General features: G+C 46.0%; 87 protein-coding genes, 1 tRNA gene and 2 pseudogenes. 53 read left to right on the forward strand and 37 right to left on the reverse strand.

Annotated features, from left to right (window positions below; translation table 11 throughout):
- Positions 1 to 349 precede the first annotated feature (349 nt).
- Both H6F63_RS03450 and H6F63_RS03455 read left to right on the forward strand, forming a co-directional pair.
- A complete protein-coding gene (locus tag H6F63_RS03450; RefSeq protein WP_190634909.1) occupies positions 350 to 3487 on the forward strand; it encodes a HEAT repeat domain-containing protein in 3138 nt (1045 codons plus the stop codon).
- 162 nt (positions 3488 to 3649) lie between these two features.
- Entirely contained in the window at positions 3650 to 5290 is a 1641-nt protein-coding gene (locus H6F63_RS03455; RefSeq protein WP_190634912.1) for an SWIM zinc finger family protein, read from the forward strand.
- Positions 5291 to 5401: 111 nt separating this feature from the next.
- Here H6F63_RS03455 and H6F63_RS03460 read toward each other — a convergent pair whose 3' ends face one another.
- Positions 5402 to 5677 (reverse strand): hypothetical protein, encoded by a 276-nt coding sequence (locus tag H6F63_RS03460; protein ID WP_190634913.1) that lies wholly within the window; start codon positions 5675 to 5677, stop codon positions 5402 to 5404.
- 87 nt (positions 5678 to 5764) lie between these two features.
- Here H6F63_RS03460 and H6F63_RS03465 point away from each other — a divergent pair, with 87 nt between their 5' ends.
- Entirely contained in the window at positions 5765 to 7168 is a 1404-nt protein-coding gene (locus H6F63_RS03465) for a reverse transcriptase family protein (RefSeq protein WP_190634916.1), read from the forward strand.
- 227 nt (positions 7169 to 7395) lie between these two features.
- Positions 7396 to 9234, forward strand: a complete 1839-nt coding sequence (locus H6F63_RS03470) for a VWA domain-containing protein (RefSeq protein WP_190634917.1) — start codon at positions 7396 to 7398, stop codon at positions 9232 to 9234.
- 272 nt (positions 9235 to 9506) lie between these two features.
- Here the strand turns inward: H6F63_RS03470 and H6F63_RS03475 are convergent, their stop codons facing one another.
- The 3 genes from H6F63_RS03475 to H6F63_RS03485 form a co-directional block, all read right to left on the reverse strand.
- The gene (locus tag H6F63_RS03475; RefSeq protein ID WP_190634919.1) at positions 9507 to 9824 is read right to left on the reverse strand and encodes a hypothetical protein; all 318 of its coding nucleotides are present in this window, start codon (positions 9822 to 9824) and stop codon (positions 9507 to 9509) included.
- A 239-nt stretch (positions 9825 to 10063) separates the two neighbouring features.
- Entirely contained in the window at positions 10064 to 10432 is a 369-nt protein-coding gene (locus H6F63_RS03480) for a hypothetical protein (RefSeq protein WP_190634921.1), read from the reverse strand.
- Between the two features lie 109 nt (positions 10433 to 10541).
- The gene (locus H6F63_RS03485) at positions 10542 to 11966 is read right to left on the reverse strand and encodes a WGR domain-containing protein (protein ID WP_190635030.1); all 1425 of its coding nucleotides are present in this window, start codon (positions 11964 to 11966) and stop codon (positions 10542 to 10544) included.
- Positions 11967 to 12256: 290 nt separating this feature from the next.
- On the opposite strand from H6F63_RS03485, the gene H6F63_RS03490 reads away from it, so the two are divergent.
- Both H6F63_RS03490 and glsA read left to right on the forward strand, forming a co-directional pair.
- Complete coding sequence (locus tag H6F63_RS03490) at positions 12257 to 13084, forward strand: PHP domain-containing protein (protein WP_190634923.1); 828 nt, start codon at positions 12257 to 12259, stop codon at positions 13082 to 13084.
- 65 nt (positions 13085 to 13149) lie between these two features.
- Positions 13150 to 14151 carry a glutaminase A gene (glsA, locus tag H6F63_RS03495; RefSeq protein WP_190634925.1) on the forward strand — a complete coding sequence of 334 codons (1002 nt, stop codon included), beginning with the start codon at positions 13150 to 13152 and terminating at the stop codon, positions 14149 to 14151.
- Positions 14152 to 14353: 202 nt separating this feature from the next.
- Here the strand turns inward: glsA and H6F63_RS03500 are convergent, their stop codons facing one another.
- Positions 14354 to 14629 (reverse strand): hypothetical protein, encoded by a 276-nt coding sequence (locus H6F63_RS03500; RefSeq protein WP_190417557.1) that lies wholly within the window; start codon positions 14627 to 14629, stop codon positions 14354 to 14356.
- A gap of 327 nt (positions 14630 to 14956) precedes the next feature.
- Here H6F63_RS03500 and H6F63_RS03505 point away from each other — a divergent pair, with 327 nt between their 5' ends.
- Positions 14957 to 16570: an Hsp70 family protein gene (locus tag H6F63_RS03505; RefSeq protein WP_190634927.1), complete on the forward strand. Its 1614-nt coding sequence runs from the start codon at positions 14957 to 14959 to the stop codon at positions 16568 to 16570.
- A gap of 226 nt (positions 16571 to 16796) precedes the next feature.
- Here H6F63_RS03505 and H6F63_RS30370 read toward each other — a convergent pair whose 3' ends face one another.
- The 3 genes from H6F63_RS30370 to H6F63_RS03520 all read right to left on the reverse strand — a co-directional run bounded on the left by H6F63_RS30370 (position 16797) and on the right by H6F63_RS03520 (position 18726).
- Positions 16797 to 17360 (reverse strand): L,D-transpeptidase family protein, encoded by a 564-nt coding sequence (locus H6F63_RS30370; RefSeq protein WP_190634930.1) that lies wholly within the window; start codon positions 17358 to 17360, stop codon positions 16797 to 16799.
- 89 nt (positions 17361 to 17449) lie between these two features.
- On the reverse strand, positions 17450 to 17962 hold the full coding sequence (locus H6F63_RS03515) for a L,D-transpeptidase (RefSeq protein WP_190417551.1): 513 nt from the start codon (positions 17960 to 17962) through the stop codon (positions 17450 to 17452).
- Between the two features lie 104 nt (positions 17963 to 18066).
- On the reverse strand, positions 18067 to 18726 hold the full coding sequence (locus tag H6F63_RS03520; RefSeq protein WP_190634932.1) for a bifunctional 4-hydroxy-2-oxoglutarate aldolase/2-dehydro-3-deoxy-phosphogluconate aldolase: 660 nt from the start codon (positions 18724 to 18726) through the stop codon (positions 18067 to 18069).
- Positions 18727 to 19079: 353 nt separating this feature from the next.
- On the opposite strand from H6F63_RS03520, the gene H6F63_RS03525 reads away from it, so the two are divergent.
- The 8 genes from H6F63_RS03525 (at position 19080) to H6F63_RS03560 (ending at position 27970) form a co-directional block, all read left to right on the forward strand.
- Positions 19080 to 19952 carry a DUF2382 domain-containing protein gene (locus H6F63_RS03525; RefSeq protein WP_190634934.1) on the forward strand — a complete coding sequence of 291 codons (873 nt, stop codon included), beginning with the start codon at positions 19080 to 19082 and terminating at the stop codon, positions 19950 to 19952.
- Between the two features lie 306 nt (positions 19953 to 20258).
- Positions 20259 to 20465: an acetyltransferase gene (locus H6F63_RS03530; protein ID WP_190417545.1), complete on the forward strand. Its 207-nt coding sequence runs from the start codon at positions 20259 to 20261 to the stop codon at positions 20463 to 20465.
- A 149-nt stretch (positions 20466 to 20614) separates the two neighbouring features.
- Positions 20615 to 21562: a DUF2382 domain-containing protein gene (locus H6F63_RS29815; protein ID WP_190634935.1), complete on the forward strand. Its 948-nt coding sequence runs from the start codon at positions 20615 to 20617 to the stop codon at positions 21560 to 21562.
- A 224-nt stretch (positions 21563 to 21786) separates the two neighbouring features.
- Positions 21787 to 23805 carry a serine/threonine-protein kinase gene (locus tag H6F63_RS03540; RefSeq protein WP_190634938.1) on the forward strand — a complete coding sequence of 673 codons (2019 nt, stop codon included), beginning with the start codon at positions 21787 to 21789 and terminating at the stop codon, positions 23803 to 23805.
- A gap of 223 nt (positions 23806 to 24028) precedes the next feature.
- A complete protein-coding gene (locus H6F63_RS03545; RefSeq protein WP_190634940.1) occupies positions 24029 to 25063 on the forward strand; it encodes a mechanosensitive ion channel family protein in 1035 nt (344 codons plus the stop codon).
- Positions 25064 to 25076: 13 nt separating this feature from the next.
- Complete coding sequence (locus H6F63_RS03550) at positions 25077 to 26405, forward strand: DUF2254 domain-containing protein (RefSeq protein WP_190634942.1); 1329 nt, start codon at positions 25077 to 25079, stop codon at positions 26403 to 26405.
- Complete coding sequence (locus H6F63_RS03555; RefSeq protein ID WP_190634944.1) at positions 26405 to 27211, forward strand: potassium channel family protein; 807 nt, start codon at positions 26405 to 26407, stop codon at positions 27209 to 27211. Before H6F63_RS03550 ends, H6F63_RS03555 begins: the two co-directional genes overlap by 1 nt.
- Before the next feature lie 177 nt (positions 27212 to 27388).
- Positions 27389 to 27970 carry a hypothetical protein gene (locus tag H6F63_RS03560; protein ID WP_190634946.1) on the forward strand — a complete coding sequence of 194 codons (582 nt, stop codon included), beginning with the start codon at positions 27389 to 27391 and terminating at the stop codon, positions 27968 to 27970.
- Positions 27971 to 28037: 67 nt separating this feature from the next.
- On the opposite strand, the gene H6F63_RS03565 is transcribed toward H6F63_RS03560, so the two are convergent.
- Positions 28038 to 28604 carry a DUF3611 family protein gene (locus H6F63_RS03565; RefSeq protein ID WP_190634949.1) on the reverse strand — a complete coding sequence of 189 codons (567 nt, stop codon included), beginning with the start codon at positions 28602 to 28604 and terminating at the stop codon, positions 28038 to 28040.
- Between the two features lie 299 nt (positions 28605 to 28903).
- Here H6F63_RS03565 and H6F63_RS03570 point away from each other — a divergent pair, with 299 nt between their 5' ends.
- Positions 28904 to 29677: a hypothetical protein gene (locus H6F63_RS03570; protein WP_190634951.1), complete on the forward strand. Its 774-nt coding sequence runs from the start codon at positions 28904 to 28906 to the stop codon at positions 29675 to 29677.
- Between the two features lie 99 nt (positions 29678 to 29776).
- Here the strand turns inward: H6F63_RS03570 and ftsH3 are convergent, their stop codons facing one another.
- From ftsH3 to H6F63_RS03590, 4 genes are all read right to left on the reverse strand, one after another.
- Positions 29777 to 31615, reverse strand: a complete 1839-nt coding sequence (gene ftsH3 / locus H6F63_RS03575) for an ATP-dependent zinc metalloprotease FtsH3 (protein WP_190459923.1) — start codon at positions 31613 to 31615, stop codon at positions 29777 to 29779.
- A 163-nt stretch (positions 31616 to 31778) separates the two neighbouring features.
- A complete protein-coding gene (locus H6F63_RS03580; RefSeq protein ID WP_190634953.1) occupies positions 31779 to 32606 on the reverse strand; it encodes an aminotransferase class IV in 828 nt (275 codons plus the stop codon).
- Positions 32607 to 32630: 24 nt separating this feature from the next.
- Entirely contained in the window at positions 32631 to 33632 is a 1002-nt protein-coding gene (locus H6F63_RS03585; protein ID WP_190634955.1) for a homoserine kinase, read from the reverse strand.
- A gap of 99 nt (positions 33633 to 33731) precedes the next feature.
- Positions 33732 to 35936, reverse strand: coding sequence for an ATP-binding protein (locus H6F63_RS03590; protein WP_242019497.1), 2205 nt, complete (start codon positions 35934 to 35936; stop codon positions 33732 to 33734).
- Between the two features lie 278 nt (positions 35937 to 36214).
- On the opposite strand from H6F63_RS03590, the gene H6F63_RS03595 reads away from it, so the two are divergent.
- From H6F63_RS03595 to H6F63_RS03605, 3 genes are all read left to right on the forward strand, one after another.
- Entirely contained in the window at positions 36215 to 36400 is a 186-nt protein-coding gene (locus H6F63_RS03595; protein WP_190634957.1) for a hypothetical protein, read from the forward strand.
- Positions 36401 to 36512: 112 nt separating this feature from the next.
- Complete coding sequence (locus H6F63_RS03600) at positions 36513 to 37433, forward strand: bestrophin family ion channel (RefSeq protein WP_190634959.1); 921 nt, start codon at positions 36513 to 36515, stop codon at positions 37431 to 37433.
- Positions 37434 to 37637: 204 nt separating this feature from the next.
- On the forward strand, positions 37638 to 37874 hold the full coding sequence (locus tag H6F63_RS03605; RefSeq protein WP_190634960.1) for a hypothetical protein: 237 nt from the start codon (positions 37638 to 37640) through the stop codon (positions 37872 to 37874).
- A gap of 195 nt (positions 37875 to 38069) precedes the next feature.
- On the opposite strand, the gene H6F63_RS03610 is transcribed toward H6F63_RS03605, so the two are convergent.
- The 3 genes from H6F63_RS03610 to H6F63_RS03620 form a co-directional block, all read right to left on the reverse strand.
- The gene (locus H6F63_RS03610; protein ID WP_190634961.1) at positions 38070 to 39143 is read right to left on the reverse strand and encodes a tetraprenyl-beta-curcumene synthase family protein; all 1074 of its coding nucleotides are present in this window, start codon (positions 39141 to 39143) and stop codon (positions 38070 to 38072) included.
- Between the two features lie 141 nt (positions 39144 to 39284).
- The gene (locus tag H6F63_RS03615) at positions 39285 to 39971 is read right to left on the reverse strand and encodes a response regulator transcription factor (protein WP_190634962.1); all 687 of its coding nucleotides are present in this window, start codon (positions 39969 to 39971) and stop codon (positions 39285 to 39287) included.
- A 231-nt stretch (positions 39972 to 40202) separates the two neighbouring features.
- On the reverse strand, positions 40203 to 41330 hold the full coding sequence (locus H6F63_RS03620; RefSeq protein ID WP_199297620.1) for a HAMP domain-containing sensor histidine kinase: 1128 nt from the start codon (positions 41328 to 41330) through the stop codon (positions 40203 to 40205).
- 445 nt (positions 41331 to 41775) lie between these two features.
- Here H6F63_RS03620 and H6F63_RS03625 point away from each other — a divergent pair, with 445 nt between their 5' ends.
- From H6F63_RS03625 to H6F63_RS03635, 3 genes are all read left to right on the forward strand, one after another.
- Complete coding sequence (locus tag H6F63_RS03625; protein WP_190634965.1) at positions 41776 to 42429, forward strand: hypothetical protein; 654 nt, start codon at positions 41776 to 41778, stop codon at positions 42427 to 42429.
- A gap of 145 nt (positions 42430 to 42574) precedes the next feature.
- Positions 42575 to 43423: a hypothetical protein gene (locus H6F63_RS03630; protein ID WP_190634967.1), complete on the forward strand. Its 849-nt coding sequence runs from the start codon at positions 42575 to 42577 to the stop codon at positions 43421 to 43423.
- A 595-nt stretch (positions 43424 to 44018) separates the two neighbouring features.
- Entirely contained in the window at positions 44019 to 44369 is a 351-nt protein-coding gene (locus tag H6F63_RS03635) for a hypothetical protein (protein ID WP_190634969.1), read from the forward strand.
- 193 nt (positions 44370 to 44562) lie between these two features.
- On the opposite strand, the gene ftsH is transcribed toward H6F63_RS03635, so the two are convergent.
- Positions 44563 to 46503: an ATP-dependent zinc metalloprotease FtsH gene (gene ftsH, locus H6F63_RS03640; RefSeq protein WP_190634973.1), complete on the reverse strand. Its 1941-nt coding sequence runs from the start codon at positions 46501 to 46503 to the stop codon at positions 44563 to 44565.
- A 232-nt stretch (positions 46504 to 46735) separates the two neighbouring features.
- On the opposite strand from ftsH, the gene H6F63_RS03645 reads away from it, so the two are divergent.
- Positions 46736 to 46963, forward strand: a complete 228-nt coding sequence (locus tag H6F63_RS03645; protein ID WP_190634974.1) for a hypothetical protein — start codon at positions 46736 to 46738, stop codon at positions 46961 to 46963.
- 24 nt (positions 46964 to 46987) lie between these two features.
- Here H6F63_RS03645 and H6F63_RS30375 read toward each other — a convergent pair whose 3' ends face one another.
- On the reverse strand, positions 46988 to 47113 hold the full coding sequence (locus H6F63_RS30375) for a hypothetical protein (protein ID WP_277876334.1): 126 nt from the start codon (positions 47111 to 47113) through the stop codon (positions 46988 to 46990).
- 95 nt (positions 47114 to 47208) lie between these two features.
- Between H6F63_RS30375 and H6F63_RS03650 the strand changes: the two genes are divergently transcribed.
- The 3 genes from H6F63_RS03650 to H6F63_RS03660 all read left to right on the forward strand — a co-directional run bounded on the left by H6F63_RS03650 (position 47209) and on the right by H6F63_RS03660 (position 50642).
- Positions 47209 to 48378 (forward strand): AI-2E family transporter, encoded by a 1170-nt coding sequence (locus tag H6F63_RS03650; protein ID WP_190634976.1) that lies wholly within the window; start codon positions 47209 to 47211, stop codon positions 48376 to 48378.
- Between the two features lie 70 nt (positions 48379 to 48448).
- On the forward strand, positions 48449 to 49339 hold the full coding sequence (locus tag H6F63_RS03655; protein WP_190635034.1) for a DUF4351 domain-containing protein: 891 nt from the start codon (positions 48449 to 48451) through the stop codon (positions 49337 to 49339).
- A gap of 103 nt (positions 49340 to 49442) precedes the next feature.
- Positions 49443 to 50642 (forward strand): homocysteine biosynthesis protein, encoded by a 1200-nt coding sequence (locus H6F63_RS03660; RefSeq protein ID WP_190420948.1) that lies wholly within the window; start codon positions 49443 to 49445, stop codon positions 50640 to 50642.
- Positions 50643 to 50852: 210 nt separating this feature from the next.
- On the opposite strand, the gene H6F63_RS03665 is transcribed toward H6F63_RS03660, so the two are convergent.
- Positions 50853 to 51812 (reverse strand): hypothetical protein, encoded by a 960-nt coding sequence (locus H6F63_RS03665; protein ID WP_190634978.1) that lies wholly within the window; start codon positions 51810 to 51812, stop codon positions 50853 to 50855.
- 250 nt (positions 51813 to 52062) lie between these two features.
- Here H6F63_RS03665 and H6F63_RS03670 point away from each other — a divergent pair, with 250 nt between their 5' ends.
- On the forward strand, positions 52063 to 52965 hold the full coding sequence (locus tag H6F63_RS03670) for a tetratricopeptide repeat protein (protein WP_190634980.1): 903 nt from the start codon (positions 52063 to 52065) through the stop codon (positions 52963 to 52965).
- A 113-nt stretch (positions 52966 to 53078) separates the two neighbouring features.
- Here H6F63_RS03670 and H6F63_RS03675 read toward each other — a convergent pair whose 3' ends face one another.
- From H6F63_RS03675 to H6F63_RS03685, 3 genes are all read right to left on the reverse strand, one after another.
- Positions 53079 to 53702: a TMEM165/GDT1 family protein gene (locus tag H6F63_RS03675; protein WP_190634982.1), complete on the reverse strand. Its 624-nt coding sequence runs from the start codon at positions 53700 to 53702 to the stop codon at positions 53079 to 53081.
- A gap of 392 nt (positions 53703 to 54094) precedes the next feature.
- On the reverse strand, positions 54095 to 55822 hold the full coding sequence (locus tag H6F63_RS03680) for a succinate dehydrogenase/fumarate reductase flavoprotein subunit (protein WP_190634984.1): 1728 nt from the start codon (positions 55820 to 55822) through the stop codon (positions 54095 to 54097).
- A gap of 229 nt (positions 55823 to 56051) precedes the next feature.
- A complete protein-coding gene (locus H6F63_RS03685) occupies positions 56052 to 56363 on the reverse strand; it encodes a hypothetical protein (RefSeq protein WP_190634986.1) in 312 nt (103 codons plus the stop codon).
- Positions 56364 to 56995: 632 nt separating this feature from the next.
- On the opposite strand from H6F63_RS03685, the gene H6F63_RS03690 reads away from it, so the two are divergent.
- Both H6F63_RS03690 and H6F63_RS03695 read left to right on the forward strand, forming a co-directional pair.
- Positions 56996 to 61009 carry a PAS domain S-box protein gene (locus H6F63_RS03690; RefSeq protein ID WP_190634988.1) on the forward strand — a complete coding sequence of 1338 codons (4014 nt, stop codon included), beginning with the start codon at positions 56996 to 56998 and terminating at the stop codon, positions 61007 to 61009.
- Positions 61010 to 61317: 308 nt separating this feature from the next.
- The gene (locus tag H6F63_RS03695) at positions 61318 to 61764 is read left to right on the forward strand and encodes a GAF domain-containing protein (protein ID WP_347276769.1); all 447 of its coding nucleotides are present in this window, start codon (positions 61318 to 61320) and stop codon (positions 61762 to 61764) included.
- A gap of 61 nt (positions 61765 to 61825) precedes the next feature.
- Here H6F63_RS03695 and H6F63_RS03700 read toward each other — a convergent pair whose 3' ends face one another.
- The 6 genes from H6F63_RS03700 to H6F63_RS03725 form a co-directional block, all read right to left on the reverse strand.
- Positions 61826 to 63613: a metallophosphoesterase family protein gene (locus tag H6F63_RS03700; protein WP_190634991.1), complete on the reverse strand. Its 1788-nt coding sequence runs from the start codon at positions 63611 to 63613 to the stop codon at positions 61826 to 61828.
- A gap of 123 nt (positions 63614 to 63736) precedes the next feature.
- A tRNA-Pro gene (locus H6F63_RS03705) sits at positions 63737 to 63810 on the reverse strand.
- Between the two features lie 49 nt (positions 63811 to 63859).
- Complete coding sequence (locus tag H6F63_RS03710; RefSeq protein ID WP_190635035.1) at positions 63860 to 64225, reverse strand: DUF1818 family protein; 366 nt, start codon at positions 64223 to 64225, stop codon at positions 63860 to 63862.
- Positions 64226 to 64255: 30 nt separating this feature from the next.
- Entirely contained in the window at positions 64256 to 64882 is a 627-nt protein-coding gene (locus H6F63_RS03715; RefSeq protein WP_199297622.1) for a hypothetical protein, read from the reverse strand.
- A 91-nt stretch (positions 64883 to 64973) separates the two neighbouring features.
- Positions 64974 to 66248: an RNA-guided endonuclease IscB gene (gene iscB, locus H6F63_RS03720; RefSeq protein ID WP_190634994.1), complete on the reverse strand. Its 1275-nt coding sequence runs from the start codon at positions 66246 to 66248 to the stop codon at positions 64974 to 64976.
- Positions 66249 to 66587: 339 nt separating this feature from the next.
- The gene (locus H6F63_RS03725) at positions 66588 to 66815 is read right to left on the reverse strand and encodes a DNA-directed RNA polymerase subunit omega (protein WP_190420966.1); all 228 of its coding nucleotides are present in this window, start codon (positions 66813 to 66815) and stop codon (positions 66588 to 66590) included.
- Positions 66816 to 67044: 229 nt separating this feature from the next.
- Here H6F63_RS03725 and H6F63_RS03730 point away from each other — a divergent pair, with 229 nt between their 5' ends.
- Positions 67045 to 67755, forward strand: a complete 711-nt coding sequence (locus H6F63_RS03730; protein ID WP_190634997.1) for a GDSL-type esterase/lipase family protein — start codon at positions 67045 to 67047, stop codon at positions 67753 to 67755.
- Here the strand turns inward: H6F63_RS03730 and H6F63_RS03735 are convergent.
- Positions 67741 to 68235, reverse strand: a complete 495-nt coding sequence (locus H6F63_RS03735; RefSeq protein ID WP_347276766.1) for a pentapeptide repeat-containing protein — start codon at positions 68233 to 68235, stop codon at positions 67741 to 67743. The genes H6F63_RS03730 and H6F63_RS03735 overlap by 15 nt on opposite strands.
- 274 nt (positions 68236 to 68509) lie before the next feature.
- Entirely contained in the window at positions 68510 to 69913 is a 1404-nt protein-coding gene (locus tag H6F63_RS03740; protein WP_190635001.1) for an LCP family protein, read from the reverse strand.
- 187 nt (positions 69914 to 70100) lie between these two features.
- Between H6F63_RS03740 and H6F63_RS03745 the strand changes: the two genes are divergently transcribed.
- On the forward strand, positions 70101 to 71162 hold the full coding sequence (locus H6F63_RS03745) for a mannose-1-phosphate guanylyltransferase (RefSeq protein ID WP_190635003.1): 1062 nt from the start codon (positions 70101 to 70103) through the stop codon (positions 71160 to 71162).
- A 134-nt stretch (positions 71163 to 71296) separates the two neighbouring features.
- Positions 71297 to 72949, forward strand: coding sequence for an AarF/ABC1/UbiB kinase family protein (locus H6F63_RS03750; RefSeq protein WP_347276767.1), 1653 nt, complete (start codon positions 71297 to 71299; stop codon positions 72947 to 72949).
- Positions 72950 to 73380: 431 nt separating this feature from the next.
- Here the strand turns inward: H6F63_RS03750 and H6F63_RS29825 are convergent, their stop codons facing one another.
- Complete coding sequence (locus H6F63_RS29825; RefSeq protein WP_190635045.1) at positions 73381 to 73632, reverse strand: hypothetical protein; 252 nt, start codon at positions 73630 to 73632, stop codon at positions 73381 to 73383.
- Between H6F63_RS29825 and H6F63_RS29215 the strand changes: the two genes are divergently transcribed.
- The 14 genes from H6F63_RS29215 to H6F63_RS03820 all read left to right on the forward strand — a co-directional run bounded on the left by H6F63_RS29215 (position 73556) and on the right by H6F63_RS03820 (position 91524).
- Positions 73556 to 73816 (forward strand): type I restriction-modification system subunit M N-terminal domain-containing protein, encoded by a 261-nt coding sequence (locus H6F63_RS29215; RefSeq protein WP_242019506.1) that lies wholly within the window; start codon positions 73556 to 73558, stop codon positions 73814 to 73816. The two genes, H6F63_RS29825 and H6F63_RS29215, sit on opposite strands and share 77 nt — an antisense overlap.
- A 30-nt stretch (positions 73817 to 73846) precedes the next feature.
- The gene (locus tag H6F63_RS03760) at positions 73847 to 74737 is read left to right on the forward strand and encodes an N-6 DNA methylase (RefSeq protein ID WP_199297626.1); all 891 of its coding nucleotides are present in this window, start codon (positions 73847 to 73849) and stop codon (positions 74735 to 74737) included.
- Between the two features lie 78 nt (positions 74738 to 74815).
- Positions 74816 to 75181, forward strand: coding sequence for a hypothetical protein (locus H6F63_RS03765; protein ID WP_190635006.1), 366 nt, complete (start codon positions 74816 to 74818; stop codon positions 75179 to 75181).
- Between the two features lie 450 nt (positions 75182 to 75631).
- The gene (locus H6F63_RS03770) at positions 75632 to 81628 is read left to right on the forward strand and encodes an AAA family ATPase (RefSeq protein WP_190635007.1); all 5997 of its coding nucleotides are present in this window, start codon (positions 75632 to 75634) and stop codon (positions 81626 to 81628) included.
- The gene (locus tag H6F63_RS03775) at positions 81625 to 82254 is read left to right on the forward strand and encodes a response regulator transcription factor (protein ID WP_190424679.1); all 630 of its coding nucleotides are present in this window, start codon (positions 81625 to 81627) and stop codon (positions 82252 to 82254) included. Before H6F63_RS03770 ends, H6F63_RS03775 begins: the two co-directional genes overlap by 4 nt.
- Before the next feature lie 208 nt (positions 82255 to 82462).
- The gene (locus H6F63_RS03780; protein WP_190635009.1) at positions 82463 to 83002 is read left to right on the forward strand and encodes a DsbA family protein; all 540 of its coding nucleotides are present in this window, start codon (positions 82463 to 82465) and stop codon (positions 83000 to 83002) included.
- A 346-nt stretch (positions 83003 to 83348) separates the two neighbouring features.
- Positions 83349 to 84080: a cupin domain-containing protein gene (locus H6F63_RS29830; RefSeq protein WP_242019500.1), complete on the forward strand. Its 732-nt coding sequence runs from the start codon at positions 83349 to 83351 to the stop codon at positions 84078 to 84080.
- 124 nt (positions 84081 to 84204) lie between these two features.
- Positions 84205 to 84954 (forward strand): SDR family oxidoreductase, encoded by a 750-nt coding sequence (locus tag H6F63_RS03790; protein ID WP_190424693.1) that lies wholly within the window; start codon positions 84205 to 84207, stop codon positions 84952 to 84954.
- 48 nt (positions 84955 to 85002) lie between these two features.
- Positions 85003 to 85392, forward strand: coding sequence for a DUF302 domain-containing protein (locus tag H6F63_RS03795; RefSeq protein WP_190635011.1), 390 nt, complete (start codon positions 85003 to 85005; stop codon positions 85390 to 85392).
- Positions 85393 to 85466: 74 nt separating this feature from the next.
- Positions 85467 to 86117 carry an MOSC domain-containing protein gene (locus H6F63_RS03800; RefSeq protein WP_190635041.1) on the forward strand — a complete coding sequence of 217 codons (651 nt, stop codon included), beginning with the start codon at positions 85467 to 85469 and terminating at the stop codon, positions 86115 to 86117.
- A 275-nt stretch (positions 86118 to 86392) separates the two neighbouring features.
- Positions 86393 to 88705: an alpha/beta fold hydrolase gene (locus H6F63_RS03805; protein ID WP_190635013.1), complete on the forward strand. Its 2313-nt coding sequence runs from the start codon at positions 86393 to 86395 to the stop codon at positions 88703 to 88705.
- A 165-nt stretch (positions 88706 to 88870) separates the two neighbouring features.
- Positions 88871 to 89863, forward strand: coding sequence for an alpha/beta hydrolase (locus tag H6F63_RS03810; RefSeq protein WP_190635015.1), 993 nt, complete (start codon positions 88871 to 88873; stop codon positions 89861 to 89863).
- A 227-nt stretch (positions 89864 to 90090) separates the two neighbouring features.
- A complete protein-coding gene (locus H6F63_RS03815) occupies positions 90091 to 90480 on the forward strand; it encodes a DUF6130 family protein (protein ID WP_190635017.1) in 390 nt (129 codons plus the stop codon).
- A 222-nt stretch (positions 90481 to 90702) separates the two neighbouring features.
- The gene (locus H6F63_RS03820; protein WP_190635019.1) at positions 90703 to 91524 is read left to right on the forward strand and encodes an alpha/beta hydrolase; all 822 of its coding nucleotides are present in this window, start codon (positions 90703 to 90705) and stop codon (positions 91522 to 91524) included.
- Positions 91525 to 91966: 442 nt separating this feature from the next.
- On the opposite strand, the pseudogene H6F63_RS03825 reads toward H6F63_RS03820, so the two are convergent.
- Positions 91967 to 92981: pseudogene (locus H6F63_RS03825) on the reverse strand (IS630 family transposase).
- A gap of 229 nt (positions 92982 to 93210) precedes the next feature.
- On the opposite strand from H6F63_RS03825, the gene H6F63_RS03830 reads away from it, so the two are divergent.
- The 6 genes and pseudogenes from H6F63_RS03830 to H6F63_RS30870 all read left to right on the forward strand — a co-directional run bounded on the left by H6F63_RS03830 (position 93211) and on the right by H6F63_RS30870 (position 96543).
- Positions 93211 to 93588, forward strand: coding sequence for a hypothetical protein (locus H6F63_RS03830; protein WP_190433893.1), 378 nt, complete (start codon positions 93211 to 93213; stop codon positions 93586 to 93588).
- Between the two features lie 92 nt (positions 93589 to 93680).
- Positions 93681 to 94328 (forward strand): cysteine hydrolase, encoded by a 648-nt coding sequence (locus H6F63_RS03835; protein ID WP_190635022.1) that lies wholly within the window; start codon positions 93681 to 93683, stop codon positions 94326 to 94328.
- 318 nt (positions 94329 to 94646) lie between these two features.
- Positions 94647 to 95621 (forward strand): annotated as a pseudogene (locus H6F63_RS29835) (FAD-dependent oxidoreductase); the annotation flags it as partial.
- A gap of 78 nt (positions 95622 to 95699) precedes the next feature.
- The gene (locus tag H6F63_RS29840; protein WP_347276770.1) at positions 95700 to 96041 is read left to right on the forward strand and encodes a hypothetical protein; all 342 of its coding nucleotides are present in this window, start codon (positions 95700 to 95702) and stop codon (positions 96039 to 96041) included.
- A 54-nt stretch (positions 96042 to 96095) separates the two neighbouring features.
- On the forward strand, positions 96096 to 96269 hold the full coding sequence (locus H6F63_RS29235) for a hypothetical protein (protein WP_199297632.1): 174 nt from the start codon (positions 96096 to 96098) through the stop codon (positions 96267 to 96269).
- A 52-nt stretch (positions 96270 to 96321) separates the two neighbouring features.
- Positions 96322 to 96543 (forward strand): SDR family NAD(P)-dependent oxidoreductase, encoded by a 222-nt coding sequence (locus H6F63_RS30870; protein ID WP_347276768.1) that lies wholly within the window; start codon positions 96322 to 96324, stop codon positions 96541 to 96543.
- Here H6F63_RS30870 and H6F63_RS03850 read toward each other — a convergent pair.
- The 4 genes from H6F63_RS03850 to H6F63_RS03865 all read right to left on the reverse strand — a co-directional run bounded on the left by H6F63_RS03850 (position 96497) and on the right by H6F63_RS03865 (position 98587).
- Positions 96497 to 96655 carry a hypothetical protein gene (locus tag H6F63_RS03850; protein WP_190635047.1) on the reverse strand — a complete coding sequence of 53 codons (159 nt, stop codon included), beginning with the start codon at positions 96653 to 96655 and terminating at the stop codon, positions 96497 to 96499. The genes H6F63_RS30870 and H6F63_RS03850 overlap by 47 nt on opposite strands.
- 422 nt (positions 96656 to 97077) lie before the next feature.
- The gene (locus H6F63_RS03855) at positions 97078 to 97992 is read right to left on the reverse strand and encodes a transposase (protein ID WP_242019503.1); all 915 of its coding nucleotides are present in this window, start codon (positions 97990 to 97992) and stop codon (positions 97078 to 97080) included.
- Positions 97993 to 98050: 58 nt separating this feature from the next.
- The gene (locus tag H6F63_RS03860) at positions 98051 to 98194 is read right to left on the reverse strand and encodes a hypothetical protein (RefSeq protein WP_190635024.1); all 144 of its coding nucleotides are present in this window, start codon (positions 98192 to 98194) and stop codon (positions 98051 to 98053) included.
- A gap of 21 nt (positions 98195 to 98215) precedes the next feature.
- On the reverse strand, positions 98216 to 98587 hold the full coding sequence (locus H6F63_RS03865) for a trypco2 family protein (protein WP_190635026.1): 372 nt from the start codon (positions 98585 to 98587) through the stop codon (positions 98216 to 98218).
- Between the two features lie 239 nt (positions 98588 to 98826).
- Between H6F63_RS03865 and H6F63_RS30875 the strand changes: the two genes are divergently transcribed.
- Complete coding sequence (locus tag H6F63_RS30875) at positions 98827 to 98937, forward strand: YgjP-like metallopeptidase domain-containing protein (protein ID WP_347276771.1); 111 nt, start codon at positions 98827 to 98829, stop codon at positions 98935 to 98937.
- A 73-nt stretch (positions 98938 to 99010) separates the two neighbouring features.
- Here the strand turns inward: H6F63_RS30875 and H6F63_RS03875 are convergent.
- Positions 99011 to 99366 (reverse strand): hypothetical protein (locus tag H6F63_RS03875; protein ID WP_190635028.1); only part of this gene is annotated, 356 nt, incomplete at its 5' end.

Below are 99366 nucleotides of genomic sequence, written 5' to 3' on the forward strand. Positions count from 1 at the left end.
CTTAATATTTTAAAAAATTATAGCATTTAATATGAGACGAGCTTTAAAAATTGATTTCAATTGAAGATTATGCCAATTGTCAAAGTAACCCCTTGCCGAGGCAAGTGAATAACCACCACAAAGTCTAAAAATGGAATTATTTTTAGTTTATATATTTACCCTTTCACTACATATTTACCACCACCGGCAATTCTACGAATTTGATATCAGGCGTTTGTACTGCATCAAGCTGCTTTCGGGCAAAATTCCTTACCGTCGGTACCGCTTGAGGTTTAATTTGATCCTTGGCTCATAAGTCAGGTATTATATAGTACATTTATACTATTTAGATTCCAAGAGTTGAGATCGTATGGAACTAATCAAAAGGACTACGCTGATCTATCAAGCCGGGAGTTCCGATAAAGTCTACGAAGTCGATCTCTGTCAAACTGGTGAAAACCGTTATTTAGTCAATTTCCGCTATGGAAGGCGGGGCGCAACTCTGAAGGAAGGTACAAAGACGGTTCAGGCTTTGCCATTAGCCCCAGCGCAGCGAGTGTTCGATAAGCTGGTTGACTCCCAAATTCAGAAGGGCTATCGGGATGTCACCGCTGGGACGGTTAGCGAGACAGTCGCACCAGTTACGGTTGAAGGGGAGACTGTAGCTGTCAGTAGCGATCGCAGACACCAAGCTATCTTAAACCGTTTGGCGAACCGGGACAACCGAAAATGGCCTCTGGAAAGGGCAATTTGGCGGGCTGGAGAACTTAAAATCGGGGAAGCCACACCGTTGTTAATTCAACTGATTAGCACTGGCGAACCTTTGAGAGACTATTGTATAGCTTGGGCGTTGGGTTGGTGTGGGGATGAGAATGCGATCGCGTCCCTGAATCGCCTTTATCATCGTTCTAATCCGGATTTTATTCGCCGCATTGCTTGGGAAGCCCTATTTAAGTTATCAAACGAACAGACACAAGGGCAGATGCGTTCTGAAAAGATAAAAGAATTGCCCTCAGAATTGCGCGATTTAGCCCGAAATGGAACAGCAGAAGCATTTGCAACTGCACTTCGCGATTATTTAAACAGCGGCGACTATAGGCATTTTGCCGCCCTCGATATTATTTATCAAATCGATAACGAACACGTGCGTCCAGCACTACTGGATATTTTATGCGAAGCACCTTTTAAACCTAACTACTTCCAGCGAATTCGCCATATTTTCAAACTTGCTGAATATCGCCATGATGCAGAAGTTTTCGGCATCCTTGCTTATGCCTTTGAGAAAGAACCGGAAACATTTAATAATAAGCGAACGGATTGGCGCTGGGACTCCGTGAGGCGCAAATATTATTGTACCGGGCAACGTCGTTACGTTGAAGAACTCAAGAGTCCGCAGTCAAATAAAGCTTACAGCGAACAAACTCGCGAATATCTGCGGCGGAGAGTGTGGCGCACTCTCAAAACTTTGGGTGAAGAAGGCGACTCTAATTATGTCAATCTAGCTGTTAGCATTCTCCTACAATATTCCGATGCTGACGCACAGGAAATCAAACAGTCAAGCTTCACGAGATGGAACCAACAACGCCGCGCTACTGAACGTTTTACTAGATACTGGGATTCTTTTGCTGGCTATGTAACTTTTAATCATATTCTCTACGAAAACAGTGCCCGCTATGCCTCCCATCATAAAGCGTGGCGTTGTCGGGAGGGTTACAAACCAGGAGATCCAGAACCGCAAGTAAGAGAAGAAGCATTTCCCGAACTTTGGCAACAAAACCCAGCAGGACTTGTAGAGTTACTAATAGAAAGTGATTGCCGTCCGGTGCATCATTTTGCAGTTAAGGCGTTGCGCGTCTGCAAAGAATTTTGCGATCGCCTTGACATAGACACATTAATCAAATTTCTGAATAAACCCTACGAAATAACCGCCGAATTCGGCTTTTTACTCGCACGCGATCGCTACAACCCCGCCCAACCCAACAGCGAATTAGTTTTGGCTCTTGCTAATTGTGCATTCCCAGAGGCACGTACACAAGCCTATCGTTGGATCGAACAGCAACGAGAATTCTTTTTTGAATCCAGTGACTTTATCGCGGCTTTAGTGACCAGTCAACAAGCTGATACCCGTGCTTTTGCGCGAAGGTTACTAAGTTCATCAATTTTAACCGATACCACCGCCAGGGTACTCATCGGAAGAATTATTGCTGCTGTGTTGGCACTAGAACCTACGCAAACAGATAGTTCAAGAGAAATTAGTGAAACTTTGTTGCTCTGTTTTGCACCGCAACTGCGTAATTTGGGGTTTGGTGTAATCCTTGATTTACTTAATCACCCGATGCCGGAAATTCAGGAATTAGGCGCAAGAATTCTATTAAATCATGATATTCGTGCTGTTGATCTACCGCCAGATTTAATTGAATTACTTCTTGCCTCTCCTTATGAGTCGGTGCGGGGTATTGGGGTGAGGATTTTTGGACAACTACCTGATGAGAGATTGTTAAGCGATCGCATTCTCATCGTCGCAATGGCAATTAATGCTGTCGCTGATATTCGTAACGCAATTCGTCCGGTGATTCGACGTTTGGCAACCAATCAACTCAATTTTAGTGCCGAGTTAGCGGATGACTTGATTGATGTCTTAATTACGCCAGAAAGGCACGAAGGTGTTCACAAATATTTATCGCGTTTGTTGCGAGAAGATATCCCCGGATGGATGTCTAACATCAGCAAAGAACGTGCGATGCAGCTACTTCGTGCTAAATCTTCAGCCGCCCAGGAATTGGGTGGTTTGGTATTGCAAGAAAATAGCGATCGCTTTCTCCCCGAATTCGAGACAAGCGAGATTGTCAAGCTAGCAAATCACGAAATTTTATCAGTGCGTAAAGCCGCAAGAGAGATGTTTTTAAAAATCTTAAGCCGCATCCGCAACAACTCCCAAGAAATGTTATCAGCAGTGCGACTGCTAGAGTCAAAATGGGATGATTCGCGAGAATTTGCATCTAGAATTTTTAGCACAGATTTCACCAATGAAGATTGGACACCAGAAGTAATGGTTAGCATCTGTGACAGCATTCGCGAAGATGTTCGTTCCTTCGGGCGCGATTTAGTAACTTGCAACTTCAAAGAAACCGATGGGCAAGAATACTTACTCAAATTCAGCGAACATCCCTCAACAGATATGCAGACCTTTGCTACTAACTATCTAGAAAACCATGCTGTAAATAATTCCCAACGTTTGCGAGAACTAACGCCATACTTTATCAGCGTTTTGTCCGGTGTCAATCGCGGAAGAGTTGCCAAACAAAGCATATTTGCCTTTCTAGATACCGAAGCCCAAAAAAGCGAGGAAGCTGCACAAATTGTGGCTGAAATTCTCACCCGACAATCTGTAACGATGGCAATTGGCGACAAAGCTACAGCAATTCAGATAATGCTGAAAATTCAAAAAGCTTATCCTCAGATATCGTTACCGATTCAGGTAAAACCTATTTTCCAAGTCAGAAACTAAAGCCAACCATAAAACCTTCCTCTCCGTTTCTTATCTTCGCCTCTTGGCGCTTCATTCTCCCTCCCTAAAAACCATTAAATATCCTATTTTTTTTCTTAGCGCCTTCAGTGCTTCTGCGGTTCGTTAAATCTACTTTCTCCCACTTCCTACAAGTCAAACCTTATGGAATTTAACTACGCCTACAACGGGAACACATCTGTTAATGAAAGCGGTGCAAACACCCGGATGTCCTTTTCTCCCGATACTAAACGCGAACCGACTTACTTTATCGGAGAATTGCGTCATAATGTCGCCTTTCGGGAAGCGATTAGCGCCTTACACGATGTTGTCGTCTCCGATATGCGGTTCAAACCAAAAGATAAAACGGCATATAAAGAATGGGCAGCAAAACAACAGGATCTAGACTGGCAAATCATCGCCGCACAACGCCAAGAAGTTGCGAATCAAATCAAGCCGTTGCAGGAAGAACTCAATCAGTTAAACCAACATAGTTACCAGCGGCGGGAATCTTTTTACAAAGCACAACGCCGCTATTTTGATTACCTTTATCAAAAAGACCGTGATGCTTGGTTTGTTCTCGACCCAGTGATTACTGTTCATCCCGATGAAGTATTTTTTGAATGTTTCAGTCAGGATGAATCCAGTTATGGTCGTCTCGGTGCCAGCTACGAGGTTTTTAAAAATATCAACGAGTTTGCCTGCGGTACGACTAATATTGATTACTCAGCGGCACTTTACGACGAGTTTCAAAAAATCCGCAGTTACAAAAATACCAGATTTGAAATAGACCCCTCTGGTTTTGAAGTTCAAACTACGTACGAAGAAACTTTTAAAGAAGTCAAAATCGATTTACCCGACAGTTGGGTAAGAGGATTTTTGCAAGTTAGTTCGGCGATGTCTTTACCAGCAACGCGAGTTGATTTGCATCCGATGGATATTTACAATATGTGCTTTGTGCTGCGTCGCCACAAGGAAAAACAAGGGCCTCGCAGTATGCGCTACCATCTTAAACCTGGGGAACCCGTGCGGGTGACATTCGATCCGTGGGGAATTGAAATCGTTTGTGCGCGCTCGCTCTACACTGGATTGCAATCACAAGAAATCCGCGTTTGGGGACGCCGCCGCCTCCACATCCTCGAACGTCTCATCCCCGTTGCCAAAAAGTTTACCGTTCACCTACTCGGTACGGGTATGCCTTCCTTCTACGTCGCTGACTTAGGCGATATGTCTTTTACCCTCGGTTTATCGGGATGGACGGCAAACGACTGGGCGCAATCTGGTAACTTTGACTTGATGGCACCCCGCGCCGACATTGACAAATGGACGCAGCAACAAATTTTCGAGGCGCTGAAGAAGAATTGGGTAGAAAGTCCCGACTCGCTTGCGGAACGCCTTGGTTTAAACCGTGCCGTAGTTCTAGGTACTTTAAGTGCTTATACGCAAGCCGGACGTGCGATTTATGACTTAAACAAGCAAGTTTATCGGGTGCGGGAACTGACACGAGAACCTTTGCCGATGGAACGCCTGCGCTTTGCCAATGAGCGAGAAGAGAAAGCTACCCGTTTCTTGGTTTACAATGCTGTGCAGGTGGCTACTGTTACCAGCGATCCCACGAAAGCATTTACTCTGCAAGGTAATGTTTCAGACAAGGGTAAAACCTTGAATCCTTCATTGACAGTTGACGCAGACGAGCGTATAATATCCGCAGAATGTACTTGCAACTGGCATCAACAGAATAAACTGTACAAAGGCCCTTGCGAACACATTCTGGCGTTGCGAATGCAACACGCCCGTCAGTATTGACGAATCACGCGCACCTAATCAGTTGGTAAACAGCCTTGCAATCCGGACGATGGATCGTCGTCCTTGCGTTTAGCCTAGCCATGCACCACTAGCCTGCTCGTAACTGTGCGGTCATTCGGTACTACCGGAAAATCCGGTTTGACTTCCATGAAGTGAATTGATTCCGGTAGTACCGAGACCGCTTGAGTTGAGCAATCTAGTCCTGAGATGTTTACGAAGGGGCAACCAACTGATAATGGCGCGTGATTTTATTATTTTTAGCCCCCAACGCCCCCACAAGCTGAAGTCTGGGGCTATACAAAAAAGTCCGCCTGCGCCGACTAGATAAATATTCTCTCGTTCCAAGTCAGATGCTGGGAATGCTTTTTCAGAAGCTCCAGCCTCCATTACTTCCAGGTTTCAGGGATTATTGCGCTGTTGACAATCAGTACATATGTACTATAATTGCTGAAACGCATCGTTACTTCTACAAATATGTCCGATCAGCCGCGTACCCGCCAGGAATTGTACGATCGCATCCGACAAACGGGCAAAGAGGAATTTATCCTCGAAGAGATGATACGTTATGGGTTCTGGCCTGCACAAGGCGAGATACCGCAAGATCCAGCCGATGACATTCGGCGGATGGGAGAGATCCGGCGAGAACTGGATGAACTGCGACAGCAGAGTTCGCGTCTTCACAACGAAAAGGAACTTCGCAAGCAGCTACTCAAGCAACGCCTCGCCGAGTCGCGGCGAAAGCGACAGGAGACAAAGGAACGGCGGGAACGGGAACGGCAAGAACGAGCGGAAGATTGGCGACAAAGAAAAGAGCGAGAAATCCTTTATCTGGGTGAAGATATCTCAGGTGGACTCAACTATACTGAGTGCGATGAGGAAAGGTTGCGAAGTTATGGATTACCTTTGTGCGGTACGCCTTACGAAATTGCCACTGCAATGGGAATTACTGTGGGACAATTGCGCTTTCTCGCTTTTTCCCGCAAGACTTCGACAATCTCTCACTATATCCGCTTCAAGATTCCTAAAAAAACGGGTGGAGAACGCCTGATTTCCGCACCAATGCCACGCTTGAAGCAGGCGCAGCATTGGATTTTGGGCAATATTTTGGAAAAGCTGGAACTGCACGATGCGGCGCATGGTTTTAGACGCGATCGCTCTATGGTCAGCAACGCTCAACCTCACGTAAAACGCGACGTAATTATCAATTTTGACCTAAAAGATTTCTTTCCCTCAATTTCCTATAAGCGAGTTAAAGGACTTTTCCACTCATTCGGTTATTCGGAAGCTGCGGCAACAATTTTCGGGTTGTTGTGTACCCAACCGGATATCGAGGAGGTTGAATTAGACGGCAAAACTTATTATGTAGCCCTCACCGATCGACATTTACCCCAAGGTTCACCAGCTTCTCCAGCCATTACGAATCTAATGTGTCGCCGCTTAGATAAACGACTTACCAGTATGGCTGAACAATTGGGTTTTGTTTATACTCGCTACGCTGACGATTTAACTTTTTCTGCTTCTGGTGACAGTCTCCGAAATATCTGCAACATTCTCAAACGCACTCAGTCAATCGTGGATCATGAAGGATTTGCGATTAACGAACAGAAGACTAGAATATTGCGGAAAAACCGGCAGCAGGAAGTTACTGGAGTTGTGGTGAATGATTATCCGAATATTTCTAAAAAAGAGCTAAAACGCTTCCGCGCTACTTTGTTCCAAATCGAGAAAGATGGCTTGGAAGGTAAGCAGTGGGGAAATTCTGATAATGTGATGTCTTCGATTCAGGGTTATGCCAATTTTGTCGCTATGGTTAATCCGCAAAAGGGTGTTGAGTTTCAGGAGCAAATTCGACGAATTCGGGATAAATACAGACGCTAACACTGAAAAAAAATTATCACAAGTTAGCGATATATCTGTAGGGGCATGGCAATGCCATGCCCCTAGGAATTTTGATTTTGTTGGAAGTTTAAAAATGGGCAATTTTGTGTATAAAAAATCCGAAATTCTCATCTCTACTCTTGTAGTTTATCTAAGTCACAAATCAAAAAAACGGCATTCTCGACTCGACGCTAGAAACTGCACAAAATATCTAGAGGACGCTACAGATGAAAGCAACTTACTCCCTGAGTCAATCGCTTATTGCAGCCGCTACCCCGTCCACCGTAGACTTGATTGTTAATTTCCAGGCTGAAGAAGAAACGCGCAACAAAGTACCGCGTCTTCCGCTTAATTTGAGTGTAGTAATTGATAGATCGGGTTCGATGGCGGGAGCGCCACTTAAGAATGCTATTCAAGCTGCACAAAGACTTGTGGAATATTTGACCCCAGAGGATTTTCTTTCAGTTGTAATTTATGACGATACGCCGGAAACAATTCTTCCGCACCAACTGGTTCAGGATAAAGCTGCCATTCGTTCGCTAATTGGTAAGGTGAAAGCTGGCGGGTGTACTAACTTGAGTGGCGGCTGGTTGATGGGATGCGACAATGTAAAATCTCAGCAGTCCACAGAACGCATCAATCGCGTTTTATTATTAACAGATGGACAGGCGAATGTTGGCATTACTGATTCTCAAGTATTAATCAACACTGCAAGACAACAAGCCGAACAAGGAATCATTACTACAACTTTAGGGTTTGGAACTTATTTTAATGAAGATTTGCTCATCGGCATGGCAAATGCTGCCGGGGGAAACTTTTATTTCATCCAATCACCTGACGATGCTACTGATGTATTCAGAATTGAACTAGAAAGCCTCACGTCTGTTGTCGCCCAAAATCTGACTGTGACGCTGCAACCAGAAGATTCTGTACAAATTACCGGGATTCTCAACAATTACCGCTCCAATTCGATTGGCAACAACCTGGAAGTTTTCTGCGGCGATGTTTATGAGGTAGAAAATAAGCAGTTAGCCGTAGAATTGTCAATACCTCCGCAAACCAATATTGGAGTAACAAATATTGCCACCGTTGCTTATAAATATCAAGCGGTTGTCGATGGCAGCATCCAAGAATTTACTGACGAAATCCCGATCAGTATAATGGTTGCTGATGCTGAATCAGCCAGTAACGTGCAGCCAGATGCAGCGGTTGTGGAGCAAGCAAGTAAGCTGAGGATTGGTAAGGTAAAAGATGAAGCGATCGCACTCGCTGACAAAGGAGATTATACCGCCGCATCCCAGAAACTTCGCAAGACAATCGAGGATCTCAAGCTGAAAGCATTGCATGAATCCTTTGAAGTTGCCGAAGAGATGGAACAACTGGATTATTATGCACAACGCCTGGAGAGCAGAAAGTTTGATAGTGTCAGTCGCAAGGAGATGCGAGATCAATCTTACCAAGCTCTTACACGCGATCGCGGCGATTTGAAATTGCGCGGACTTGCTGCGAGTGCCAACAGCTTACAAGCGGTTTCCAGCGTGGATGCGGGAGTTTTGGTAAAATGCGATCGCGTTAGTGGTAAGTTGCGGATTCACGTCATTTCTGACGGTTACAATCCTGATTTCAACGTGCAATTCCCCCGCAATATTCGGGAAGAAGGTGTCACCTACATCGTTGATGAAATCAATCTATCTGCTGACGGTAGCTTTTATCGCGTCTCCGGTAACATTCGCCGCTTAGTGCAACCCGGACAAGAACGCGCCGCATCATCTCAAAATGGTACATCTTCTTCCAGTCCGAAACGACAAAAGCTGAATGCACCAGCTTCTGCCGCCGATTTAGAAACAATTGATACTGTAGGTGATGGAGTTATCGTTCAGTGCGTGAAAGAAGGCAGTAAATTGAGAGCCAGAGTCGTGTCCGATGGGTACGATCCTAACTACAACATCCGCTTTCCCCGCGACATTCGAGAAGAAAACGTTCTCTATGTAGTTGATGAAGTGGAAGAGGCGAAGAATGGCGGATCTTATGTTGCTTATGGAAAGATTCGCAGGTTAGTTCAGTAAAACAGTTTTTAATTAAGTTATCGCACTCTGAACTGCCTGAATCAAAGTAGCAGGATTATTGAAGGCACTCTAGATTGCTATGATACAAAATTCTAAGTGCCGAGCAAATGCACAAGAATGAGCAATGTAAAAAAAACTCATATCCTGCTACTTCTAAAACCTCCGCTAATAGACTACCAAATGGTAGCCCATTCCGCTAGTCAGTACAACCTTCAGCAGATAAATTTACATCGTAACTTGAGTTATTGCCTGTGCGTTTATTCAGCCAATTATCAAGCATCTTGCAGAGAAGATAGAACATTAATTTGTAAATCTTCTGTTGCATCTGATATTAAGTGCTGCCGTATTAGATCAATTACTTCTTCGTTGAGAGGATGAGAGATGCTAATGCTTTTGTATTTGAAGTAAATAATCACAGCAACCAATGAGCGACGATTTACTACACTAGCGGCTATCCTTCGACCAAAATCTTCCTTCCGACTCCATATTTCGTACTGTTCCCCAAACTCAAACACCAATTGCTCAAAGTAATCTTTAAAGGGTGCTTCTTCTGTTGTAATATTACTTGAGCTATATGGACGATCAACCATAAGTTAGTTCTCCCAGGCTCTTAATACCAGTTTTTTAAAGTTGTGAGACAGATAGAACGCATATAGCTAAGCTGGATAAAATTAAATATAAACAAGCTATTTTATAACTTTTGAAATTAATATGAAGTAAAGCCTCCTATTAACTAGAATCAGTGCGATTGATAACGCTTGTAATCAAAGGTGACACAACCCAGAATATCAGTTGCAGTAATTTGCTATACGTGTTCTCAAACAAAACTTTATTGGAGTTGAGGCTCATGAAATTGAAAAAAATCATCTCCCCAAAGGTGTAAACCATATTTTTTCATATTTAGATCCCTCGCTTTTTTGAACTCAGGAGATAAAAAATGTAAATTACCTACTTGCTCATATGTTTCTTTGCCTGACTGGCTTTCGCATTCAAGCAGGAGTAACAAATAAGCTCTCTGTTTTGATTTATCTTGACTCGTGAACCAGTTTCTTTCAGCCGAATTAACATCAAACCTACTTTGCATTACAACATATTTTACAAACTCTTGTTCGCGAAATTTCAACTCATCCTCAATATATCTTTCTAGTTCACTGCGACTGTCGCCGGGCTTAAAAAGACCAGTAAAAAAATCAAACACTATGGTTTCCTCCATTACTTGGGACGCTATACACTATTATAGCGATCGCATTCTGTAAAAGAGGCGCGATCGTATAGGTTAGAGCAAGCGATCGCGCAACCTACAACTACTACACTAATTTCTTGATATCCCCAAAAGCACGATAAAATCCGCCACGAGAAGATGCGCGCACCTCTTCCACCAGATAACGCGCACCTTCGGAGCGAATCTCCTGGGGAAATTGTACTTTCCAATTGGGATTGTAACCAGGAGAAACAGCGCGAATTCTTAACTTCCCGCCTTCTTGGAAACATTCTACAATTACACCGTGAGTAGCATTTGATGTCGTGTCTAAAGTATTAGAAGGAATGGCTGCGGCAACGGCGGTAGGTGCTTTAATGTTAATAGCCTGGGGAACTGTACCCGCTTGCGCCGCTTTGATTGCAGTTTCACTAGCGTCGATGCAAGCAAGAGAACCATCGGTGGTGACGATGTAGAGATGGTCATCTATAAACTGCATGGAGAAGGCAGAACCGCAGCCAGTGGCAAGTTTCCAAAGACGCTCTCCTTGCTGACTAAAACAATAAATCGAGGAGCAATTGTCGCCTGCAAAGACATATTTACCTTCTTCAGCAGTGGCGCAAGAATAAACCGGCGCATCACATTGATATATTGTGCTAACTTCGCCTTTCTTCGTGAAGCAATAAACTTGATTCTCACTGGTACTAGCATATACAAATGCTTCTTCTTGCCAGCCAAACAGCACCCCGCCACGAGTCTTTTGATTCCAAATCTTCGTTCCATCTTCCCAGTCATACATGGTTACGCCGTTGCTGTGACCGTGATAGATACCAATCTCATCGCAGCGCACCATCCAGCCATACTCGCCACTACTTTTTTTAGTCCATTGAGACTCATCTTCGTGATTGATAGTTGTAACATTTCCAGTATCATCAGAAACACCGAGAATTGCATCTTTAATATCAAGCCAGAAAATATTTACATCGGGGGCAATTTCATAAGCAACGCGGGGAATTTTTCCTGTCAAATCGTATACTTTGCCATCATCGCATCCCGCATAAAGCCAACCTTCATCAGCGACAATACACTTCACGCCGTCAGGAAGCCGAAACTGATTTTGGACAATTCCCGTATGGCTGAGAGCAAAAATTTGACCCGCTTGATTGCCAACCCAACAGCGCGAGTTGTCAATAAAAATGCCGAAAGCAGGGGAAGAAGAGGCAAATTTCCAAACTACAGGTGCTTGGTTTGCAGTTGAGCGATCGCTCTTTATTTCCCGTCGAGTAATGGGACGTTTACTTCGCACTCCCATAACTGCTTGTTCGTAACCTTTCTTCAGTTTCTCGTTAATCTTTTTCGTCGCCTCAGCTTTGGCTTTTTCCGGGGTTGGATAGGTTTTTACCTGAGTTTGTCCTGAGTCGCCAATGCGACCATAGCGAATGGATACTTCCGTATCGTTGACAATTACTTCATAAAATTTGTGAGAACTGGAATCTGATTCAGATAGCTCTAAATAGGTTTTATCTTCCATTATTTCTTCCTCACTTTATGTGTATATCTATGTCTTCTCTCTGAAATTGAATATGCAGATTATAACAATTTAATTAGAGTTATAAAAACCTCTTTTTATGTTATCTTTAAGGTGCAGGGACAAAGTTTAGGCAAGATGCCTATCGCTCTCGTGGCGAGAAAGCGCTGCAAACGAAAAAATATTTCACAACTCGTTTAGGATTGCTATATTCAGCCTAATAGCAGGGTGGATAACCTTTCTGCTAGTGCGGTGCATCCAAAGGCGCAAATCGCAGAAATAATTACAATTAAAGAATGCTAGAATTACACTCCCACACAACTTACTCAGACGGAACTCTCACCCCAAGCGAACTGGTTGAAGCCGCAGTGAATGCTGGAGTTTGCGCCCTCGCCATCACCGATCACGATACGATGAATGGCTGGGATGAGGCGTTTGCTGCTGCTAAACCGCACAACCTGGAAATTGTCCCCGGACTTGAACTGAGTACCGTTCACAATGACTGCTCATTGCATATTTTAGGATTTTATCCTGATGCCCAGAAGCTTCGAGAACCTTTGCGCGATCGCATCGAAGGACGCAAACGCCGTTCTCAAGAAATGGTAGCGAAATTGGCAGAACTAGGCTACCCAATTGAGTTACCCCAGTTAGGAGAAGGTATGGCACCAGGTCGTCCTCATATTGCCACTGCCCTCGTAAAAGCGGGTTATTTCCAATCGTCGCGGGAAGCTTTCGACATTCTGCTGGGCGATGACAAACCCGCTTACGTGCATTACGAGAAGTTCTCGATTGTTGAGGGTATTACTCTGTTACGTTCTTGCGGTGCAGTTCCAGTCTGGGCGCATCCTTACTTGTTCCGAGGCGGTAAAGTTGAACAAGTGCTGAAGGAATTAGTTACAGCTGGTTTGATGGGTGTTGAAGTTTATCATCCCAACCACAGTCCGAAAGAAATTAATAATTTAAAGAAATTGTGCGCTGAGTATGGTTTACTGATGACGGGTGGCAGTGATTATCATGGCCCCAATTCTGATTCTGTAGGCCCAGAACGTCACTCACTCAATATGCTTCACGTACCTTTGGAGTTGCTGGCACCTATTAAACAAGCGGCTGAAAGTTTGCGTTAATCGCTAAGAGTTAAGAAAAAGGCAAAATTGAAGAATTATTTTGCCTTTTACATAATTACCTTTTTATGGAATCTCCCATCCTTCAAAACTTTCTCAACGAGTTGCATCTCAAGTACAAGTCAATGCGTGACGGCTTATTGGCGAACTATATCCCAGAATTAGCGAAAGCAAACCCGGATTGGTTCGGCATTTGCATTGCTACTGTAGATGGTCAAATATATGAGGTGGGCGATTACGAACAATTATTCACCATCCAGTCGATTTCCAAGGCATTTGTGTATGGAATGGCATTGGAAGATCATGGACGAGATTACGTTTTGACGCGGGTTGGGGTGGAACCAACGGGGGATTCTTTCAACTCGATTGTGTTGGATGAATCGTCCAAGCGATCGTATAATCCAATGGTAAATGCAGGCGCGATCGCTACCACCAGTTTAATCAAAGGATCGGGGCCTACTGAACGTCTTGTGCGGATGCTGGATATGTTTCAGCGCTATGTGGGTCACAATCTTTTTATAGATATGCCCGTGTTCATGTCTGAACGCACTACTGGACATCGTAACCGGGCAATGGCGCATCTCATGCTGAATTTTGGCATGATTGACGCAAAAATTGAAGAGGCGCTGGATTTGTATTTTCAGCAGTGTTCCCTGATGGTTAATTGTCGCGATTTGGCAGTAATGGCAGCGACTCTCGCCAATAATGGTATTAACCCAATTACTAAAGATCGTGCCGTTGATTCGCGCTATGTCAGAGATATTTTGACTGTGATGTACACTTGCGGAATGTACGACTTTGCCGGAGAATGGGCATATACAGTCGGTCTTCCCGGAAAAAGTGGGGTGTCGGGTGGATTGCTTGTAGTTGTGCCGCAACAAATGGGAATTGGAATTTTCTCGCCTCCCCTCGACTCCCACGGTAGCAGTGTTAGGGGAATGCAAGTTTGTAAGGAATTGTCTGAACGGTTTGGGTTACACTTGTTTGACCTACAAACAGATAGATCGAAATTGCTTGAAACATTGTGCAATGCAAGTCAGGCTGATTCGGATAGCAGCGTTGTACCTTGAAGTGCCGCTAGTGCTATTTCTTGCCTTTTCTATGAAAGAATGTAGAAAAGAAAGTAGGTTGGGCGCTTGGAACGCAAACCAACATTCAGTAGATGAAAGCGAGTCGTTGGATCACACTTGCGTACCGCTACACCCAAGCAAGCTACAACCCAACCTACGAATTACTACAAATTACTAGGCATTTGTTTCATGCGTTTTGCCTTTAACTGTTGGCTTCTTGTTGCACCCGGAAAAACTTTCTAAAAGGCTGTGGGACGAAAGCTTTGATAGATGCTGGTTTCAAAAACAGCCAACTTACAAAAAAGAAGGAAGCTGTAAACAACTGAGTAATATCTAATGCAGAAAGGTAGCCATCAGCGAAGGACGCAATACTTCTATCAGTGATTCCAAATAGCCAAGAGGATACACCGAAGATCCATAAACCGCTTTTGAGGCTTCCTAAAAAATCATTAGCTTCCGTTGTTTGCGGATTATTCATAATTTCAGCCCTTTCCCTTTAAGGAACTTGTGTTGATGTGGTTATTCAAGGGCTTGAGGACTAATTCTTATTCCTTAAACTCCCTTTGTTGCTTCCCATGTTAAAAAATGTTTCATTTTCTTGCCATATGTCCAAAGACGTAGTTGGAAAATACCAGAGATGTATCCTAAATGCAAGGAAAAAAGTATATAAAAATACGGAATGTGTCAGAAGCGTTCGGCTGCATAGGGTTTGGCAACCTTCAGACACAACAAGCCAAAGGAAAACAGCATCCTGGTAAAATGCTTTGAAAGACCTTATCCCGGCGTGTCGGTGAACTGATCCTGAATGGCGATCGCAATTGATTTTGGAACTAGCAACACCGTAATTGCTCGCTGGAACGCAGCAACCCAGCAGCCAGAAACCGTTAGCCTACCTGGTTTATCGGTAAAGTTTGAGCAGAATCCTCCGCTGATTCCCAGTTTGCTTTATGTTGAGGATGCAACGCTATCAACGGTTGTGGTCGGGCAAGCAGTGCGCGATCGCGGTCTTGACCTCAGCGCAGATCCGCGCTTTTTCCGCAACTTTAAGCGGGGAATTGGTGCTGATATCCAAGGCTTCATCCCAGAATTGGACGGGCAGATAATTACTTTTGAGCAAGTTGGGAAATTGTTTCTCCAACAAATTATTGAGAAACTTGCAGAAAATAACTCCTCTCCAGCCCTCCCGAACAGCGGGGGGGGAGTAGAGTCGCTGGTATTAACTGTGCCAGTAGACAGCTTTGAAGCTTACCGCAACTGGCTTTCGGCAGTATGCGATGATTTGCCAGTAGAACAGGTGCGGATGTTGGATGAACCCACAGCAGCAGCTTTGGGTTACGGAATGGCAGAAGGGGGCGTGTTGCTGGTGGTCGATTTCGGCGGCGGGACGCTGGATCTTTCCCTGGTGCGGTTAGATATTAAGGCAGATAAGAAGCCGTTGGGTTTTATCCTCAAGTGGGGTAAGAAACCTTTGAATGAGTCAGCGCAGAAGGCAAAAACTGCCCGCGTGTTGGCGAAAGCTGGGCAAAATCTGGGGGGTTCGGATATTGACAATTGGGTGGTTGATTACTTTGCCAAAACTCAGAGGTTGAAGGCGACACCGTTAACGACGCGACTGGCGGAACGGTTAAAGATTCAACTGTCTAGTCAAACTCAAGCGAGTGAGGTGTATTTCAATGATGAAACATTTGAAAGCTACGAGCTAGAACTAGATCGTTCGCAGTTTGAAACTATCCTCAAAGAACACCAATTTTTCGACCGTTTAGACGAGTCGATGACTCAAGTTTTGCAACAAGCACGTCGCCAAGGTATCGAAGTTTCAGACATTGATGCAGTTTTATTAGTTGGCGGTACAGTGCAAATTCCGGCTGTGCAGACTTGGGTGCAACAATATTTTGATATTAGTAAAATCAAATGCGATCGCCCGTTTGAAGCGATCGCATCCGGCGCACTCCAGCTGAGTTTGGGTGTCGAACTGCAAGATTTTCTCTACCATAGTTACGGCATCCGCTACTGGGATCGGCGTAACAATCGCCACAACTGGCATAAACTGATTAACTCCGGACAAGCTTACCCGATGAGCGATCCGGTAGAACTACTCTTGGGTGCCTCGGTGGAAAACCAACCCAGCATTGAACTAATTATCGGCGAAATAGGAGCGGAAACTGGCGGTACAGAAGTATATTTTGAAGGCGATCGCTTAGTTACTCGCCGTCTTGGGGGTGATACATCAGTGCAACCCCTCAACGACAGAGAAGGGGCGCGTAGCATTGCCCAACTCGCACCGCCTGGCTATCCTGGGAGCGATCGCGTTAAACTCCAGTTTCAAGTAGATCGCGATCGCTTCCTCAGAATCACCGTCCAAGACCTGCTAACAAACCAAACCTTATTAGAAAATCAGTCTGTAGTTCAACTTAGCTGACTTTCTCGTTCCGAGTCTCTGAGTTGAAAATCAATCGTTTGACCTCTCCCCAACCCCTCCCCTACAAGGGGAGGGGCTTCTGGCTACCCTTGCTCGTATAAAACATTTATTCGGCTTCCCTCTCCTAAGAGGAGAGGGTTAGGGAGAGGTGGGAAGGAGTTCGGGGTAGGGAATAGATAAGACTTTTCCCCATCCCCAATCCCCAATCCCTAATCCCCAATCCCCATTACCTCTGCACAACCACCTTAGTCCCTACTGGCGCCCAGCTGTATAACCTTCTAGCTGCTCCTACCGGAAGATTGACGCAGCCGTGGCTGACAGGTCTGCCAAAACGATTGTGCCAGTAGGCTCCATGAATCGCATAGCCTCCAGAGTAGTACATTGCATGAGGTACATTGGGAACGTTGTAGTCTCTGCCGCGCATCCGAGTTGAGCGATACTTTCTTTGAATAGCGAAAGTTCCGAGGCGAGTGGGGGTTGAACGCTTACCGCTGGAGATGCGGTAGGAATAAACTCTTTTCTTTCCTTCCCAAGCAACCAATCTTTGACTTGATAAATCAACTTGTATCCAGCGTCGTCCTCTTGCAGCTTTTTTGACTCGAACTTTTTTCCTCGACCTAGTAATTTTGTTGAACTGTAGTGATGGCGCACCAACCTGCGTTGATCTTGATGATTTGGAGGCCGCCTCAGTTGGTGTTATCCAAAAACACGAAGCTGTAAACAACAGTGCCACAACTGTCCAGAAAGTTCCACGCCGACGTAACCAAGAAAAACGAATTAAGTTTTCCACGATTCACCCCTCACATCATTGTTACTTTTGTTTACTTGGAATTAGAGTTTTGATTTGGGAATTTCCCCCTTCCCCAATCCCCAATCTCTTCATTTATGAACAACCACTGGCGTTCCCACTGAAGCCCAGTTATATAGCCATTTAGAATGATTCACTGCCAGATTTATGCAACCGTGGCTGACTGGAGTGCCAAAGCGACGATGCCAGTAAGCACCGTGAATTGCATAACCTCCGTAGTAGTACATCGTATAGGGAACGTTAGGAACATCGTAACCTTCGCCGCGCATCCGGTTATAGCGGTGCTTAGATTTTATGGCAAAAGTACCGATGCGGGTGGGAGTGGAACGCTTGCCAGTGGATACAACGATCGCATACACAGGTTTTGAGCCTTCCCAAGCAATCAGGCGTTGCTTTGTCAGATCGATCTGAATCCAGCGTTGATCCGATTGTTGCAACTCCTGCATTTTGCTGGAGATTATCGCGCCTTGTGGCTGTGTCAAAGCTGGTTTTACCCAGGCACTCATCGCCGTAAGCGTCAGCACTGCACTAGCAAATAAAGCCACTGGGCGACTTTTTAAGGCAGGACAAATGATGCTTTTCATGGCTCTTCGGCTGATTTGGTGTGTCAGAACAGAGAAATTCAACGAAAAACTCTTTCTAACTAATGGCATCAATGGATATCGGATTTTATTAGCTTAATCCTAAATCAGCCTGTCTGGTAATTTACTAAGTTTTGCATCAGAGTTTGGGCGCGTTGGGCGATGAGCGCATATTGCTCAGATTCAGAATGTATGGTATTCCCCTTTTCGGGGAATAAACTGCCGGAAACTCCGACTGCGATCGCTCCCGCTAGTAGAAATTCTTTGGCATTTTCCAGGGTTACGCCGCCTGTGGGAATTAAGGGAATGTGTCCCAATGGCCCTTGTAAACTTTTTATATATCTCTGTCCGCCTACAGCGCCGACGGGAAACACTTTCACGCAGCTGGCACCTGTAGCCCAAGCGGTGACAATTTCCGTGGGGGAAAGCGCCCCAGGCACCATCGGTACGCCGCTATCATTTGCTGCTTTAATCAGGGTGGGGTCAACGTGAGGAGTGAAGACGAACTGGGTGCCAGATGCGATCGCGCTCTTTAGCTGTTCTAGATTCAATATCGTTCCTGTGCCAATTGTGCAATTTGGTAATTCGGAACGCAAATGGGCAATTAACTCTGCTGCTTTGTCGCTATTCCAAGTAATTTCAATTAGGTGCATCCCTCCCGATGCCACAGCTAGAGCCATTTGGCGACCAAGTTCCATCTGTGGCGCTCTTATGACTGCGATCGCTCGGTGTTTTTCCACCAGCTTTAACCACGACTGATTATACATCCTCACTATCTACCGTCCGGCAGATTTATTTTTTAACCTTTTCTTATATACTTATAATCCTTATTTTTGTCAAAAATATTAATTTTTATATATATATAAATAAGCATTTATATATATTAGCTGGCTCGGCTCAATTAATATACTTAATATTACTTAAAACTGCTGCTTGTTATAGACGCAAAATTAAACCTCAATATTCAAAATTCCGCACATCTAAGCTTTAGTATCAACTGTTTTACACCTTTAGATGAGCTTGATTATCTTAGGGAATTCAGTCGCTGGGGAGAGGAAGCAAATTCGAGATATTTGTAAAGTAAATAACATAGAGATGTAACAACTTAAGGGAAAGTAGCATGGCTCTTTTAAAAATAGAAGATTTTGATCCAAACTACCGCGACACTTTTGGTGGCAATGACCTTCAAGGGATGAGTGTCTATACTGAAGGATCTAATGAAGAAAAATTTGGCAACGTTACCGACGTTTTAGTTGACGAAGAAGGTCACTTACGGTATCTAGTGGTTGACTTAGGATTTTGGATTTTTGGCAAAAAAGTTTTGCTACCAATTGGTCGCTCTAGAATTGATTATAATAGCGATCGCGTATACGTTAGCGGCATGACTAGAGAGCAAGCAGAAGCTCTACCCGAATATAGCGATCGCATGACAACTGATTATGATTATGAAGAACAGGTAAGAGGAGTTTATCGCGCTCCAACTACGGGTGCATCTGTTAGCCCGGTAGCTGATGCCACATATGACCGCAGCACCTATAACTATCAGCAAGAACCCTCTTTGTACGAGATCAACGATCGCGATCATCAAACTCTCAAACTGTACCAAGAGCGACTTATTGCTAACAAAACTCGCGTAAAAACAGGTGAGGTTACAGTTGGCAAGCACATTGAAACGGAAACAGCACGAGTTTCAGTGCCAATTGAAAAAGAGAGAGTTGTAATTGAGCGAGTTACCCCAGCAGATGCAGGTCAAGCAGTTGCTCCGGGAACTGTTAGTTTCCAAGAAGGCGAAGTAGCACGCATGGAAATCTACGAAGAAACTCCTGACATTCACAAAGAAGCTTTTGTACGTGAAGAAGTGCGAGTCAGCAAAGTAGTAGACCGCGAAACAGTGGATGCTGAAGAAACCATCCGTCGCGAAGAGTTAGATGTTAACACCACCGATCAAACGTTTGTAGATCGCTCTACCAACTTACCCACCGACCGAATTTAATTAGCCCTCGTGACTATACGGTTGTTGAGTTGATTTTGATAGACAAATAACCGTGTAAGCGGGTGTATCCTATTTTTGGAAATATACCCCCACACCGTTAAGGGTGTGGCTACACAAACCAAGCCGTAGCGAGAACAGGCTAATAGAAAAAGCCCGCGCAGGTGGGCTTTGGTTGAGTAGCTGCGACTTTAGTCGTCTGGCGTTTATACAAAAGTGGGATATTCCCGTTTCTCAGTGCCTGTATGCTTACCAGGTATCTGTAACACGGTAAATCCTTTCCAGTGAACCCCAATTTAGGCATCTTCTATGTTTCTCAAAGATAAAGAATCCGGCAGTTTGATTGAAATAATCGATATTCAGCCTCTAATTAGCCCTACTTCAAGTGCTGTCTCTGGAAGAGACCAAGCAGGACAAGAGGAACAGGAACCGGCTACTTATCAAAAGGAAAAATTGGTTTTTCCTTCAGGCGAAAGCCTACCGATTTGTTGGATGGATGAGAATTACACCACCTAATTTTTAGGATAATCGCAGCATAAGGGGGTGTTTGTAAAGTAGATCATGGGCGAAGGTTGCCGAAATTAGCCAGCTTTACAAACACCCGTTAACCAACAGATAATAAATAGGTTTTTGCGTCAAAAAAAAATTTTAGTAAGCTCTATAAAATGAACAACGAAACATTGCCAAAAAATCAGGGTTCAGAAGAAAACGATATTCGGATCAATGTCTTGTTGAGCAAGTTGAAGAATAAGCTAAAAAATTATACCGCCAAGGATCGGCAAGGTTTGCTGCTGGGTGAGGTGAAGGATGTAATTCTAGACCCAACTCGTCAGTTAAACTTAGTCATATTTCCGGCTAAAGCTGAGCCAGTCTCCAGTCTATTTTTAATTAGAAGCAAGCACATCCAGCAAGTAGACTCAGCAGATAAAACGCTCTATGTAGATGTCAGCCAATCGGAAATAGAGTATTCAGCAGATTATATAATACCAAATGGGGATGGGGAATTGGCAGAAATTCCACAAACGTCGGTAATGCCTACACGCTCATCAACTGAAAGCTCTACTGCATCTGTCACCCCAACAGCAATACAATTAAATAATAACCAAAAGCAATCGGAGAAACTTATGTCAGATTCTAACACTTCAGATGCAGAAGTTGTAGAACAAGAAATCATTCGTTTGCTAGAAGAACGATTAGTCGTAGACAGTAGCAAACATAAAGTAGGCGAAGTTATTGTTCGCAAAGAAATCCAAACGCGGATGGTAGAGATTCCAGTTCGACGGGAGATTTTGATTGTTGAACAAGTCAGCCCAGAACATAAGCAATTAGCAGAAATTGATTTAGGACAAGAAGATATCTCTGGAGTTGAGCTGACTGAAACTATACGTTTAAACAATGGAGCTGCAAGCCCAAACAGTCAGCCAACAGTAAGGGGCGAGTTTGATTCGCCAAAAACAGCTAGTAGAATTTTAGATGCGATCGCACATCAGCGGCCTCACGGTTGCGCGAAAGTGCGAGTGGAAATCATTCTTGAAGATGCAAAACATCAACAAACTTACCAGGAATGGTTCGACCGCTGCACAATTAAGCCGCAGGGAAACTCTGGAAAATAATATCATCAAGGCACCTCGTTACCTCATTCCCAGCATCTGACTGGGAATGAGAAGTACTAAGGTTACATATCGTGTTTGTAGAATAGGTAAAAAAGCCTATTCTTTTTGTATAGCCAGCTAAAAGCCGCTATATACAACAACCATTGCATTTTTCAGCCTACCTTGGGGTGTATAATTTACAATTCCCGCCGTATAGTAGGGATAGCCCAATTCTGTAGCTATGTATGAGCTACTGCATCAACCCCTTCTGCCCCAAGCCAAACGATCCCGCCAATGCCAACAACCGTATATGTCGCAACTGTGGCTCAGAGTTGTTGCTCCAAGGGCGCTATCAGGTGATGCGCCTGCTGAGTGACAACAGCGGATTTGGCAATATATATGAAGCTTATGAGGGAGCAGCTCCCCAAATCCTGAAGATACTAAAACAAGAACATAACAAAAACCCCAAAATTGTTGAGCTATTCCAGCAAGAAGCAGATGTATTGAGCCAGCTAAATCATCCAGGTATTCCCAAAATGGAACCTGATGGTTATTTTCAGTTTTATCCCAGAAACTGCAAAGAGCCAGTGCATTGCATCATCATGGAGAAAATTGACGGACTTAACTTAAAGCAGTGGATGAAACAGCAGGGCGATTGCCCGATAAGTCAGCAGCTTGCTCTTAACTGGTTAAAACAACTGGCACAAATTTTACATATAGTACATCAAAAAAACTACTTTCACCGCGATATTAAACCAGCCAATATTATGATGCGTTCCACAGGGCATCTAGTATTAATAGACTTTGGCACTGCTAGAGAAATGACATATACCTATCTTGCAGAAGTCGGCGGTGCAGGTAGAGTCACTAAGATTAGTTCCGCTGGTTACACGCCACCAGAGCAAGAAAAAGGTCATGCAGTACCGCAATCAGATTTCTATGCTTTGGGGCGTACTTTTGTTTATTTACTGACAGGAAAGCAAGCAACAGATCATGCTATTTACGAACCCCTAACCGATCAATTCCACTGGCGACGTCATGCGCCTGATATTTCACCTCAGCTTGCAGATTTAATTGATAAACTGATGGCGCGTACAGCAGCGGCGCGTCACAAGAATACTCAGGAAATTTTAGATGATATAGATAAGATTTCGCGGCAATTGTCTGGAAATAAACTATATGCCAACCATCTTATGGGTATAGGTGCGGTTAGTTCTAGATTTCTATCTTGGAAGTCGCCCAACTCGCCAACTAAAATTGGTCAAACTGATAAAAATAAATGGCTAGTTGGGGGCGCGATCGCGATCGCTATCGGATTAGGCGCATATGGAATTTCGCAATACAACCCAGCATCACCCAAAACAATCCCCTATGAAAATCTTTCTGTAGCCAGAACCTTTTCCGGGCATACCAGCCATGTTAATTCCCTCAACATTAGCCCTGACGGGGAAATTTTAGCAAGTGGCAGCGCTGATAAAACTATCAAAATTTGGGATAGATATACTGGGAAAATAATCCGCACCATCAACGGGCATGATAGCTATATTAATTCTATTGCCATTCACCCAGATGGGAAAACCTTAGCGAGTGGCAGTGCTGATAAAACTGTAAAAATTTGGAATATATCCGCAAGCAAAGAAATCCGCCGACTAGAGGGACATTCCGCCCCAGTTAATTCCGTTGCTATTAGCAGCGATTGGCAAACTTTAGTCAGTGGTAGCGCTGATAAAACTATCAAAATTTGGAATATATCTACAGGAGAAAATATTCGTACCCTCACCGGAAATTCTCAGCCTATTAATTCTGTTGCCCTTAGCCCAGATGGTCAAATATTAGCCAGTGGCAACGCGGACAAAACTATCAAAATTTGGGATATGTCCACAGGCAAAAATATCCATACTCTCACCGGGCATTCTCAACCTATTAATTCTGTTGCCATCAGTTCAGATGGACAAATATTAGCAAGTGGTAGTGCGGATAAAACTATCAAAATTTGGGATATGTCCACAGGCAAAAATCTTCGCACCCTTAGCGGACATTCTAGCTATATTAATGCCATTGTTATTAGCCCAGATGGACAGACATTAGTTAGTGGCAGTGTGGACAAAACTATCAAAATTTGGAATATTCCCACTGGGGAACTAATTCGCAACCTCACCGGGCATTCCGGTTGGGTTAAGTCGATTGCGATTAGCGCCGATGGACAAATAATTGCTAGTGGCAGCTTTGACAAAACTATAAAAATTTGGCAGGTGCCAAGATGAATGCGTATGCGTTCTGATGGTATTTTTTAACCTACCATTGGATAGATGCAAAGTAAATTATTGCCTAAAAATAGGGACAAAGGGCTCAAAAAATAAACTGACCACGTAAAAGGTTGGTCATTGTTATGACAAGTTGGGTAATAGAAATACTGACCACAGAGAGAGTGTAGATTATTGATTTTCTATTAGAATTAACACGGTTTGTTGTATATGTGAACAAGTAATGAATCTAGGAGAATCAGTATCAACAGCGTGGGATAAGATTCAGGGAATGATCGAGGGTGCGATCATCCTGCTGCCAAACTTGGTATTAGCACTAATCGTATTTGCACTATTTTGGTTCGGCGCGATCGCGATCAGATCGCTGGTTAAACGCCTCACCCGCAGGTATCGCCATGCTCGGAATTTGGGGCTGGTACTTGGGCGGTTGTCGCAAGGGTTAACCATATTAATAGGTTTATTTGTCGCCTTATCTATTGTCATTCCGACATTCAAGGCAGGGGATTTGGTGCAATTGTTGGGGATTAGTGGGGTAGCAATTGGTTTTGCATTCCGCGATATTCTCCAGAATTTCCTAGCTGGTATTCTGATTCTGTTGACTGAGCCTTTCCAGATCGATGACCAAATTGTTTTCAAAGACTTTGAGGGAACAGTTGAAAATATTCAGACACGCGCCACAACAATCAGAACTTACGATGGTCGCCGGATTGTGATTCCTAATTCTGAACTGTTCACAAATTCGGTGACAGTTAATACTGCCTTCGAGAACCGCCGACTACAGTACGATATCGGCATTGGTTACGGCGACGACATTGACCGGGCGAAACAACTGATTCTGGAAGCGATCGCTAGCGTCGATGATGTTTTGCAAGATCCAGCTCCCGACGCCCTTGTAGTGGATCTTGCTGACAGTACCGTAAACATCCGCGCCCGTTGGTGGGTAAAGCCGCCGCGACGTGCAGATATTCTTGATAAGCAGGACAAGGTTCTCACTGCTATTAAAAATAAGCTCACTGCCAACGGCATTGATATGCCCTTCCCGACGCAGCAAATCCTTTTCCACGACCAAACCGAAGAGACAGATGGCGATCGCGCACGTCAGCGTGAAGGATGGCCTGCTGGGAATCAAGAAGTGCCAAAACCGCGCAGCATCGGCGGTTCGCTCAGGAAGCTAGCTGAAATGCGTGTCCAAAGAGACGGTAATGGTAGCCATAGAGACGAGAACCCCGATCGCCCTCATACTGCCGACGATAATTGATGAAAAATAATTGATGAAAAACATCAAGCTGGGGAAACTGTGGGACTCGCTCCACTCTAGCTACTGGTTTGTGCCAACCCTGATGGCGCTCATGGCGATCGCGTTGGCATTCGGAATGTTAAGCCTTGATCGAGCAGCCAAATCTGGCCCCATAGAGTCGTTGGGCTGGATCTACACCGGCGGGCCAGATGGGGCGAGAACGCTGCTTTCATCTGTTGCTGGTTCGATGATTACCGTTGCTGGTACTGCCTTCTCGATTACAATTGTTGCCCTCACTCTCGCTTCCTCACAATTCGGGCCGCGACTGATGCGGAACTTCATGCAGGATACGGGCAATCAAGTCGTCCTGGGCACGTTTATCGGTACATTCATCTACTGCTTGCTGGTACTGCGAACCGTCCGGGGAGATGACTACAACGTATTTGTGCCGCAAATCTCCGTCACGATCGGCATGGTGCTAGCGCTCGCCAGTATTGGCGTCCTGATCTACTTTATCCATCATGTCTCAACCTCGATGCAGGCATCCCATATCATCAGAGATGTTGGCAGAGAGTTGGACAATGCCATCGATCGCTTGTTTCCGCAGAAGATCGGGCAGGGTAAATCAGTCCCAAAGCAGCGGTCGGTGGCGGAAATCCCCTCCGATTTTGAGAAGGAAGCGACTCCTATCTTGGCGAAAGAAAGCGGTTATCTTCAAGCAATTGATGAGGAGCGGTTGATGAAGATCGCCACCTCAAAAGACCTCCTCCTGTGTCTAAAATATCGCCCCGGCAAGTTTGTTGTGGAAGGAAGCGAAATGGTGATGATTTGGCCTGGAGAACGGGTGAATAAAAAACTCACCCACCACCTGAACCAAGCATTTATTTTTGGCGAGCAACGCACTGAACAACAGGATGTAGAATTCCCCATCAATCAGTTAGTTGAAATTGCCGCTCGTGCTATTTCTCCTGGCATCAACGATCCGTTCACGGCGATCCAGTGTATTAACCAGCTAACGGCTGCACTTTGCCGTCTGGCGGAGAGAGATTTTCCCTCGCCCTACCGCTACGACAACGACAACAACCTGCGAGCGATCGCTAATCCGGTGACGTTTGCAGAATTACTTGACGCTGCCTTTAACCAGATTCGACAGTACAGCAAACCCGATGTAGCGGTGGTAATTCGATTGCTGGAAGCGATCGCTCTCATCGCATCGCGCACCCAACACAAAAAAGACCGCGCCGCACTACTACGTCATGCCCAAATGATCCAACGCGGTAGTCAGGAGAATATACCCGAAGAGTTAGACCGAAAAGATGTTGAGGAGCGATACTTGGCAGTAGTTAGGGCGCTAGAGGAGTGATGAACAATCTTAATACATCTGAAAAAAGGGAACTCCGAAAAGAACGACTCGAAGTTCTCGAACAGCTGGAAGATTGGCTGGAAACACCGATGCTATTCCTTGGCTTCGGGTGGCTTTTGTTGTTAGTCGTCGAACTGATCTGGGGCTTAAATCCACTGCTGGAAGTTATCAGCAACACGATCTGGATTGTTTTCATACTCGACTTCGTATTGCGATTTACTTTGGCAGATCGCAAACTCGTTTATATCAAGCACAATTGGTTAACTGCCCTTTCCTTGGTGTTACCAGCATTGCGCGTCTTCCGGATTAGCCGCGTGATTCGCATCCTCAAAGCTAGCCGGGGACTGCGACTGGTGCGCGTCATCAGTTCTCTGAATCGGGGAATGCGATCGCTTAGAGCTAGTATGAGTCGTCGCGGCTTTGGCTACGTCGTGGTGCTGACGCTAGTAGTGACGCTGGTGGGAGCAGCCGGGATATATGCTTTTGAAAGCAACCTTCCTAATGGTGGCGGACTGAGTAACTACGGGGAAGCACTATGGTGGACAGCAATGCTGATGACAACGATGGGTGGCGAATATGTGCCGCAGACTCCAGAAGGTCGCGTTTTACACCTAATTCTGGCACTGTACGCCTTCACAGTATTTGGTTACGTAACAGCAACACTCGCCACCTTCTTTATCGGGCGCGATGCCGAAAACGAAGAGGCAGAGTTAGCAAGCGCCAAATCCATTGCCGCCCTGCACCAGGAAATTGTCGCCTTACGGGCCGATATTCAAGCCCTTTCAAGTCAGCAACTAGAACCATAATAGATATATATTCATAAACTTCTCCCTTTCCTCCTCCTGTGCGCCCTAGAGCGCCTGGGCGGTTCGTTTAAAAGTAGCTTTCACCAATAAAATAACCCTCCAATCTCAGATTAAATTAATCCCTTCATTTATAGTTTATTAGTAATCCATAATTATGAAACTTATGAGGAAAAAGCCATGCTGAATACTGACTGGCGAGGTTATCGGATAGCCGCTTGGGTTGGAGAGTTTTTCCTAGCGATCGCAATCGTCTTTACAGCCAGTCAACGTAACTGGGAAGGTTCATTTTTACTCGCCTGCTTCCTAGCTGCTTCGTTCCTGTTTGTCACCTTAGAAAATAAACTACCAACTTTGTTTGATTTTCTGTTTGTAGTAGCAGCGTTGCTGAATGCGGCAGGCTGGGTTTGGGGCTTATTTTACCTACCGGGGCCATACGATGAAATTACCCATGCCTTTACAACCTTTTCCGTCACGCTTGCACTGAGTTTTTTGGTGTATAGCTCGATGCTAACTACCTTCCGCAACCATCTGCTAATTTATATGTTAGCGATCGCAAGTTTCGGAATCGCCATCGGTGCTATTTGGGAAATAACGGAATGGGGGATCGGAGTTATCAATAGCATTGATGATACAATCATTGACCTAATTATGGACACTTTTGGCGCTAGTTTAGCAGCACTGGTGAGCGTCTTTGCATTACCAGCGCGATCGCATTCAGAATCAAGTTCCGAAGATCAAAAACCGACCAGAGCGCGTTAGGAAATAACCTATTCCTCAAAAAGCTACGTTCTAGCAAAGACAAAAGCACTCTACTGCTTTTGTCTTATTACTGATTATGTATCCACTTTAGCAATCCCAGTGAAGTGACAATCCCCACAAAGTGACCAGCAATACCATTGATATTCGCTACTGCTACAAAAACATCAAGCGCACGAATAATCATATTGGGGTCAGTAAGTGCTACCCCTGGAGGTTGGGATACAGCTTTTGCAACTAGCACTCCTACAGTTGCACCCGAACCTAAGAGGCATAACAATATTCCCACCAAACTCGTGATTACTGACATTCTCAAAATTTGGACAGTATCAGCTTTTCTAGGATGACGCTCTGGATTAGGATTGCTTAAACCTTTGGCTAGGCGAGTATAACGGAACGCTAAAAATACATTAAAACACAACGCTAAAAGTCCAGCGACAGCCCAAAAAATACCTACCCCAATGCCGGGATTTGTTTCAGCAGCGAAGTTACGACCAGAGATAGAAAATAATAAAGCTATCCCAGAACCAATAGTCAAACCCAACTCTATCCAAAATGCAATCCAACCTACTAGGCGAAAAATGTTGGCAATTTTTTGTTTAGTCTCTGAGGTTGAGGATTCTGAGTGAACTTGCATATCTGTCCCTTCTCGTAGCGACTGGGATACACGGCCTTTGAATAATACCTTTAACTGCTCTTATTGTACCCCCGCCTACAGAAATAAAGCGCCTCTGCCTCAAGATGAAAATTTTTATCAAAGTCGGCTTGTCTAAACAATAAAATTCCTCACAAGAATATGCTATTAGGAGGAGGAAATTGCGTCAAAATCTTACCAAGCTGAAGAGAAAAAGCAACGCTCCTAAATGGTCTTGGGAGCAATTTCTGCTAATTTAGTGAAGATATCAGCCAGAAAAATATTAAAGGTGCTTGATTAACATGGTGTTTGCAGTTGCAGAGCCTTCAGTATCGAGTCCTAGTGCCGTCATCTTGTCTGCAATTCTGGCAGTTTGTCTGGCACTTGTGCATCTTGTTTCCGGCAAAATGCGCTTTCTGGACAGGACTCCTCGCAGTCGGTGGCTTTCCGCCGCTGGTGGGGTATCAGTTGCCTATATTTTCGTTCACGTTTTCCCCGAACTCAACCAGGGACAGCAGGTAATTGAGCAAAGGGAGGGTTATTTAATTGAATTTTTTGAACACCATGTTTACCTGGTGGCGCTTTTGGGTTTTGGTGTGTTCTACGGATTAGAAAGACTTGCCAAGCGATCGCGTCAGCAAAACCAACAAGAAAACCAGAAAGATATCACCGATACAGGCGTTTTTTGGCTGCACATGGCTTCGTTTTCGATTTACAACGCCCTCATCGGTTATCTTCTCCTCCATCGGGAAGAACGAGGTATTTGGGATCTGCTATTATTCTTCGTTGCAATGGCTTTGCATTTTGTGGTGAACGATGACGGCTTGCGCGAAAACCACAAAGGAGATTATAACCGGATGGGGCGCTGGATACTGGCGGCGGCGATTATTGCTGGATGGGTGATTGGGCGGGCGACAGAAATTTCTGAGGCAGCGATCGCAGTCATTTTCGCCTTCATCGCCGGGGGAATTATTCTCAACGTCGTTAAGGAAGAATTACCAGAGGAACGGGAAAGCCGTTTCTGGGCTTTTGCTTTGGGTGCGGCTGTCTACTCGGCGCTTATGGTAGCAATTTGAAAGTAATTATAAAAAATCGGGACAGTTCTAGAAAAAATCCTAGAATTGCCCCGACTAAAGATTTTAGATAAAATCTAAAATCCTTGCCTTGAAAATTGACTACGCGATCGCTGCCATTTTCACATCATTATTTGCCAGCACTTCTTGCAGTTCATCGGCATCTACAGTTTCTTTTTCAATCAGCATTTGTGCTAACTGATCCAGAATGTGACGGTTATTCAGCAACACATCTTTAGCGCGGCGATAGGCTTGATCTACCAAGCTGCGGACTTCATTATCAATGGTGGCAGCAGTTTGCTCGGAGAAATCGCGTTCGGCGGCGATGTCGCGACCCAAGAACATATTGCCTTGCTGACGACCTAGAGCAACTTGACCCAAGCGATCGCTCATACCAAACCGCATCACCATTTGACGCGCTACACGAGCCACCTGCTGCAAGTCATTCGATGCACCAGTTGTCACCTCTTCCTCACCGAAGATGATTTCTTCAGCAATTCGACCGCCCAAAGCTACCGCCATCTGATTTTGCAGATATGAGCGGCTGTACAGACCAGAATCCATCCGGTCTTCACTCGGTGTAAACCAAGTCAAACCACCAGCACGACCGCGAGGGATAATACTGATTTTCTGCACTGGGTCATAATCTGGCATCAACGCACCAACTAGCGCGTGACCAGCTTCGTGATAAGCAACCAAAGTTTTGCGCTTCTCGCTCATCACCCGGTCTTTCTTCTCAGGGCCAGCCAGCACCCGGTCGATGGCATCATTGATTTCATCCATCGAGATTTCCGTCAAACTGCGACGAGCCGCCAAAATTGCTGCTTCGTTCAGCAGGTTGGAAAGGTCAGCGCCTGTGAAGCCTGGGGTACGACGGGCAATCTTCTCCAGATCCACATCCTTCGCCAGGGTCTTACCACGAGCGTGAACGTTGAGAATTTCCAAACGACCAGCGTAATCAGGGCGATCTACGACCACCTGACGGTCAAAGCGGCCCGGACGCAGCAGTGCTGCATCTAGCACGTCTGGGCGGTTCGTAGCAGCAATGATAATAATCCCAGTGTTGCCCTCGAAACCGTCCATCTCAGTCAGCAACTGGTTGAGGGTTTGTTCCCGCTCATCGTTACCGCCGCCTAGACCTGCACCCCGTTGACGACCAACGGCATCAATTTCATCGATGAATACGATACAAGGAGCATTTGCTTTGGCTTGTTCAAACAGGTCGCGCACGCGAGATGCACCGACACCGACGAACATTTCCACAAACTCAGAACCAGAGATAGAGAAGAAAGGTACGCCAGCTTCCCCAGCTACAGCACGAGCCAGCAAGGTTTTACCAGTTCCCGGAGGGCCAACTAGCAGCACGCCTTTGGGAATTTTGGCACCAATGGCGGTGAAGCGGTCGGCGTTCTTGAGGAAGTCTACAACTTCGTTCAATTCCAGCTTGGCTTGGTCAATTCCGGCAACATCCCCAAAGGTTACTTGGGTTTGCGGTTCCATTTGCACTCTAGCTTTGGATTTGCCAAAGTTCATGGCTTGAGAGCCTGGGCCACTTTGGGCGCGGCGCAGCAAGAAGAACAATCCCACCAGAAGCAGAATTGGGAAAAACAAACTGCTTAAGATGCGGAACCAGAAGCTTTCATCACTCTGGGGCAAAACTGCAATGTCAACATTTTTACTGGTCAGAATGTTGATCAGGTCTGGATCGTTGGGTAGGTTGACTACAACCTTGTCGCCGCTTTGAGCTGTGACAAGCGCTTTGGTGCGGTCAGCACTTAAGCCAACTCTCTCGATCCTGCCTTCTTGAACTTCCTCAATCAGTTTGCTGTATTTCCAGGTCTCCCGACTCTGGGGTTGTTTTTCTAAAAATGTTGTTCCTAAGGCGATGACAACTATCGCTAGCAGTGCATATAGCCCTGCGTTTCTCCACCGCTTATTCACGCTTATTCCTCCTAAGCTTTAGGATGTGATTGGATTTTTATTGTATTAACTAATGTTAACCTTTCTCAGAATCTCTTGACACATTTTAGGTACATTAGCCTGCAAAATAGGATTTCCCAAAGGTCGTCCCTACTACTTTGATACTAACCAACCCGGTAAGATTTCAGGGCTTGTGGCTGCGATCGCTTTGGTGGAGGCGACGCAATTGCTCTAGGCTGCTGTGAGTTGGATCGTAGGTAATCTGGCTTTCTGAGGTGATAACGGTATGGATGGGAACGACTTCCACGACGCTGTTGCTATAAGCAATAGCAGATAACCCCTTCACCCAGTTGGCATCGAATGCGACTTCCCCCACTGGTTGATTCTGACTCACCAGCCAATTAATCAGTTGCGATCGCATGATTCCCGGCAAAATTCTCCCATCGATTGGCGGTGTCCACCACTTCCCATCCCGCCATCCCCAGAGATTCCCCGTGCTGGTTTCCAGCCAATTTCCCTGCTCGTCAACTAATATCGCTTCTTGTGCCTCAAATTTCTTGGCTTTGTTCATTGCCAGCCACGCAGCTAGGTAGTTACCAGTTTTATGCTGTGGCAATGACCGCTCAATAACCCCAGGCGGCGGGGTTAGGCGGGGTTCTATAAGTAAAGCGCTTATACCATATTTTTGTCGTTGTGTCAAATCAACAGGTAAGAATCGCCCAGTAATCCACTCGCGCCCATCGGGAAAGATGGTGATTCTGAGGATGGGAAAGTGTTTTGTTAAAGTTTCTGCACCATAGCGCGATCGCTCCCAGTCTGGTTGTTGCCAACCAAGAGCCAGCAAACTCGAACGAATGCGATCGCAGTGTCCATTCCAGTTAGTCAATGGGTTATCCAACGACTGATAAACCCGCAGCGTGGAAAAAACTGTAGCACCGTACAGCAACCCCGGATCGTCAATAGCTAATTCCAGCGTTTCACCGTCAATCAGTTTGCCGTTGTACCAGTACAATTTAGGACTCTCCCGGCGTTGTAATCAGGTGTAGATATCAAAATTATCACTAGAAAGCTGATCCAATAACGCTAACTTAGAATCAAGCCAATCGTCAGTAAACCAGCCATAAGGCAAGACATCTCCGACTGCTTCGCAATTGATTCCCATGACCCAAATGTGTGCAACTTTGGTAAATATAGGAATCGAGGCGAGTTCATCTTCGCTAAGTTTGCGGATAGTTTGATAACCGTCTAAAAAAGGCTTTCTTACTTCACTGTTCATCTTCCAAGCATAGGTTACGTGCATAAACTTGCCGAGGTCAAAGGCACGCCAGCCATAGCCGCATTGATCAAAGTCAAACAAAGTTGGTTCATCGGTTTCGGTAAAGTGAGCATTTCCCGAATGAACATCACCCATACAAATTCCATAGACTGGTGCTGAAAGATGTAGTTTTAACACCTCTAACTGCACTTTGATTTTCTCGGTTTGTTTTTGGAGATCATCGAGCTCATCGGCTCTATCTTTAAAAAGAGGTGCAATTATATTTAGCGATCGCTCTAGCAGGTACTCGTAATTTAAAGCGGGACGATTAAAACGACTTTTAAAGTCGTCCGTCGCTAAATGAATATTTGCCAGCACCTCTCCCAGCCGTCGGCTTTGTTCGCTATTGAGCTTCTCATTTACCGCCTTACCTGGTGCGTAGGAAAATAAAGTAGCATAGCGTCTCCCCTCCGGTGCTTCAATTGCTTGGGTGAAACTGCCTGAATTGCTTTGGAGGGGGTACGCGACTGGCATTTTATGATTATGTAGAAACGCCAGCAGTTCAACTTCAAAATTAATAGCTTCTAAAGTTCTCCACCCTCTGCGATAAACTCGCAAAATATATCTGTCTCGATCTGTTTCTACCAGATAAGTATCGTTAAGTCCTCGTTTATACAATCGGCACGATAGGGGTTTTTCGATCTGATAGTTACATAATACGTTTTCAATTAAAGCTTCGCCTGATGGTATGGAATGAATCACAGGAATGAAAGCAGAACACATAAAATCATTTGCTTATTTTTATCGCCAGTTCCCTACAATTATTTTTAACTCCGCGATCGCACTCCCACCACAGCACAACGCGATCGCATGACAAATTATTTAACCAACCAAAGAAGTTCTAACTAAACTAGCGATCGCCGCAGCTAACTTAGCTGGCTCCACTGGCTTAGCTATGTGTCTGTGGAAACCTAGCGAAATAGCACGCTGAGAGTCTTCGCTCCTAGCATACGCCGTCACAGCCACAGCGATAATCTCTCCTCCTTGCTCTGGCTCCAAGGCTCTAATTTTGCGGATCAGCGTGTAGCCATCCTCACCGGGCATCCCAATATCACTCACCAAAACATTTGGCTTCACCTGTTCGAGTGCCTCAAATGCCTCGGTTGCTGATGCAACTGCCCTCACCCTAGCGCCATACTGTTCAAGGGCTATCGTGAGAAAATCTCGGCTATCAGGCTCGTCATCGACAACCAGCACTTGCAATCCATCAAGTACAGCACTAAAGATTGCATCAGGAGTGGGTGGGGCTTCTGGCTCAGTTTCCAGTTCATGCCCAGGCGTTAACAGCCCGTTCCCGTGAGTCGTAATTATCAGGGGCAACTGCACTGTAAAAATTGTCCCCAGCCCCTCGCCTGGGCTGTCAACATGGACAGTTCCGCCATGCAGTTCTGCCAGGTGACGCACAATTGCCAAACCTAAACCAAGTCCGCCATGCGATCGCGTGCTGGTACTATCAGCTTGGCGGAAGCGCTCAAAGACATAGGGCAGAAAGTCAGCGCTAATCCCTTTCCCCGTGTCACTTACGCGGATCTGGGTGTGGGAGTCACTGCACTCCAGCCTTATTTCCACCTTTCCCCCTTCAGGAGTGAACTTAATAGCATTGGAGAGCAGATTCCAGACAATCTGCTGCAAGCGGTTTGGATCGCCTGACACCAAGCCTACTGAAGGATCTAGTACCGACTCAAGTTGAATGTTCTTAGCGCCAGTGGCTAGCTGCACCGTTTCAATAGCTGCCTGAATGATTGGTACCAGGTTAACTGGGCAAACCTGCAAAGACAACTTGCCTCGAATCAGGCGCGAGACATCGAGAAGATCCTCAATTAGCTCTGAGAGTAACTTGGCGTTGCGCTCAATTGCTTCCAGTGCGCGAGCCGTAGTCACTGCGTTTAACTTCTGAGCGCGAAGCATCCGAGACCAGCCAAGAATGGGGTTGAGTGGCGATCGCAACTCATGAGAAAGTACAGCTAAGAAATCATCCTTCATGCGGTTAGCGGCCTCCGCCTCCCCACGAGCCACTTGTTCGCGAACCAACAGTTCGGCGCGTTCTTCCTCCCTCCGCTTGCGCTCTAGTTCTGCTGTCGCACGGGTAGCAAAGATTGTTAGTAGCGATTCTGCAAGCTGGGTATTTTCCAACGGTTTTCTAGCCATCACCCCAAGCAATCCCAGTACGCAGCCTGTGGAATCTAGAAGCGGAGCTGCGATATAGCTGTCCACTTCCATCTGTGCCAGCAAATGATTATCAGGAAAGTGCGCTTGGATGCCACGGGGATAATAGCATGGCTTCCCCTGCTGAATGACTTGTTTGCAAGGTGTATTCAGCAAGGAATATTCAATGTTGTCTACCATCTCATAGTCGGCACATAAAGCAATAGTGCTAATTTTTTCCCCAGCCAGTTCCCCCAGAAAAGCGTAATCAACACCCAATGCCTTTGTGAGGTGTTGCACCAGTGAGTAGAAAAACGCCTCGCCTGTCGCTGCGGAAACTCCCTTAGTCACCTCGATGAGGGCGGCATCCATCTGAGCAATTTTGCGAGCTGCCAGCCGCAACTCTAACTCATCAACCACTATAGCCGCTAGGTCGGTAAGGCTTGCTCGCTGCTCGGCACTCAGTTCATGGCGCGGCTTGCTGTCAAGAAGACACAAAGTGCCAAGATTATAGCCATCCTTGTCGATCAGTGGCGCGCCGGCATAGAAGCGAAGGCCCGGTTCGCTAAGCGCAAAGGGCATACAAGCGAAGCGTGGGTCTTTTCTGGTATCCGGAACGACTAAAACATCGTCACACAAAACTGCGAAGCTACAAATTGTTGATTCGCGACTGACTTCGCGAGACTCAAAGCCATAGGAGGATTTAAACCAGGCTCGAAATTCGTCAACTAAGGAAACCAGGGTAGTTGGCACGTCAAAAAGACGTGCCGCGAGAGCTGTGATGCGGTCGAAGCTCTCTTCAGGAGGTGTATCGAGGATATTGTATCGCCGCAGTGCCTCTAGGCGTTGTACTTCGTTGGGCGAGATAGGCGCAGTGGTCAATATTACCTCCAGAAGACACTCCTGAAATACAGTTGCGACTATGATAGTTTGGCGCTTACCTGTGGAAGAGTATCGTATTTAGACTTAATTGAATTTTATGGCATTCTCAAGTCAAACGGAGTAATTAATCACAATCAAGGCACTATATACATTAATTTTTGGCGCTATTAGAAAATTCTCTGGTGCGATCGCGTTCTTTTCCCCAACTCCGGAGGAACATACTTGACATGAGCCACGCCTAAAGGAAAAAGATACTTTTGGAGAAATTGGCTCAACTTATGTCCCCAGAAACGGCAATTATCCGGTGGAAACGACTAGGTGCGGTATATGGTTTGCTGTTGCTAATGGTTTATTGTGGCATCCAGGGAGCAGCCATCAGGGACACTCAAGCTAAGAAAGCGCCACAAGGCGTAAACCAAGATGCGATCGCGAAGCGTATGCGCGTTAGCGCTACTCGCGCCTGATCCGGCTGGAAAATTACCCTTGACTATCCTCAACTGAAATCCATAATAGATCGAGTATTATCTGTTGAATAACTATTCACAGTCTGGGTCAAGACGGAAAGGTTGAGGTGGCATGGATCGGGAAAAAGAGAAATGGTTTCAAGTTGCTTTGCGACTTCGAGGTTCGGTAATTTCAGCAGTTTTACCTAGAGTAATATTGTGTGGAGCATTTGGTTTTTTTGTTGCCCTACTTCACAAATTTGGAGTATCGGTATCAATGCCGTTTCTGAGTGCATTAATCCCCAATATTGTCTTAGGCTTATTACTGGTTTTCCGAACAAATACAGCTTATGAGCGATTTTGGGAAGGTCGCAAAGCTTGGGGTAGCATAGTTAACAGTGTCCGTAACCTATCTCGTCAAATTTGGGTATCGATTGACGAAAAGGAACCAAAAGATAGAGAGAACAAAATTTCCGCCCTGCGATTATTGATTGCTTTTGCGATCGCTACTAAGTTGCATCTCAGAGCGGAGCCTGTAAACAGCGAGTTAGAACCATTTATGTCACAATCTCGCTATTTTAAGCTAAAAACGATGAACAATCCACCGCTAGAGGTTGCCTTCTGGATTGGAGATTATCTACAGGATCAGTATAAGCATAAACACCTCAATGCTCACCAGTTAACTGCTCTACAAAGTTTGATAAATATCTTAGTAGACAATTTAGGAGCCTGCGAACGCATTCTTAGAACACCTATTCCTATTGCTTATGCTATCCATTTGAAGCAGTTGTTGTTGCTTTATTGTTTAGCATTGCCATTTCAAATGGTTAGAGATTTAACTTGGTGGACTGGGCCAATTGTTGCTTTGATTAGTTTCACTTTGTTTGGTATTGAAGAGATTGGCATTGAAATTGAAAATCCTTTTGGTCACGATGCTAACGACTTGCCCTTGGATGCGATTTGTGCAACAATGAAACGAAATATTGAAGATTTAATCTCGCTTGCTCCCAGCGTTCGCGATTGGAACAAAACAGGAATAGAGCAAATGGAATAGGGTACATGAACGATAAGCGATCGCATATAGCGATCGCTCTAAGTATATATACAAATTTTTTCTATTAGCTAATGTATATTGACGTACAAAAAAGTCTTGAATACCATCTAATAAATAAATTGTGCGAGGGCAGTACTCGCAGCCAATCTAATGCGTGTTTACCGCACCGATGGCCATTCTTACTGGCGTGGGTAGATGTACAGCTTGGATTCATCCCTTCCGCGAACGGGCAGCCTTGCTTTGGAGCGCGACCTTGACGATCTTTGCCTGTTAGCCAATGAAATTCATCTGTACTACATCATTCTCTTACATGCTTCTCATCCCCCTGCTGCTGCTACCACGCTCTTCGTTGCTCTTGGTAGCTTCAAACCAACAGTACACGATGCTCTAACCGTGATTATTGGAGTTTTGATTGTGGCAACAATTGGCGAGCGACTTTGACGTATTCAACTGGGGAAAGCCAATCCAGATTCGGCATTGAACACACCACAATTCAGGTAGAAACGGATAATTTTATGCCGTATTGCGGCCAAAAGTCTTGTTGTGAGGAGTGAACATAGACGTAACTATCTTCCCCAGGAAGCGATCGCTTCTTTGAGACAAGGAGAGCTGGGGACGCGATCGCTACACAAGTAGTTAGCAGTAACGAAGACGAGCCATCACCAGACGATTTAAAAAGAAAAAGAACGTCGAGCCACCACCCAGACTGATGAGTTGTCTGGCGATTCCTTGAACTTCCTTTTGTCTTCCCACTTTCTCATCTGCTAGATAAATGCCCAACAAGGCATGATTAATCATCTGATGAAAATTTGTATTGGGTAATTGAGCAACACTTTCCTTAGCCTTATTAACAAAGTGTGTAAACCGCTCCGTCATTTCATCTTTGTTCTTATAGTAAGAACAAAAATTTAGATCGCCGCCGAGGCTATCTTCCTCTTGATCTATAAGGTAATCCAGTAAAATATGTAATCCTTGTATCCAGGGAAAATAACCATTTTTTACTTTCTGAATTAATTCTTCTGAACAATCTTCATGGGAAGCATAGGCGATAAGACAAAAAATTCCAAGGGTTGAGCCAGCACAGGCCGAAAATTCATACCAGCTCATCTCAGGGAGGTTTTCCTGATGTGATTTAAACCAAGCTTTTAGACGCGGAATGCGCTCTTCAACTTGCACATGTTTATGAACTTGTAAATCGCAATAATAACTGGCTAATTCATGAAGAGCTGAAGATATTTTTGGATAAGCTGGAAGCTGCTTTAATACAGTTTGACAAGTTTTAACCAGTTGTCTTAAATAGCCTCCATCCTCCTGCTCCTTACGAAAACGATAATAATTTGTGCATTCTGCTTCTGGAGTTAAGGCATGAAAGATGGATTCATGAAGAGCGCGAAAATCCTTAGGATCGAGTGAGGTACTTCGGTCACACAAATTATCTAAATAATCGCTAATTGTTTGATAAGCAACAATAAAACGAATTGTTTCATCGCTGTGGTTTTTAGCTAACAATCCATAGATGGCACCTCCTGCACAGTGAAACGTTTTTGTCTCGATACTCATTAATGCTTGTTTGCGAAGTTCTGGGTCGGGTATTTGATTGGCTCGTTCTTTCCATTCTCCTAAATAGCGATGAACGGCTGGAAGTACATTACGGTAGATTCCTGACATCAACGTCCAGGGGCGAGTCGGAATTTTCATCAACTCAGTCATGGGAATATTTTCCAAATTATTCTTGTCAAGAAATACCTTGAAGAAGCAGTATTTATGCTCCTTCGGTTTCACTATAAGAGGTTGTAAATGCGATAGCGTCTGCCTAATGGCGTGATAATTATTTTTTATAATTACCTATTGTTAATCTGTTAACAAATCGGGAGAGATAAGTTGTTTTTGGATGGCTAAGACGGCGGCTTGAGTGCGATCGCGCACCTCTAACTTCTTCAAGATGGAATGCACATGAACTCTGACAGTACCAGGGGCAATGTAGAGAAGGTCGGCAATTTCCTGATTGCTCCGTCCGGCTGCAATCATTGCCAAGATTTCCTGTTCGCGCCTTGTGAGCAGATTTTCCGGTATTTGTTCAGCCTGTGATGGGGTAGAAGTAGGTTGTGCGTGCATGAAAGTAGCTTGAATCTCCGTGGTTGCAGCTTCGTCCCACCAAGAAGCTCCCGCTGCTACAGAACGGATCGCCAGGATGAGAAGTTCTGCCCTAATACCCTTGAGGCAGTAGCCTTTGACACCGATTTCAATTAACTTAGCAATCAGAGGTTTTTGGAAACGAGATGTTAAAGCTAGGATGGGTAGCTCTGGGCGTTGCTGCTTAAGTTGTTCACAAGTCTCAATACCACCAATTCCCGGCAATCCTACATCAAGTAGCACAATATCGAGTGGCTGTTGAAGAGCTAATTCTATAGCTGTCTCACCGTCTTCAACCTCAGCGACGACTTCAAATCCAGGTTCCTGTTGCAACCGCATAGACAAACCGAGGCGAAACAGTTCGTCATCTTCAACAAGCAAAATCCGTAGTGCATTTAAGGTCATCTTTACCAAACACAAGCAGCTAAAGCCGCATACAAAAGCAAAACTAGAAAGGGTGTGCCAAAATCATGCCAAATCACCTTATAAATCTTGCATTAAAAAGCTTTCGCTTCACAAGAAAACAACAGCCGACTCCGGAGCCGGCTGTTACGGATGTATTAGGCATGATCTAGCTAACTCTCAATATGAAGCATCGATATGGCGGCTTATTGTCATTTCCATGAAGCTTCTGTGTTAACTAATCTCATCCAAGTATGCTGACAATTGTTCTGAGCGTTGATGCACAGGTAATCTGAATCCAAACGAAGCACCGCGTTGCGATCGCGAAGTAGCCTCTTTTGAGGAGAAACGATTTTTGCCCCAGACAGTACCGTCGTGGGCTTCAATAAGCTGTCGAGTTAAGTATAACCCCAGCCCAGACCCCATAGATTGGCGATCGCTATGTCCCTGGTAAAAGCGGTCAAACAAGCGCGGGAGTTCATCCGGTGTTATTCCCCGCCCATTATCGAGAATCTTCACCACCTGATAGTTAAAGTCAGATTCTAAAAGAATTTCCACTTTACCACCACGAGTGCAATTGTTAATTGCATTCGTCAACAAGTTGCTAAAGACTCGTTGTAGTTGTAGTGCATCCCCATTTACCCAGAGAGGGCGAGCGTTGGATTCTCCAAAAGTGAGGTTAATTTCCACTCGGCGCTTTGCGGCTAACTCTGATACGGTGGCGATCGCTTCCTTAGCTATAGCAACTAGATCAACAGGTGCCAATTTTAATCTGACTCCCTCTGTATCGTTGCGATAGACATCCAACAGCGTCTCTATTAGCGCAAGTGAGTTCTCGTGACTCCGAGCGATCGCTGAGAACACTTTTTGCTGTGCGGCTGTTACTGCACCATACTTTTCTTGCTGCAACGAGTTCAATGTCTCAATTGCTCCCAGGAGCGGTGTTTTCAGGTCGTGGGTTAACGTTGACACGAAATCCTCTCGCGCACTAGCTAACTGCTCTTGTGCCTGTAGCTGCGCTTTATGTCGCGCGATCGCTTCTTCATGACGCAAATTGCGATCGCTCAGCCAACCTGTGACTACAAGTGCCAGCGCCATCAGCAAGCGGTTCATCAGGTTTGAGGAGTTCATCCATTCTGCTTTAGGGATAAACAGATTCAGAAGGGTTAACCCTGTTCCCATCACCGTAGCTTGAACTGTTGCCGAGCGACTCAGCCGTGAAGAAGCCAACAAAATGGGCCCGGTATAGAGGAAACCCAAGGCATAAGGGGGTGGAGTAAAAAAATCTAAGACGATAATAATCGCAAATAATCCAACAATCAGCCAGACCCTCGTGAGGTGCTGCTGCTGAAGCCTAGGCATTTTAAAAATTGCTTTTAATCGCTGTAGCATTGCAAGCCAATTTAATTTGAACTACTAATAGATACATAATAAAAGTAGATTTAATTCTATCTTAGGCAAGAAATATGTGTTTAGTTACTATTTATATCTAGAGATATAAATAGCAGCTAAACTGCCTAAACATTATTCTATGCTAAATTTTATATTAATACATTTAGTTCCATCCTAAACGCATAACTATATCTTGATTTTACCGATGAGATAAATAATGATTAAGTTATTGAACTTAAAAATAATTTGTTTTCATGAGTTGTTAGATAACTGAAGTAGTAGTCAAAGCTGAGCAACTTACAATCGTAAGTGCCTAGATATTATTTAAATATGATTAATTATTTCAGTTTACTCCCTTCTCTCTTCAGGATTAAAAACATTTATTGAACAAAATTGATGCTTTTAGGAGGTATTTATGCAACCAAATTCAAAGAGTCAAAAACCAGTTGGGTTAGTCGGGGCTATCTGTGGAACCTTACTCATTGGTTTACCAGCAATTCCTTTAGCGGCATCGGCAATGCCGGTTTCCAAGGTCAACCCCTGCCCTGGTATTTATTACGAAGAACCCTTTAATAGGACACACTTAGCTCCCCAGGGATGTCCGCCTAATGCTGCTACACAGCGTGTTCAAATAGGTAGGATTTTTAACAGAGCAGTTACCACAGGTCGGGAGGTCTTTATGGAACCTCTGACCCCCGCACCAGCTCCAGTGGGTGTTATTCAACCGCCTTTACCAGAGACTCGTAGTAATGCAATCGCTGTTGTCACACCTATTAATGGAAAGGTAGATGTGAAACTGAAAAATAACACCAACGCGATTATCTCCTATGAAGCAATTGGACATACTCAACGCCGATTTATACAAGGCGGAGAAGAAATTGTCCTGCAAGACTTGCCAACCCCAGTGACTATCACAACGGTTCGTCAGGATAAAGGGCTAGTGGATGTAGCTCCAATATCCACCTCCCAAACAGGAATGTTAGTGATTTCCTTGGATGAATCGAAAAATTTAGACGATAACCTGGGCGCACTGAGAATTCAAAGAGATGGTCAAGTCTTTTTGAACTAGCACAAGTGAAGCTTGTGTGAGCAATTGATAGCGGTTGAAATAGACGCGATCGCGTCGAAGCAGTAGGAAAAGAACTACTGCACAAAGGGAGCAGGTTCTCCCTCAATAACTACCGATGAATAGAGAATTTAAGGAGATTTTTTCAATGAAGAATAGATTTAATGAAGTCCGGGTTGTCAGTTACGCATCTGTCCGTCGTAACGGCTTTGCTCAAGCATTGTCGAACGCCAAAGGAACAGCAATCGGCCTGGCGTTCCTTGCTCTGCTTCTTCCGGCTTGCACCACTAACGATCCAAACACAGGTGGCCCTACAGCTCAGACTAACGTTAGTACAGAGGAAGTTGCTGAAGAAACAAACGAACTCCTTGGCAAAAGTGTAACTGTCAGAAGTGAAGTTGGAGAAAAAGTTGGTGCCAATTCCTTCACAATTACTGATGAGGAGCTTTTCGGTAATGACAAAGTTCTGGTTATTAATGCTTCAGGAGCGCCCACAGTTCTCCCTGATGACATCGAACTTCAAGTGACAGGAAAGGTTCAAAAGTTTATAGTTGCTGATGTCGAGAGAGAGTTCAACTTAGACTTAGAACCAGAGGTAGAGGTTGAATACAAAGACAAACCAGTAATCATTGCCCAATCAATTGCTTTAGCTCCTAAACCGGGTGAAGTGACCAAAAACCCCAGCGCCTTCTATGGCAAAGTTATTGCTGTGAAAGCTGAAGTCGAAGACATCATCAGTCCAGCTTCGTTTAGCCTAGATGAGGATAAGCTGACCAGCACCCAAGATTTGCTGGTTTTAAATAGAACCCCAGGCCAAACCATCAACGATGGTCAGGAGGTTGTCGTAACTGGTGTACTCCGCCCGTTTGTTTTTGCAGACATCGAAAGGGACTACGATTTAAACTGGGATTTGACTGTGCAAAGAAAGCTGGAAGCGGAATATAGCCAAAAGCCTGTACTCATTACCAACTCTGTATTCCCAGCAGCAGAAGATTAATCCGTGGGCTAAGAATGTAAGAGGAAGCAATTTGCTTTCCTCTTCATTTTGTGAACTTGATTTTAGTGAAGCGGCTCTCTAAAAGGAGCGATTCGTGCTTTGCGATCGCTTCATTAAGGTCACAACAGAGCCTCCTCAGAAAGTCGCACTGGATGGTGTCATGGGAACAACACCAGTTGAAATTGAGCGCATTCCGGGTAGCTTAACTATCTTCATGCCATTTTCTTACATGAAAATATATATAAAACTATTTATGATAAACTTCGGAACCTTCTCAGGAACCCAGAAAACTACTCCGGGTTGAGCCTACCCCAAGAGGGGGGTGCTTTCTATCTTCCTTGTTGTTTCCTACTTTAACTCATATTGTATAGCAGCCGTAGGGATAGCATTGCTGCTGACTCTAAAAATATAACTAATTATACGTAGCCCAGTCGGAGGAAGCGAACTTTTAGAGCCATCTGGCAGTCTACAAAGATGATGGGTTCGCGTTGTCTTAGGATTAGGCTAATCAACATGATCAGGATTGCCAGGAAGCTGCAAGCAAGCAACCCGACAGGACAGATTAACAACTATTTTGGGAACTTCGGAGGAACAGATGGCATATCAAGATCAGGAAAAAAATAGAGATGCCCGAATCGCTGCAACTTCCAGAATATGGGGGTTTGCGACAGTAATGCTGGGAATTTGTATTCCGCTTTCATCTGTTACTAGACATGGAGCAATTCTCCCAATAGCTGTAATTTCAGGGGTAGCAATTGGCACAGGTGCAGTTTGGCAATCTTCTGATAAAAAATCTCAAAATAGCCTACTGCCACCTAGTAAAGTCAACGAGTTAGAAGAAAGGATTGCTAACTTAGAAACTATTGCTGCTGAAAGTGACGAGTTGGATTTGCACAAGAGAATAAAACAGTTAGAATCAAACAAATTGATTAAGCGACGAGGCTAAACACCGTATCTGTTCCAGGCTCAGCCTGGGTAGGAGGAAAGCTCGTTGTTGTACATACAATTTGAATAGGGTTTACTTAACAATAGTTGTAGTAAGGTTTGGATTTTTAGCTACATATTAGCTCCCCTTAAAAAGGGGAGCTAAGAGAAGGGAAGGTGTAGCGGGATGAATTGGTATTAGTCAGTCTTAACTACTAACGAATGACTGTTTGCATCAACTGCGTGCCTTCCGGAAGTTTGCCAGTACGCAACCATTCATCCATTTCGGCTGGAACCTTAGCAAGTTTTAGCTGCTCTCGCAGTGCAGAACCTTCCAAAACTTCTTTCTGTAACAGGGTTTGCGCTGTTTCTTCCAGCAAGTCCCGATTTTTATCCAGAATTGCTAAGGCAATGTGGTGCGCTGCATCAATTGTTTCCTTTACCTCCCGATCGATTTCTTCAGCCACCTTAGGACTAATTGCACGACGGGGGTTGCTGTAACCTTCGATAAACTGTTGTTGTGTTTTCTCAAAAGCAACTGGCCCTAATTCATCGCTCATGCCGTAGAGAGTGACAGCACGTTCTGCCAAATCTGTTGCTTTCTGGATGTCGTCACTGGCACCTGTGGACACTTTACCAAAGATTATCTCTTCCGATGAGCGTCCACCTAAGAGAGTGGCAATGCGACCGCGAATTTCATCTTCCACCATCAAGAAGCGGTCTTCTTCCGGCATTTGCAGAGTGTAACCCAGCGCTCCCACGCCACGCGGCACGATGGAGATTTTCTCCACTTTACCTGCTCCTGGCATCATAGCGGCGATAATCGCGTGGCCAACTTCGTGATAGGCGACGGTCTTTTTCTCAATTTCATTGAGTACGCGCGATCGCTTCTCTAAACCAGCAACAACCCGCTCAATTGCTTCGTTGAAATCTGCCATCACTACAGCATCGCGGTTCTGACGTGCCGCCAGTAGTGCAGCTTCATTCGCTAAGTTAGCTAGATCGGCACCAGCAAAGCCGGGAGTACGAGCTGCAATTGTTACCAAATCGACATCAGGAGCTAATTTGATACCTCTGACGTGGACGTTCAAAATCGCTTCTCTACCAATCTTATCCGGTCGATCTACCAACACTTGTCGGTCAAAACGTCCGGGACGGCGTAACGCTGGATCAAGCACTTCTGGGCGGTTTGTGGCGGCGACGATAATCACGCCAGTATTGCCATCAAAACCATCCATTTCGGTGAGCAACTGGTTGAGGGTTTGTTCGCGCTCATCGTTGCCGCCGACAAAACCATTGGCACCGCCGCGAGATTTACCCAGTGCATCTAATTCGTCGATGAAGACGATACAGGGAGCTTGTTTTTTGGCTTGTTCAAATAAGTCGCGGACTCGTGCAGCACCTACGCCGACGAATAGCTCGATGAATTCGGAACCAGAGATACTGAAGAAAGGAACGCCAGCTTCGCCTGCGATCGCTTTCGCTAAAAGTGTCTTTCCCGTTCCCGGAGGGCCGACTAGCAGCACGCCTTTGGGAATTTTCGCTCCCAGTCGGGTGTACTTACCAGCGTTTTTCAGGAAATCTATTATTTCTAGCAGTTCCATTTTCGCTTCATCGACACCAGCAACGTCATTAAATTTGATGCCAGTGCTGCCTTCTGAGTAAATTCGCGCTTTACTTTTTCCTACCGTTAAGGCAGCGCCACCAGCACCACCACCCCGGTTCATCAACCAACCCCAAATACCAAAGAAAATTATCGGTGGAACAACCCAACTCAGTAGTGTTCCAATCCAGCCATTATTATTTGGTGCAGGTGCGGCAAAATCTACGTTATGTTCGCGCAGAATTTTCGGCAAATCTAAATCGAGTGCTACTGGCGTGGTGACAAATACTTGACTCGATGCAGATTCATTTGTATTTACATCGGTTTTGAGTGAATACTCAATCCGCTCGTTGCCAACAATCGCACGGTCAACTTTGCCACTTTGTACTTGATTGATAAAGTCGCTATAAGAAGCCTGCGGCAACCGAGGCCCAAAGCTAGGAATGATAAAGTTTAGCAGTACAAGGATTGTGAACAGAATCAGTAATCCGCCGCCAATCTGCCTCGGTCGGGAGGGTTTAAGCGATCTCTTGTTATTATTTTCAACAGGCATTGTAGATACGAACCTCTTAAATGTTTGCAAGAGAACAAGAGTAGCTTTCAGATTTCTACTTGCTGAAAGCTTTTTGCTGTCTTCGGGTGAGTAAGCTTTTAGAGCTTCGAGACTGATAATATGGTGAGGCTCTCTTAGCTATTGTAAAAAAGAGGATGCGTAAGCCTGGGTTCGGTGTCTACGCCTACAAGCATCCGTATAGCCGTACTTTAGTCTTTATATATTAAGTTGTATGACAACTCAGGCTGGATTTGTTCTCAAGGTGCTAATTCTCTCAGCTGTGCTGTCGATTTTGATTAAGTATGCTGGGCCTTATATTCCTATTCCAGCAACAGGAGCGATGTTTCTAGGGAACGATCCACTACAAGCGATCGCGCTTATAGTCGTCTTTCTCCCCACTCTCATCATGGCTTTTGCCCTCTGGCGGCGGGCATATCTTTATAAGGGGGCTGGGGATTAGGGACTAGGGACTAGGGACTAGGAACTAGGGGCTGGGGACTAGGTAAGACTTTTCCCCAATTCCCAATTCCCAATCCCCAATCCCCAATCCCCAATCCCCAATCCCCAATCCCCAATCCCCAATCCCTAGTCCCCAATCCAAAATTGGCATCCCTCCCGCGAAGCTAGGCGAAAGTTGCCGATATCGGCTAATCTAGCTGCATTGATCGGGAATTATAGCCTGAGATAGTCTTTGAGGCGTCACTTGTGAAACTAGGTCAGCTAATTGGCTTTTTTGCCATAGTCGTTTCTTTATATATCCTGTGGCAAATACGGGATTTGTTACTGCTACTGTTTGCTGCTATTGTGTTAGCGACTGCCTTGAATCGGCTATCGCTACGGCTGCAACGATCGGGAATGCAACATGGCTTAGCTGTGTTGTGTTCAATTGCTTTGTTACTAGCCCTGATTGTAGGATTTTTCTGGCTAATTGTGCCCCCGTTTGCAGTCCAGTTTGAAGAACTAACACAGCGGGTTCCCCAAGGATTTGAGCGCCTGAATAATTGGACTGATTACTGGAGAGATCGTGTTCCTACCCAGCTAGTTCCGTATCTACCGGATGTGGACAGCATCAGCCAACAAGTACAGCCTTTATTAAATCGGCTGTTAGGAGGCTCGGTCGCGTTTTTCTCTAGCTCTTTGGGCGTTATACTCAGGGTTTTGTTAGTGCTAGTTTTGACAGGGATGCTATTAGCAAATCCTCAAGCTTATCGCAAGGGATTTGTGCGGTTATTCCCCTCTTTTTATCGGCGGCGAGTGGATGGAATTTTGGATCAATGCGAAGTTGCATTGGGAAGGTGGCTTGGTGGCGCACTGATTAGCATGAGTGTAGTAGCGCTGATGAGTATGGTTGGGCTGTCAATTTTGCGTATACCTTCACCGTTGGCCCAAGGAATTTTGGCGGGGGTTTTGAACTTGATTCCCAATCTGGGCCCAACTATTAGTGTGATACCACCAATGGCGATCGCATTGTTGGAAGCTCCTTGGAAATCTGTCGCGGTGTTCGGTCTTTACTTTGCCATTCAGCAGATTGAAAGTAATTTTTTGACCCCTTACGTCATGGCTCAGCAGGTATCGCTACTGCCAGCTGTAACTTTACTTTCTCAAGTGTTTTTTGCCACCTTCTTTGGATTTTTGGGGTTATTTTTGGCGCTACCTTTAACCGTCGTTGGTCAAATTTGGGTAAAAGAAGTATTAATCAAAGATGTTCTCGATCAATGGCGTAGCGATCGCAAACAGGTTTTTGATGCCAAGGGTACAGATTTATCCGATGAAGCTGGTGAATTTGATCAAGAAACTGGAGTTTTGCCAGAAGCGAATCTACCAATCCATGACGAGCCGAATCTTGATGATGTGAGTGGCAAACATAAAAAGTAGCAATAAATAGCGATCGCTATCATCACCACTCCTCAATGAGAGAATAATATTGCTCTCTCAAATTGCACTCTTGGAATACGACAACACCTGTAAATATCTTGCCGAGAATTACCCAGCTGACTTTGCCAACTGGCTACTCAATGTTGATTCAGACATTGAGGTAATCAAAACTGAACTGGGTTTAGAACCGATTCGCGCTGATTCTGTCACCTTTCTGCAAGTCGCCAACCAAATCCTGCACCTAGAATTTCAAACCTTAGCGCAATCAACTCCTCCCCTCGACTTCCGGATGCTCGATTACTACACGCGGCTCAAGCGACAATATTGGTGTGAAATCGTGCAGGTGGTGATTTTCTTGCAAGCCACCACCTCAGAACTCGTCTTTAGACAGCAGTATGTAGACACAAGTACCAGACACCACTATCGCGTCATCCGTCTGTGGGAAGAAGATCCTGCCCCACTCCTGGCAAACCCTGCTCTCTTACCACTGGCAACCTTAGCTCGCAGCGACTCCCCCAGAGTTTTATTAGAGCAAGTTGCCGCTGGGGTCGCTACGATCGAGGGAAGCGCCGAGCGAAAGAATATCCTAGCTTGTGCAGGGGTTCTGGCTGGTTTGCGGTTTAAAAAAGATTTGATTCAACAACTATTGCGAGAGGAAATTATGCAGGAATCTGTTATCTATCAAGACATCCTCCAAAAGGGGGAGATGCGAGGTGAGCAACGAGGTCTGCAACGAGGTCTGCAACAAGGTCTGCAACGAGGCAGGGAAGAGGGCAGGCAGCAAGGAGAGGCGGCGTTAATTTTGCGGCTACTAACACTACGGTTTGGTGAAATTAATCCTCAACTGCAAGAACAGATTCGCGGTTTAGCTATCCCTCAGTTAGAAGAATTGGCGGAAGCGCTGTTGAATTTCTCCAGCCAAAGCGATTTAGTCAACTACTTGGCGACTCAGGAGCCATAATTTCAACAGCAGCACATAACGTGAACCGCTGAAAGGGGTCGCCCCAAAGGGCGTCGCAATAGAGGAAACTAAGGATGAGCAATCCCACCCTTCAACCTTCCCTATGCGAACTATCGCCGAAATTAACGACAAGATCAGCCGCCAATTGGCTGTTGTGTGGACAACAGAAGAATTAAAAGCACGGGTGGCAGAGGTGGGAGTCACCCAAGCCGCTAAGGAAGTGGATGTAATTACCACTGGCACCTTTGAGCCAATGGAGTCATCGGGGGCGATCATCAACCTGGGACACACTGATCCACCGATGAAAATTCGCCGTTGTTGGTTGGATGGAGTACCAGCCTACGCGGGATTTGGTGCCGTGGATCTGTATTTGGGTGCAACCGGGATGGTGGAATACGCCAGCACTGGTGAAGCACCAGATGGGGAAGAATCAAGAGAACGCGGTGGCGGCCATATCATAGAAGACTTGATTGCTGGTAAACCTGTGCAACTACGCGCCATCGGACAAGTTACAGATTGCTATCCGCGAGCGTCCTTTGAGACAACCATCACCCGCGACACGATTAACCAATTTTACTTATTTAATCCGCGCAATATATACCAAAATTTTATTGTAGGGGTGAATGGAGGCGATCGCCCTCTCTTCACTTACCTCGGCCCTTTGCAGCCCCGACTAGCAAATGCCGTCTATTCAAACGCTGGGGCAATTTCCCCCCTCCTCAACGATCCCGACCTGCAACTGATTGGTATCGGCACCCGGATTTTTTTAGGCGGCGGCATCGGTTACGTTTCCTGGGAAGGCACGCAGCACTTTCCTTTACAAAAGCGCTTACCAAATCGGACACCAATCGGCCCAGCAGCCACCCTTGCCTTGATGGGAGATGCTAAACAAATGAACCCCCGCTGGGTGCGCGGTTGCTACTTCAAAAATTACGGCCCTTCTGTAATGCTGGGTGTCGGCGTTCCCTTGCCAGTGTTGCACGAGCAAGTCGTCGCTAGTTGTGCAGTCCAAGACAAAGACATCGTAGCGCCAGTTGTCGATTTCTCGATTCCCCGGCGCGTCCGTCCCACCTTTGGCTTAGTGAGTTACGCCCAGTTAAAAACTGGACGGATCTCCATTGAAGGTAAACCCGTGCGGGTTGCCCCCCTTGCGTCTGTGTTTCTCTCGCGTCAAGTAGCGCTGGAGTTGAAGCAATGGATTGAGGCTGGGGAATTTACCCTCACTGAACCTGTTGCCCAGATTCCGATGGATCGGTCTTTTTTACCCCAAGACCGATGGGGTTCTCAAATTTCCTTGGAATAGTCATTAAAGACTAATTCTCGTTCCCAGTCTCAGGGTGGTTTCATACAATCAAAGAAAATATCGAAAATTGCGACATTTTGTAGGGGCATGGCAATGCCCCTACCGCCAGCCAAAATCAACGTTACAGAGTTTTCTTTTAATAAATGAAACCATCCTTCTTTCATCGTTCCCAGACTGGGACTGGGAACGAGGGTTGGTTCTTTTGCCTTTTTACTTTTTACTTTCTGGAGGCGGTGTTGAGCGTTTAACTGGCTTCGGCAGGGGTTCCCGGCGTTTGGGTTGCGGGGCTGCTGCTGCTGGTCTGTCTCCTGCGGGACGCATGGGACGCTCTCGATTGCCTGTTGGTCTTCTGCCTGGAGGACGACCCCCCCCACCTCGGAAGGGCTTCTTGCCCGGAATCTTCCTGGGAGGAAGACGACCAATATCTTTGCTCTCCTGAATCACCAAGTTGTTACCTTGCCGCTGCACTTGCACATCCATGAAGTGACCAACAGCTTTGTCTTGGACAATGCCCTTGAGTTTCAACTTGAAAAACTTGGGATTTTCCTCGTCCTTGCGGGGAGACTGCTTGATCTTGATGACGATGTCTTCTTCTTCTGGCGACTGATAAATCACCTCGCCGCGAATGGAAAAATAACCATCGTTGGCTACACTTTCGTCGCTTTGAGCATCCGTTTGAGCATCTGTTAGTTCGGTTGATTCTGCCTCAGACTCAGGCGGCGGTTGGTTCAGTCTTTCAGGCTCCCAGACACCCACAATTTGGACGTGCAAGTTGCCGTCTTCTTGTCGCATTCGGGGATAAACAACCCACAGGTGTTCTTGCTCTAAGTTCAGGTGATTTTTCACCAAACTCATAACTCGACCCAGTAGCACGGCATCGATGTCTGTTCCATCTGATGCCAGAAGCATTCCTCGCGTAAATTGCTCTTCGGAGGAGGTGTATTTACCCCGTACCAGGCCAATTGCCCGGTACTGCATTGGTTCGCTGGGCGGGGGAATTGGTCGCTGCCTTGTGGCAGCATCATCAGAGACAGGCACTTGTGTTGTTTCCGAATCGCTGTTCGGCATTGTATCGGCTGGTATTAGCGGATTGGGCGTTTGTGGTGGCTCTGGCTTGGGATCACCAGAAGACTCAGGTAAGTCGGAAAACCGATTCACAGAAGGACTCATATTACTCCTCGCGGCGGAGACACATCCCCTTAGGGGGAGTCAGTCAGCTCATTGTACTGAATGCAGAGATGCGACTGGTAGATCCGCAATGTTTTTGCACGAAACTAAGCAAAAACTCCTATAGAGTATCAAATTTAATACAATGCTGCCACTATTTTAGAGCTTGGAGGCGGTGAGGCAGCTTGTCGTAAGTGCAAAAGTGGAAAATCCGTTTGTGGTCGATAATGTCAATAGAGTTCAATGCAGTTGTGTGTCCAAAAAACGCGGTCGCTGGTTAATTAATTTGGTATTGGTGCTGGGTGTACTGGTGTTTGTAGGTGTGTCGATTATTCCGCTGGTAGGTATGGTTTTTGAGCAAAAGCCGCCTTCCACTGGAGCGACACCTGTAGCAAGCCAGACGAGCCAACCACCTGTCAATCAGTCGGAATTAGAAGCTCAGGCGAAAGGTTATGAATTGGTTTTGCAGAAGGAGCCTGAGAATCAAACGGCGTTGCGAGGGTTGTTGGAAACGCGGCTGAAACTGCGCGACGTTAAGGGCGCGATCGCACCCTTGGAAAAACTGGCGAAACTGAATCCCCAGCAGTCTGAGTACGCTGTTTTGCTCGCTCAAGCTAAACAAAAAACTGGCGATTCTGAAGGTTCGGCCCAAACTTATCGCTCGATTTTGACTTCTAAACCGGGAGATATTTATGCTCTGCAAGGTCTTGTAGGTCTTTTGCTCGAACAAAACCGTCCGGAGGCGGCGATAGGGCTGCTACAAGATACTTTGAAAACGGCAACAGATGTGAATCAAGTGCAGCCGGGTAGTGTGGATGTAACTTCGGTGCAGTTGGAGTTGGGTAAGGTTTATGTTGGGCAAAATCGTTTTCCGGAAGCGATCGCTATTTACGATGAGGCGATTAAGGGTAATAAACAGGATTTTCGCCCCATCGTAGCTAAGGCTTATGTGCTTCAACAACAAGGCAGAACTGCCGAAGCTAAGCCCTTATTCGACACTGCTATTGCTTTAGCACCAGCGGATGTCAAAGACCGAATTAAACAATTGGCTACCCAAACACCTACATCCACCAATTCTCCCGCCAACCCTCCCTCTAATGCTCCCAGCAGTGTGCCTACTATTCCACCACCTCAGCCTGACGAAACAAGAGACTAAAGAAAGTTAGGAGTCATGAGTTTTGCTAAGCCGGAGACTTTGAATCTCCGGATTTTTGAGTTGGCAAAAAGTTAGGATTTAGAAGCTGAAAACTAAAAGTTAGAGTTATTAACTCATAACTTATAAGTTTCTAAAATTGCCATCGCTCCAAAAACCAAAAACAAGCAGCCACCAATTCCTGTAATTATCCGTTCAGAAATTCGCCCTGCAATCATACGACCGCCTAAGACTGCGATCGCTGCACAAATACTATGCCCCAAAATCGCTCCAGCTGTGACACCCACCGCTGGATAGGATGCTGCCATCGCAATCGTAGCAATCTGTGTGCGATCGCCCCATTCCGCCACAAATGTCAACATAAAGGCTTCCATGACAATCGCCCACTGGCTTTTGTGTTTCGGCATTTTCAACTCAGCTTCTTTCACGGTGCTGAGTGCTTCTTCTGCTTCCGCACACTCTGCTTCCGCTGGCATTTGGGCAGCATCGTAAAGTAACTTCACCCCAAAACCCAAAAACAATGCAATTTCCGCAAACTTAACATAATTCTGGGGTAGTAAAGACGCTACTTGTCCAACTAAAACAGAAACTATCGTCATCACTGCCAAAGCCGCTACAACTCCAGTAAATACCAATCTTCGGGAGTGGCGCATTGCCAAAATCACAGCAATAAAAAAGGTTTTATCGCCTAATTCTGAAATGGTAATTAGTAATAAACCTGCGGTAAAAGCTGCCAGCATGGTCTCAAGATCCTCAGAATTTTCTACTTAAATTCCATCTGAGTGAGCTTGATAAGACTATAAAGACCTCACCAAGCTCACATCTTATGTGAACTTAGTGAAGGTCTCGCTCCCAAGGCGGGAAACTTTAGCTGGTGCCACTACGCGCCGTGTCAAGTTTCTCTTTTCTTGTCACCTGAACCAGGCTTATCGCCAGTATGTTGATTCAGATGGGCTAGCAAATTCTCTCGCTAGCAGCTACTCCCCTTCATTGTTAAGTAATTTTACCTCTATCTTAGACGAAAGGATAGTAGTGAAATTACCCAAATAAAATTTGGGAATGGGGAATGGGGAATGGAGATTGGGGACTATGTAAGACTTTTTCCTAATCCCCAATCCCTAATCCCTAATCCCTAATACTTCCGCTCTTTCGGCTCAAACATGGTAATCGTCACAGGTTTATACTGAAGGTCAATCCCGGCGGGGGAATAGTAAGCCATCGTGTGCTTGAGGAAATTGCTATCGTCTCGCTCTTGATAATCCTCCCGGAAGTGTGCGCCACGACTTTCCTGGCGGTTGAGAGCAGATGTGAGAATTATCTGACCGACAATTATCAGGCTGCGGAGTTCCATAGCTTCGATGACTTCAGTGTTCCAGAGTTTGCCTTTGTCATCCAGGTAGATATCTTGGGATTGAGAAAGGATTTCTTGCAACTTTGTCAAGCCCTCGCGCATCAATTCCTCGGTGCGGAAAACACCACAATACTTAGTCATGCAGTCTTGGAAGGATTCACGGACTTGGTTAATACGGTATTGCCCTGATTGATCCAGTAGCGCTTGGATTTTGCAGTGAGCTTCTAGCAAATAGGATTGCTCATCTAGATCCGGCAATTTGCGATTTTGGACAAATTGTGCTAGTGAAGCGCCTGTTTTTCGCCCGTAAACGATACACTCAAGCAGGGAATTGCTTCCCAGCCGATTTGCCCCGTGAACGGAGACGCAAGCGGCTTCCCCGGCGGCAAAGAAGGCATCAACTAAGGTGTCTGTGCCACTACGAACTTGACCGCTAGTATTGACGGGGATGCCGCCCATTGAGTAGTGAACGGTAGGGCGGACTGGCATCGGCTGATTTACGGCATCGATACTCAGTAGGCGATGAGCTTCTTCCCAAGCGAAGGGAACCCGATTCATAATTTTTTCTCGCCCCATGTGGCGCAAGTCGAGATAGACAAAAGGCCCACCTGCACTACCATCGGGATGAATGCCGCGTCCGGCGCTAATTTCCAGAGCGATCGCACGAGAAGTAATATCTCTAGGAGCCAGTTCCATGCGACTAGGGGCGTAATTCGCCATGAAGCGATCGCCCTCACTATTGATCAGATATGCCCCCTCACCCCGCACCGCCTCGGAAATTAGCACCCCCACCGGATACAATCCAGTCGGGTGAAACTGCACAAACTCCATATCTTCCAGAGGCACCCCAGCCAGGGCAGACATCGCCAAACCATCCCCTGTCGAAGCATAGTCATTTGAGGTCGTATTATAAACCCGACCATACCCGCCTGTGGCGAACATGACCGCCTTCGCTCGGACAACCTCAATTTGCCCATCTAGAAGGTGGTACATCACCACGCCCTTCGCCTGGGCATCTTCCAAAATCAACTGCATCACGTACCACTCATCATAGATACGGACACCGCAACGACGCAGGTTATTAACTAATTCGTGCAGAATTGCGTGACCAGTCTTATCTGCTGCGTAGCAAGTGCGATTGTGAGAATGTCCTCCAAAAGCTCTCTGGGCAACGCGACCATCTGGCAACCGGGAAAATAGCACTCCCATGTGTTCCAGGTCAATTACCACATCTGGAGCTTCGCGGGTAAGGATTGCCACCGCGTCCTGATCCGCCAAGTAGTCCGAACCCTTTACGGTATCAAAGGCATGAGCTTCCCAACTGTCTTCGGCATCTACATTTTTCAGGGTTGCCGCCATGCCACCTTGGGCGGCGACAGAGTGGGAACGAATCGGATGAGTTTTGGCAACGAGAGCTACACTCAAGCTGGGGTCGGTGCGGACAATCTCCAGGGCGGCACGACACCCCGCTAATCCACCTCCCACAATGATGACATCGTGTTCAAGCATCTTTGGTCTGATATCTGGAATTCCTATCTCTATGAGTAACGCAAATAAAAACTTCCCTACCAGAAAGCAGGGAAGTTTTTTTATAAATTAATCCGTTGTCCGTTGATAGCTGTCCACTAACCACTGACCACTACCATGTAAGCGTCTCAGGTAAGCCGGGGAGCCACGCGAAAAGCTTTACCCACTGACTACTGACCCAGGCGAGACGCCTGTGCTACGAATTGACTGTTCAGCTGGTTACTTCAGCAGGTTTTTGGTAGGGCAAACTTCCACCTACAGTCTCAGTTGAGTCTGCTGTATCCATAGCAGCAACCTCAATGTGGTTAAACAACGTAGTCACGAAGGCAAAGAGCAAGAAGGGCAGAGACAATACGAGGATAAGTCCCACGGTGGCTAGGGCGTAGATTTGACGAGTGCTACTCCACAGGGCAAGTGCCGAGGCTAAACTAATGAAAATCACAATCAACCAAATGATGATTTGACCGTAGATATCGCCAAAAGAGAGGGTACAGACGAAGCGATACTTTTGCATTTTATCCATGACGTTTTCCTCGCAACATTCCTTTAAATTTCTAGGTTAAAGTTCGGACTGGGTAATGACCAATTTCTAAATCTTTTTCAAAGAGTTGCAACACGACTTTACAATTCTGCGCGATCGCAAGTTTGGTCTAGGCGGCTTTTGGGTGATACGCATCCTTCTTTTGGCTGAAAAAATTGCGTTACTGAAATTTGAAGCCGTCCCTAGGAAAATCTTTTTTAAAAAAAATACCAGTAACGCATATTTGTATGGTAGGCGAGACACCTGCCCTACGCGCAACTTCCTGCACAAAGTCAAAGGTAATGCACCTTATGGGTATTGTATAAATTACCAATCTTTTAAATTTAGCTCCGTATAATTACGTAAAAACATTGTCAAGAGTTGATAACTTTGGGAGTAATTCCAGTTGCGATCGCTCTGTTGCTCATACCGCAGGCTAGAACGGTATCCACCCACTTCAATAGGGCTTTGGCTGCATTGAGGCTCGTCTAGGTAATCGAAATACTTTACACAAACATCATAATTTCCTCAGCAAAATAACTTTTATTAGTAATAATCAATACATACAATACATATACAACAAAAATTATGCACCACAGATGGGAGAATTTATGGGGGAATTTTTACAAAGTTTTTTGACTTCAAACTCATTTATTCCCCACGGCCATTGTTACCTGTGGAAGCCTGGTTTGGTGTGGCTGCATATCGCCTCAGATTCTCTAATTGCCTTAGCCTATTACTCTATTCCTATTACCCTCTTAAACTTTGTCCAAAAGCGACGGGATTTACCCTTCGATTGGATATTCTTGCTATTTGGAGCCTTCATAGTTTCTTGTGGCACAACCCATGTGATGGAAGTGTGGACGCTCTGGCACCCGACCTATTGGCTTTCCGGTATGCTAAAAGCCATTACCGCGGGAATTTCCCTTTATACAGCAGTGCTACTGGTACGGTTAATTCCCCAAGCCCTAGCGTTGCCAAACTCGACACAACTAGAAGCAGTTAACCGGAAACTGGAAGCCGAAATCATTGAGCGATCGCGTATTGAGGAGCAGCTGGTGCGATCGCAACATATGCTACAGCTAGTAATGGATAACATCCCACAATTCATCTTTTGGAAAGATAGAAATTCAGTTTATATAGGTTGCAATCGCAGTTTTGCCACAATGGCTGGCATTGACAATCCAGAGGATATCATTGGGCTGACAGACTACGACTTGCCTTGGAAGCAGGAGGAAACAGAATTCTTCCGCAAGTGCGACGCTCGCGTGATGGAGAGGGACGAGCCAGAATATCACATAATTGAACCCATACTGCAAGCTGATGGCAAACAATCGTGGGCGGACACTAACAAAATTCCCCTCCATGATGCAGAGGGAAAAGTTGTAGGCATCCTTGGCACTATAGAAGATATTACCGAGCGTAAACTGGCAGAGGAAGAACTGCGTAAAAGCCGGAATCGTTTTGATTTGGCTGTTCTTGGTTCCAGAGATGGCTTGTGGGATTGGGATCTTCAAAGCAACGAAGTTTATTTCTCGCCGCAATGGAAGAGTATGCTCGGTTTTGCGGAGCATGAACTGCAAAATAATTGGGATGCGTGGAAAAATCGGATACATCCGGATGATAGCGATCGCATACTAGCCAATATCGAAGCTTGTTGGGATGGACTAACTCCTCATTGGGAAGTAGAATACCGCTTGCAGCACAAAAATGGCTCTTATCGATGGATTTTCGGGCGGGGAGCGGCGTTATTTGATGCCAACGGCAGAGCTATCCGCATAGCGGGTTCCCACACAGATATTACCGAGCGCAAAGCTGCCCAAGAAGCTTTGGAAAAAGCTAAACATGAGCTGGAAAAAAGCTATAACCTCTTGCGTGCGGCGATCGATGGCACTCCAGATGTCATCTTTGCCAAGGATATACAGGGACGCTACATATTAGTTAACACCTCTGCTGCCCATTTATATAGCCAGCCGGCAGCGGAAATTATTGGTAAAGATGACACATTATTATTTTCGCCCCAAATGGCACAGCGACAAGCTGAAATTGACCGGAGGGCGATCGCTACCGGGCTTCCCCAGCGATCTGAAGAAGTTTTCACGCTCCGGGGAATTACACTAACTTATCTATTGACCAAAAGTCCCTACCGCGACGCGCAAGGAAACATCATCGGTGTTGTTGGTATCGCTCAAAACGTTACTTCCCGCAAACAGGCTCTTGATGCCTTAAAAAAAATCAACGAAGAACTAGAAAGCCGAGTTGAGGAACGCACAACACTTCTTAGAGATGCTAACCAGAAATTGCAGCGCGAAATTGCCGAGCGCACCGCTACTGAAGAGGCGTTACGAATTAGCAACCAAACTTTGGAAACGCTAATTGAAGCTTCCCCGGTAGCGATCGCCACCATCTCTGTTGATGGCAAGGTGATGATGTGGAACCCAGCCGCAGAGAGACTTTTTGGCTGGAGCGAACAAGAAGTTATGGGTCGCCCTCTGCCCATCGTTCCTCCAAGTGAACAAGAGCAAGCCCTTACCCTACTTCAATCTGAGATGCAGGGGCAGGTACCTTCTGGCATCGAATTACGCCGCCAGAGGAAAGACGGTTCATTGATTAATGTCAGCCTCTGGACAGCACCGATGTTTAATAGCAGTGGCGTTGTAATTGGTAGCATCGGCTTATTGATTGATATCAGCGCCAGAGTGCAAGCCGAAGACGCATTACGGGAGAGCCAACAGCGACTACAGGCAATTTTGGATAACTCCCCAGCAGTCATTTACCTCAAAGACCACGAGGGGCGATACCTTCTGGTCAACCGCCAGTGGGTCAGCCTGTTTCATGTCTCTTTAGAGGAAGCCAAAGGTAAAACTGACTGGGATCTTTTTCCTTATGAATTAGCGATCGCATTTCGGGAGAACGATCGAAAGGTACTCGAAAGCGGAACTGGTTTAAAAATTGAGGAAGTTGCCCCTCTAGACGATGGACTCCACACCTACCTGTCGATTAAGTTTCCTCTATACGACTCTGCTGGCGTATCTTATGCCATTTGCGGGATCTCCACTGACATCACCGAACGCAAAGTCGCTGAGGAGAAACTGCGGCAGTCGGAAGCAAAATTTCGCGAAGTAGCGACTAGGGAAGCACTACTCAATCGCCTTGCGAGCCAGATTCGCGCTTCCCTTGATTTGGATACACTTTTAGAAACAGCCGTACTTGAAATCCACAGCCAGTTAGAGATTGATGTTTGCCTGTTTAGTTGGTATCGTCCCAACGGCACTCGTCCTGGTTGGATGGTCGTAAAAGATGCTAAAAATCCCGATTTGCCCAGCTTCCGGGGTTTATATCCGTTGGAAAACTGGCATCCCTTCACATCTGCGCTAGTAAATCTGGAAATATTCCGAGTGGACGATGTTACTCAGAGTGATTTGGCAGTGCAGGAGATGTTAAAGCCATATAATGCGGCTTCTCTGTTGTCGCTGCCAATTCAGACGCAATCAGGCAAGTTAGGTGCGGTGACGTGTGGGCGCTTGGTTTCCCAGCAATCTTGGGCAGAAGAGGAGTTGGAACTGCTACAAGCAGTATGCAACCAACTAGCGATCGCTATCGACCAAGCCGCACTCTACAAACAAAGTCGCACCACTGCTGCTGCTGCCCAAGCACAAGCCACCCAGCTAGAACAAACCCTGCGCGAACTCCAACAAACCCAAGCCCAACTCGTTCAAAGTGAAAAAATGTCCAGTCTGGGACAGATGGTGGCTGGTGTCGCTCACGAAATCAACAATCCCGTTAACTTCATCTACGGCAATCTTATTCATACTAATGAATATGCCGAAGACTTACTCCGTTTGTTGGAACTTTACCAGAAATACTATCCTCATCCAGCAGAGGAAATTCAAGCTTCTATTGCCGCAATTGACCTGGAATTCATCCAACAAGACCTGCCCAAAATCCTATCATCAATGAAAATGGGAGCCGACCGCATCCGGCAAATTGTCTTATCGTTGCGTAACTTCTCGCGACTGGATGAATCCGAAATGAAACAGGTGGACATTCACGATGGGTTAGATAGCACTCTACTGATTCTGCAAAATCGTCTGAAACCCAAACCAGATCGTCCTGCTATCCAGGTGATTAAAGAGTATGGCAACCTGCCGCAGGTAGAATGCTACGCCGGACAACTCAATCAGGTGTTTATGAATATTCTCAGTAACGCTATTGATGTACTAGAAATGGGGAATGGGGAACGGGGAATGGGGAACCGGGACTGGGGCCTCGTGAATAGGGAATTTCCCATCCAAAATCCAACCCCCCCTAACCCCTCTTTATTAAGGGGGAAAGCCAAAATTCAAAATCCGGAAATTCGGATTTTTACCGAGGTGCAAGATGACAATCACGTGCTGATTCGGATTGTTGACAACGGGCCAGGTATGACCGAGGAGGTACAACGTCGGTTATTCGATCCTTTCTTTACAACTAAACCTGTCGGTGCAGGGACAGGTTTAGGGATGTCTATTAGTTACCAAATTGTGGTAGAAAAACATGGCGGTCAATTGCAGTGTATTTCAGCACCAGGGCAGGGCGCACAATTCCTCCTCCAGATTCCGATTGGGCAGAACAAGCGGCAAGTGCTGGCTCAGAAAATTATGTCTTAAAATTTGAGTGGCGTTTGTAGCGATCGCGCTTTTAGCAGTGACTGTTCAGGAGTAACCCGCCTAGATCACCAACAGGGAAAAACAACAAGTAAGTTTTACAACTTTTAATTTCTAGTTTGAAATTGCATCCCAATCTTGTTGCTGTGGGCGCTCGTGCGGAACGATATCATAAAAAAAGCAAATTGTCTTGATTCAGCATGACTTCTCACCCTGTGCAAAGTAACTTCAACAGAGACTCTGACCCTAGTGAACATAAACCTTCTGGCGATCCTGGTTTGCGCGGATTTGCCAATCGTCTTGCTAAAACGATGGAGCGAGATGCTTTAGTTCAAAAAACTACCGACGAGCTAAGAGATTTTCTTCAGGTCGATCGAGTAGTTTTATATTACTTTTATCGCCATTGGAAAGGTCAAGTTACATTTGAGTCTTTAAATTCTGACGAGTTCTCAATTTTCGGAACGACAGGAGCTGATGACTGCTTTAATGATAACTATGCAGAAATGTACCTAGAGGGAAGGGTAAGAGCGATCGCAGATATTGAATTAGAACCCATTCACCCTTGCCACCGCGATTTTCTCCGCAGCATCCAGGTTCGGGCTAATTTAGTAGTACCGATTCTGAATCCTTCCAGGTTGTGGGGCTTGCTAGTTGCTCATCACTGTCAACACCCTCGTCCTTGGCTCCCCTCAGATATCGAAACCATGCAAAAAGCAGCAGAAACTCTCGCCACTTCTAGTTCAATCCGAGAAAGCTAAAGAGTAGTTGAATTTTGTGTGCTGGGTGGAGCAACGAAACCCAGCACACATACAAATTCAATTAATTCAACCGAAACTCATCAAACTTTACCACCTTAGATTCTTCCACCGTATCAAAGCGGTAACTACTTACTGTACCCGTCCCCGTGTCCAATATACTGAACGCCGTAATTTCATTACTTGCCACATACGGCAACGGTTTCCCATCCTCACCCATCAGCGGCGCAATTGTAGGCACAACCGCCTGCAACCCATTCGGATCGCCCGTTACCGGATAATTTTCCTTATTAAAGCTATCTGGTACAGGTCGCTTCTTGTCGCCAACAGCAGCACCATAAGAGTTGCCCACATTAGAAGTTTCCAGAAAGTGCATCCCGCTAGGACTCACAAAACGATTCCATAAATGCGAGTGTCCATAAAACACCAGCTGCACCCCAGCCGCCTCTAGCAGTGGCTTCACATCCCGGATAATATAATCGGCTTCCTTGGGATACTCATAGCGAATAGATTTTATGCTGCCATCCGCATTTACTTCCCGCACTTGCACCGGGTCGGTATATGCAGGAACAATATTGTCACCCAGAGAATGGGGCGGATGATGCAACATCACCATTTTATATTTAGCTTCGCGAAACTCCGAACCCGATAGCTCTGTTTCCAACCATTTATACTGCTTACTACCCTTAGCAATTGGCTCAAAAATGTGCTGTCCATAACCCCAATTTTCAGGGTTATTCAAATCTTGCTCTCGTTCGCGGTATCTTCCCCTGGTCTTCTCTTCAAGTCCCCAATAACGCCACATATTTGTAGCGTACAACACCACCAAACGCACATCCCCAAAGGTGAGAGCGTAGTATTTTTCTCCACCTTCTTTGCTCTGGGGTAAAGTAAAAATTTCTTCGTAGGTGTCGGTATTAAAAGAATTGTCTTTCAACCAAGCTTCGCGCACCTTTGGGTCGTCACTATTGTTTAATTGCGCCGCATTTTTTGTATATATTTCCTCAGCAGCTTTCCGGGGAAACGAGTCATCAAACTGCTGATTTAAACTTTTATCCATCGAGAAGCGTCCCATGACTTCATGGTTGCCAATTGCAGTATAAATTGGGGCGTGTTGAATAATTTCTCCACCTCGATAAACTGTTTTGATGCCATTGCGATCGCTTATCGTTTTCGCCCGTCCTTGGAAACAAGGAAAAAAGGCACCTCCACGGTCATCATCAAACCACTCGCTAGCACGGTCGGGAACGTTTACCAAGTCCCCAACCATGAAAACAGCATCGAATTTTCCCATAGTCTCAACTGCCTTCTGAAGATTGGCAGCTGTCATCGGTTTGAGTTGGTGATCAGAAGTCAGCAGGATTTTCAGTGGCGTTCCCTGTGGAGGTTTAGGGGCGAGGGTGAACGCCTCGCTAGTTACAGCCTCGCCATCTTCCTGTTCGCTAGTCACGCGATAAGGCACACGTTTGCCTGGAGTTAACTCAGTAACTTCTGCCTCGTGCCGCCAGATGTCGCGTCTAGTTGGCTGCTGGTATTGATTATCCTCGGTTTGGTTCCCTACCTTTGATTCCTCGTCTTCCCTGGTGCGGCTGAGTTTGGTGGTAGTGGCGACGACACTTTGAGCGAAATTTTCACCGTAGGCGACACGATGACCAGTGCCAGCAAATTCAGTAAACCAAACAACTCGCACGCTCGTCTCGCTGGGCAGTTGCAGAAATGGAGCCGTCAGCAGCTGATTTTGGGATGTCATAACTGGCTGTGGGGTTAATAGCACAATTATTAGACTAACGGCTGCCAGAAGCAAAAACACAGCCGGAGCGAGTATGGTACGACTGGTGAGGCGTTGAAACATCGCTGTTTTTCCTGGGAGGGAAGGACGCGATTTTCCAAGGGAATAACCCCTTTGAAGGGTTCGCGCCAAAATATGTTTGTAGGGTGAGCATTTGCCCACCCTACAAAGGTTAACTCTTATTAATCGGAGTGGCGGGATTCGAACCCACGACCTCAGCTACCCCAAAGCTGCGCGCTACCAACCTGCGCTACACCCCGGCACAGTCTTAAATTTTATAATGTCTTTTTCTAAATTGTCAAGTTCAATTTAGAAAACCTTTAAAACTTGGATGGCTTGCACCAAACCCGGAACCGCATCCGCCGACCAATTCCCTTCTGCGCGCCTCCCAGTGTTCAAGATAAAGCGAAGACTGTAGGTGTGGGGATAACCTTCGACTTCCATCCAGAGTAAATCGCTTTCCGCCTCACAGGAAATTTTTTCTTCATCCATCAATTCATCGGCACTCTGGGCCATACTTTGAGCCAACTGCTCCAGCAATCGGCAAAATTCAGTTAACTCCGCTTCCGTCAGCTCAATCGCCCAATCCTCCCCACCTACTAAACCTTTAAATTCAGAGGTATCGGGGTTCCAGCCAATGCGCCAACCAACTCCACTTTTAACCACACGTTCCATAGACATTAAAAATTAAAAATTGAAGAACTTCTATTCCATTTTTAATTTTTCATTTTTTAACAGCTGAGCATCCCCCGGTTGGGGCAGTTGCCTGCGTTGGGGTGTGGGCTGTCGTGCAGGTGAGGAAGTGGAAGGTGGTGTTGTTGCGTTCTGGGATTTGCCGCCAAAAAAGCTAACTAAGACTTGAACTAACGCATCTCGTTGCGATCGATTCATCCGACTAACAGCAGCGCGATCGCCTTCTAAAGGATTTTTCCGCAAACTATCATAACCCGGATACACCGATTCGACTATCAATTCATTTGCACCCAGATAGTCAGCCAAAGTCAGCTTCCAATCGAGGCGATAATTTGGTGGACGTGACTTTACATATACGTGATACCGGATCAAGCGACTCACTAAAGTGTTTTCTGTCGCCGCCTTACCAGTTTCCTTACTGATGTATTGATTTTCCCGTGGCAAATCCGGTAGGCGTTGATAAACTTGTTGCCAGACATTCTCTGTCCTCACTATCTGGGCGTTAGCAGGATGAAGCAGGAAGGATGTAGGATGAAGGGAAAAATCAAGGATGCTTGTCCAAACGCATAGACACGTTGCTGTTAGGACAACGGTAAAACGCGCAATTGGGTTGAGAAACCTCCTACTTTGTCTTTTCATCTTCCCTCACAGAGCCTTCTGGTAGGAACGGAAGCCGCGTCTATTCATAGCGCGGAGGAAGTTCCAACTAGCGACTTTAGTCGCTGTCTTTCTACGCATAGCTATAGCCATCCTTTCTATGAATTGCTTTACAGTATTTGTGGCTAATGCCTGCCACTCTTCCCGTCGTTGTAGTGATATCGAAAGAGCCGGACGCACGACACAGAACACGACCGACATAAGAGCCGATTTTCTTCCCTGCTGTAACCCTAGCTCTGACAATATCGCCAGTCTGAAAGCCTTTGTGGATTTGCACCCTAGATTTGTGGCGCGTTGGAAAACCGTATTTGTCAGTTCCACACATCTGCCTCGTTCCATGCCCCTTAGCTGCAATCAATAAGGGTTTTTTTGTCAGTAGCTTCAGGATTTTGATATTGCCAACACACGCAGCATCAAGCCAGTGAGCTTTGGGAAGGTTGAACCGAGTTCGGTTGAACTTGGTTTGTCCGCCTGTTCCCGTAGTGACGGGCAACCCCGTTGTTTTGAGGGCATTGAACAATGCCCATCGAGTTGAGTTAACCACAGCCGCATCTTTCAAGGGGGATTTTGCCTGCTTCAAAATCCGACTCAACACATCGGACTTACTTGCCAGGAAATCTCGAATATCCTGATTCCCTTTTGCTTCATTGCAAGGATGGCAAGCTAAAGCCAGGTTAGAAATTCGGTCAGACCCGCCTTTTGACCTGGGCTGAATATGCTCAACCTCAAACGGGACATTTTCTACACCGCAGTAAGCGCATTTTCTACCCCATTTCTCTAGTAGATATTGGCGAACTTCATAGCCTTGTAATTCTCCTTGCTGATACTCAACTCCTGAAATTTCAGGATTCTGCATCAGTTGCAAGTCAAACCGCACCAGTTCTTGAACAATGCTCGTGATGGGTGCAAGTCGTTGGAACTTACGAACCCAAGTGATTATTGTTAAAACGCGATGTGACAAACTCGGAGCAAGCCTTCCTTTAGGACGAGTGCGATTGAGGAATCTTGCCTTGCGGTATCGGGTTAGGCGATTGCGCCTAACCCGTCGCAGTTGACGGCGAGAGAGCAGGGCATCCTTAATTTGATGTCCTCGGTGCTGCAATTCTGCGCCAAAGATAATCTTATTGCCTTGCTTGATGGCAATTCCCGTAACCTTTGAGCCTGGATCTAATTTGAGTTCAAGGCCGCATACTGGAACGTCTTGACAGCATTCTTTCAAAATGATTGTGAACGGGTAGCGACGAAACACAGCAGCTTTGCCTTGATTGAGAAGATGCCGCGCTGCTCCCGGATGAATTGGGTCTAGCGGTCGTTTGTTGGCATCGAGTAGGAAAACGAAATTGGACATTGAAATCTCCGTAAAACGGGTAAAGTTTTCCTCGTCAATGTTTTCAAGGCTTGTTCGGCTAACGGCACTTCCGATACCCCTCGTACAGATGTTTAACTGTTAGCGACAGAGCTACAAACTGGAAAGCATCTGTAGGTGTCATGTCCATCGAAAACGTAGCCAGTTAAGGCTTAGACTGGTCAGCTAACTGAAGTTGGAGGCATGAAGCCCCGTTACTTCAGTGCGGGGTGCTGACATAAAAATACTGCTGAGTGCCTTGGCTTATAGTGCTGAGTAAGGAGTCAGGAGTTAAGAGGGAAAATTTCTTTTCCCTAATCTCCCTTCCCCTCTACTTCTTTCCTAGTCCCCAATAATCTCCGGTTGGGTCAGTTCATCGGACATTTCAATAATTGCCCGCATCACTGGCTTCATCATCGGATCGTCTAGATTATCAAAGTCTTCATAGCGACGGCGCTTGGCACGATTCGCCACCTGAACCGTAATCCGGTAGCGATTGGAAGCCGCACTAACCAATTCTTCAGCCCGGTACATAATTAAAGCTGAATCAAACTTGGAACGCTTAAGCATAGGGTTGTATTTGTTATTAGTGGTTAGTGGTGGTATACGAGGGACGTTATTTGATGAAAGCGAGCGTTGCACACTTCAGTTTAGCAGGAGACCCAAAGCCTTTGGGGTTGTTAGCACTCCAGATCCGCTTTAGGGGGAATGTCTCAAAGTGCAAAGAATCGTTTAATATTGTTTAAATTATTGTCAAAGTATAGAGTTCTGAAAACAAACTTTTCGGGTATTACAGTTCATGCAAACCATTGTCGCACCTAGTGTTAAGCCGTTGGGTCAAGTTAATAGCCATCCCCTGAAGCTTATAGCGCTGGGAGACAGCATTGTTTATGGATACGGCGATCCTGAAGGTGGTGGTTGGGTGGAAAGGCTGCGGCGGCGCTGGATGTTGCCGGATAGTCCGGGACACGTCCTCTACAATTTGGGTGTCCGGGGTGACTGCGTAAAGCAAGTACAAGAGCGTTTAGAGCAGGAGTTTCGCCATCGGGGTGAATTGAGAAATCGCGTCCCGGATGCGATCGCGTTGTCGGTGGGGGTAAATGATTCGGCGCGACTGGCGCGAATTACAGGGCGAAATTTCACCGATTTTGAAGTTTTTCAAGCTGAAATGGCAGCTTTGCTGGAAAAAGCACAACATCTTTGTCCCGTCTTATTTGTAGGAATGGTGCCAGTCGATGAGGAGAAAATGCCATTTTTCGATTGTTTGTACTTCAATCACGCCGATCAATATCGGTATAAAGAAGCGACTCGCCTAGCGTGTGTAGCGCGACAGATTCCATATCTGGATATTTTTGATTTGTGGCTGGATCGGGGTAAAGATTGGTGGCGATCGCGTCTTACCCAAGACGGACTCCACCCTAATGTTTTAGGCTATCAAGCATTGCTGCAAGATGTCCTTAACTGGGAGCCAATGCAACAATTTTCTCAATTCAGCTTAACGACACCCTAAACTATCCCGTGTCGAGACACCAGTCACTGGGTTGATCCCGCTAGCGCGATCGCATAACTTGGTCACTTCATAGCGGTCAATCAAAGCATCGGTAAAATCAGCACCAGTGATATTTGTATTGTAAAAACGCGATCGCATCAAAGTCGCTTCCGTGAGGATCGCATTACTTAAATCAGCCTCATCTAACGTCACCCGATCTACCAAAGCGCCAGTCAAGTTTGCACCTCGCAAATTTGCCCCCAATAAAACGCCCTTTGTCAATATGGCATTAGTAAGATCGGCTCCTTGAAAATTTGTCTTCCGCATTTCGGCAGACACAAACACCCCACCCACTAAATCTGCATTTGAGAAATCCCGGTTATTCAAATTAATATTTGTGTAATTAATTCCATCTAGCTGAGCCAAAGCTGGAGTAGCACTCAAGATCACCCAGAACCAGGCAAGAACCAGGACTATAATTGCTCTCAGTAAACCTATCAAAAAGCTCTTTTTCTCCTTTCTAAGCTCAGTCTGCGAATGCCTACCACGAGGCTCTGCCTCACTTCTAAATTTTAACCATTTAGGAAGGTATTGCCTCCCCGACGGGGTTTGTTGGCTAAGTTTGGAACCGAAGAAGTTGTAAGGTTTCATCGAAAAAATTATAAATTAAAAATAGATGAAGGTTTCAATTTTTAATTTTACCCTCTATTTCCACATCTACCAGGTGGCTACTGGTAGGCGTTCCCAGTATCTGACTGGGAACGAGAATATAATTTTAGTCTTTAACTGTATTTAACCAATCTTCCCCAATTCGCAGGGTAATATCAGATTCCAGATCCCCAATGGAAGCAGCCTCAATATGACCAACACCCAAAACTCTTTTCAAATCCGCTGCCTTCCTTAAGTCACCTTGCTGCACAATAATTTGAGTTTGACTTTCTTGGTCAGCCCAATCCTGCACGATATAAATATTAGTAAATCCTTTCTCAGCCAAATATTTAGCAAAGCGATTACTTACACCTGGCTCTCCGGTAGCATTTTGGATAGCGATTCTCAAATTGCTCAGAGAACGACTTGTTTCCACTTCCGAAACAGTCGTTTGTTGGTCAAAATATTCGCGCACTATCCGGTCTTTCCCTACTTCATCCAGAATCCAATAACTGGCAATGTACTCTTTAGGATCGCTGAATCGACCGGGTAACAATACCATTTTGTAATCATCTTGCTCTAAGTTGATGCCAAAACTTGCCAGCGCCAGCATTTCCTCCAAGCTGAGATTGGTGTCAATGTACTTCCACATCACTTGGATGAGTTTAGGCAATTGTGCCAGCACAGTTGGATTAGTAAAACGCTGTCGCAACGCCTTCAGCAGCGCTTGCTGACGCTGTACTCGACCAATATCCCCATACTGATCCTGACGGAACCGGGCGAACTGTTGCGCTTGATCTCCATTCAGAGTTTGCCATCCTGGGGAAAGATCGATTTTAAGTTTTTGGGTTTTGTCTTCATAGGACATCTGGGTGGGAACAAATACTTCAACACCACCCACTAAATTGACCAACTCCCCAAAGGCGTCTGTAGTAACTCGCACGTAACGGTCAATCGGCACGTTGTTCAGGGTGCCACTAACAACTTTTGCAGCTAAAGCAGACCCTCCGTGTACGTTCGCTTGGTTGATTTTTTGCGCCCCAACGCCAGGAATTTCTACTCGCGTATCCCGTGGGATGGAAAGCATTTTTACAGAATGGTCTGTGGGGTCTAGGCGCAAAAGCAGCATTGTGTCGCTGTTGCCTGTGAAAGCATCGGGTGAGTTATCTGGGGACTCGTTGAGGCGGTCAATCCCCATGACGAGGATGTTTACAGGTCGCGCCAGACGATACTGAAAGCCTTTACCCCAGGTATCGTTTAGTGAGTTTTGTCCGGAAGCGTCAGAAGAGATAATCGGGGACAAAGGGGTAATTAGCGCCAAAGTTGCCCCAACTGTTGCAGAAACTGTTGCTGTGAGGACAACGGCACCTATCCATAACAACCGCCGCCCCAAGCCGCCTCTGTCAGACGGAACCTCTTCGGTAGCATCGCTATTCACATCTTCTGTATCGGGATATACTTGCTCGTTGTCAGAACCATTGGATGATTCTTGTCCGACACTTGTTTGAGGCTGTTTGATGCCTTCTTCCACTTTTACCTCGCGATCATAACCGCAGCCTAATCGTATCGTTCATGAGACTTGTATTCCAAGGTGAATTATAACTTCAGCTACTCGCTCCCTTAAAGGAAATGATCTTGTTTCTAGGGAAATGCTTTTTTTTGCTGACACATGACGACAAAGTTAATATAGTGCAGACAATAAATAGGCTGTAGCTAAAATGACTCAATCTTTGATACCTGTGATTCTAGCTGGTGGCAAAGGAGAACGCTTCTGGCCCCTGAGTCGCAAGCAGCGACCTAAGCAGTTTTTAAGTCTCGATGGTAGCGGCAAAAGTTTGTTGCAAGCTACAGCTGACCGTCTGCTGTCCCTGGCTGGCGGTTGGGACAAGCTGTGGGTGTGTACTTCCAGCTTGTTAGCCGAAGGTGTGAAAGAACAACTTCCCCAGCTACCAGTAGAAAATTTGCTGGTTGAACCAGAAGGACGCGACACTGCGCCTGCTGTTGCTTGGACAACTCTGGAAATTGCTAAAGCTTATGGTGAGGACAGTATAGTAGGCTTTTTCCCGGCGGATCACTGGATTGCCGACGAGAAAGCTTTTCAGGAAACTCTGGAAGCTGGTGCAGCTTTAGCCGCAACGCAGCCATCGATTGTAACTTTGGGAATTAAGCCGAATTATCCATCCACAGGGTATGGTTACATTGAGCAAGGGGAAGAAATTGGGAATTTTGGCGGATTTCCTGCTTACGCGGTGAGCAGATTTACAGAAAAGCCCGACCGCGAAACTGCTGAGGAGTTTCTGGCGACGGGTCGCTTTAGCTGGAACAGCGGGATGTTCATTTTCCAAGCTGGGGTAGTGTTAAAGGAGTTGCATACTTATGCGCCAGAAATCATCAGTCTTTTGGAAGAAAAAGGCGTAGCAGCTTACTCTCAGTTGCCGAAGAAGAGTATTGACTATGCGCTGATGGAGAAAACGCAACTGGCTTATGTGCTGCCAGTGTCTTTTGGGTGGGACGATTTGGGAGATTGGAACGCCATCGAACGGTTGCTGAAAGGGGATAAGCCCAACGTGGAACTGGCGACTCATGTAGGAATGGATACGCAGGGGGCGATTCTCTATGCTGAAGGTGAGGATGAGGTAATTGTGACGATTGGGATGGAGGATGTGGTGATTGTACGCGATCGCAATGTCACCCTGATTGTCAAAAAAGACCGCACTCAAGAAATCAAAAAGGTTCTTGAGTTGCTGCGAAGCAATCCCAAATTGGAAAAGCTGCTTTAAATCTATCCTCCAACGGAAGGCAGAAATTAGAACTATGAAGTATTAATAAGGATGGCGATCGCTAATCGCTAATTGTGTAAAAACCATTAGCGATTAGCGATTAGCCATTAGCCATTAGCTATCCTTCAAAACCCGTGTACTCCCTAACCCAAACCACTTCTCGCCAAAGAGAAATTCTTGAAGTCGTCTTTCGCAACGGCTGGGACTATATGCGACGGCTGTTGAGTGGCGGCAAACCTGATGAGCCGAAACTGCCAACACCAGCTGTACTCCGCAACATTTTAGTGGATTTGGGGCCCGTCTACGTCAAACTTGGACAACTGCTCTCAACGCGCCCAGACCTGCTATCGGCGGACTACATTAATGAACTGTCATTATTGCAAGACGATGTTCCGCCGGTGCCTTGGTCACAAATTGAAATCGTGATTCGGCAACAGTTATCGCGACCAATGGAGGAGGTTTTCGCCACTATCAATCCCCAAGCCGTTGCGGCTGGTTCAATTGCCCAAACTCATAAAGCAACTTTAGCCGATGGGCGAGATGTGGCGCTGAAGGTGCAGCGACCGGGAATTGATGTGGTAATCGCCCAAGATATCTCCTTAATTAAAGGCGTGGCAAGTTTAGTGACATTCACCGACTTGGGGCCAGACATAGATATTGTCGCCTTAGCTGATGAATTTTCTACGGCGTTGTTGGCAGAATTAGACTTTACTAAAGAAGCTGCAAATACCAATCAACTGCGACAAAATGTATCTAAAAGTCGTTGGTACGACCCCACGCAAGTAGTAATTCCAGAGATTTACTGGGAGTTTACTACAGAAAAGTTATTGGTGATGGAATGGATGGATGGCGTACCGCTTTTGTTGGCAGACTTTAGGGAAGAAAGCAACGGTAAAACTGTCGATGTACGGCGGCGAGAAATTACCCGATTACTATGCCGCGTTTTCTTTCAACAGCTGTATATTGACGGCTTCTTTCACGCTGACCCGCATCCAGGCAACATTTTTTATCTTAAAGATGGTCGGGTGGCGCTGCTTGATTGCGGGATGGTGGGGCGACTAGACCCCCGCACTCAGCAAATTGTGACGGAGATGCTGTTAGCAATTGTCAATATTGATGCACGTCGATGCAGTCAATTAACCCTGCAATTGGCTGAGTCAGCTACTTTGACAAATGTGTCAAACTTGGAGAATGACTTTGAGAAGCTGCTGCGAAAATACTACAACCTCAACCTGTCACAAATAAACTTTAGTCAAGTATTTTATGAGGTGTTGCAAGTAGCCCGCGATAATAAAATCCGATTGCCTAGCAATATGGGTTTATACTCAAAAACTTTGGCAAATTTGGAGGGGACGGCGCGGCGATTTGACCCGGAAATGAATCTAATCGAGGAAATTAAACCTTTGATGACAGATTTGTTCCGTCGTCAGCTATTTGGAGACGAGCCGTTACAAGCTTTGCTGCAAACAGCTTTGGATGTTAAAAGTCTGTCTTTGGAATCTCCCCGTCAGGTTGAGTTACTGTTAAATAGAATCACTTCTGAAACTTTGAAGTGGAATATAAAGACGCCAGACATCATTCCATTTCGTCGCAGTTTGGAGAATTCTGCTAACCGCCTTTCCTTCAGTGTTGTAGTGGGTTCTCTGATTATCGGGGCGGCGATTATTTCTAGCAACGCTCAAACAGGAGGTGGGCTATCTTTGTTAAGCAATGGTCTATTTGCTGCTGCTAGTTTCTTGGGTTTGTGGTTAGTTGTTAGTATTCTACGTTCCGGGCGTTTGAGGTAGTAGAAAAGTAGCGATCGCTGTACACAGACAATAAAGTTCTTAAGTAGACAATAAAGTTCTTAAGTAAACAATAAAGTTCTTAAGTAAACAATAAAGTTCTTAAGTAACTGGCACACAGGTATAAGTACCTAAAGTCTACAACCAGATTAGCTAATTAGCGATCACTCTTGAAAAGCGTGGACAAAGACTCGGCAATGAAATGCTGATCAGCTTTGTTCACGTTTTCAGTTTTTAACTACTCTTTTTGGCACAGGACTAAAAACCTTAGTGGAGTTGCATGGAATTCATCGGTAGTTAGAGGGCTTTGGTGTTACTTGTAGACTTTGACTGAGAATCAACATGTACATTCCAGGCTAAAACTTAATCCAAAACCCAGAACAATTGGCTGTTACTTGCGCCTTGGTGGATTGGCAATACTAAGGGAGTAGTCACTAAAGCCAAGCTATCAGTAGCTTAGAATAGTATCCGGTCAACTCCCGACTCAAGAGGAAATCAAAGATAGTGCCACGTCGCAGCAGTAAGCAGCCTACTAAATCCATCAAAACAGACGCGCAAACTGAATTGAAATTCCCGGCACCAGAAAATGAGAAGCTGGAGGTGTCGGCGATGGAGACGTGGCTGTGGGATGCGGCGTGTACGATTCGTGGCACGACTGACGCGCCGAAGAAGTTCAAGGATTTCATCCTGCCCCTGGTGTTTTACAAGCGCCTCTCGGATGTGTTTGATGATGAGTTTGCCCGTCATGTGGAGGAGTTTGGGGATGAAGAGACTGCCCATGAGGTGATTGAGGCTGACCATAAGGATGCCATACCGACGGGACGTAAAGACCGAATGGTGCGCTACTACATCCCGGATGAGTATCGTTGAGACAAAATCCGCAATCACGGTGAGGAGGGGTTGGGGGAGTTTATCACGACTGCTACTCGGAAAGTGACGGAACTCAACCCGGAACTGAAGGGTGTGCTGGATATTAAAGACTACAACGAAACCCAAAGCGGTCAGCGGACTCTGGGGGATGACCGTCTGGCGGCGTTGGTGGAGGTGGTGAGTCGCCATCGGTTGGGGTTGAAAAACACCAGTCCGGACGTGTTTGGGGATGCCTACGAGTATCTGCTGCGGAAGTTTGCCGAAGGGCAGGGGCAAAGTGCGGGGGAGTTTTTGACGCCGCCAGAGGTGGGTTGGTTGATGGCGGAAATTATTGACCCTGCGCCTTACACTACAATCTATGACCCGACTTGTGGTTCGGCGAGGCTACTGATTAAACCGCGTTTGGTGTTTGAGCGCAATTACCCCGACCAGAAAAGCAAAGCGCCTAAACTCTATGGTCAGGAACTCACTCATACGACGTTCGCGATCGCCAAATTGAATGCAGTCATCTACGATTTTCGCGATTCGAGTTTGGAAATTGGTGACACGTTTCTCAATCCGAAGTTTGTGGAGACGGGTAAGGGGTTGATGCGCCATGATTACGCGGTTGCTAATCCCGTGTGCTATTTAAAGTCACAAATTTTGCGTCAAATGAGACGGTTTAAGAATGCTGATTTTAGCCATCCAGAGAATCTTATTCCCTGTTATCAAGAAATTTTGTCTAATCTGAAGTGCTTGATTTGGGTTCGTTCTGACGAGGAAAAGATACAACCAAGTTTAAGGGAGAGGATACAGTTAGCGTTTGACCATCCTGAGCTAGTAAGACGGTTTGGTTGTTTATTTTTGGGAGAAAGTGACCAGTTGATTAAAACGATCAAACTTGTCTCGGAAGATTATCTTAGTGGACAATGTGGATTTTGACGCCGATAAAACTGGTTTTATCGGCGTCAATCTGAACGAGATCAACTTCACCTTAGCTGCGCTCATTCAAGAGTCGGCGTGGCGCAGGCGAGAATTATTAACCTAGAACGGAAGCGCCCAATCCTTGCTGCTTTCTTGAGCATCAGCTGCGACTACGGGCGCTCGTTCCTCCGTTTCTTTTTCTGGTGCCTTGCTGTCATCATTTTCTTCATTTTGGCGTATAACTTTCTCCCAGCCTCTCTAGTTAGAGCGGACAACCTGACCCCTTCTGGGGGATTGTGGGATAGCTTTTATTTCTCTGCAACAACCTTCACCTCTCTCTCGTCTAACCTTCAGGCGGGTTCTGTTTTGGCGAAGATTTTCGTACTTGTCGAGGCGGCGATTGGCTACCTAATGACCGATTTGCTGGTGGCGATTTTGGTGAAAAGAACAAGCCGAGATTAGAGGAAGCGCGCTTTTTTACGCCGAACAAAGCGGGGCAAAAAGGCAGTCAAAAACGCTAAAAGCGTTGCAGAGCAGGAATATTTTCCGGCGAACGGATTTGAGAGCGCTAGTCTTCTAAAGGGAGCTTTCGATGTACAGCGATTGATTCACAATTGGGTAAGACCGCATTGGGGACTGACAAAAAATACGACTCCTGCAATGGCAATGGGATACTGCCAACACCCGCTTTCAACGCATGAATTGTTGACCAAGGCAGAACCTGGCACTAATTAAGATACGTTTACCCTGGCAAGGAGGATAAATTTCTCATCTGAGAATGTTGGAATTATCCAGAATGGCTGGAAAACCTAAAGAGGGGATTCAAGCTATAAGTGTGAGGAAGTATATTCATGAAGCGCGCCTGTCTGACAGGCGTTAACTCAGCTCATAAAATTCATCGGCAGAGGTTCAATGATTGCCATACCTGGAATTGCTTTCCATTGCAAAATCTATGAGAGTTCAGTATCTCTAGTGTATCGGGGCATCCGAGTGCAAGATCAGCGATCGCTCGTAGTTAAGCTACTCAAGCAAGATTATCCCTCTCCCCAAGAACTGACACGCTACAGGCAAGAATATGAAATTACCCGTTCTCTCAACCTGGAAGGCGTTGTTAAGGCATACAGCCAGCAAGACTATCAACGCACACTCGTCATTCTCTTAGAAGATTTTGGTGGAGAGTCTCTAGAGCAATGGATACACAAGCGACCAGAGACTTTCTGCCCGATGCCCTTAGCTACTTTTCTACCGCTTGCGATCGACCTGACAAACATTCTAGGCAGAATCCATGCCGCCAATGTTATTCATAAAGATATCAATCCAGGAAACATCGTTTTCAATCCGGATACTGGCGTTGTTAAAATTATTGACTTTGGGATTGCTACCCAGTTTAGCCGTACAAATCCGACGTTCAAGAGCCATTATGGTTTAGAAGGAACTCTTGCCTATTTGTCTCCAGAGCAAACCGGGCGCATGAACCGTTCGCTCGATTACCGCACCGATTTTTACTCGCTCGGTGTGACGTTCTACGAACTGTTAACCGGACATCTGCCGTTTCCCACAGCAGACCTCCTTGAGCTAGTTCATTGTCATATTGCCAAACACCCTGTTCCGCCCCATGAACTGAATGCAACGATTCCCAAACCTGTTTCAGATATGATTTTGAAACTGATGGCGAAAAATGCTGAAGAGCGTTATCAGAGTGCTTGGGGTATCAAAGCAGATTTAGAAACAGGTTTTTGCCAGTTCGCAGAAACAGGTCAAATTGACAGTATTCAAATGGGTATTCAAGACGTTTGCGATCAGTTTCAAATTCCACAAAAACTGTATGGGCGCGAAGCAGAGATTGAAGCATTATTAGCAGCGTTTGACAGAGTAGCAGGAATGGGGAATGAACAATTGAGACTGAAGAATGAAGAAAATTCTGAATTCAAAGTCGAGATGATGTTGGTCTCTGGCTACGCTGGGGTTGGGAAATCAGCATTAGTGCAGGAACTCTACAAACCTATTACTGCAAAGCGCGGTTATTTTGTATCTGGTAAGTTTGACCAATTTGGGCGCAATATTCCCTACAGCGCGATCGCCCATGCCCTGCAAAAATTGGTGCAGCAACTGCTGGGTGAACCCGACGAGCAATTGCAACAGTGGCGATCGCGTTTCCTCACAGCCTTGGGAAGCAACGGACAAATCATCATTGATGTGATCCCTGAAGTTGAATTGATTATTGGCAAACAGACACCCGTTCCAGAAGTTGGTGCAACGGAAGCTCAAAATCGCTTCAATCGAGTCTTTCAGCAGTTCATTCGGGTATTTGGTTCAGCAGAACATCCCTTAGTGATCTTTCTGGATGATCTTCAGTGGGTAGACTCAGCAACACTCAAGTTAATTGAGTTGATAATGACAGATGTCCAGACGCAATATCTGTTTCTGATTGGAGCCTATCGAGATAATGAGGTGAATTGCTCGCATCCACTCACGATAATGCTGGAGGGACTCAGAAAAGCGGGAGTAAATACTAGCCAAATTACGTTAGCACCGTTGGGACTAAACGCGATTGCACAACTGATTGCAGACACATTACACAGTGACATCAGTACAATCATCTCACTGGCAGAATTAGTATTGCAAAAAACAGGCGGAAATCCCTTTTTTGTCAATGAATTTCTAAAAACGCTCTATGCAGAAAACTTATTAAGCTTCGACCTTGAAAATCTTAGTTGGCAATGGGATATCACTCACATTGAAGGCAAGAACATCACGGATAATGTGGTGGAGTTGATGCTTAGGAAACTGAAAAAACTGCCTCCAGCAACTCAGCGAGTTTTACAATTGGCCGCTTGTGTTGGTGCTAATTTTGATTTAAGCACCCTCTCTATCATCTGTGAAAGCTCACATGGGGAAATTTTTCCGGAACTAATAGCCGCGGCTCAGTCAGGTTTAATTGTGCCGACATCTGAGTTAGATGAACAACTCCTGGTTCAGGATTACAAATTCTTGCACGATCGTGTGCAGCAAGCCGCCTACACCTTGATTGATGCGTCACAGAGACAAATCATTCATCTGCAAATTGGTCGTAATCTCCTCGAAAAAACGTTACCAGAGCGATTAACAGACAGACTGTTTGAAATTGTTGATCACTTAAATCAAGGAATTGAGCTTGTCACCGATCAATCGGAACGCAATGAAATTGCCAAATTGAACTTGCTGGCAGGTCAGAAAGCAAAAGGGGCGATCGCTTACACGATTGCTAAAAAATATTTAGCATCAGGAAGAGAATGCCTGACAGCGTCTAGTTGGCAAACAGAGTATGACTTGACCTTAGAGTTATTTTCAAAAACAACAGAAGTCGCATATTTATGTGGCGAGTTTGAAGGTGTAGACCAATGGGCAGGAGTCGTTCTGCAAGAGGCTAAAACGGTTCTCGATATCGTGAAAGTTTACAAAGTCAAAATTCAGACCTACATGGCGCAGAGCCAGCCATTGAAAGCAATCAATACCGCATTGCAGGTTTTGCAGCAACTGGGAATTAGTTTTCCCAAAACACTCAGTCAGTCAAATATTCGCCTTGAACTAGACGCAATCACATCTCTCTTTGGGGAGAAACCGATTGGAGACTTAATTCATTTGCCCCAAATGACCAAGCCAGACAAGTTGGCCGCGATGCGAATTCTATCTAGTATCACAGTTGCTGTTTATATCGCGGCTCCTGATTTGATGCCTCTACTTGTATCTAAACAGGTCAATTTGTCAATCCAGTATGGCAATGCTTCTGTGTCTCCCTTTGCCTATGCCACCTATGGATTTATTCTTTGTAGGACAGCCGAAAACATAGAATCTGGCTATGAGTTTGGACAGATTGCTTTAAGGCTGTTGTCACAGCCGAATACCCATTCACTCAAAGCTAGGACATTGTTATTCTTAAATGGCTTCATCATTCCGTGGAAAAAACATATTAGAGAAACACTGGAGCCATTCTTAGAAGGCTATCGAAGTGGACTAGAAACTGGGGACTTAGAGTTTGCTAGCTATTGCGCTCACAATTACTGCATCCACGCCTTTGTGGCTGGAAAGGAACTCGCCGAGGTTGAACGCGAGATGGCGACATACAGTGAAGCAATTCGTCAAATCAAACAGGAAGCAACACTCCTCTGGATGCAAGTATATCGGCAGTCTGTCTTAAACTTGATCGGATGCTCGGTCAATACAACCCGTCTAGTTGGCGAATCCTATAATGAGGAGAATGGATTGCCACTACATGAAGCAGCAAATGATGAAGTCTTAATCTTTGACGTCTACTTAAACAAGCTTTTGCTATGCTATCTATTTTGTAATTATGTTCAGGCAGTTGAAAACTCAACCATAGCGGAACGTTATTTAAACCGCGTCACAGGGTCACCTTTTTTTCCTTTATACTACTTCTATAACTCTCTTTCAAGGCTTGCAATTTATCCTGAAAGCAGCTCTCAAGTGCAGGCAGAAATACTCAAAAAAGTTGCTCTGAGCCAGGACAAAATGAAGCAATGGTCACATTATGCGTCCATGAATCATTTGCATAAATATCATCTAGTTGAGGCAGAGAAAGCACGAGTTTTGGGGCAGTTACTTGAGGCAGAAGAGTTCTACGAACAAGCGATTCAAGGGGCTAGAGACAACGAGTATCTTCAAGAAGAAGCATTAGCCTATGAATTAGCTGCCAAATTTTACCTATTGCGTGGTAGAGAAAAGTTTGCCCAAACCTACATGAAAGAAGCTCACTACTGCTATGAACACTGGGGAGCAGTTGCAAAAGTCAAAGACTTGGAAACTTGTTATCCACAGTTCTTTCCTCAGTCATCGAGTTTAGCTGACACACGAATTCGCACTAATGCTGGCACCACCTCGAACACCTCACATATCGCTTTTGATTTGGCGACGGTGATGAAAGCATCTCAAGCGATTTCGAGTGAAATTGAACTAGATCAGTTGCTCCGTTCCTTAATGCAGATATTAATCGAGAATGCTGGCGCACAAACAGGATTTCTGATTTTAGAAAATTCAGGAGAATGGGTGATTGAAGCTGCCTGTGAACTCAATGATGGTGCGAATTGTGCTACACAAGTACTGCAATCAATTTCAATGGTAAATTGCTTACCCGAATCCATTATTCAGTATGTGATCCGGACTCATGAACCTGTCATCTTAAATGATGCTATTCATGAAGGTAATTTTATCTATGAGCCATACATTCAACATCACCAAACTCAATCACTGCTCTGTTTGCCGCTGCTCAATCAAAGTAAGCTCGTTGGTGTGTTGTATCTGGAAAATCAATTAATAACTGGGGCGTTTACATCAGAGCGATCGCAGATTTTACATCTGTTATCATCCCAGGCAGCGATCGCGATCGAAAATGCCAGACTTTATTCAAAGCTACGCGCCAGCGAAAGCAAAATGACTCAATTTCTAGAAGCAGTTCCGGTGGGCGTTGCCGTCATTGATGCGACGGGTCGCCCTTACTATGCCAATCAACGGGGCATTCAGCTCATGGGCAAAGGGATTGATCCTGCTGTAGCGCCGGATAAAATCGCAGAGGCTTATCAATTTTATGTGACGGGAACAGAACAAAACTATCCCACTAAGAAACTACCTATTATCCAGGCATTGAACGGCGAACGCACCACAGTTGATGATCTGGAAATTCACCAAAACAATGTAACTATTCCAGTTGAGGTGTGGGGGACTCCTGTCTTTGACGAACAGGGCAAGGTAGTTTACGCGATCGCAGCCTTTCAAGACATCACAGAGCGCAAACAAGCAGAGAAACTGCTAGCCGACTATAACCGAACATTGGAACAACGAGTAATTGAGCGGACTTTGCTGCTTTCGCAGGAGATTGAAGAGCGCCAACGAATTGAAAACGCCCTGCGCCAGAGTGAAGAGCAACGCAGGCTGACAATGGATTTCACCCACATCGGCAGTTGGAACTGGAATATCGTGGAGAATACAACGAACTGGAACGATAACCACGCTCGATTGCTGGGGTTGGTCCCCGGTGAAGTTGAGAGTAGCTATCAGGCATGGCGCGATCGCGTTCATCCAGAAGATATTCATCGGATTGAGCAAGCTGTTACAGCAGCTCTAGCAACTCATACCGATTTTGAAGCTGAATATCAAGTGATCTACCCAAATGGTAGTATTCACTGGTTGGTTGGCAGAGGTCGAGGCATTTATAACGCAGCCGGACAGCCTGTGCGAATGTTGGGTGTGATTCTTGATATTAGCGATCGCAAACTCGCCGAAGCTGCCTTGATTCTGGAAGAACGCAACCGCATGGCGCGAGAAATCCACGATACGTTGGCACAGTCCTTCACGGGCATTATCATTCACGCTAGATCTGCTGCTAGCAAGATAACAGTAGACCCAGAAAAAGCTCAAGCTTACCTGGCTCAAGTACAAAACTTAGCCCGAACTGGACTCACGGAGGCACGCCGCTCTGTAGAGGCGCTACGCCGTCCATACTTATTAGAAAATAACGATCTGTTAAGCGCTTTCAAGCAACTGGCAACCCAGTTAGAATCATCCTCTGGTACGACAATTATGTGTGAAGCCATCGGTATTCCCTATCCACTACCCTCGGAGGTGGAGAATAATCTGCTCAGGATTGGACAGGAAGCCTTGACTAATGCACTGAAGTACGCCAGAGCAACCGAAATTCGCGTTGAACTGATATATCAGTCCACGCAGTGCAGATTACGAATTAAGGACGATGGACAGGGATTTCCCATTGATCGTTCTTCTAGCCACAATGGCTTTGGTTTATTAGGGATGTCAGAACGTGCCGATCGCATTGGGGCACAACTCCAGATCCAGAGCACTCCTGGACAAGGAACAGAAATCGCGGTGTCCGTAAATCAGCAGGAAAAACCATCATGAGTCAATCTAATGCCATTCGTGTTCTGGTTGTAGACGATCACCCGGTTGTGCGTCAGGGCTTGGTCGGGATGCTAGAAGAAGTGCCAGATATTCTTGTAGTTGGACAAGCTGGAAATGGTCAGGAGGCACTTGCTGTCTTTCGTCAAGAACAGCCAGATGCAACTTTGATGGACTTGCGGATGCCCCATATGGATGGAGTCGCTGCGATTACTGCCATCTGCACCGAGTTTCCTGCTGCTCGGATTATCGTATTGACGACTTACGAGGGCGATGAAGACATTTATCAGGGGTTACGAGCAGGAGCCAAAGGATATTTACTCAAAGATGCTGAGCCAGAAGAATTGCTGGCTGCTATTCGCGCTGTTCACAAAGGACAGAAGCACATTCCACCTCAGGTAGGTGCCAAACTCTTAGAGCGCATGACGAGTCCAGAATTGAGCGATCGCGAGTTAGAGGTACTTCAACTCATTACAACGGGCAAGAGTACCCAAGTCATTAGCAAGGCTCTACATATTACTGAACGCACTGTCAACTTTCATATCAATCATATTTTAAGTAAGTTGGGTGTAGAGGATCGCACTCAAGCGGTGATCGTTGCATTAAGGCGAGGCATTGTTAGCTTGTAGCGTCATACCTGTTAAATTTGTCAGGTTATCAGTTGCCTAATTTGTCAGCTTATATTCTGAAGTTTTTCTCAGCGACAAAATCGACTTAACTCTCTAAATTGAGAGTATGCAACAGATAACACAGAGGTATTGATTTACCCAATTTTGAAAGATGTTTTATAGCAATCATCTGTTTCTACCTGCTGCACTCCTTTCCTAAGAGGTGCCAATGAGTCTCGGTGATTATTATAATCGGTTGCTTGTGCCAATTTCTGAACAAGATCATATTCAGGGATTGGTGAGCGCTTCAGTGGCACTCGTTGAATATGGTGACTATCAATGTCTTATTTGTGGCGAAGCTCACCAATTAATCAAGGCGATCCAGCAACAGCTATACGACTTATGCTTTGTATTTCGCCACTTTCCACAGCCGCAAATACATCCTTATGCCCAACGTGCAGCCGAAGCGGCCCAAGCGGCAGCCGCCCAAGGTCAGTTTTGGCAAATGCATGACATTTTGTTCACCCATCAACAAGCGTTAGGAAACGATCATCTTGTGGAGTATGCCAATAATTTAGGACTTGATATCCCTCAATTTCTGCAAGATATATCAAGTAAAGTACATATCAATCGCATCAATCAAGATATCGAAAGTGGATTAAACAGTGGAGTAACGGCTGCCCCAGCACTGTTTATTAATGAAATTCGCTATATCGGTCGCTGGAATATTGACCAGTTGATGGCAGCAATTATCACTGTAAGTAATTGATGTTCCTGGTTTTTAATCCTAACTAATGTCTCACTGAGGAAAATTTTATGACATCCATTCTATTACTGTTTAAAAATGGTTTTGAGTGCTATTCAGTTTTTAACTTAAATTTATTTTTTGGGCAATTCAGATATATAGTTGCACTTCAGGATGCTGAAATTGAACTTAACTTAAAACCTATCTTGGAAAACTTTCCTGGTTTAAATTAGCCGAACGTCAAAGAATAGGGATAGTTCATTCGGAATCAGGTGAAACACATTTGCACTGAGCTTGCACGATCAAACACTAGGAAACCCACTCTAGCAATGTGTTCTAAACCGTGAAGTTTAGATAGGGAGACAAACTAATGAACCGTGATCGGCAATACCTTTACTCCACTACTATCGATAATCCTGAAAAGTTGCAAAGCCTGCCGCAACACCTCAACAGCTCCAGTTTGAATCATGTATTTACCCATATTGCACAAGAGGTTGCTCAGCGGCTTCAGTCATCTCATGATTTTCCAGTTAATCGAGACAGCAATCCTGATGAGGCGATAGCGATTCAAGCGATCGCACATTTGCAGCGATTGACCCCTCTGACTAATAAGGCTATTAAACATCAACTTTATAGCTATCCACAAGGAGAAAAGAGCAATCTTATGACACAATCTTTCTGGTTTTTTGGTTCTCGCCTCACCATCGTTGCTGACCATACCACGACCGGAGGTCAGTACGATCTAATTGAAGGCTACTTCCCACCTGGCTCACAGACTCCTCCCCATCGCCACACGCGCTATTCTGAACAACTCTATGTACTGGAAGGGGAGTTCACAGTGTGGGCAGGTGAGAACAAGGTTGTGCTAAGCGCGGGTGAAAGCTTCCTGATTCCGGTTGGCACACCTCACGTCGTCGCGGTGCTCGGCGATAAGCCAGCTCGTGGGTTGGTCGTTGCTGCGCCCAGTGCCTTTGCTCGGCTGATTGCAGCAGTGGGGACGCTGGATGAGACAGAATCATCGGACATGGAGCTAGTTGAACGCATTAGCGCTGAGATTGGCGACGAAATTCTGGGTGCGCCCGGAGATGTACCCTCCACATGAGGTGATGCGGGAAAACTTTTTAGCGCAGATCGTCAACATCAGGCTGCTCCTCATTGTTCTCGTGTTGAAAGCAACCCACCGCAAACTACTCTTTCACCCCTCAACAACCACAGGATTTATCATGATGAAAAAACTAGAAGGAAAAGTCGCTCTTGTCACCGGCGGTACCAGCGGCATCGGTCTTGCCACTGCTAAGCGCTTTGTCGCCGAAGGGGCATATGTCTTCATCACCGGTCGTCGCCAAACTGAACTGGATGCCGCCGTCAAAGCGATCGGTGAAAACATCACGGGTGTTCAGAGCGATGCCTCCAAGATGGAAGACCTCGATCGCCTGTTCGCCACGATTGAGCAAGAGAAAGGACACCTCGATGTGATCTTCGCCAATGCTGGTGGTGGAGAACTCGTTCCACTTGGAGCAATCACCGAAGAACACTTTGACAAAACGTTCAACACTAACGTCAAAGGTTTGCTGTTCACCGTGCAGAAGGCACTACCTCTGTTGCCAGAGGGCGCTTCCATCATTCTAAACGCCTCGACTACTACTACTATGGGTACCCCAGCCTTCAGCGTTTACAGTGCGACCAAAGCCGCTGTGCGCTCGTTTGCTCGCAATTGGACACTCGACCTCAAAGAGCGCCAGATCCGAGTTAATGCTATTAGCCCTGGTGTAGTTCCTACTCCCGGTTACAATCTCATGGGACTGAGTGATGAGCAGGTGCAGGATTTCGTAGCAACTGAAGCCAAAAATATCCCACTAGGACGAGTCGGCACACCGGATGAGATTGCCAAAGCCGTCGTCTTTCTCGCTTGTGACGACAGCAGCTTTGTCAACGGCATCGAGCTGTTTGTCGATGGCGGTATGGCACAGATTTAAAGTGCCCTAAAAATACCCATCACCAAAACCATAGAGGAGTTCGCTGCTATGAATGCAATTAACGGCATCATCAGTCAGCCCAGCCCATATTCAGTAACCGAAACCGTCGATCGCTTAGAAGCTATCCTTCAGGCAAAAGGCATCACCATTTTTGTCCGCATTGATCAACGAGCTGAAGCCAAAAAAGTTGGACTCAGCCTGCGTCCGACACAGTTATTGCTGTTTGGCAACCCTGAAGCCGGAACACCGCTCATGGTGGCAGAACCGACGATCGCTCTGGATTTACCCCTGAAAATACTGGCATGGGAAGCGGCTGACGGTAAGGTATGGCTGAGTTACAACGATCCTAATTACTTAAAGCAGCGGTTCTCTCTCTCCGATGAGTTGGTCAAAAACATCGCGGTCATTGCACCTTTAGTCAATCAAGCACTCCGATAAGCAACTCAGTCATTTTTTCGATATCCCATGTTGGCTGCCGTAATCGAATGGAATCCAAAACTTTGGAGCTAAAGATGAAACTCATCTGTGTCAACGTAGGACTTCCGCGTGAAGTGACCTGGAAAGGGAAAACAGTTACAACTGGAATTTTCAAAGAGCCAGTCAGCAAACGGGTGATGGTGCGATCGCTCAATTTAGACGGTGATGGACAGGCTGATCTCACCGTTCATGGCGGATTAGACAAAGCCGTCTATGTCTATCCGTTCGAGCATTACGATTACTGGCGAGGTGAATTGCCTGACACAGAGCTGCCGCTAGGTATCTTTGGCGAAAATTTCACAATCACTGGACTAAGAGAAGAGGAAGTGAACATTGGCGATCACTTTCACATCGGCACTGTAAAACTGATGGTGACACAACCTCGCCTACCCTGCTACAAACTTGGGATTCGGTTTGGACGACCGGATATGGTTAAACGATTTCTCGCGAGTCGTCGAACCGGATTTTACTTTCGTGTTTTGCAAGAGGGCGAAGTCGGAGCTGGAGACACTTTAGAGTTGGTGAGTCGAGATGACAACAACATCACTGTTGCTGATATCACTCAACTTTATGTTCGCCAGGAAGACAATCCAGAGTTACTTCACCGTGCTGCTCAACTGGAAGCTTTACCCGAAAGTTGGCGCGACTACTTCCAGGAGCAAGGTCGTCGTCAGGATGTGAGATAAATTAACCTGTCGTAAAACTTCACCAGTTGAAGAAGGTTCTCTCAGCATGGCTTCACGTCCATCAGCCACTACTTATAGGGCACTTTCCTGTAACGATTGAAATAACTGGATGGAGATAACCTGTAATTACTCTTTGAGTTAAGATTTAAACGCTTTAAAGCCGTCTCTAACTTGTCGCTTAACTCAGCAAACTTCAGTGTTCTGAATCAAATGAATATTGAACAATGAGAACAACAGAACACCTGTTTCTCATACTTCTACAACGCATATATTCCATGACCACATATCGCACAGTCTCAATCGATGGTTTAGATATTTTCTATCGTGAAGCGGGTTCTCGCGACAACCCAACGATTCTGCTGTTGCATGGCTTCCCGACTTCCTCTCACATGTTCCGCAATCTCATACCTGCACTTGCGGATTCCTTCCATCTGGTTGCCCCTGATTACCCTGGCTTTGGCTATAGTTCCATGCCTACGGTGGATGAGTTTGATTACACATTCGATCGCCTTACCGAAGTAATGGCAGGCTTTATCGATGCGATCAGCTTGAAACGCTACAGTCTTTACTTGATGGACTATGGCGCTCCTATTGGCTATCGCCTTGCAACGCAGAATCCAGAGCGGGTAGAGTCGCTGATTGTGCAAAATGGCAATGCCTACGCGGAAGGGCTAGGTGATTTCTGGCAACCAATGCGAGCTTTTTGGCAGAACAAGACACCTGAGAATACCGAGCGGGTGCGTCAGGCTCTAGCTATCAAGGGCGCGAAATGGTATTACACCACTGGAGCGAGAAATTTAGAGTCCCTCAGTCCCGATACGTGGACTTTGGATGAAGCGCTTCTCGATCGCCCTGGTAACTCGGATATTCAACTGGCATTGAAGTACGACTATCAATCCAATTTGTTGCTGTATCTGCAATGGCAAGCCTACCTGCGTCAGTATCAACCCCCAACGTTAGTCGTGTGGGGCAAAAACGATCAGGGCTTTTTAGTCGAAGGAGCCTATGCCTACAAACGTGACTTGCAGAATCTTGAGTTTCATCTACTCGATACCGGACACTTTGCCCTGGAAGAAGATGGGGACGTGATCGCAGATCATATTCGCTGCTTTCTGACCACCCACGTTGTAGAGAACACCATGATCGACAGGACAACAACGACCGATCCCGATTTTGATGCCCGCGAGGCACTACGCCTGCTCGGTCCCGATCCCGAAAACTGGGTACCCGATCGCCCTGGCATCGATCACAATGTCACTATAATAGGTGGCAGCGGCAGCGGTAGCACCTTTGTATTTGCGCTACGCCGTGCTGGAATCGGTCGCGTGACGGAGATCGATGCAGCCGATGACGAGGCTCATGCAGGCGTATGGCTGACGCGAGCGCGGATGAAAACGCTCCGCACGCCGAAAAATCTGCCTGGTCCAGAACTAGGCATCCCAGAATTGTCCTTTCAAGCCTGGTACGAAGCTCGGCACGGTGCGGCAGCCTACGCGCAGATCGATCACATTGGGCGAGTGGCTTGGGCTGAGTACCTCAGTTGGTATCGGCAATTCCTCGGTATCCAGGTTCGTTACCGGACGAAGTTGGTGCGGATTGAGCCAGATGCAGGTTTCTTCCGCTTACACCTTGAGGTAGACGGTGTCCCGCAGGTAGAAACTACGCGCAAAATTATCTTCGCCAATGGCGTGGCTGGCACTGGTGGTCCATACATACCTCCAGTACTGGCTGACTTACCACGCACGCTGTACGCACATACCGCCGATGCCATCGATTTTGAAGCACTGCGCGGTAAGACTGTGGCAGTGCTGGGTGCAGCGGCTTCAGCTTTCGATGCAGCAGGAGTGGCGTTGGAATCGGGAGCTAAGGCAGTACACCTATTTGTACGGCGGTCAGAGCTTGCATCTCTGTCATTACTGCGGGTACGGGACTATCCTGGCGCTTATGACAATTATCCTCAACTACCCGATGCAGTTCGCTGGTTCCAGGCTTGGCGCTTTCATCAAGCAGGCACCGCGCCACCACCGAACTCGATTAAGCGAGCGATCGCCTTCCCGAACTTTCACATCCACCTATCTGCACCTTGGAAATCGGCACGGAAAATGGGTGATCGCATTGCTATCCAGGTGAACGATGATGTTTCCGAGTTTGATTTTGCGCTCGCTGGCACTGGTTACTTCGTTGACCCAACAAAGCGTCCCGAACTAGCCGACTTTGCCCAGCATATTGCCCTCTGGCGCGATCGCTACGAGCCACCAGAAGACCTGCGCGACGACAATTTGGGGATGCACCCTTACCTCGGTAGCGCCCACGAATACCAAGAAAAAGTACCTGGCACTGCCCCTTATCTGAAAGACATTCACGTATTTAATCCTGCTGGTTTGGTCAGCTTCGGCTTGCCAGTTGGTGACATACCTAGCATCCGTCGCGACGTACCTGCAATAGTATCGTGCATCAGTCACGACTTGTTCTTTGAGGACTGGGCGCATCATGAGGCACGTATCACAGGCGATATTGCCCCCGATTTTGAGAACTCGCTCTATGCTCCTGCGGTGTGGAAACAACCGAGCGGGGCAGCGACGCGCTAGGTTAACAACTTTTTCACCAGTAACAAATAGTTCTGGCTGGGAAACGATGTCAGTAGAAAGTGATTGCCATTCCACAATCACTGCTCTTCAAGCAACACTGTTAAATCAATTCACTTAACAGTGTCATTTCAACAGATTGTTTACTACTTATCAAAGGAGAATGTCATGGTTGCTCAAGTAAACTCGCCAGCCGCAAAAATTTTGGAAGTTGCAGATGATCCACGTCTTTCCAAAGGGGTGAAGGAATTTTTGAACGTGCTGAATTCAGGAGGTGCGGCGCTGGAGACACTCACTCCACTCGAAGCACGTCAGGTTTTTGTTGATGCACAAGCTTCTGTTCCAGTAGACCTTTCTGGTATTGAGGAGTCTGAGAAGACGATTTCTGCTGACGGTTATTCGATTACACTCAATATTGTGCGACCTGAAGGTGTCAAAGGCACATTGCCTGTTTTCATCTTTATTCATGGCGGCGGTTGGGTGCTGGGTGATTATCCAACGCACAAGCGTATGGTGCGTGAGCTCGTTGTGCTTTCAGGGTTTGCGGGTGTCTTTGTTAACTACACTCGCACGCCAGATGCCCAGTATCCACAAGCGATTAATGAGATCTATGCCGCAACCAAATGGGTTGCTGAGCATGGTGAGGAGATTGGTGTGGATGGCAAAAATTTGGCAGTTGTCGGCAACAGTGTTGGCGGGAATATGACAACAGTAACTGCTTTGAAGGCGAAAGAAAACGGAGGACCACACATCAAGCTACAAATCATGATGTGGCCGATCGTCGATGCGGATTTTGAAACGGATTCTTATCAACAATTTGGCGAGAAACGTTTCCTGACCACATCTTTGATGAAGTGGATGTATGACCTCTATACGACTGACCCAGAAAAGCGCAAAGAAATTTATGCCTCTCCCCTACAGGCTACGGTTGAGCAACTGAAAGGATTGCCTCCGGCGTTAATTCAGGTTGGAGAAAGCGATATCTTGCGTGATGAAGGCGAAGCGTATGGACGCAAGCTGGATGAAGCCGGGGTAAAAGTGACAACCGTGCGTTACAACGGCATGATTCATGACTTCGGACTACTTAATGGTTTAGCCGAGGTTCCGGCAGTTCGTTCTCTTTTTGTCCAAGCAGCCGCTGAACTGAAGAAATATCTGTAATAGGAAACGATCGTTTCTTTTACCGCCAATTACAATCAATCCTCGTTCTTGTCGGTTTCAGAGATTACAGGCTTGAAACTACTCTGACTTATTCAATCCCCATTGTGTAAGTCAGAGATAGTTAATCTCTCGTCACGGCTGCAATTCACCCCTGCCTAATTCGGGCAAAGGATGAATCATCTCGAACATTGAACTTCATAAGGTCAATTCTCAAGTACCTGACAGCTATGGACAATCACATCCCAAGCGCCAAGGATATTGTCGGTCCATCCCCATTGATCGCGATTGAAAACGAAGCACCAGCGAAGCTGATTGTTGATCCACCACTTCCCGAACCGCTGTCACAGGGTCGCGTCTTTATCCAGTATCGAACCGAGAACCTGCGGATGTTGCCGGTGTTCGGTAAAGGTGCCCTTGATGTATCGCCACGCCTTGGTCATGTCCACATCACTGTTGACGACGCACCCTGGCACTTTGTTGACACCAGCGGCGAAACATTGATCCTGGTCGGACTGGAACCTGGTCCACACAAGGTGTTGATCGAACTAGCCGACCCTACACACAAAGTAATCACCAGCGAAACAATGACGTTCACAATGCCCGATCTTAAGCGATGAGTCAGGTCTGTGAAATCAGGACTTACGCACTAACGCCACATATAGTAGGGGCGCATAGCTGTACGCCCCTACTGATGGCGCTTTAAAGCTCAATTTGCGTAAGTCCTATGAAATGATGCGATCGACACTTCGCAGCGCTTCGTTATCGCAACCCACATCCGTCAATTTCTCACATCACGGTTGCAGCCTATACAACGAAATGAATTCAAAGGAAGTCACAACATGAATATGCTCACCTTCAGGAACGGCATTCGCCTGCTTCTGATTGTCATTCTCTTTTTAGGAACCATTACAATCACTTCTCTGGGAGCCATCATGAATACTGCCAGCGCACAAGCCAATAAGCCTACGATCGTGTTCGTCCACGGCGCATTCGCCGAGTCTTCCAGTTGGAACGGGGTATTGACCAAACTGATCACAAAAGGTTACCCGACGGTTGCTGTGGCTAATCCCCTACGTGGCGTCAAAAGCGATGCAGACTATGTCGCTAGCGTCCTTAAAGACATCAACGGTCCCATCGTGCTGGTTGCACATTCCTACGGAGGTTCGGTAACGACCAATGCGGTTAATGGTAACAACAATGTGAAAGCACTGGTCTACGTTGCTGGCTTTGCTCCTGAGGAAGGCGAGACTGCCGCCGAACTCTCAGGACGTTATCCGGGCAGCACGCTCACGCCGACCCTCGCGCCGCCGGTTGTCCTGCCCGATGGTGGCAAAGACCTGTATATTCAGCAGAGCAAGTTCCACATGCAGTTTGCCGCAGATGTGCCCGCTAACGACGCGCAACTGATGGCTAGTACCCAGCGTCCGATTATGGAAGCCGCGTTTAATGAAGCCTCCGGGGCGCCTGCATGGAAATCTATCCCGTCCTGGTTCATTTATGGCGATCGCGACTTGAACATTCCGGCGGCGGTACATTCTTTCATGGCGAAGCGGGCCAACTCAAAGGAAACCGTTGTTGTAAATGGCGCGTCCCATGTCGTGATGGTTTCCCATCCAGACGCCGTTGCCGAGATCATCGAACACGCTGCAACCGCGCAATAGAGAAGTGTGAACGCATCGCGGATACATCGGAATCCCTGTGCTCTGCTGGTGACAGGCGGAAGCAAAGACATGGGCAAAGGCTGAGTACAGAACAAAACTTGCAAATGCTGACAAGGAAAGGGGTTCATGAGAATTACCACATTCCCCTCTTCTGAAAAAGTGTATCTTTCAATAACCGAAACCTGACCTTTTCAGCGAATTGGGCTAATCCGGGGAAGATGAACCACAGTGACTTCCCAGCGAACACTGAATACTAATTTTATTTAAGACCATCGCAACGGATTAAAGCTGTGTACTACTTCACGACGATTTAAAGCTAGGCACCGAAATATACGAATACGGAAAAACGTTTCCGTTAAGCTGCTGCTGTTTAACACGACGGATGGTAAGTAGCTAGGTGCAATTAAATATAAAACGCTCCAGTGTATATGCACCGGCTTCGCTACGAGCTTTCATCCCATCTATTACAGCCATCGCTCTCATCGTACTCGTTATCAAACATCTGTCCGGCAATTTCATGACTTTTCAGTTGATGCCATTGTGTTTCAATCGGATTCATTTTTGAACAATAGGGAGGTAAAAAGAAAACGAATAGCCCTTGCTCCTGCCAACGTGACCACTGTTGACGCACCAACAAACTGGTATGCTCTTAGCCATTATCCTGCACGACTACGGTGAGACGACCTCTTTGTGCGAGGGATTGGGCGGGTTTGAGCGCCATCCAATCCATCACTTTAATGTAGCTCTCGCTCTTGAATCCGCCTTGAGCCAGGGCATACTCGAACCGTTCTCCCGGTTGCCACAAACCCAAAATGCTAATCCGGTTACCATAACGCTTGAGGGTTTGTTCTATCCGCTTCTGCTGCCCAACCGGGCTATAGCTGTAGCTGACTGGGCTCCAGAGGCAAAATCCGGCTTCATCGAGATACTTGAGTTTAATATGCCCCTCCTGCGCGGCTAGTTTTAAGGTATCTAAGTCTGCCTGCTTGAGTGCCTTTTTCACCGGGTCTTGTTTACACCGGTGGCTAGGTCGGGTGCGTTTCCAGCGATAGTTTTTTTTTAAGCAGTCGTCTGATGCGATCGCTACTCAAATCCACTAACCGCTCTTGTTTGAGCTTCTTGGCTAATTGCATACTGTTGTAGGTTCGGGGTTCGTTCTCTAAACACTCTGTCAGATAGTCCAGGTCTGAAGCTTGCCACTTGGGCTTTGCACCTCGGCCCGGTGCTTCCCACAATCCTCCTAATCCCCTTTCTTCCCATCTTCGCAGGGTCGCTCTGACCGTATGAGCATGGCACTCGAAGACCTCCGCAATTGCTGGCACATTCCATCCCTGAGCATTCAAGCGCAGCATATGTGCTCGGTCACGGATTCGTTGGGGAAGGCTCTGAGCAAGTCGTAGTTCACTTAAGGTACGGTCTTCTTCCGGGGTCAGAATGATGCGTAAAGGGGCAGGCATGACAGGCTAATGACGCAGATTTACTATCTTATAATTAATTCCACCTACCTACTTATAGAGGGAATTATCTCAGAAGGTAAAGCCATAATCGCTTACTCTATCGCTGACAATGCTCAACATTAATTTGAGTTTGAGTAAAGGCACCTTTCTCCTCAATTCGGAATTAACGTCGAAGCAATTCAATATGAACGATTTCAGTCTAATTAGTTTTACAACACTCTTGAAAACAATGAAAACACTACTAAAAATATCTGCATTACTCCTGGCTCTGCCCATCAGTGTCTTAGCTAATTTTTCCTTAAGAGCGTCTGCTGATTCTACTGCTGGCATCATCCTGAGTACGAAATGCCGGGGTGGCTACAACATTAATATTTGGCAGAATCATACTTCTGGTAAACTCCTGTATCGCTCGACCAGTCCCAACGGGAATTTAAGTTTAGACGGAGGAACTAGCCAAGCGACAGAAGGTGTTCGAGTGTATAAGTTTCGGAATGGAAATTATCAATATTGGGTGTGGGATGGCACGTTAGATAACCCGCAGTCTGGAACTTTAGAGGTGTATAAAAACAACCGTATCTTGATGCAGCGAACTTGTAGGAAAAATTAAATACTCTAGCGCGTGTTAAGCACTTTTTTAAAACCCAGTTGCGTTAGTGCCAGACCAAAGATAACCGTGAACATCAACAAGCGAAAAGAGACATGAACATCAACAAGAATGACACCGCAGTAGTCGTTATTGATCCGCAAAACGATGTCTTGAGCGAAACAGGGGTTTCCTGGGACTTGGTGGGTAACAATGTCAAAGATAACAAGACCGTCGAGAACATTGAGCGCATCTTCAAAGCCGCGAAGCAGAATAAATTTGAGGTTTTCATCTCCCCCCACTATTACTACCCCACCGACTATGGCTGGAAATTTGCCGGAACCGTGGAGCAAATGATGCTTAAATCCAGGGAGTTTGATCGCAGGGGTGCGTTGAGCCTGGACGGTTTCTTGGGTTCTGGTGCTGACTGGCTCGATCGCTACAAGCCATTCATTGAGGATGGCAAGACAATCGTGGTCAGTCCCCACAAAGCTTACGGACCGCAGAGCAATGACCTCGTTTTACAACTGCGTAAGCGCAACATCAGCAAAGTCATTCTGCTCGGAATGCTGGCAAATATTTGTGTTGAAGCTCACCTACGCGACTTGATCGAACAGGGATTTGAGGTGCTTGTCATCAAAGACGCAACGGCTGCCCCTCAACATCCGGAATTGGGCGACGGCTACAAGGCCGCACTGATTAATTTCGGGTATATCGCCAACGCAGTTCTGTCTACGGACGAGATTGTAGCAGCAATGGTATAACGCCTATCAACGATGCTAATTACACAGAAGTTGCACTTACAGCTCAGAAAAATCCAAGTGGGAATGGTGTTTGTCTAATTGGTTTTACCACATATCCAGCAGGCAATCGGTTACCAATCCCACCAGTTTTCAAGTTAATCATGCATGTGACAAAAGCCATTTTAGAGATTTCAACAATCCAGCAGGAATCATGAATACACAGGTGATCGCAATGACAGTTTTTACATGGAAAAAAGTTCAAAGATTTTTGCTGTTAGCTCTGCTGTGAAGTAATCCCAATCGCCGAATCAAGTAACGTCAAACGCAAAGGAGATAGAAATGGATACCCAATACGACGACATTATTATCGGCGGCGGTAAAGCGGGTAAAACACTGGCACCTGCACTAGTCGCGGACGGACGCCAAACCGCTCTGGTGGAACGTAGCTTAAACATGATTGGTGGCTCGTGCCCTAATATTGCCTGCATTCCCAGCACAACGATGGTGGCAAGTGCAGAGGTGGCAAATACTGTGCTTCACAGTGCTGCCTACGGCATCAAGACGACACCGCTAACGGTTGATATGGCGGCAGTAATTGGGCGCAAACGCTCGGTCGTGCAGTCCCTGCGACCAATAAATCTTAACAACTTGCACACCGCATTAGGGGACGATCTGATCATTGGCACCGCTCGCTTTGTGGCACCTAAAACGATTGAAGTGGCAACAGATGAGGGTACGACTCGGTTACTCACCGCAGAACGATTGTTTATCAATACAGGCACGCGACCGTTGATTCCATCGGTGCCGGGACTCAAAGAAGCTGGATTTTTGACCAGTGAGTCGATCATGGAATTGGAAGAGTTGCCAGAACACCTAATCGTTCTCGGTAGTGGCTAAATTGGGTTGGAGTTTACCCAAATGTTCCGGCGCTTTGGCTCTTGCGTCACTGTCATTGGGCACAGTGAGCAAATCCTGTCACAGCAAGACCCAGATATTGCGATCGCGGTGCAAACGCTACTAGAACGAGATGGCATTGAATTCTTGCTGAAGGCGAAGGTGTTAAGGGTCGAGTGCTCTGGCAATGCAACTAAACTTCTTCTTCAAGTCGCCGAGCGGAAAATGGAACTTCAAGGTTCGCACTTGCTCGTTGCCGTCGGTCGTACACCAAACTCCGATACCTTAAATCTAGCTGCTGCTGGTGTAGCAACCGATGCACGCGGATTTATTCCAGTCAATGATCGCCTGGAAACGAACGTACCGGGTCTTTGGGCGTTAGGCGATATCAATGGGGGCAATGGGGGGCCGCAATATACCCATGTGGCGCTTGATGATTATCGGATTGTCAAAGCGAATCTGATTGATGACGGCAACCGCAGCACGCGCGATCGCTTGGTGCCATCCTGTCTGTTCATCGACCCAGAACTCGCTCATGTGGGTCTGACCGAAACCGAAGCACAGCAACAAGGGTATGCCATCCGAGTGGCGAAGCTGGATGCCTCAAACATTATGCGAGCGGAAACAGAGGGTCAAACCGATGGACTGATGAAGGCGATCGTGGATACCGAGACCGGTCGTATTCTGGGGTGTTCACTCTTGTGTCATGAAGCGGGTGAAGTGATTTCAACCGTGCAGATGGTGATGCAAGCTCAGATGCCCTACACCGTTCTGCGTGATGCAGTTTTGACTCATCCTACTATGACTGAAGGGTTAAATATGCTGTTTTCAAAGGTCTAAGAAGGCAGTAAGTGCAGACACCTCACAATTGTTTACACCCAAATGAGGCTGCTAATGACGACCATCCAAATTAACCACAACGAGTTGTCCGACAAGAGAGTGCTGGTTACAGGCGGAACTAAAGGCATGAGCAAAGCGATTCTCCAAGGGAGAGGCTACGCCAACGTCAAACGTCTGAGGCAAGCTGGTGTAACACTCATCAAAACCGCCCACTCAAAGCAATCATGAACTTCAATCGCCGGATTTATTTATTCAGTCTGGCATCAGCACGCCTGATGGAGTGGAAAAAGTTGTCAAGGAAGTGTTTGCTCGTCTCGGCGGCGTGGACATCCTTATTAATAATGTTGGCGGTTCTTCGGCACCTAACGGTGGCACACTTGCCCTAAGTGATGATGATTGGCAGCAGACATTCAATACTATATTTGTTCACCGCTGTCTGCTTAGAGCAGGCATTTCTATCCCATATGCAGCAAGCCGGTCACTACACCGAGAGATATCGTAAGGCGTTGAATACACTCTAGTCGCGCATTCCCCTGTCCCATCTCTCCGCTAACGGGCTGGCATTTCTCTTGCAACCAACGCCAACCGCCCAAAAACTTAAGCTGAAATCTCACTTATAAACCTATCCAGTGCCTTTTTCATCGCTGTCAATTTGTCCAAGCGCACATCTGCAAACATGTGCTCACATCCATGAAATCCCCCTACAACTAAAACGAGCAATCGCATCCTTTATCAACACGCTTTTTAGCTAAGCAAGGATTTATCATCTGTTTGATATGCTCAAGAGATACCCTTGGAATCCAATCAAACCAACTGTTCTCGGCACATCGACTTAATTACTACCCCAGTAAGACCCAATAGACATCTCCGAAAATGCTCAAAACCATCCATAGCAATACTTTGAGATGTTCAATTAGTATCTTGCTTGTTCAAGCAATTTAACGAGTTTATTAGGGTTACAGGGAATTTTAGATAAAAATCCCTGAAAATATTGAAAATATTTCTTTAAAATTTAACCGCTGTCTTCCCCCATTTTTTACGGTAGACATAATGCCTCTATTCTTAACCTTACTAACCCACATATTGTCAAAATTACTTTCTGATAATTCTCCCTTCTTAGTCGAAATCTTTCCCCAGCCGCTCGGAAAATTTTAACTAGCCGAATTACGTGTTCTACAAATATTCTTTGGCTAGCTTTTTCCCGATTCTCCTCTTGCTCTTTTGCGCTTAATTCTTGATGTTTTCGCTTTTTAGGGGGCGTTGCTATTTGTGGCTCCCCTATGTAAGCTTTATCTCCTTTATATCTCTGAGTAAAGGCAAATTTTGACTGATTTGTTCGCCAAATATTTATATCGCTTGTAGTCCCCGGCTTCCCGACTATAATATCTACTATTTCTCGTCCATTAGGAGTTACAATGAATTGGTTTTTAAAAGTATGATTTTTCTTCTTCCCTGAATAAAACTTTTTCTGCTCTTCATACTCTTCTGGTCTCTGTATAGGCTGCTCACAGCTATCTACTATTAACTCCATTTCCGCTAAAGCTTCTTGAACCCATTGATGTTCATTCGCGTTTTTTTTAACTTGTTCTAGTAAACTGGGTGGCAAGAGTTCTCTTAATAGCTCTGACCAATAATGAAAAATATCATTAGCTGTTGATTCACTGACTCCAAACTGGAGTCCCAACATTTGAAAGGTTGGTAGATGATGTAGATATACTAAAGTTAGTATTATCTGCTCACTGATTGACAGTTTAGCTTTTCTGCCACCACCTCTTTTAATTATCCTTACTTTGTTTTTTTCAATTTCTGCTCGTTGTTTTTCGTGGAGTAATTGAGCTGCCTGTATTAATTGTTGTAGCTGCTCATATTCTAAACCTATTAATCGTTTACTTTCTTGGATATTTTGCTCGACATATGCTATTATGTTACTCATTTGTTTAGGCAGAGACATCTAATAATATCTTAATTTTAAGCGATTTTAGTCAATATCTATTCTATTTCGGAGATGTCTAATGTGCTGGAGATGGACGCTCTCCGCATTGCCAAGGGTGTTTCGTGGCAGACCTTCTTACTGGCGGTAAGGCGGATTGAGTGACGATGACTTTGAACCGAGTGGCATCAATGGGTGAAAGGTATAACTCAAATAGTTCCATTAATCTGCTGGTTTACGGTGTTTAGAACTGCTCGTTTAAATTCTCGCCGCTACCGCCTTTAAAGATTCCTTCAAAACTTGTATCCACCAGTTCGCTCAAACGTTCCGGATGGCGTTTTTTGTACAGACCCAAAAGAGTTTCTTTGCTAACAATCGCAGAAAGCTTAACCTTCACTTTTTGTACGTCATCTCGACTAGCTCCCCCACCTAACTCTAGAACGTAAATTTTTATTCCTCCCTTGGCTTCCTTCTTAACCGTTACTTGGAGTTCGAGTTCCACCTCATCCACGCTCAACAGGGGGATGTCAATCTCACCTTCACTGGAGGGAGTGAGTAGTTCCCGCTTTACTTGCTCAATCAGTTCCGCCAGCCCGATGCTATTTTCCTCTGCCACGCTGCAATTACTCCTGTATCGGTTGGTTAATCTAAATACTGAATTTCTGGAGCCTTTAAGAGAGTTAACTCGTCTTCTCCAGTTCTTTTATAGCCCAGTCAAGCCGAAAAGCTAGTGGAAGCTTACGAAAACCCACCAATCGACACCCAGGTAGCTCTATCCGAGTTTTAAAAGTTAGCTCAACAATACATCGACACCAGCGCCGAACAACAGCAGCTCAATGTCAATGAAAACACCTACTGGCGCATTTGCTGGTTCCCAATCACAGCAAAATATTCAAAAGCTTCATGTACGCTTATCTACCGGATTGGGAGGAACGAGAGCAGCTGTTACAGGGGGGGTATTGGTAAGGGGTGAGCTGTAAGTCAAAAATAAGTATATACTCTAGTGTCTTGGAATCCTTATTTTTGACTTTCTTTTCAGTCAACTGTAAAAGTATTCTTGGAGTTTATCCATAATTTCTTGCACATCATCTGGCAACTGATGGAGCGTTGCAGCAAGTTTACGAGGAGTTAAAGTAAGACGATAGGTTTGCTGGCACCATCTTCTCAATCGTGTTAGAACCTCTTTGCCAGGACAGTTCCTTATTCGCCAGCTTTCATCATTCCACTTCTCATCAAACCATTTTTCTCCTTTACGTTCTTTGCTTGAGGGATCTAGAGAATGATCAAGCCTCTCACGATATTTTGGTACAACCTGACACTTAACAGTACTGCGAATTTCAGGGCTGTCTAGTATGCTATTGACTTCAGCTTGGATTTCCTCAACAGTTGGGCAGC

The organism is Trichocoleus sp. FACHB-40 (assembly GCF_014695915.1).
In the GTDB taxonomy this organism is placed as follows: domain Bacteria; phylum Cyanobacteriota; class Cyanobacteriia; order Cyanobacteriales; family FACHB-T130; genus Funiculus; species Funiculus sociatus.

What these genes read in the sequence shown, in the direction of transcription:
- H6F63_RS03450 (WP_190634909.1), top strand. Translation starts at nt 350, where the DNA reads ATGGAACTAATCAAAAGGACTACGCTGATCTATCAAGCCGGGAGTTCC.
- H6F63_RS03455 (WP_190634912.1), top strand. Translation starts at nt 3,650, where the DNA reads ATGGAATTTAACTACGCCTACAACGGGAACACATCTGTTAATGAAAGC.
- H6F63_RS03460 (WP_190634913.1), bottom strand. Translation starts at nt 5,677, where the DNA reads ATGGAGGCTGGAGCTTCTGAAAAAGCATTCCCAGCATCTGACTTGGAA.
- H6F63_RS03465 (WP_190634916.1), top strand. Translation starts at nt 5,765, where the DNA reads ATGTCCGATCAGCCGCGTACCCGCCAGGAATTGTACGATCGCATCCGA.
- H6F63_RS03470 (WP_190634917.1), top strand. Translation starts at nt 7,396, where the DNA reads ATGAAAGCAACTTACTCCCTGAGTCAATCGCTTATTGCAGCCGCTACC.
- H6F63_RS03475 (WP_190634919.1), bottom strand. Translation starts at nt 9,824, where the DNA reads ATGGTTGATCGTCCATATAGCTCAAGTAATATTACAACAGAAGAAGCA.
- H6F63_RS03490 (WP_190634923.1), top strand. Translation starts at nt 12,257, where the DNA reads ATGCTAGAATTACACTCCCACACAACTTACTCAGACGGAACTCTCACC.
- glsA (WP_190634925.1), top strand. Translation starts at nt 13,150, where the DNA reads ATGGAATCTCCCATCCTTCAAAACTTTCTCAACGAGTTGCATCTCAAG.
- H6F63_RS03500 (WP_190417557.1), bottom strand. Translation starts at nt 14,629, where the DNA reads ATGAATAATCCGCAAACAACGGAAGCTAATGATTTTTTAGGAAGCCTC.
- H6F63_RS03505 (WP_190634927.1), top strand. Translation starts at nt 14,957, where the DNA reads ATGGCGATCGCAATTGATTTTGGAACTAGCAACACCGTAATTGCTCGC.
- H6F63_RS03515 (WP_190417551.1), bottom strand. Translation starts at nt 17,962, where the DNA reads ATGAAAAGCATCATTTGTCCTGCCTTAAAAAGTCGCCCAGTGGCTTTA.
- H6F63_RS03520 (WP_190634932.1), bottom strand. Translation starts at nt 18,726, where the DNA reads ATGTATAATCAGTCGTGGTTAAAGCTGGTGGAAAAACACCGAGCGATC.
- H6F63_RS03525 (WP_190634934.1), top strand. Translation starts at nt 19,080, where the DNA reads ATGGCTCTTTTAAAAATAGAAGATTTTGATCCAAACTACCGCGACACT.
- H6F63_RS03530 (WP_190417545.1), top strand. Translation starts at nt 20,259, where the DNA reads ATGTTTCTCAAAGATAAAGAATCCGGCAGTTTGATTGAAATAATCGAT.
- H6F63_RS29815 (WP_190634935.1), top strand. Translation starts at nt 20,615, where the DNA reads ATGAACAACGAAACATTGCCAAAAAATCAGGGTTCAGAAGAAAACGAT.
- H6F63_RS03540 (WP_190634938.1), top strand. Translation starts at nt 21,787, where the DNA reads ATGAGCTACTGCATCAACCCCTTCTGCCCCAAGCCAAACGATCCCGCC.
- H6F63_RS03545 (WP_190634940.1), top strand. Translation starts at nt 24,029, where the DNA reads ATGAATCTAGGAGAATCAGTATCAACAGCGTGGGATAAGATTCAGGGA.
- H6F63_RS03550 (WP_190634942.1), top strand. Translation starts at nt 25,077, where the DNA reads ATGAAAAACATCAAGCTGGGGAAACTGTGGGACTCGCTCCACTCTAGC.
- H6F63_RS03555 (WP_190634944.1), top strand. Translation starts at nt 26,405, where the DNA reads ATGAACAATCTTAATACATCTGAAAAAAGGGAACTCCGAAAAGAACGA.
- H6F63_RS03560 (WP_190634946.1), top strand. Translation starts at nt 27,389, where the DNA reads ATGCTGAATACTGACTGGCGAGGTTATCGGATAGCCGCTTGGGTTGGA.
- H6F63_RS03565 (WP_190634949.1), bottom strand. Translation starts at nt 28,604, where the DNA reads ATGCAAGTTCACTCAGAATCCTCAACCTCAGAGACTAAACAAAAAATT.
- H6F63_RS03570 (WP_190634951.1), top strand. Translation starts at nt 28,904, where the DNA reads ATGGTGTTTGCAGTTGCAGAGCCTTCAGTATCGAGTCCTAGTGCCGTC.
- H6F63_RS03585 (WP_190634955.1), bottom strand. Translation starts at nt 33,632, where the DNA reads ATGTGTTCTGCTTTCATTCCTGTGATTCATTCCATACCATCAGGCGAA.
- H6F63_RS03595 (WP_190634957.1), top strand. Translation starts at nt 36,215, where the DNA reads ATGTCCCCAGAAACGGCAATTATCCGGTGGAAACGACTAGGTGCGGTA.
- H6F63_RS03600 (WP_190634959.1), top strand. Translation starts at nt 36,513, where the DNA reads ATGGATCGGGAAAAAGAGAAATGGTTTCAAGTTGCTTTGCGACTTCGA.
- H6F63_RS03610 (WP_190634961.1), bottom strand. Translation starts at nt 39,143, where the DNA reads ATGACTGAGTTGATGAAAATTCCGACTCGCCCCTGGACGTTGATGTCA.
- H6F63_RS03615 (WP_190634962.1), bottom strand. Translation starts at nt 39,971, where the DNA reads ATGACCTTAAATGCACTACGGATTTTGCTTGTTGAAGATGACGAACTG.
- H6F63_RS03620 (WP_199297620.1), bottom strand. Translation starts at nt 41,330, where the DNA reads ATGCCTAGGCTTCAGCAGCAGCACCTCACGAGGGTCTGGCTGATTGTT.
- H6F63_RS03625 (WP_190634965.1), top strand. Translation starts at nt 41,776, where the DNA reads ATGCAACCAAATTCAAAGAGTCAAAAACCAGTTGGGTTAGTCGGGGCT.
- H6F63_RS03630 (WP_190634967.1), top strand. Translation starts at nt 42,575, where the DNA reads ATGAAGAATAGATTTAATGAAGTCCGGGTTGTCAGTTACGCATCTGTC.
- H6F63_RS03635 (WP_190634969.1), top strand. Translation starts at nt 44,019, where the DNA reads ATGGCATATCAAGATCAGGAAAAAAATAGAGATGCCCGAATCGCTGCA.
- ftsH (WP_190634973.1), bottom strand. Translation starts at nt 46,503, where the DNA reads ATGCCTGTTGAAAATAATAACAAGAGATCGCTTAAACCCTCCCGACCG.
- H6F63_RS03645 (WP_190634974.1), top strand. Translation starts at nt 46,736, where the DNA reads ATGACAACTCAGGCTGGATTTGTTCTCAAGGTGCTAATTCTCTCAGCT.
- H6F63_RS30375 (WP_277876334.1), bottom strand. Translation starts at nt 47,113, where the DNA reads ATGCCAATTTTGGATTGGGGACTAGGGATTGGGGATTGGGGATTGGGG.
- H6F63_RS03660 (WP_190420948.1), top strand. Translation starts at nt 49,443, where the DNA reads ATGCGAACTATCGCCGAAATTAACGACAAGATCAGCCGCCAATTGGCT.
- H6F63_RS03665 (WP_190634978.1), bottom strand. Translation starts at nt 51,812, where the DNA reads ATGAGTCCTTCTGTGAATCGGTTTTCCGACTTACCTGAGTCTTCTGGT.
- H6F63_RS03675 (WP_190634982.1), bottom strand. Translation starts at nt 53,702, where the DNA reads ATGCTGGCAGCTTTTACCGCAGGTTTATTACTAATTACCATTTCAGAA.
- H6F63_RS03680 (WP_190634984.1), bottom strand. Translation starts at nt 55,822, where the DNA reads ATGCTTGAACACGATGTCATCATTGTGGGAGGTGGATTAGCGGGGTGT.
- H6F63_RS03685 (WP_190634986.1), bottom strand. Translation starts at nt 56,363, where the DNA reads ATGGATAAAATGCAAAAGTATCGCTTCGTCTGTACCCTCTCTTTTGGC.
- H6F63_RS03695 (WP_347276769.1), top strand. Translation starts at nt 61,318, where the DNA reads ATGGAGCGAGATGCTTTAGTTCAAAAAACTACCGACGAGCTAAGAGAT.
- H6F63_RS03700 (WP_190634991.1), bottom strand. Translation starts at nt 63,613, where the DNA reads ATGTTTCAACGCCTCACCAGTCGTACCATACTCGCTCCGGCTGTGTTT.
- H6F63_RS03710 (WP_190635035.1), bottom strand. Translation starts at nt 64,225, where the DNA reads ATGGAACGTGTGGTTAAAAGTGGAGTTGGTTGGCGCATTGGCTGGAAC.
- H6F63_RS03715 (WP_199297622.1), bottom strand. Translation starts at nt 64,882, where the DNA reads ATGAAAAGACAAAGTAGGAGGTTTCTCAACCCAATTGCGCGTTTTACC.
- iscB (WP_190634994.1), bottom strand. Translation starts at nt 66,248, where the DNA reads ATGTCCAATTTCGTTTTCCTACTCGATGCCAACAAACGACCGCTAGAC.
- H6F63_RS03725 (WP_190420966.1), bottom strand. Translation starts at nt 66,815, where the DNA reads ATGCTTAAGCGTTCCAAGTTTGATTCAGCTTTAATTATGTACCGGGCT.
- H6F63_RS03730 (WP_190634997.1), top strand. Translation starts at nt 67,045, where the DNA reads ATGCAAACCATTGTCGCACCTAGTGTTAAGCCGTTGGGTCAAGTTAAT.
- H6F63_RS03745 (WP_190635003.1), top strand. Translation starts at nt 70,101, where the DNA reads ATGACTCAATCTTTGATACCTGTGATTCTAGCTGGTGGCAAAGGAGAA.
- H6F63_RS29215 (WP_242019506.1), top strand. Translation starts at nt 73,556, where the DNA reads ATGGAGACGTGGCTGTGGGATGCGGCGTGTACGATTCGTGGCACGACT.
- H6F63_RS29825 (WP_190635045.1), bottom strand. Translation starts at nt 73,632, where the DNA reads ATGAAATCCTTGAACTTCTTCGGCGCGTCAGTCGTGCCACGAATCGTA.
- H6F63_RS03770 (WP_190635007.1), top strand. Translation starts at nt 75,632, where the DNA reads ATGATTGCCATACCTGGAATTGCTTTCCATTGCAAAATCTATGAGAGT.
- H6F63_RS03775 (WP_190424679.1), top strand. Translation starts at nt 81,625, where the DNA reads ATGAGTCAATCTAATGCCATTCGTGTTCTGGTTGTAGACGATCACCCG.
- H6F63_RS03780 (WP_190635009.1), top strand. Translation starts at nt 82,463, where the DNA reads ATGAGTCTCGGTGATTATTATAATCGGTTGCTTGTGCCAATTTCTGAA.
- H6F63_RS29830 (WP_242019500.1), top strand. Translation starts at nt 83,349, where the DNA reads ATGAACCGTGATCGGCAATACCTTTACTCCACTACTATCGATAATCCT.
- H6F63_RS03790 (WP_190424693.1), top strand. Translation starts at nt 84,205, where the DNA reads ATGAAAAAACTAGAAGGAAAAGTCGCTCTTGTCACCGGCGGTACCAGC.
- H6F63_RS03795 (WP_190635011.1), top strand. Translation starts at nt 85,003, where the DNA reads ATGAATGCAATTAACGGCATCATCAGTCAGCCCAGCCCATATTCAGTA.
- H6F63_RS03800 (WP_190635041.1), top strand. Translation starts at nt 85,467, where the DNA reads ATGAAACTCATCTGTGTCAACGTAGGACTTCCGCGTGAAGTGACCTGG.
- H6F63_RS03805 (WP_190635013.1), top strand. Translation starts at nt 86,393, where the DNA reads ATGACCACATATCGCACAGTCTCAATCGATGGTTTAGATATTTTCTAT.
- H6F63_RS03810 (WP_190635015.1), top strand. Translation starts at nt 88,871, where the DNA reads ATGGTTGCTCAAGTAAACTCGCCAGCCGCAAAAATTTTGGAAGTTGCA.
- H6F63_RS03815 (WP_190635017.1), top strand. Translation starts at nt 90,091, where the DNA reads ATGGACAATCACATCCCAAGCGCCAAGGATATTGTCGGTCCATCCCCA.
- H6F63_RS03820 (WP_190635019.1), top strand. Translation starts at nt 90,703, where the DNA reads ATGAATATGCTCACCTTCAGGAACGGCATTCGCCTGCTTCTGATTGTC.
- H6F63_RS03830 (WP_190433893.1), top strand. Translation starts at nt 93,211, where the DNA reads ATGAAAACACTACTAAAAATATCTGCATTACTCCTGGCTCTGCCCATC.
- H6F63_RS03835 (WP_190635022.1), top strand. Translation starts at nt 93,681, where the DNA reads ATGAACATCAACAAGAATGACACCGCAGTAGTCGTTATTGATCCGCAA.
- H6F63_RS29235 (WP_199297632.1), top strand. Translation starts at nt 96,096, where the DNA reads ATGACGACCATCCAAATTAACCACAACGAGTTGTCCGACAAGAGAGTG.
- H6F63_RS03855 (WP_242019503.1), bottom strand. Translation starts at nt 97,992, where the DNA reads ATGTCTCTGCCTAAACAAATGAGTAACATAATAGCATATGTCGAGCAA.
- H6F63_RS03860 (WP_190635024.1), bottom strand. Translation starts at nt 98,194, where the DNA reads ATGGAACTATTTGAGTTATACCTTTCACCCATTGATGCCACTCGGTTC.